This window comes from Streptomyces sp. NPDC048255, assembly GCF_040652415.1.
Taxonomy (GTDB): Bacteria; Actinomycetota; Actinomycetes; order Streptomycetales; family Streptomycetaceae; genus Streptomyces.
This window is the reverse complement of the sequence record NZ_JBEZMA010000009.1, coordinates 1-115,343: the sequence shown is the minus strand read 5'-3', so window position 1 is coordinate 115,343 and position 115,343 is coordinate 1. Positions and strand designations below refer to the sequence as shown.

At 73.7% G+C, this 115,343-nt stretch carries 94 protein-coding genes and 1 pseudogene; 41 read left to right on the top strand and 54 right to left on the bottom strand.

The genetic code is table 11. The features are described from left to right. Positions 1–186: 186 nt before the first annotated feature. Positions 187–747, top strand: a complete 561-nt coding sequence (locus tag AB0D94_RS10825; RefSeq protein WP_362049109.1) for a hypothetical protein — start codon at positions 187–189, stop codon at positions 745–747. A 33-nt stretch (positions 748–780) separates the two neighbouring features. On the opposite strand, the gene AB0D94_RS10820 is transcribed toward AB0D94_RS10825, so the two are convergent. Continuing rightward, positions 781–999: a hypothetical protein gene (locus tag AB0D94_RS10820; RefSeq protein WP_362048910.1), complete on the bottom strand. Its 219-nt coding sequence runs from the start codon at positions 997–999 to the stop codon at positions 781–783. An 89-nt stretch (positions 1,000–1,088) separates the two neighbouring features. Here AB0D94_RS10820 and AB0D94_RS10815 point away from each other — a divergent pair, with 89 nt between their 5' ends. From AB0D94_RS10815 to AB0D94_RS10805, 3 genes are all read left to right on the top strand, one after another. Beyond that, entirely contained in the window at positions 1,089–2,729 is a 1,641-nt protein-coding gene (locus AB0D94_RS10815; protein WP_362048907.1) for a LuxR C-terminal-related transcriptional regulator, read from the top strand. Between the two features lie 143 nt (positions 2,730–2,872). Continuing rightward, positions 2,873–4,081: an NAD(P)/FAD-dependent oxidoreductase gene (locus AB0D94_RS10810; protein WP_362048904.1), complete on the top strand. Its 1,209-nt coding sequence runs from the start codon at positions 2,873–2,875 to the stop codon at positions 4,079–4,081. Between the two features lie 84 nt (positions 4,082–4,165). Further along, the gene (locus AB0D94_RS10805; RefSeq protein ID WP_362048901.1) at positions 4,166–8,971 is read left to right on the top strand and encodes a hypothetical protein; all 4,806 of its coding nucleotides are present in this window, start codon (positions 4,166–4,168) and stop codon (positions 8,969–8,971) included. Positions 8,972–9,041: 70 nt separating this feature from the next. Here AB0D94_RS10805 and AB0D94_RS10800 read toward each other — a convergent pair whose 3' ends face one another. Beyond that, positions 9,042–9,494 carry a hypothetical protein gene (locus tag AB0D94_RS10800; RefSeq protein WP_362048898.1) on the bottom strand — a complete coding sequence of 151 codons (453 nt, stop codon included), beginning with the start codon at positions 9,492–9,494 and terminating at the stop codon, positions 9,042–9,044. A gap of 226 nt (positions 9,495–9,720) precedes the next feature. Here AB0D94_RS10800 and AB0D94_RS10795 point away from each other — a divergent pair, with 226 nt between their 5' ends. Then, on the top strand, positions 9,721–10,584 hold the full coding sequence (locus AB0D94_RS10795; RefSeq protein ID WP_362048895.1) for a hypothetical protein: 864 nt from the start codon (positions 9,721–9,723) through the stop codon (positions 10,582–10,584). Between the two features lie 12 nt (positions 10,585–10,596). Here the strand turns inward: AB0D94_RS10795 and AB0D94_RS10790 are convergent, their stop codons facing one another. From AB0D94_RS10790 to AB0D94_RS10780, 3 genes are all read right to left on the bottom strand, one after another. Continuing rightward, a complete protein-coding gene (locus tag AB0D94_RS10790) occupies positions 10,597–12,687 on the bottom strand; it encodes a SpoIIE family protein phosphatase (protein WP_362048892.1) in 2,091 nt (696 codons plus the stop codon). A 175-nt stretch (positions 12,688–12,862) separates the two neighbouring features. Continuing rightward, positions 12,863–13,513: a fasciclin domain-containing protein gene (locus AB0D94_RS10785; RefSeq protein WP_362048889.1), complete on the bottom strand. Its 651-nt coding sequence runs from the start codon at positions 13,511–13,513 to the stop codon at positions 12,863–12,865. 131 nt (positions 13,514–13,644) lie between these two features. Next, the gene (locus AB0D94_RS10780) at positions 13,645–15,261 is read right to left on the bottom strand and encodes a molybdopterin-dependent oxidoreductase (protein WP_362048886.1); all 1,617 of its coding nucleotides are present in this window, start codon (positions 15,259–15,261) and stop codon (positions 13,645–13,647) included. Between the two features lie 431 nt (positions 15,262–15,692). Here AB0D94_RS10780 and sigK point away from each other — a divergent pair, with 431 nt between their 5' ends. From sigK to AB0D94_RS10765, 3 genes are all read left to right on the top strand, one after another. Beyond that, entirely contained in the window at positions 15,693–16,217 is a 525-nt protein-coding gene (gene sigK, locus AB0D94_RS10775) for an ECF RNA polymerase sigma factor SigK (protein ID WP_362048883.1), read from the top strand. After that, a complete protein-coding gene (locus tag AB0D94_RS10770; protein WP_362048880.1) occupies positions 16,214–16,960 on the top strand; it encodes an anti-sigma factor in 747 nt (248 codons plus the stop codon). The genes sigK and AB0D94_RS10770 overlap by 4 nt, the downstream gene beginning before the upstream one ends. Positions 16,961–17,194: 234 nt before the next feature. Next, positions 17,195–18,133 (top strand): TAXI family TRAP transporter solute-binding subunit, encoded by a 939-nt coding sequence (locus AB0D94_RS10765; protein WP_362049106.1) that lies wholly within the window; start codon positions 17,195–17,197, stop codon positions 18,131–18,133. Between the two features lie 4 nt (positions 18,134–18,137). On the opposite strand, the gene AB0D94_RS10760 is transcribed toward AB0D94_RS10765, so the two are convergent. The 3 genes from AB0D94_RS10760 to AB0D94_RS10750 are packed head-to-tail and all read right to left on the bottom strand — an operon-like array spanning position 18,138 to position 21,738. Continuing rightward, positions 18,138–19,574: a HAMP domain-containing sensor histidine kinase gene (locus AB0D94_RS10760; protein WP_362048877.1), complete on the bottom strand. Its 1,437-nt coding sequence runs from the start codon at positions 19,572–19,574 to the stop codon at positions 18,138–18,140. Next, positions 19,571–20,302 carry a response regulator transcription factor gene (locus tag AB0D94_RS10755; protein WP_362048874.1) on the bottom strand — a complete coding sequence of 244 codons (732 nt, stop codon included), beginning with the start codon at positions 20,300–20,302 and terminating at the stop codon, positions 19,571–19,573. The genes AB0D94_RS10760 and AB0D94_RS10755 overlap by 4 nt, the downstream gene beginning before the upstream one ends. A 35-nt stretch (positions 20,303–20,337) precedes the next feature. After that, on the bottom strand, positions 20,338–21,738 hold the full coding sequence (locus AB0D94_RS10750) for an MFS transporter (protein ID WP_362048871.1): 1,401 nt from the start codon (positions 21,736–21,738) through the stop codon (positions 20,338–20,340). A 216-nt stretch (positions 21,739–21,954) separates the two neighbouring features. Here AB0D94_RS10750 and AB0D94_RS10745 point away from each other — a divergent pair, with 216 nt between their 5' ends. Continuing rightward, positions 21,955–22,923, top strand: a complete 969-nt coding sequence (locus tag AB0D94_RS10745; RefSeq protein ID WP_362048868.1) for a glycosyltransferase family A protein — start codon at positions 21,955–21,957, stop codon at positions 22,921–22,923. A 247-nt stretch (positions 22,924–23,170) separates the two neighbouring features. On the opposite strand, the gene AB0D94_RS10740 is transcribed toward AB0D94_RS10745, so the two are convergent. Beyond that, positions 23,171–24,637 (bottom strand): kelch repeat-containing protein, encoded by a 1,467-nt coding sequence (locus AB0D94_RS10740; protein WP_362048865.1) that lies wholly within the window; start codon positions 24,635–24,637, stop codon positions 23,171–23,173. Between the two features lie 259 nt (positions 24,638–24,896). Here AB0D94_RS10740 and AB0D94_RS10735 point away from each other — a divergent pair, with 259 nt between their 5' ends. The 3 genes from AB0D94_RS10735 to AB0D94_RS10725 all read left to right on the top strand — a co-directional run bounded on the left by AB0D94_RS10735 (position 24,897) and on the right by AB0D94_RS10725 (position 27,710). After that, complete coding sequence (locus tag AB0D94_RS10735; protein ID WP_362048862.1) at positions 24,897–25,451, top strand: PadR family transcriptional regulator; 555 nt, start codon at positions 24,897–24,899, stop codon at positions 25,449–25,451. 118 nt (positions 25,452–25,569) lie between these two features. Next, the gene (locus AB0D94_RS10730) at positions 25,570–27,294 is read left to right on the top strand and encodes an acyl-CoA dehydrogenase family protein (RefSeq protein ID WP_362048859.1); all 1,725 of its coding nucleotides are present in this window, start codon (positions 25,570–25,572) and stop codon (positions 27,292–27,294) included. Positions 27,295–27,359: 65 nt separating this feature from the next. Continuing rightward, positions 27,360–27,710 carry a VOC family protein gene (locus AB0D94_RS10725; RefSeq protein ID WP_362048856.1) on the top strand — a complete coding sequence of 117 codons (351 nt, stop codon included), beginning with the start codon at positions 27,360–27,362 and terminating at the stop codon, positions 27,708–27,710. A 44-nt stretch (positions 27,711–27,754) separates the two neighbouring features. Here AB0D94_RS10725 and AB0D94_RS10720 read toward each other — a convergent pair whose 3' ends face one another. Both AB0D94_RS10720 and AB0D94_RS10715 read right to left on the bottom strand, forming a co-directional pair. Next, positions 27,755–29,920, bottom strand: coding sequence for an FUSC family protein (locus AB0D94_RS10720; protein ID WP_362048853.1), 2,166 nt, complete (start codon positions 29,918–29,920; stop codon positions 27,755–27,757). 142 nt (positions 29,921–30,062) lie between these two features. Further along, positions 30,063–30,809, bottom strand: a complete 747-nt coding sequence (locus tag AB0D94_RS10715) for a hypothetical protein (protein WP_362048850.1) — start codon at positions 30,807–30,809, stop codon at positions 30,063–30,065. A gap of 131 nt (positions 30,810–30,940) precedes the next feature. Between AB0D94_RS10715 and AB0D94_RS10710 the strand changes: the two are divergent. Continuing rightward, positions 30,941–31,874 (top strand): annotated as a pseudogene (locus AB0D94_RS10710) (aminoglycoside phosphotransferase family protein). A gap of 112 nt (positions 31,875–31,986) precedes the next feature. On the opposite strand, the gene AB0D94_RS10705 reads toward AB0D94_RS10710, so the two are convergent. Next, entirely contained in the window at positions 31,987–33,873 is a 1,887-nt protein-coding gene (locus AB0D94_RS10705; RefSeq protein WP_362048847.1) for an ATP-binding cassette domain-containing protein, read from the bottom strand. A 457-nt stretch (positions 33,874–34,330) separates the two neighbouring features. On the opposite strand from AB0D94_RS10705, the gene AB0D94_RS10700 reads away from it, so the two are divergent. Together AB0D94_RS10700 and AB0D94_RS10695 are read left to right on the top strand one after the other, a co-directional pair. Beyond that, positions 34,331–34,534, top strand: a complete 204-nt coding sequence (locus AB0D94_RS10700) for a cold-shock protein (protein WP_362048844.1) — start codon at positions 34,331–34,333, stop codon at positions 34,532–34,534. Between the two features lie 215 nt (positions 34,535–34,749). After that, on the top strand, positions 34,750–36,372 hold the full coding sequence (locus AB0D94_RS10695) for a hypothetical protein (RefSeq protein ID WP_362048841.1): 1,623 nt from the start codon (positions 34,750–34,752) through the stop codon (positions 36,370–36,372). 74 nt (positions 36,373–36,446) lie between these two features. Here the strand turns inward: AB0D94_RS10695 and AB0D94_RS10690 are convergent, their stop codons facing one another. The 3 genes from AB0D94_RS10690 to AB0D94_RS10680 all read right to left on the bottom strand — a co-directional run bounded on the left by AB0D94_RS10690 (position 36,447) and on the right by AB0D94_RS10680 (position 40,159). After that, positions 36,447–37,286 carry a dienelactone hydrolase family protein gene (locus AB0D94_RS10690; protein ID WP_362048838.1) on the bottom strand — a complete coding sequence of 280 codons (840 nt, stop codon included), beginning with the start codon at positions 37,284–37,286 and terminating at the stop codon, positions 36,447–36,449. A 69-nt stretch (positions 37,287–37,355) separates the two neighbouring features. Further along, positions 37,356–37,991 (bottom strand): TetR/AcrR family transcriptional regulator, encoded by a 636-nt coding sequence (locus AB0D94_RS10685; protein WP_362048835.1) that lies wholly within the window; start codon positions 37,989–37,991, stop codon positions 37,356–37,358. A 95-nt stretch (positions 37,992–38,086) separates the two neighbouring features. After that, the gene (locus AB0D94_RS10680; protein WP_362048832.1) at positions 38,087–40,159 is read right to left on the bottom strand and encodes a discoidin domain-containing protein; all 2,073 of its coding nucleotides are present in this window, start codon (positions 40,157–40,159) and stop codon (positions 38,087–38,089) included. Between the two features lie 248 nt (positions 40,160–40,407). Between AB0D94_RS10680 and AB0D94_RS10675 the strand changes: the two genes are divergently transcribed. Further along, positions 40,408–41,142 carry a hypothetical protein gene (locus AB0D94_RS10675; RefSeq protein ID WP_362048829.1) on the top strand — a complete coding sequence of 245 codons (735 nt, stop codon included), beginning with the start codon at positions 40,408–40,410 and terminating at the stop codon, positions 41,140–41,142. Positions 41,143–41,262: 120 nt separating this feature from the next. Beyond that, positions 41,263–41,910 carry a TetR/AcrR family transcriptional regulator gene (locus AB0D94_RS10670; RefSeq protein WP_362048826.1) on the top strand — a complete coding sequence of 216 codons (648 nt, stop codon included), beginning with the start codon at positions 41,263–41,265 and terminating at the stop codon, positions 41,908–41,910. Positions 41,911–41,951: 41 nt separating this feature from the next. Here the strand turns inward: AB0D94_RS10670 and AB0D94_RS10665 are convergent, their stop codons facing one another. The 4 genes from AB0D94_RS10665 to AB0D94_RS10650 all read right to left on the bottom strand — a co-directional run bounded on the left by AB0D94_RS10665 (position 41,952) and on the right by AB0D94_RS10650 (position 45,771). Next, positions 41,952–42,656, bottom strand: coding sequence for a hypothetical protein (locus AB0D94_RS10665; RefSeq protein ID WP_362048823.1), 705 nt, complete (start codon positions 42,654–42,656; stop codon positions 41,952–41,954). 109 nt (positions 42,657–42,765) lie between these two features. Then, complete coding sequence (locus AB0D94_RS10660; RefSeq protein ID WP_362048820.1) at positions 42,766–43,110, bottom strand: VOC family protein; 345 nt, start codon at positions 43,108–43,110, stop codon at positions 42,766–42,768. Positions 43,111–43,233: 123 nt separating this feature from the next. Continuing rightward, complete coding sequence (locus tag AB0D94_RS10655) at positions 43,234–44,316, bottom strand: hypothetical protein (RefSeq protein WP_362048817.1); 1,083 nt, start codon at positions 44,314–44,316, stop codon at positions 43,234–43,236. A 114-nt stretch (positions 44,317–44,430) separates the two neighbouring features. Further along, positions 44,431–45,771 carry a S28 family serine protease gene (locus tag AB0D94_RS10650; protein WP_362048813.1) on the bottom strand — a complete coding sequence of 447 codons (1,341 nt, stop codon included), beginning with the start codon at positions 45,769–45,771 and terminating at the stop codon, positions 44,431–44,433. A gap of 331 nt (positions 45,772–46,102) precedes the next feature. Here AB0D94_RS10650 and AB0D94_RS10645 point away from each other — a divergent pair, with 331 nt between their 5' ends. Both AB0D94_RS10645 and AB0D94_RS10640 read left to right on the top strand, forming a co-directional pair. Beyond that, positions 46,103–47,044, top strand: coding sequence for an NAD-dependent epimerase/dehydratase family protein (locus tag AB0D94_RS10645; RefSeq protein WP_362048810.1), 942 nt, complete (start codon positions 46,103–46,105; stop codon positions 47,042–47,044). Between the two features lie 14 nt (positions 47,045–47,058). Then, a complete protein-coding gene (locus AB0D94_RS10640; protein ID WP_362048807.1) occupies positions 47,059–50,778 on the top strand; it encodes an aminotransferase class I/II-fold pyridoxal phosphate-dependent enzyme in 3,720 nt (1,239 codons plus the stop codon). 42 nt (positions 50,779–50,820) lie between these two features. Here AB0D94_RS10640 and AB0D94_RS10635 read toward each other — a convergent pair whose 3' ends face one another. The 5 genes from AB0D94_RS10635 to AB0D94_RS10615 form a co-directional block, all read right to left on the bottom strand. Next, positions 50,821–51,390, bottom strand: a complete 570-nt coding sequence (locus AB0D94_RS10635) for a toxin (protein WP_362048804.1) — start codon at positions 51,388–51,390, stop codon at positions 50,821–50,823. Next, positions 51,387–51,827, bottom strand: coding sequence for a helix-turn-helix domain-containing protein (locus AB0D94_RS10630; protein ID WP_362048801.1), 441 nt, complete (start codon positions 51,825–51,827; stop codon positions 51,387–51,389). The genes AB0D94_RS10635 and AB0D94_RS10630 overlap by 4 nt, the downstream gene beginning before the upstream one ends. 310 nt (positions 51,828–52,137) lie before the next feature. Further along, positions 52,138–53,295 (bottom strand): MAB_1171c family putative transporter, encoded by a 1,158-nt coding sequence (locus AB0D94_RS10625; protein WP_362048798.1) that lies wholly within the window; start codon positions 53,293–53,295, stop codon positions 52,138–52,140. 40 nt (positions 53,296–53,335) lie between these two features. Continuing rightward, the gene (locus AB0D94_RS10620; RefSeq protein WP_362048795.1) at positions 53,336–54,067 is read right to left on the bottom strand and encodes a WHG domain-containing protein; all 732 of its coding nucleotides are present in this window, start codon (positions 54,065–54,067) and stop codon (positions 53,336–53,338) included. Between the two features lie 94 nt (positions 54,068–54,161). After that, the gene (locus tag AB0D94_RS10615; protein ID WP_362048792.1) at positions 54,162–54,419 is read right to left on the bottom strand and encodes a hypothetical protein; all 258 of its coding nucleotides are present in this window, start codon (positions 54,417–54,419) and stop codon (positions 54,162–54,164) included. A 269-nt stretch (positions 54,420–54,688) separates the two neighbouring features. On the opposite strand from AB0D94_RS10615, the gene AB0D94_RS10610 reads away from it, so the two are divergent. After that, entirely contained in the window at positions 54,689–55,162 is a 474-nt protein-coding gene (locus tag AB0D94_RS10610) for an ester cyclase (protein ID WP_362048789.1), read from the top strand. After that, entirely contained in the window at positions 55,162–55,752 is a 591-nt protein-coding gene (locus AB0D94_RS10605; protein WP_362048786.1) for a dihydrofolate reductase family protein, read from the top strand. The genes AB0D94_RS10610 and AB0D94_RS10605 overlap by 1 nt, the downstream gene beginning before the upstream one ends. Positions 55,753–55,901: 149 nt before the next feature. Here AB0D94_RS10605 and AB0D94_RS10600 read toward each other — a convergent pair whose 3' ends face one another. Continuing rightward, on the bottom strand, positions 55,902–56,423 hold the full coding sequence (locus AB0D94_RS10600) for a GNAT family N-acetyltransferase (protein WP_362048784.1): 522 nt from the start codon (positions 56,421–56,423) through the stop codon (positions 55,902–55,904). Between the two features lie 100 nt (positions 56,424–56,523). On the opposite strand from AB0D94_RS10600, the gene AB0D94_RS10595 reads away from it, so the two are divergent. Continuing rightward, a complete protein-coding gene (locus tag AB0D94_RS10595; protein ID WP_362048781.1) occupies positions 56,524–57,297 on the top strand; it encodes a DUF2071 domain-containing protein in 774 nt (257 codons plus the stop codon). Between the two features lie 37 nt (positions 57,298–57,334). On the opposite strand, the gene AB0D94_RS10590 is transcribed toward AB0D94_RS10595, so the two are convergent. Continuing rightward, a complete protein-coding gene (locus AB0D94_RS10590; protein WP_362048778.1) occupies positions 57,335–58,444 on the bottom strand; it encodes an FAD-dependent monooxygenase in 1,110 nt (369 codons plus the stop codon). A gap of 188 nt (positions 58,445–58,632) precedes the next feature. Between AB0D94_RS10590 and AB0D94_RS10585 the strand changes: the two genes are divergently transcribed. The 5 genes from AB0D94_RS10585 to AB0D94_RS10565 all read left to right on the top strand — a co-directional run bounded on the left by AB0D94_RS10585 (position 58,633) and on the right by AB0D94_RS10565 (position 63,717). Continuing rightward, positions 58,633–59,607, top strand: a complete 975-nt coding sequence (locus tag AB0D94_RS10585; protein WP_362048775.1) for a GntR family transcriptional regulator — start codon at positions 58,633–58,635, stop codon at positions 59,605–59,607. A gap of 69 nt (positions 59,608–59,676) precedes the next feature. Continuing rightward, positions 59,677–60,078, top strand: a complete 402-nt coding sequence (locus AB0D94_RS10580) for a pyridoxamine 5'-phosphate oxidase family protein (protein WP_362048772.1) — start codon at positions 59,677–59,679, stop codon at positions 60,076–60,078. A 118-nt stretch (positions 60,079–60,196) separates the two neighbouring features. Then, positions 60,197–60,748, top strand: coding sequence for a hypothetical protein (locus tag AB0D94_RS10575; RefSeq protein ID WP_362048769.1), 552 nt, complete (start codon positions 60,197–60,199; stop codon positions 60,746–60,748). 219 nt (positions 60,749–60,967) lie between these two features. Further along, entirely contained in the window at positions 60,968–62,026 is a 1,059-nt protein-coding gene (locus AB0D94_RS10570) for a serine hydrolase domain-containing protein (RefSeq protein WP_362048766.1), read from the top strand. Between the two features lie 155 nt (positions 62,027–62,181). Further along, positions 62,182–63,717, top strand: a complete 1,536-nt coding sequence (locus AB0D94_RS10565; protein WP_362048763.1) for an MFS transporter — start codon at positions 62,182–62,184, stop codon at positions 63,715–63,717. A gap of 76 nt (positions 63,718–63,793) precedes the next feature. Here the strand turns inward: AB0D94_RS10565 and AB0D94_RS10560 are convergent, their stop codons facing one another. Continuing rightward, positions 63,794–64,357 carry a TetR family transcriptional regulator C-terminal domain-containing protein gene (locus tag AB0D94_RS10560; protein WP_362048760.1) on the bottom strand — a complete coding sequence of 188 codons (564 nt, stop codon included), beginning with the start codon at positions 64,355–64,357 and terminating at the stop codon, positions 63,794–63,796. Between the two features lie 96 nt (positions 64,358–64,453). Here AB0D94_RS10560 and AB0D94_RS10555 point away from each other — a divergent pair, with 96 nt between their 5' ends. Next, positions 64,454–65,614: an FAD-dependent monooxygenase gene (locus AB0D94_RS10555; protein ID WP_362048757.1), complete on the top strand. Its 1,161-nt coding sequence runs from the start codon at positions 64,454–64,456 to the stop codon at positions 65,612–65,614. Between the two features lie 33 nt (positions 65,615–65,647). On the opposite strand, the gene AB0D94_RS10550 is transcribed toward AB0D94_RS10555, so the two are convergent. The 6 genes from AB0D94_RS10550 to AB0D94_RS10525 all read right to left on the bottom strand — a co-directional run bounded on the left by AB0D94_RS10550 (position 65,648) and on the right by AB0D94_RS10525 (position 71,714). After that, positions 65,648–66,541, bottom strand: a complete 894-nt coding sequence (locus AB0D94_RS10550) for a S41 family peptidase (protein ID WP_362048754.1) — start codon at positions 66,539–66,541, stop codon at positions 65,648–65,650. Positions 66,542–66,722: 181 nt separating this feature from the next. After that, the gene (locus AB0D94_RS10545) at positions 66,723–67,157 is read right to left on the bottom strand and encodes a DUF3626 domain-containing protein (RefSeq protein WP_362049103.1); all 435 of its coding nucleotides are present in this window, start codon (positions 67,155–67,157) and stop codon (positions 66,723–66,725) included. A 73-nt stretch (positions 67,158–67,230) separates the two neighbouring features. Further along, the gene (locus AB0D94_RS10540; protein ID WP_362048751.1) at positions 67,231–67,605 is read right to left on the bottom strand and encodes a DUF4440 domain-containing protein; all 375 of its coding nucleotides are present in this window, start codon (positions 67,603–67,605) and stop codon (positions 67,231–67,233) included. Positions 67,606–67,715: 110 nt separating this feature from the next. Then, positions 67,716–70,127 carry an excinuclease ABC subunit UvrA gene (locus AB0D94_RS10535; RefSeq protein WP_362048748.1) on the bottom strand — a complete coding sequence of 804 codons (2,412 nt, stop codon included), beginning with the start codon at positions 70,125–70,127 and terminating at the stop codon, positions 67,716–67,718. Between the two features lie 156 nt (positions 70,128–70,283). After that, positions 70,284–70,694: a VOC family protein gene (locus AB0D94_RS10530; RefSeq protein ID WP_362048745.1), complete on the bottom strand. Its 411-nt coding sequence runs from the start codon at positions 70,692–70,694 to the stop codon at positions 70,284–70,286. Between the two features lie 162 nt (positions 70,695–70,856). Continuing rightward, positions 70,857–71,714: a YhjD/YihY/BrkB family envelope integrity protein gene (locus AB0D94_RS10525; RefSeq protein WP_362048742.1), complete on the bottom strand. Its 858-nt coding sequence runs from the start codon at positions 71,712–71,714 to the stop codon at positions 70,857–70,859. 184 nt (positions 71,715–71,898) lie between these two features. On the opposite strand from AB0D94_RS10525, the gene AB0D94_RS10520 reads away from it, so the two are divergent. Beyond that, the gene (locus AB0D94_RS10520; protein ID WP_362048740.1) at positions 71,899–73,179 is read left to right on the top strand and encodes a DUF2254 family protein; all 1,281 of its coding nucleotides are present in this window, start codon (positions 71,899–71,901) and stop codon (positions 73,177–73,179) included. A gap of 11 nt (positions 73,180–73,190) precedes the next feature. Here AB0D94_RS10520 and thpR read toward each other — a convergent pair whose 3' ends face one another. Then, positions 73,191–73,790 carry an RNA 2',3'-cyclic phosphodiesterase gene (gene thpR, locus AB0D94_RS10515; protein WP_362048737.1) on the bottom strand — a complete coding sequence of 200 codons (600 nt, stop codon included), beginning with the start codon at positions 73,788–73,790 and terminating at the stop codon, positions 73,191–73,193. Positions 73,791–73,846: 56 nt separating this feature from the next. Beyond that, a complete protein-coding gene (locus tag AB0D94_RS10510) occupies positions 73,847–74,800 on the bottom strand; it encodes a helix-turn-helix domain-containing protein (RefSeq protein ID WP_362048734.1) in 954 nt (317 codons plus the stop codon). 124 nt (positions 74,801–74,924) lie between these two features. On the opposite strand from AB0D94_RS10510, the gene AB0D94_RS10505 reads away from it, so the two are divergent. Continuing rightward, positions 74,925–75,956 (top strand): saccharopine dehydrogenase NADP-binding domain-containing protein, encoded by a 1,032-nt coding sequence (locus AB0D94_RS10505; protein WP_362049100.1) that lies wholly within the window; start codon positions 74,925–74,927, stop codon positions 75,954–75,956. Positions 75,957–76,028: 72 nt separating this feature from the next. Here AB0D94_RS10505 and AB0D94_RS10500 read toward each other — a convergent pair whose 3' ends face one another. Beyond that, a complete protein-coding gene (locus AB0D94_RS10500; protein WP_362048731.1) occupies positions 76,029–76,406 on the bottom strand; it encodes a DUF4440 domain-containing protein in 378 nt (125 codons plus the stop codon). A gap of 87 nt (positions 76,407–76,493) precedes the next feature. Between AB0D94_RS10500 and AB0D94_RS10495 the strand changes: the two genes are divergently transcribed. After that, on the top strand, positions 76,494–76,922 hold the full coding sequence (locus AB0D94_RS10495; protein WP_362048728.1) for a helix-turn-helix domain-containing protein: 429 nt from the start codon (positions 76,494–76,496) through the stop codon (positions 76,920–76,922). Positions 76,923–76,937: 15 nt separating this feature from the next. Here the strand turns inward: AB0D94_RS10495 and AB0D94_RS10490 are convergent, their stop codons facing one another. After that, positions 76,938–77,300 carry a hypothetical protein gene (locus tag AB0D94_RS10490; protein WP_362048725.1) on the bottom strand — a complete coding sequence of 121 codons (363 nt, stop codon included), beginning with the start codon at positions 77,298–77,300 and terminating at the stop codon, positions 76,938–76,940. A 362-nt stretch (positions 77,301–77,662) separates the two neighbouring features. Between AB0D94_RS10490 and AB0D94_RS10485 the strand changes: the two genes are divergently transcribed. The 4 genes from AB0D94_RS10485 (at position 77,663) to AB0D94_RS10470 (ending at position 82,465) form a co-directional block, all read left to right on the top strand. Further along, entirely contained in the window at positions 77,663–79,117 is a 1,455-nt protein-coding gene (locus AB0D94_RS10485; protein ID WP_362048722.1) for a serine/threonine-protein kinase, read from the top strand. Beyond that, entirely contained in the window at positions 79,110–79,664 is a 555-nt protein-coding gene (locus AB0D94_RS10480) for a hypothetical protein (protein WP_362048719.1), read from the top strand. The genes AB0D94_RS10485 and AB0D94_RS10480 overlap by 8 nt, the downstream gene beginning before the upstream one ends. 41 nt (positions 79,665–79,705) lie before the next feature. Beyond that, positions 79,706–81,679 (top strand): ThiF family adenylyltransferase, encoded by a 1,974-nt coding sequence (locus tag AB0D94_RS10475; protein ID WP_362048716.1) that lies wholly within the window; start codon positions 79,706–79,708, stop codon positions 81,677–81,679. Between the two features lie 99 nt (positions 81,680–81,778). Then, the gene (locus AB0D94_RS10470) at positions 81,779–82,465 is read left to right on the top strand and encodes a hypothetical protein (RefSeq protein ID WP_362048713.1); all 687 of its coding nucleotides are present in this window, start codon (positions 81,779–81,781) and stop codon (positions 82,463–82,465) included. Positions 82,466–82,477: 12 nt separating this feature from the next. On the opposite strand, the gene AB0D94_RS10465 is transcribed toward AB0D94_RS10470, so the two are convergent. Both AB0D94_RS10465 and AB0D94_RS10460 read right to left on the bottom strand, forming a co-directional pair. Next, the gene (locus AB0D94_RS10465) at positions 82,478–83,440 is read right to left on the bottom strand and encodes a nucleoside hydrolase (RefSeq protein WP_362048710.1); all 963 of its coding nucleotides are present in this window, start codon (positions 83,438–83,440) and stop codon (positions 82,478–82,480) included. A 91-nt stretch (positions 83,441–83,531) separates the two neighbouring features. Continuing rightward, positions 83,532–84,236 (bottom strand): TetR/AcrR family transcriptional regulator C-terminal domain-containing protein, encoded by a 705-nt coding sequence (locus AB0D94_RS10460; protein ID WP_362048707.1) that lies wholly within the window; start codon positions 84,234–84,236, stop codon positions 83,532–83,534. Between the two features lie 131 nt (positions 84,237–84,367). Between AB0D94_RS10460 and AB0D94_RS10455 the strand changes: the two genes are divergently transcribed. Beyond that, on the top strand, positions 84,368–85,582 hold the full coding sequence (locus AB0D94_RS10455) for a cytochrome P450 (RefSeq protein ID WP_362048704.1): 1,215 nt from the start codon (positions 84,368–84,370) through the stop codon (positions 85,580–85,582). Positions 85,583–85,598: 16 nt separating this feature from the next. Here the strand turns inward: AB0D94_RS10455 and AB0D94_RS10450 are convergent, their stop codons facing one another. From AB0D94_RS10450 to AB0D94_RS10395, 12 genes are all read right to left on the bottom strand, one after another. Further along, on the bottom strand, positions 85,599–86,600 hold the full coding sequence (locus AB0D94_RS10450; RefSeq protein WP_362048701.1) for a glutathione S-transferase C-terminal domain-containing protein: 1,002 nt from the start codon (positions 86,598–86,600) through the stop codon (positions 85,599–85,601). A gap of 102 nt (positions 86,601–86,702) precedes the next feature. Further along, positions 86,703–87,257 carry a YbaK/EbsC family protein gene (locus AB0D94_RS10445; RefSeq protein WP_362048699.1) on the bottom strand — a complete coding sequence of 185 codons (555 nt, stop codon included), beginning with the start codon at positions 87,255–87,257 and terminating at the stop codon, positions 86,703–86,705. Positions 87,258–87,359: 102 nt separating this feature from the next. Continuing rightward, complete coding sequence (locus tag AB0D94_RS10440) at positions 87,360–88,382, bottom strand: TolB-like translocation protein (RefSeq protein ID WP_362048696.1); 1,023 nt, start codon at positions 88,380–88,382, stop codon at positions 87,360–87,362. Then, positions 88,379–89,635, bottom strand: coding sequence for an MFS transporter (locus AB0D94_RS10435; RefSeq protein WP_362048693.1), 1,257 nt, complete (start codon positions 89,633–89,635; stop codon positions 88,379–88,381). Before AB0D94_RS10435 ends, AB0D94_RS10440 begins: the two co-directional genes overlap by 4 nt. 21 nt (positions 89,636–89,656) lie before the next feature. Continuing rightward, the gene (locus AB0D94_RS10430; RefSeq protein ID WP_362048690.1) at positions 89,657–90,877 is read right to left on the bottom strand and encodes an alkaline phosphatase family protein; all 1,221 of its coding nucleotides are present in this window, start codon (positions 90,875–90,877) and stop codon (positions 89,657–89,659) included. Between the two features lie 45 nt (positions 90,878–90,922). Further along, complete coding sequence (locus tag AB0D94_RS10425) at positions 90,923–91,837, bottom strand: galactokinase (protein ID WP_362048687.1); 915 nt, start codon at positions 91,835–91,837, stop codon at positions 90,923–90,925. Next, entirely contained in the window at positions 91,834–93,660 is a 1,827-nt protein-coding gene (locus AB0D94_RS10420) for a class I SAM-dependent methyltransferase (RefSeq protein ID WP_362048684.1), read from the bottom strand. The genes AB0D94_RS10425 and AB0D94_RS10420 overlap by 4 nt, the downstream gene beginning before the upstream one ends. Beyond that, complete coding sequence (locus AB0D94_RS10415; protein ID WP_362048681.1) at positions 93,657–94,829, bottom strand: glycosyltransferase; 1,173 nt, start codon at positions 94,827–94,829, stop codon at positions 93,657–93,659. Before AB0D94_RS10415 ends, AB0D94_RS10420 begins: the two co-directional genes overlap by 4 nt. Then, positions 94,826–95,659 (bottom strand): alpha/beta hydrolase, encoded by an 834-nt coding sequence (locus AB0D94_RS10410; RefSeq protein ID WP_362048678.1) that lies wholly within the window; start codon positions 95,657–95,659, stop codon positions 94,826–94,828. The genes AB0D94_RS10415 and AB0D94_RS10410 overlap by 4 nt, the downstream gene beginning before the upstream one ends. A 7-nt stretch (positions 95,660–95,666) precedes the next feature. Continuing rightward, on the bottom strand, positions 95,667–95,981 hold the full coding sequence (locus AB0D94_RS10405; RefSeq protein ID WP_362048675.1) for an acyl carrier protein: 315 nt from the start codon (positions 95,979–95,981) through the stop codon (positions 95,667–95,669). Further along, on the bottom strand, positions 95,971–100,710 hold the full coding sequence (locus AB0D94_RS10400; protein ID WP_362048672.1) for a beta-ketoacyl synthase N-terminal-like domain-containing protein: 4,740 nt from the start codon (positions 100,708–100,710) through the stop codon (positions 95,971–95,973). Before AB0D94_RS10400 ends, AB0D94_RS10405 begins: the two co-directional genes overlap by 11 nt. Next, positions 100,700–107,782: an SDR family NAD(P)-dependent oxidoreductase gene (locus AB0D94_RS10395; protein ID WP_362048669.1), complete on the bottom strand. Its 7,083-nt coding sequence runs from the start codon at positions 107,780–107,782 to the stop codon at positions 100,700–100,702. The genes AB0D94_RS10400 and AB0D94_RS10395 overlap by 11 nt, the downstream gene beginning before the upstream one ends. A 695-nt stretch (positions 107,783–108,477) precedes the next feature. Between AB0D94_RS10395 and AB0D94_RS10390 the strand changes: the two genes are divergently transcribed. The 3 genes from AB0D94_RS10390 (at position 108,478) to AB0D94_RS10380 (ending at position 112,077) form a co-directional block, all read left to right on the top strand. After that, the gene (locus AB0D94_RS10390) at positions 108,478–109,371 is read left to right on the top strand and encodes a LysR family transcriptional regulator (protein WP_362048666.1); all 894 of its coding nucleotides are present in this window, start codon (positions 108,478–108,480) and stop codon (positions 109,369–109,371) included. A 127-nt stretch (positions 109,372–109,498) separates the two neighbouring features. Continuing rightward, positions 109,499–110,728: a putative Ig domain-containing protein gene (locus AB0D94_RS10385; protein ID WP_362048663.1), complete on the top strand. Its 1,230-nt coding sequence runs from the start codon at positions 109,499–109,501 to the stop codon at positions 110,726–110,728. A 170-nt stretch (positions 110,729–110,898) separates the two neighbouring features. Then, entirely contained in the window at positions 110,899–112,077 is a 1,179-nt protein-coding gene (locus AB0D94_RS10380) for an aldehyde dehydrogenase family protein (protein WP_362048660.1), read from the top strand. A gap of 31 nt (positions 112,078–112,108) precedes the next feature. Here the strand turns inward: AB0D94_RS10380 and AB0D94_RS10375 are convergent, their stop codons facing one another. Both AB0D94_RS10375 and AB0D94_RS10370 read right to left on the bottom strand, forming a co-directional pair. After that, positions 112,109–112,414, bottom strand: coding sequence for a hypothetical protein (locus AB0D94_RS10375; RefSeq protein ID WP_362048657.1), 306 nt, complete (start codon positions 112,412–112,414; stop codon positions 112,109–112,111). A 245-nt stretch (positions 112,415–112,659) separates the two neighbouring features. Further along, positions 112,660–112,884, bottom strand: coding sequence for a hypothetical protein (locus AB0D94_RS10370; RefSeq protein ID WP_362048654.1), 225 nt, complete (start codon positions 112,882–112,884; stop codon positions 112,660–112,662). A gap of 197 nt (positions 112,885–113,081) precedes the next feature. Between AB0D94_RS10370 and AB0D94_RS10365 the strand changes: the two genes are divergently transcribed. Then, entirely contained in the window at positions 113,082–113,738 is a 657-nt protein-coding gene (locus AB0D94_RS10365) for a DUF4230 domain-containing protein (RefSeq protein WP_362048651.1), read from the top strand. Positions 113,739–113,957: 219 nt separating this feature from the next. On the opposite strand, the gene AB0D94_RS10360 is transcribed toward AB0D94_RS10365, so the two are convergent. Next, on the bottom strand, positions 113,958–114,470 hold the full coding sequence (locus AB0D94_RS10360; RefSeq protein WP_362048648.1) for a hypothetical protein: 513 nt from the start codon (positions 114,468–114,470) through the stop codon (positions 113,958–113,960). Positions 114,471–114,750: 280 nt separating this feature from the next. On the opposite strand from AB0D94_RS10360, the gene AB0D94_RS10355 reads away from it, so the two are divergent. Then, positions 114,751–115,251 (top strand): hypothetical protein, encoded by a 501-nt coding sequence (locus AB0D94_RS10355; protein WP_362048645.1) that lies wholly within the window; start codon positions 114,751–114,753, stop codon positions 115,249–115,251. The last annotated feature ends 92 nt before the right edge of the window (positions 115,252–115,343 follow it).

The following is a 115,343-nucleotide window of genomic DNA, read 5'->3' as shown; positions in this document are numbered from 1 at the left end:
GCAGTAGGCCGTGTTCGGTCACCGCGTGTCCGCCCCTCGGCGCGACGTTCACCTTCGAGCCCCGGCCGTCAACACGCGCCCGTGCCAGACAGACCGGGGTCGTGTGAGACCGACGGTCCCCACGCGCGAAACCGCCGAACAGTGGGCACACCACCGCAAACGTGAACGGACGGCACCCCCTTGACCATGATTCCCGGCTCCCGTGTCGCCGGACGGACCTGGACCGTCCGCCTCACCGGCTACGGAGACCACACCGTCTCCGTCACCTGCAGCACCGAGGCCTGCCGCATGCCGCCCCGCTCCAAGGACACCGCGGCCATGCGGCGGTTCGCCGCGGAGCACGCCCGGGCGCACGCCCGGCTCGCCACCGTCCGCCCCCAGGCAGACTGCGCCTGCCGGGCCGCGGAATGCGCGTACCACGAGAACAGCAGGACCGCCTGCACCGGCGCCCCGCTGCTCGTCCTCATCCACAACCCCGCCGTGGGACAGGTGTGGACCCTCGCCGAGATCTGCCAGGCCTGCGCTCCGCTGATCTCCCACACCTCCATCCTCGGCAGTGCCAGGCGTCCGGCGGGCTCCGCGGCCGCGGCCGCGCCCGTACCCGCGGCCGACCCGGCCTCGGCCGTCCCCGCCGCGACCGCCCCGGCGCGCGTGGCCGTCCCCGGAGGTTTCTCCTCGCCCGAGGCGGCACCCGAAGCGGTGGCCCGGCGCCGCCCCCACCGCGGGGGCCCTCGCCGCACCCGCTGACGCGGGCCGCGCGTGCCCCCGGGGCGCGCGGCATCAGCAGGTGTTGCCCACCGCGTCGATCTTCGAGCCGAAGCGGCTCGCGTAGTTGCCGGCGTAGTCACCGGCCCGGACCGGGCGGCATTCCGTGCCGTCGGCCCAGTCGATGAAGGCTCCGCTCCGGTTGGCCCGGAAGGAGCCGGCGTGGTCCGTGAACCTGCTCGGCAGGTCCACGTACCCGCCGCGCCGGACGTAGAGCTCCCCGGTACCCGGCACCCCCCGGCACCCGGCGTCTGGCCCCCCGTACCCGCTCCGACGTACCCGCTCCGAAGGACCGCGCGGCTCCGGGCTGCCAGACTGGGCTCATGGACCAGGTCGCGCGGCAGCGCTCGGCCCGGGAGGCCGTTGCGCGCGGAGAGTGGGTGGACGCCTACGCCCTGCTCACGGAGTCCGGTCCCGGCACCTCCCTGGAGCCGGAGGACCTGGAACGGCTGGCTCTCGCCGCGCACATGACCGGCCACGGCCAGGAGAGCGAGGACGCCTGGACCCGTGCCCACCACGCGTGGCTCAGCCGGGGCGAGGTGCCCCGGGCCGTGCGCTGCGTGTTCTGGCTCGCGATCGGACTGGTACTCGGCGGCCAGTGGGCCCGCAGCACCGGCTGGGTCGCCCGGGCCCGGCGGCTGCTGGCCGCAGAGGCACCCGGCCAGGTGGAGGAGGGCTATCTGCTCGCCGTAGAGGGCCTGCGGGCCAGCCTCGCGGACGAGGCCGAGACGGCGCGGACGACGTGCGAGCGCGTCCTGGAGTACGCCACCCGCTTCCAGGACCCCGAGCTGGCCGGCTTCGCCCTGGTCGGCGTGGGCGAGAGCCTGGTCCGGCTGGGCCGGCCCGCCGAGGGGGTCCGGCTCCTGGACGAAGCCATGGTCGCCGTCACCGCCGGTGAGGTGTCACCGGTGATCACCGGACTCGCGTACTGCGCGGTGATCTCCGCCTGCCACGAGATCTTCGACCTGCGGCGGGCACGGGAATGGACCGAGCGGCTCTCCGCCTGGTGCGCCGACCAGCAGGAGGTGGTGCCGTACCGCGGCGTGTGCATGATCCACCGGGTCGAGATACTGCGCCTGAACGGCGACTGGAACGCGGCGCTCGACGAGGCCGAACACGCGTGCCGGTGGCTGCTCGCCCAGCCCGCCCTCCAGTCTCCCGACGCCGCCTTCTACCAGATCGGCGAAGTCCACCGGCTGCGCGGCGAGTACGCCGCCGCCGAGCGCGCCTACCTCGAAGCCGGGCGGCTCGGACACCCCGCGGAGCCCGGCCTGGCGCTGCTCCTCCTGGCCACCGGGGAGACCGGCGCCGCCGAGCGGGCCGTGGGGACGGCGCTGGACGCCCTGGGCGAGGACGCCCAGAGCCGGTGCAGGCTCCTGCCCGCGTACGTGGAGATCATGCTCGCGGCAGGCCGGACCGAGCAGGCCCGGGCCGCGGCGTCCGAGCTGCGCGCGGCAGCCGGGGCCCTTCCCGGTCCGCTGCTGTCCGCCCTGGCCGGGCACGCGGAGGGCGCGGTGCTGCTGGCGCAGCGGGAGAGCGGCCGCGCCCAGGCCGTGCTCGCGCCCGCAGCGGCGGCCTTCCGGGCGCTGGGCATGCCGTACGAGGCCGCCCGGGCCCGGCTGCTGATCGGGCTGGCCTGCCGGGAGGCGGGCGACGAGGTGACCGCACGGCTGGAGTTCGGCGCGGCCACCGACGCCTTCCGGGAGCTGGGCGCCGCCCCCGACGTCCTGCGCACCGAAGGACTCGCCCGCAGGGCGGCCGGGCACACGGCCGGGCTCCTCACCGCCCGGGAGCTGGAGGTGCTGCGGCACGTGGCGGCCGGTGAGTCGAACCGGGCCGTCGCGAAGGACCTGCGCCTCAGCGAGAAGACCGTCGCCCGGCACCTGAGCAACATCTTCGGCAAGCTCGGCGTCACCTCCCGCTCGGCGGCGACGGCCTACGCGCACACCCACCGGCTGGTGTGAGCGGCTGGGCAGAATCACCCATGCGCCGAGTGTGGTGGTACGCCCGATGCGCGGGTCCCCGCCCGGCTCCTAACGTCGGTTCCGGAGACGTCCGGGAGATCCGGCACCCCGCCCGCATCCCCGGCCGCCAGGCAGGTGACGTCATGACCGGCAAGATCTACGACGCTGTGATCGTGGGCGCCCGCTGCGCCGGGGCGCCGACGGCGATGCTGCTCGCCCGCAAGGGCTACCGGGTGCTGGCCGTGGACCGGGAGTCCTTCCCGGCCGACACCCTCTCCACCCACCTCGTCCACCCGCCCGGCCTGGCCGCCCTGCGGCGGTGGGGGCTCCTGGACCAGGTCGTGGCCACCGGCTGCCCGCCGATCACCACGTACTCCTTCGACCTCGGCCCCTTCGCCATCAGCGGTTCGCCGGCCGGGGAGGGCCTTTCCGGGGCCTACGCGCCCCGCCGCACCGTCCTGGACAAGATCCTCGTCGACGCGGCCGTGCGGGCCGGCGCGGAGGTGCGCGAACGGTTCACCGTCGAGGACCTGGTCACCGACGGCGACGCGGTCACCGGTATCAGGGGCCACGGCGGCGACGGCCGCACCGTCGAGGCGTACGCCCGGGTGGTCATCGGCGCGGACGGCGCGCACTCGTCCGTGGCGAAGAGGGTCCGCCCCGCCCGGTACGCGGAGAAGCCCAAGCTCCAGTGCAGCTACTACACCTACTGGGCGGACCTCCCGATGCACGGCCGTTTCGAGGCCTACATGCGCGAGGACCGGGCTTTCGCCGCCTGGCCCACCAACGACGGCCTCACCGTGGTGATCTGCGGGCTCCCGATGCGGGACTTCGCGGCGAACCGGGCCGACATCGAGGGCGGTTACCTCGCCACGATCGCCCGCGCCCCGTCCTTCGCCGAACGGGCCGCCTCCGCCACCCGTACCGCCCGGCTCGTGGGCACCGCGGTGCCCAACTACTTCCGGGTCCCCTACGGACCCGGCTGGGCGCTCGTGGGGGACGCCGGCTACCTGAAGGACTTCATGACCGCGCAGGGCATCCAGGACGCCTTCCTGGGCGCCGAACTGTGCGTGGAGGCCCTGGACGCGACCTTCACCGGCCGGCGCACCTTCGAGGCGGCCATGCGGGACTACCAGCAGGCCAGGGACGCCCGGGTCATGCAGCTCTACGAGTTCACGACCGAACTGGCGACCCTGGACCCGCCACCGCCGCAGATGCAGCAGGTCCTCGCGCGGGTGGCGGAACACCAGGACACCATGGACGGGTTCGCCCGCGTGAACGCCGGACTGACCACGCCCGGCGCCTTCTTCTCCGACCCCCGGCTGACCGGCGTACCGGAACCCGCGCTCTAGCCCCCCGGGTCCTCCCGCCCGGGCCGGGCCCGACGACCCGCTCCCCCGGGGGCGGTGTCGGTGGGGCGTGCGACGATCCAGGACATGATCGCCTCGCTCGACGCCCTGCTGCCCACCACCGGTCCGCACACCTCGACCACCTACGCCGACTGGGTCGCCGCCCACGACCCGGACGAGGCCGGCAGCGCGCGTGCCGTGATCGAGGACATGCGCTCCGAACTGGGCCGGTCCTGGACCAAGCCCGGCCGGTTCGTCGACACGATGGCGGCGCGGGCGCGACGGCTGCCGCCGGAGCACCTGCCCTGGTTCTGGGACACCGTGGGCCACCGGCTGATCGGCTACGGGAGCCGGCCGGGCGGGCGGGCCTACGCCGCCGCGCGGGCGGCCGAGGCCCAGCACGGCCTGCCGGTGGATCCGGGCTACCGCCGGGCCAACGCGCTGCTGTTCGCCAGGGGCGGGGCCATGCCGGCCAAGGAGTTCGGGGCCCACCAGCGGTTCCTCGCCGACACGCTGGAGCCGGCCGCGGCGCACACGGCCCTTGAGGCGTTCCTGACCGCGTGGGCGGGCTCGCCCGCGGACCTGCCGGCGGACCTGGTGCGCCGGGTACGGGCCTCCGCCAAGGCGGCCGGGCACGGGGACGAGGAAGCCGCGCGGCTGGTGGGCGCGATCCTGGCGGTCACCCGGAAGAAGTCGGTGCCGGACGCGCTGCTGGCCGCCGCGGGCCCGCTCCTGACGGCCCATCCGCCGGCGGACACGGTCGCCGCCGGGCTGGTGGAGGTCTTCCCGGACGGGGTCACCGACGGCGGGGCGTGGCTGCGGATGCTGATCGGTTGCGGCGCGACGGAGGCGATGGAGGCCGGACGCGTTGTGCCGGAGGACGGACTGCACCACTGGGTCGGGAACTTCGTCCGCATGTACCAGTACGCGGCCCAGTCCGGCGGCGGTGTCGCGCGGCAGCCGCTGCCGGCGGAATTCCTCGACCTGGTGGGCCGGCTGGGGCCGCGGCTGCGGGCGGCGGGCACCCCGGTGACGGTGCACACCGCCCGGCACCACTGCACGGGCTTCGACGCGGACGTGCTGGACGCCTGCCTGGCGGCCGGGGTCGCGGTCGTCGACCCGGGCCCGGAGACCCGGATGCGCTTCTGGGGCGAGCGGTCCCGGCGGGACCTCGCCGCGCTGGCCGCCGACCCGGTGTTCGGCCCCCGGCTGGAGGGGACCGTACACGCGGACCTGGTGCCGGGCCGGCACGCGGCGCGCGGACGCCGGGCCGGGTCGGCGGTGACGCTGCTGCCGGGCAACGAGGGCATCGCCCACGAGGTGGCCGGGCGGGTCGGCAAGCTCGTCGACACGGTCGCGGGCGGCGGCATGGCGGGGGCCGAGGAGGCCGTGGCCGAGCTGGAGAGCCTGCTGGACCGGCCGACGGTGGCGGCGCTCGACGGGATCGCCGACGCCCTCGCCGGGGCGGGCGCGGCGGGCGCGCTGCGGCGCTCGCTGGCGGCCGGTGTGTCCGAGGAACTGGCCTGGCCGGCGCTGGAGTCGGTGTACGCGCAGTTCGCCGCGGACGCCGGACCGGGCGAGGCGGCGGACGGGGGCAACGGGGCGGACGGCGCCGAGGGCGCCGAGGGCGCCGACGGGGTGCTTCCGGGAGTGACGGGGGTGGCCGGGGTGACCTCCACCTGGCCGGTGCTGACGGTGTTCGGGCGCGACCGGGCGGTCGCCGTCGCCCCGGACGGGGTGCGGGGATCCTGCCGGTTCACGGTGCCGGACGAGGCGACCATGTTCGCCGTCCACCACGTCGGCGGTTCCTTCCTGGTGAGCTGGACCCTCAAGCCGAACCCCTACCACTGCGACACCGCCGTCTGGTCCGACCGCCCCGAAGCGCCGTTCACGCCGGACGAGTTGGGTGGGTTGGTGCCCTTCGGCGGCAGCCTGGACGGGGCCTACGGGTTCCAGTTCGAGACCGCCGACGGGGGCGGGCGGCACGGCGGCGGGCGGGTGCTGCGCCCGGGCGGCACGGAGGGCATCGACCGCGACGAGCTGCAGCTCGGTGACGGCTCCCGCATCTGGACGAACGCCGTGTTCGGGAGGCGGCCGTGGGAGGTGGTGGACCCGGTCACCGGGGAGCGGCGGGGCGCGACGGCGCTGCCGGACTTCCCGGGCCGCGCCGCGGGTACCGACCCGGCCGCGGAGGAGTCCGAGGCGGGCATGACCCTGGCCGCCGAGGCCCTCCAGCTGGCCCCGCTGCCCGCCGGTCTGACCGGCTCTCCGCTGGGCAGCCGGGACGGGCTGGTCGGGACCCGGGTGCTGTTCCGCACCCGGCACCGCGACCACGCGCCCGACCACTACCTGGTGGAGAGCGTGGACGGGCGCACCGCCCGGTTCGACATCGACCGGCCGGGACAGGAGCCGTGGGCGCTGTGGGCGCCGCCGGAGGGCGCGGTGGAGGACGTGGTCCTCGCCGAGGCGCAGACCCGGACGGGGGTGCGCGCCTACACCGCCGACGGCGTCCTGCTGTGGGAGCTGGACGGGCACCACTCACCCCGCCACCCGCGGGTGAGGCCGGCGCGGAGGGTCACCGTGTCGGGGGGCGTGGCCCTGCCGCCGGCCTTCTGGTACCTGCTGCGGACCCGGGACGCAGCCGGGTCACGGGCGCTGCGCATCGTGGGACGGCCGGCGGCGGACGCCTTGCTGGCGGCCGCCCTCGACGGCGCGGGGGAGCTGCGTGCGGCCGTGGCCCGCGAGTTGCCCGAGGTCACCGAACCGGTGCTGGCCGAAGCCGTCGTGGCGGTGGCCCGGCGGGCCGCCCGGGTGGAGGAGCGGCGGCGCGCCCTGCACCGGCGCGTCACGCTGCTCGCGCAGGCGCCGCCGGCCGTGCCGCGTCGGTCCGTACCGGACACCGAGCTGATGCCCGCGCTGTTCGGGCTGGTCTCCGCGGGGGACCGCGATCCGTGGCGGCGGGCCCCGGAGCTGGCCCTGCCGGCGACGCTGAGCGCGCTGGCCTCCGACGGGGCCTGCCTGGCCGGCACGATCGTGGAGGAGGTGCGCAGGCTCTCACCGCCCGCGCCGCCGCACGACTGGTCGCAACTGCTGGGCGCGATCGACGCCGTGGCATGGCGGGCGGCGGTGGCGCCGACCCCGGACCCCGAGCGGGCCGCTCTGCTGGCGCTCCTGGACGTCTGGGCGGACCAGCCGTTCGCCCGTACGGGCAGCCGGTGGTGGGTGGGCCGCGCGCCCGACTCCGCCACCCTGGACGCGCTGCGTGCGGGCGGGACCGCCGTGGCGTCCGCCGCGGTGCGGGCCGCAGGGTCCCCGTGCTGGTTCGTGGCGCCCGCCGCCGAGGACCCCGACGGCGACCCGGTGCCGGCGGCGGACGCACAGGCGCGGCTCGTCCGGGTGGAGCGGGACGACGCCGCCCGGCTGCGCGCCCTGGTGGCGGCGGTCGACGCGCACGGGCCGGTCCCCGTGCCGGAGTCGGCGGCCGCGCGCTTCGCCGAACTGACGGGCGTACGCCGGGCCGTGGCCCGGCTCGTGGTGGCCGGTCTGGTCGGCCGGTCCGACCGGGACGAGGACCGCGCCCTGGCGCGCAGGGCCCCGTACAGGGCGAGCCCGATGACGGCCGAGTCGTACGAGGGGCTGCGCGCGCGGCTCGGAGGCGCCGGGCGGCGGGCCGTGCTGGCCGCGGCCCTGCCCGAGGACCCGGTCGAGCTGTGGCGGCCGGGCGGGGTCGAGGCGGCCGCGGAGCGGATGGCTGCGGTGTGGCGGGAGAGGGTCGGGGCCCTGCCCGCCGTGCACGACGAGGCGGCCGACGCCCTGGAGGCCGACCTGGGGCTCGGCGAGGTGTGGGCCCGGCGCCTGGCGGGTGGGTACGGGGCCGCCGCCGACGCGACCGTGGAGGCGGCCGGCTGGGAGCTGGCGGCGACCCCGTACGGCCTCGGGGTGGAGGTCCGGGCCGTGCCCCCGGCCGGGCCCGAGCTGCCTCACCGCACCCCGGTGGGCCTCCCGCTCGGGGAGATCGCGAGCGCGCTGGTGTGGGCGTGGACGGACCGGCCCGCCGGCGATCCCGCGGTGGCCGGGGCGATGGCCCTGTACGAGCGGCTGCGGGCCGAACTGGAGCGTCCGGAACTGCTGCTGGCGCTGCCCGGCGGGCGGGTCCAGGACACCCCGGCGCGGATCGCCGAGCGGTTCGGGCCCGGGCGGCTGCCGGTGGAGAGGGGGCGCCGCAAGGAGGAAGGTCTGGTTCCGGTGGCCGCGTACGACACCGGACCGCTCGTCGTGTGCTCGCCCGGCGGTGCCTCCTTCCTGCGGCCCGCGGCGGTCACCGACGCCGAGGCGTGGCGGCGGGTCCGCGAGGTCACCGACCTCGCCGAGGAGCTGGACCGGGTGGCGCCGCTGCTGGCCGGCGGCGGCCTGGACCGGATGATGCGCCGGGCCCGCTCGGGGGCGCTGCCGGACGGCGCCTACGAGGCGGATCCGCGGCAGTCCTGCCCCGAGCTGGTCACGCGGGTGGCCCAGGAGCTCGGGGTGGGCGCGGACGCGGCGGCGCTGTACCTCCAGCTGGCGACGCTGGCCGCGCCCACGGACCGCGCCGTGCGGCGGTGGAACGGCTGGTCGCCCAAGCGGCACACGCAGGTCCGGGCGGAACTCCTCGCCACCGGCGCGGTGGTGGAGGCCAAACGGGCGCGGGCGGGCCGGACCGTGTTCCTGCCCGGGGAGTGGACCGAGCTCAAGGCCCCGCACCTGCCGCTGGAGACCGCGAAGCTGGCGAGCCACCTGGTGCGCCCGCTGTGGCGCAACCAGATCCACGCCCCCTTCGGCCGGGTGCTGCCGACGGCACCCTTGCACGAGATGTTCGCCGAGGCCTGGGAGCGGACGTCCGGCGGCCGCGGCTAGTGCTGTGGCCGGGCGATCGGGCGATCGGGCGGCGGGGTGGCGGGGAGGTGATGGCCGGGCGGGACCCGGGTCAGCGGCGCCACCAGAACCCGGGCACGGCAACCATAGCCACCGCCAGCAGGGCCCCGGCCGCGGCCAGGGCGGGCCCCGCCGCCGGCCTGCGGCGGGGGTCGGCCGCGGCGGCCAGCCACAGCAGCGGGATCGAGAGGAAGAAGACCCCCAGCCCGCCCAGGGACCCGATGACGGACCACGGTACGAGCACGGTCCCCACGGTTGCCGAGGCGCGGACGAAGGAGGCCGGGCGGCGGTGGAAGAACAGCGGCAGCGCGACCAGGGCTGCCGTCAGCGCGAAGGTCACGGGAAAGCCGAAGCCTTCGGTGTGGCGGCTGAAACCGAACCCGGGCGGCACGGGGGCCACCACGGCGGTCACCACGAGCGCGAGCTGCCAGGGATGGACCCGTTCCGACCTGGGGTCCACGGCGCCCTCGTGCGCACCCCTGCCGGTCCGTGCCCTGGTTTCCATGGTCGTCCCCCGTCCGCAAGTCCCGTAACACCCGTAACGCCCGCAACAAAGCAACTGAACGCGTTCAAGGTAGCGGATCGGGGGCCCTCGCGGGCAGTGCCGTACGACACGTCCGCGGGCGGGGAACCGGCCCGCGGAATCACTGCGTCACCCTCTGTGTACCAGGCAGAATCCGTACGGGTAAGCAGAGCAGCGTCCGCACGATCCTCACCCCTGGGAGCAGCCGGTGTCGTCGCAGGAGATCCCGATCACGATCAGCCCGCAGCAGGCCGCCCACGGTGTGATCCTCACCGTCCCGGTGGGCACGGGCACCGCCAGGCTCCGCATCCCCTCCTCCGTCCGCGACGGGGATCTCGTCCGGGCGCGGCTCGGCGACGACGAGGTGCTGGTGCGCGTCACGGTGGCCGGGGCCGCGGGTCCGGCGCAGCCCGCACCCGCACCCGCATCCCCGCCCAGGGCCCAAGGGTCGGCGCAGCCCGCGTCCGCGTCCGCGCCCACGGTCGGCTGGGCGGCGCAGCCCGCGCCCGCCCCCGGGGCCAGGAAGGGCGTCGGCGGGCGCCTGGCGGCGCTCGGGGTCTTAGCGGCCGTGGTCGTCGGGATCATCGCGCTGAACAGCGGGGACGACTCCGGCACCACGGCCTCCGACGTCCCGACGGCCACTCCTTCGACCACCCACGGCGGAGGCGCCGGCCCCGGCTCCTCGTCCTCCGCCCCGGCCCCGGAGCCCTCCGCGAGCCCCGAGGAGACCCCGAGCCCCGAGGACACCCCGACTCCCGAGGACACCGAGACCGAGTCCGTCGCCTCCCCTCCCGCCCCGGAACCCAGCCCCTTCGACAAGGGCACCTGCCTCAACGGGACCCTGCCGGACTCGACGACCCCGCAGAGCGTGACCGGCGTGGACGAGGTCCCCTGCTCGGCGTCCGACGCGCACTACCGGGTGATCGAGAGCTTCCCCTTCACCTCGGACCTGGACCGCTGCAACGACAACCCCAAGACCGAGTACGCCTTCTCCTACCGCTACACGCGGGGCGCCACCGTCATCAACGAGTACGTGTACTGCCTCGTCGGCATCGGCTCGTACGGGCGCTGACGGGCGGGGCCGTCAACGCCCCGCGGCCGGCGGGGTGTTCGTACCGATGCGCGCCACGAGGAGGGCGATGTCGTCGTCGGCGGACGCCGGAACCAGATGGGTGATCAGCGAGTCGCACAGATGGTCCAGCGATTGCTGCGGCTCCCCGAGCAGACCGGTCAGCTCCCGCAGCCGGTCGTCGATGTCGCTGCTGCGGGCTTCGATCAGCCCGTCCGTGTAGAGGACGAGGACACTGCCCGGGGGCACGGTGAGCTCGGTGGTGGTGAAGGTGATGCCGCCGACCCCCAGCGGGGCGCCGGGCGGGGTCGTGACCAGGCGGACGGTGCCGTCGGGTTCGGCCACGGCGGGGGGCGGATGCCCGGCGCGGGTGACGGTGCACTGCCCGGTCGAGGGGTCGCAGACCACGTACAGGAAGGTGGCGAGCATCGGCTCGGCCAGGTCGGCCAAGGTGGCTTCCAGCTGGTGCAGCAGCGCGGTCGGCGGCATGTCGAGACGCGCGAGGGCCCGGACCGTGGCGGACAGGCGCCCCATGACGGCGGCCGCGGCGATGCCGTGGCCCATGACGTCCCCGATGAGGAGGGCGGCCCTGCCCCCGGTGAGGGGCAGGACGTCGTACCAGTCGCCGCCGATCTCGTTGACGTCGCTGGCCGGCAGGTAGCGGTGGGCGATCTCGATGCCGGGCGGCGGCGTGACGTGCTGGGGCAGCATGCTGCGCTGGAGGACGACCGCGGTCTCGTGCTCGTGGTGGTAGAGGCGCGCGTTGTCGATGCTGATGGCGGCCCGGGCGGCGAGTTCGCCCGCCAGGGTGACGTCGTCGGAGCCGAAGGGGCCGGCCGGGCCGGTGCGGTAGAAGGACGCGATGCCGAGGACGATCTCCCGGGCCACGAGCGGGACCATCAGGAACGAGTGCACGCCGGTTTCGAGCAGTTGCGCGGGCTTGGGCGTGTGGCGGGCGGCGGGGGCGATGGCGGCGGCGTCGAGGCGGGCGATCAGGTAGGGCTGCCGGGCCGCGAGGGCCTGGGTGTAGGGGGCCGCCGCCGGGAAGGTGAGGGTCCGGCCCAGCGGCGCCAGGACGCGGGTGACCTCGGAGCCCGTCAGGGGCGCCTTGCCCAGCCGCCGCAGGGCGGTGCCGCCGGCCAGCCCCATGCCCGGCTCGTCGCCGCGCGCGAGGACGTCCAGGACGTCGACGGTCACGGCGTCGGCCAGCTGCGGGACGGCGAGGTCGGCCAGCTCCTGCGCCGTGCGCTCCAGGTCGAGGCTGTCGCCCATGCGGGAACTGGCTTCGCTGAGCAGGGCGAGCCTGCGCCGGCCCGCCTCGGCCTCCGTGTGGTCGCGCTGCTGCGCGGTGATGTCGAGGAGCGAGGCGATCACGCCGATCGGACGGCCGCCCGGGTCCTGTACGCGCACGTACGAGCAGGACCACACCCGGTCGTGCTCCGGGTCGGCCGGTGTCCGGCCCGTGCGGCGCCGGTCGAGGACCGGTGCACCGGTCTCCAGGACCTGGTGCATCGCCTCCTCCATCTCGACCGCGTTCACCTCGGGCAGCACCTCGGCCAGACGCCGGCCCACGTGGGCGGATTCCGCGAGGCCGTTCATCGCCTCGAGCGCAGGGTTGACCTGGAGGAACCGCAGCTGCGTGTCGAGGACGCCGATGCCGACCGGCGAGCGGGCGAACAGCCCGTCCCAGACCGCCGATGACCCCCGGATCCGGCGGGCCGCGTGCGCGTCGGCGGCGAACACCAGCACCGCCGAGGCGCCGTGGCGCCGGTCGGGGACGGGACAGGCCCAGATCTCCAGTTCCAGGGGATGCCCGTCGCGGTGCCAGGCCGTGACCGTGCCCATCACCCCGCGCCCGGTGGCCGCCGTCTCCCACAGGGACCGGCCCAGGCTACGGTCGGCCCCCGGATGGAGCAGGTCGGCGATGTGCCGCCCGAGGACCTGCGGCGGGGCGTAGCCCAGCAGTTCCTGCGCGCCGTGGTTCCAGCGGACGATCATCCCGTCGCCGCTGGTGGCCAGCAGCGCCACCCGGAGGGCGCCCAGCCACCCTCCGGCGTCCTGGGCGGCGCTGCTGACCAGATCCTCGAACGGCATCTCCTCAGGCATCCCGCACCCGCCCCTCCGGGGCCGCGGTCAGGTCCGGCGGCCGCTCACCCGCCGCGGCCGGCGGCTGCGCTTCCTCCACACCCTCATCGTCGCCCTGACGGGCCCGGACCGCACCCGCTTGCGTGGGCGGGGCGGGGCCGCGCCGTGCGCGCCGTGCCGCGTTCCGGAGCCGCCGCTACTTCGGCATCAGGACCGTGTCGACGATGTAGACGTCGGCGTTGGCCGTCTTCACGTTGCCGCAGACGACGTTCGACGAGCCGTTGACCTTGTAGGACGCACCGGAGCCCCTGGTGGTGAGCCCCGTCTTCTGCAGGGTGTCGAAGGACCCGTTCTCCAGCTGCTTCGGCGTCAGCTTCCGGCCCACCACGTGGTAGGTGAGGATCTTGGTCAGGGTGGCCTTGTCCGCGAGCACCTTGTCCAGGTCCGCCTTCGGGATCTTCGCGAAGGCCTCGTCGGTCGGTGCGAAGACCGTGATGTCCTTGGCGTTGTTGAGGGTGTCGACCAGGCCCGCCTTCTTGACCGCGGCGACCAGCGTGGTCAGGGCCGGGTTGTTGGAGGCCGCGGTGGCCACCGGGTCCTGGGCCATGCCGTCGAAGGACCCGGCGCCCTGGGCGGGAACTCCGGCGCAGGCCGGGCCGAAGGGCTCGCCCGTGGTCGCGGGGGCGATGGGCGTCGCCTCCTGCGGGGCGGCGGCTGCGCCCTGCTCCGCGGCGGAACCCGCCGCGGAGTCGCTGCCGTAGTCGGAACACGCGGCGAGGGAGAACGGCAGGACGGCAGCCGCGGTGACGGCGAGAGCGGTACGTCGGATACGAGGGGTGCGCGACATGTCGGTTCTCCTGTGGGTTCGTGAACTGGGTGAACGGTGGTGGCCGGTGGTGGCCGGCCGGGTGGTTCGGTGGTCAGGCAGGCAGGCAGGCAGGCAGGCAGGCAGTCGGTCAGGCAGGCAGTCAGGTGGCTTCAGGGCTGCTCCGCGGTGACGAAGACGCTGTGCCGGCCGCTCGCCCCGTCGGGAACGGTCCGGGCGCGTTCCTCGGTCTGCACCGCTCCGGTGCCGTCGGTGGCACGGACGGTGAGCGTGTGGCCGCCGGGGGCCGCCTCCCATGCGAAGGCCCACTGCCGCCAGGTGTCGGTGGTGGCCTGGACCGCCAGGTCCGCGTCCTGCCAGGGCCCGTCGTCGACCCGGACCTCGACGCGGGTGATCCCGCGGTGCTGGGCCCAGGCGACCCCGGCGACCGTGACCTTCCCGGCGGCGGGGCGGGCGAAGGGCTTCGGCGTGTCGATGCGGGCCTGTGTCTTGACGGGCGCCTTCCGGGCCCAGCCCCGCTTGACCCAGTACGGGTCGTACCGGTCGAAGGTGGTGAGCTCCAGGTCCTCGATCCACTTGCAGGCCGCCACGTACCCGTAGAGGCCGGGGACGAGCATCCGTACGGGGAAGCCGTGGTCGAAGGGCAGCGGCTCGCCGTTCATGCCGACCGCGAGCATCGCGTCGCGGCCGTCCATGACCTCCTCGACGGGGGAGCCGAGCGTCATGCCGTCCACCGAGCGGGCGACGAGCTGGTCCGCCCGGCCGCCCTGGGAGGGCGGCCGCACCCCGCACTCGCGCAGCAGGCCGGCCAGCGGTACGCCGAGCCAGCGGGCGTGTCCGGTGTACGGGCCGCCCACCTCGTTGGAGACGCAGGTCAGGGTGATGTCCCGCTCGATCAGCGGGCGCTCCAGCAGTTCCCCGAAGGTGTAGGTGCGCGGGCGTCCCACCCCCGTGCCCCGGATCCGCAGGCGCCAGGTCGCGGCGTCCACCGCGGGCACGACCAGTGCCGTGTCGACCCGGTAGAAGTCCCCGTTCGGTGTGGTGAAGGGGCCGATGCCCGCCACCTCCAGCTGAGCCCCCGCCGGTACGGGGGCCGCCGGGGAAGCGGCCGCGGGAAGGACGACCGCCGCGCGGGAGGCCGCGGCGCCCCGCCCGCGCCGGCCGGTCAGGGCGCGCCCGAGGGCGCCCGCCCCCGCGGCGGCCACCACGGTGACCGAGGCCGCCGCCAGGAACCCCCGCCTGGACCAGCCGCCGCCGGCCTCAGCCTCGGCCTCGGCCTCGGTCGGGACGTCGTACGGGGCCTCGCGCGGGGCGGCGGCCGGGGTGAGCTTCCCGGCCAGCACGTACAGCACGACCGCACCGGCCAGGGCTCCGGCCACCGAGGGCAGGGCGTCGGCGGCCCCCCGGGCGTCCGGCCGGCTGAGGGCGGCCGCGGCCCCGACCGCGCCGAGGAGCAGGACGGCGACGCAGCCGGCCCGCCGGTGGCGCAGCGCGAGCAGGCCCAGGGCCACGGCGAGGACGCCGAGGACGGCCAGGATGCCGAGTTGCAGGACGAGCTTGTCGTCCTCGCCGAAGGTGCGGACGGCGAAGTCCTTCACCGGAGCCGGCGTCCGGTCGATCGCCGCCCCGCCCACCACGGTCACCGGCCCGGTCCGCGGCCGCACCAGTGAGGCGACGGCTCCGGCCACCGTCAGCGCGGTGCAACCGGACAGCACACCGGAGACGGCGCCGAGGGCGCGGTGGGAGAGGGTCGTACGGAGGCTGCTCACACCCAGCCTTCGGAGTGCTCCGCCCGGCGGATTGGCCGTTCCCGAACGGCTCGCGGCGGACGGTGTGTTGACATGCGTTCGCGCGATCCGTAGAGAAGGGCAATCCGTACGGGCCGGGGCTACGAAGGGAAGCTGAGACCGCCGTACGGCGGGCCCGCGGCCGTCCCCCGTCACCCGGGGCCGGCCCCGTCCGGGAGCGAAGGGTTGTTCATGCGAGGAATGCACCAGGGCGGACGCCCCGACAGCGCACGGCGCGAAGCGGCCCAGCTGCGCGAGGAGCGGATCCGGTGAGCCGGCCCCTGCCGCTCGGCCGGCGGCGGACGGGCGCCGGCCGCGGGCCGGAAGGAACGGGTCGAGCGGACGGTGCGCAAGGCGCGCAAGGAGCGCAAGGAGCGCAGCGAGCGCGAGGGACCCAAGAGCTGGAAGACGTCATGCGGCGGGTGGCCCACGGGGACAAGGAGGCCTTCTCGACCCTCTACGACGGCGTGGTGAACACGGTGTTCGGCATCGCGCTGAAGGTCGTCCGCGACCGCGCCCAGGCGGAGGAGGTCGCCCAGGAGGTCATGATCGACCTGTGGCGCCAGGCGGCCCGCTACCGCCCCGAGGCGGGCAGCGTGAAGACCTGGGTGGCCACGCTCGCGCACCGCAGGGCGGTCGACCGCGTCCGGTCGGCCCAGGCCGCCGCCGACCGGGACCTCGACACGGCCGTACGCGAACGGCAGCGGCCCTTCGACGAGGTGGCCGAACAGGTCGAGACGCGCCTGGAGAGCGAGCAGGTGCGCCGCTGCCTGCGCACCCTGACCGACCTCCAGCACCAGGCCGTCACCATGGCCTACTACCAGGGCCTGACCTACCGCGAGGTGGCTGAGACGCTGCGGGCCCCGCTGCCCACCATCAAGACCCGTATGCGCGACGGACTGATCCGGCTGCGCGACTGCATGGGGGTGACCACATGAAGCACGACGGAGAACCGCACACCCTGGCCGCCGCGTACGCACTCGACGCACTCGGCACCGAGGAGCACGAGGCGTTCCTGGCGCACCTGGAGCGATGCGCGTCGTGCACGGCGGAGGTGAGCGGCTTCTCGGCCACGGCGGCGCGCCTCGCCGCAGCCGTCGGCGTGCCCGCGCCGGCGCACATGAAGCAGGCGGTCATGGACCGCGTGGACACGGTCCGCCAGCTTCCGCCGCAGTTCCGGTCCGCCCGGTCCGTCAGGCTCGGCACCGTGCTGATGCGCAAGGCCGGCCCGTTCGCCGTAGCGGCGAGCCTGGTCACCGCCGTGGCCTTCGGCGCGATCGCCGTCCGGCAGCACCAGCAGGCCGAACAGGCCCGTACGCAGGCCCAGCAGGCCGACCGGCAGGTGCGGGTCCTGACCGGCGTGATGACCGCGCCCGACGCCAGGACCGTCCACGGACGCACCAGCACAGGCGCCAGTACGTCCGTCGTCACCTCCGCGCGGCTGGGCCAGGCCGTCTTCCTCAGCAGCGGCCTGCCACCGGCGGCCGCAGGGCAGACCTACCAGCTGTGGTTCGACGACCGGGGCACGATGCGGCCCGCCGGACTGCTCCAGCAGGACGGAGCCCTCCTGATGCAGGGTGCCCCGGGCCGGGCCCGCGCGGTCGGGCTGACGCTGGAACCCGCGGGCGGCTCCCCCCGGCCCACCACCCGCCCCCTGATGCTCCTGAACCTGCCGACCTGACCGCGGCGCGCTCCACGGCAGCCCCGAGGCCGGGACGGAGGGGGCCCGTAGCCCTCTCGTTCCGGGCCGGGTGGTTGACGTAACGTCACCCTCGCCCCGGTCAGGCCCCCGGGTCGGAGGAGACGCGACGTGCCCGCCCCGGACAGCAGCTACGCCGACGAGACCGGGAGTCCGGCGCCATGGCCGGGGCGTGCCGGTCGGGCCCGTGGACCTCGGCCGAGCCGCCGACAGGTCCTGGGCGCCGGGTTCGGCGCGGCCGCGGCCGCCCTGTCGGCGGGGTGCTCGGGGGGCTCCGGTCCGGTGCGGCGGCTACGGCTCGCCACGGGGCCGGAGGGAGGCCCGTACAACGCCTTCGGGAAGGCCCTGGCGCAGGCCGTCGCCGCGCGGGGCCGGGGGCTGGAGATCGTTCCGGTCAGCACCGCGGCGAGCGTGGACAACCTGCGCCAGCTGGACGAGGGCTCCGTCGAGCTCGCCCTGGCCATGGCGGACGCGGCCGAGGACGCGGTGCTGGGGCGCGAGCCGTTCCGGCGCCCGGTCCCGGTGACGGCCCTGGCCCGGGTCTACGTGAACTACACGCACCTCCTCGTCCCGGCGGACGGCCCGGTGCGGTCGATGGAGGCCCTCGCCGGCCGGCCGGTCGCGGCAGGTGCGGCGGGGTCGGGGGTGCAGGTGGTGGCGGGGCGCCTGTTGCGGGCGGCCGGACTGAGCGAGGGCCCCTCGGCGGTGGGCGAGCGCCGGCTGGGCCTCGCAGCGTCCGCGAAGGCCCTGCGCGAGGGCGCGGTGGACGCCCTGTTCTGGTCCGGCGGTGTGCCCACGCCCGCACTGTCGGAGCTGGCGCGTGAACTGCCCCTGCGGTTCCTGCCGCTGGACGGCCACGTGAGCGCCCTGCGCGCACGCCACGGCCCCGTCTACACGACCGTCACGCTCCCGGCCGGGGTGTACGGGCTGACGGAGCCGGTGGGGACCGTCGGGGTCGGCAACTACCTGCTGGCCCGCGCGGACGTGGCGCGCAGCGGCGTGCGCGACCTGCTCCAGGTGGTCTTCGAGCGGTGGAGCGATCTGCTCCGGGAGGTGACGGCGGGGGCCCGGCTGGAGCCCCGGTTCGCCATCTCGACCGGTGAAGTGCCGCTCCACCCGGGGGCGGTGGCGTACTACCGGTCCGTGTACGGCTGAGGGGTCAGGGCCGGGGACACGGGAGGCGCAGCTCGACGACCAGGCCGTGCGGAGCGTTCCCGCTGACCAGGAGCAGGCCGCCGCTGACCCGGGCGATCTCGTCGGCGATGGCCAGCCCCAGTCCGCTGCCGGGAACGTTCTGATGCGCGGGGGCGCGGGCGAAACGCCTCAGCAACAGCGGGAGTTGGTCCTCCGGCACGCCCGGTCCGTCGTCGGCGACCCGTACGGTGACGGTTCCCCCGTCCGCATCCCCCGCGGCGCGGACCTCTACGCGGCCGCCGCGCGGGACGAACTTGACGGCGTTGTCGAGGAGCGCGTCCAGGACCCGGCCCACCGCGTCGGGCAGGCCGCGCGCCCGCAGCCCCTCCGGCAGAGCGGTGACCACCAGCTCCAGCCCGGCTTCGCCGTGGACCGCCGACCAGGCCCGCACCCGTTCCCGTACCGCCTGCGACACGTCCTGGTCGGCCGGCTCCGCCGTGGCGGACTCCACCCGGGCCAGCGCCAGCAGGCCGTCGAGCAGCTCCGCCAGGCGCTCCGCCTCGTCCAGGGCGCGGGAGTGCTCGGCCCGGCCGGGCCCGGGGGAGAGGTGCGGTTCGACGTTCTCCAGCTGGAGCACCAGGGTGGCCAGCGGATTGCGCAGCTGGTGGGAGGCGTCGGCGACGAAGTCGCGCTGACGGCCGATGGATTCGGCCATGGCTTCCGCCATCACGTTGAAGTGCTGGCGGAGGTTGCGCAGTTCGGGCGGTCCGGTGTCGGAGACGGCCCGCGCCTGGAGGCTGCCGGCGGTCAGCCGTTCCACCGTCCGGTCCAGATCGAGGACCGGACGCATCAGCCAGCGCGTGATGCCCGCCGCCACCAGCGCCGCCGCCGTGAAGGCGCCGACGGCCCCGGCGGCGATGAGCGACCAGCGCACGGTCACGTCCCGGCGGGCGGCCGCGGTGGGTACGGTCAGCAGCACCGCCCCGCTGACCCGCTCGTCCCGGCCCACCGGCTCGGCGATCACGGCGGTCGTCGGGCTCCAGGGGCGGACGGTGGGCAGCCGGTCCGTGGAGCGCCCGGTGAGGGCGCGGCGCCGGGCGTCCGCCACCTCGGATGAGGTATCGGAGGGGGCGCCGGGGGAGGAGCCGGAGGTGGCGTCGGCGGGGGCTTCCGCGGAGGGGTCCGCCCCGGAGTGCGCGAGGGTCGCCCCCGCGGTGTCGACCACGACCACCGAGGCCCCGTACAGCTGGGCGTACCGGCTGATCTCGGCGGACAGCTCCAGCCGGTCGGCCTCGGTGCGCATCCGGTCGGCGAGGTCGGCGAACCGCACGGCTTCCGAACGCCGTTGCAGGAGCAGGTGTTCGGTCCGGCCGCGCGCGTAGGCGTCGGCGAGGGGCAGCGAGAGCAGCAGCGCCGCGGCGCCCATGAGCACCATCAGCACCGCCAGGAGCCTGCGCCTCATGGCCGGCCGAGCTGGTAGCCGAACCCGTGCACGGTCCGCACCAGGCCCGAGCGGCCCGTCTTGGCCCGGATGCCCGCGACGTGCACGTCCAGCGAGCGGGAGGCGGCGAGGAAGGCGTCGCCCCAGATCCGGTCCATGATCTCCTCGCGGGAGCGCACGTGGTCAGGCCGGGAGGCCAGGAAGGCGAGCACGTCGAACTCGCGGCGGGTCAGGCGCACTTCGGCGCCCGCCACGGTGACCGTACGCCCCGCCAGGTCCACCTCGACGTCTCCGGCGCGAACGAGCCGGCCGCCGCCCCCGCCACCCCCGTGGGCGGTGGCGGCGGCCGGGTCCGTGGGGCCGGTGGCCGGGTCGCCGTCCGTACGGCCGGGACGCGGGCCCGTCCGCCGGCGTACGGTGTCGATACGGGCCATCAGCTCGGCCATCCGGAACGGCTTGACCACGTAGTCGTCGGCGCCCGCCCGCAACCCCTGCACGATGTCGCGCTCCTCGCAGCGCGCGGTCACCACGATCAGCGGCGCGTCGCAGACGGTACGCAGCCGCCGCAGCAGCTCCAGCCCGTCCAGGTCGGGCAGCCCCAGGTCGAGCAGGACGAAGTCGGCCTCGCGGACGTGCCGCAGGGCGTCCAGCGCGCGGCCGACCCTGCGGACCGAGTGCCCGCGCTGGGCAAGGGCGGTGCCGAGTGCCTGGGCCATGCGGTCGTCGTCCTCGACGAGAAGCGCGTGCATGGGGAGTTCCCTCGTGACCTGTGAACCGGGCCGGCTCAGCTTACGGGAGCCGTCGCCGTCCGCTCCCGGCCTGCGGCGCCGGCCTCGGTGCCCGCCCCGGCGTCGGCCTCCGCCTCCGCGCGGCTGAGCGCCGTGTTGCGGGTGTCCGGCATCAGGACGTAGGTGACGAGGGAGATCAGCGCGCACCCGGAGACGTACCAGAAGAACATCGTCTCGCGGCCGTTGCTCTTGAACCACAGGGCCACGTACTCCGCCGTACCGCCGAACAGGGCGTTGGCGACGGCGTACGGCAGCGCCACGCCCAGGGCGCGCACCCGCGTCGGGAACAGCTCGGCCTTGACCGCCGCGTTGATCGACGTGTAGCCGGTGACGATCACCAGGGCCAGCAGGGACAGCCCCAGCGCGGACCAGTACGAGGACACCGACCCGAGCGCGGTCATGATCGGGTACGTCCCGACCGTGCAGCCCACGGCGAAGGTGATCAGTAGCGGACGGCGGCCGATCCGGTCGGACAGCATCCCGGCGAAGGGCTGCAGCACGGCGAAGAGGGTCAGGGCGGTGAAGCTCACCAGGGTGGCCGTCGTCTTCGCCATCCCCGCACTGCCGACCAGGTACTTGGTGAGGTACGTCGTGTACGTGTAGTACGCGACGGTGCCGCCCAGGGTGAGCGCCATGACCAGGCCCGCCTGCCGCCGGTGCTCCCACAGGGCCTTCAGCGACCCGCGCGCGCTGTCGTCGTGGGCCTCCTCGCCCGAGGGCTCCTCCTTGAACGCGTCCGTCTCCTGGAGCCTCCTGCGCAGCCAGAAGACGACCACCGCGAACAGCGCCCCGAGGACGAACGGGATCCGCCAGCCCCAGCTCTCCAACTGGGCCGTGGTGAGCGTGTGCTGCATCGTGATCAGGATGCCGAGGCCGAGCAGCTGCCCGCAGGTCATCGACACGTACTGGAACGACGAGCCCAGCCCGCGGCGGTTGCGGGCCGACACCTCGGTGAGGTAGGTGGCGCTGGCCGCGTACTCGCCGCCGATGCTCATCCCCTGGAGCAGACGCGCCAGCAGCAGCACCAGCGCGCCGAAGTAGCCGGCCTGCTCGTAGGTCGGGGCGACGGCGATCAGCAGGGCGGCCACCGACATCATGGTGACGGTGAGCGTGAGCGCGCTCTTGCGCCCGTGCCGGTCGGCGGCGCGGCCGAGGATCCACCCGCCGACGGGGCGCATCAGGAAGCCGACCGCGAAGATCCCGGCGGTGTTCATCAGCTGGGTGGTCGGATTGTCGCCGGGGAAGAAGGAGTCGGCGAAGTAGATCGCGAAGCTGGCGTAGACGAACCAGTCGTACCACTCGACGAGGTTGCCGAGCGACCCGCCGATCAAAGCGGTACGGCGCTTCCTGCGCTCGTCTGCGGGCGGTGGCGCGGGCACGACGGCGGACGAGGACATGGCGGCTCCAGACGCAGGTCCCGGGCGGGAGAAGGAGAGGTGCCCAGAGCATGCAAGCACCGCTCCGGCCCTACAAGGACCGGCACCGAGATCTAACATTCCGCTAAGAAAGCCCGGACCACCGGCGGATGGCCGGTCATCACAGGGGGTGCGCAGTGGTGAAGGCGAAGGTGCCGCACCGAGGTGTCCCCCGCCCCTCCGGAAGGACTGCAGGCCATGCACCGCGACCGCTTCACGGCCGGGACGGCCACCTTCGTCATGCCGCACTACAGCGACGGTTCCGGGACCGGGGCCCATGACCATCTCCGCGAGGCCGTCGCGAGCCTGCGGGAGCAGACCGACCCGTCCTGGCGGCTGGTCGTGGTCGACGACGGATCCCCGCACCGCAGGGACCGTGAGCGGGTCCGGGTGCTCCAGGAGGCGGACCGCGAGCGGGTGACAGTCCTGCAGCAGGACGTCAACCGGGGGCAGGGCTTCTGCCGCAACGTGGGGGTCCGCTGGGCCGCGGCCCAGGGCGCGCCGTTCGTCCTCTTCCTCGACGCGGACGACATCGCGCACCCGCGGCGGCTCGAACGGACCCGGCAGGTCTTCGCCGAGCACCCCGAGGTGGACTTCCTCTACTCGACGTTCCGCGTCATCGACGAGAACGGACGGCCCGTCGCCCGGGAGCGGCTGACGCCCTCGGTACGGGAGGTCCTCGACTCGCACGACCGGCCGGTCGAGGGGCCGAACGCCTGGATCCGGATCGGTGCGGAGACCGGCTACACCTCACTGACCTCCACCGTCTCGGTCCGCACCGGCCTGGCGTCGGCGTACCCGTTCCCCGAAGTGCGGGCCTCGGAGGATGCGCACGCCTGGCTGCGCATGGCGGCGGGCGGCACCTCGTTCAAGTACGACCCCGAGATCCCGGCCCAGTACCGGATCCCGCAGGGGGTGGCGGGGTCCGCCGACCGGAGCCGGATCGGCCCCGACTACTACCGGCGCAAGATGGAAGTCGACACCGACGGTTTCCGGCAGGCACTCGACATCGCGCTGCGCCGCGGATCGGTCGAGCCCGGTGAGGCCCCGCAACTGCTGGAGGGGTTCCGGCGCCGCCTGGCACTCACGATGGAACGGGAAGGCCGCTCCGACCTGGCCGCGCACATCCTCACGGCTGCGCGGCGGGAGGCGGAAGGGGTCCTCTAGGCCCTGTCCGGGCGATCTTCGCGGGCCCGCGCCGCCTGGCACGGCGCCTCGCCGCGTTGTCGGACCGCGCGAGTACGGCCGAGTACGAGCTGCGATCCTCCGCCTTGCGATGCACCGCACCGGACGACGCGGGCTGATCCACGAAGATCGCCCGGACAGGACCTAGAGCACCGGGACCGGGTTTCCGCCCGGACCGCGGCGGGCCGGTGCCGTGGGGGCGCCGGCCCGGAGGGGTGTCGCGGGTGGCTCAGGGCCGGAGGCCGATCGTGGTGACCGGCGTGCTGATCGGCGTGGGCTTAAGGCTCGGCTTCGGGCTGGGCGTGGGGGCGGGGGTGGCGACCGGGGTCGGGGTCGGAGAGGGCGACGAGCCGGGCGTCACCGCGGGGGCGGGCGCCGGCACGGGTGAGGGTGCGTCGGCCGTCGTGGGGCCGGGAGCGGGAGTCGCCATCCGGTCGGGCGCGGCCTCACCGAAGGGATCGGTCGGCGCCGAGGGCCGGGCCGACGGCCGGGCCGAGGGCGCCGGCTTGGGTGCCGACGGTGTGGCTGTAGCCGTGGGCTTCGGCTCCGGCTTCGGGTGGTGCGTGGCCCGCGCGCGTTCGATCGCGAGTGCCTCCGTAGGCGCGGGGGTGCTGCCGGCGTCGCTGCGTCCGGCGATCGCGTACACGCAGTCCTGCTTCTTGTTCTTGGGACACGGTGCGTGTGCGGCGGCGAGTTCCCGGTGCGGCGTGGGCATGGAGGGCATGGTCACCCAGGTGTTGGCGACAGTGCTGTAGGCCTCGACCGTGTCCAGGGTGCCGGCGGTGCCGAGCCCGCCCAGGACGTACACGCACTGCCCCCTCAGCCCCTCGGGGCAGGGCGCCGTCGCCGCAGCGACCCAGTCGTCGCGTCCGGTGGGCATGTCGGGCAGGTGCATCCAGCCGTTCAGGACGGGGCTGTACACCTCTGCCGAGGGGAGGGCGCTGGCGGTGTCGTTGGATCCGCCCATGGCGTACACACAGGTGCCGCGCAACCCGAGAGCCCCCGGGCAGGGGGCTGCCGCACCACCGTGGGCCACGCGGGGGATCTGGAGGTCAGCCACGGTGGCCCAGGTGCCGGTGGCCGGACTGTAGGCCTCCACTGTGTTGTGTACCGGGTTGATGAGGTCGTTGCCGCCGAAGACGTACACGCACGTCCCCCTCAGCCCCAGCCCGTCGGCGCACGGTGCGGTGGCCGCCGCCGCACCGGCGCGGGCGGTCGGCATGGGGGGCAGCGTCAGCCAGGTGCCCGTCTCCGTGCTGAACGCCTCCGCGGTGGCAACGGCTGTGGTTCCGACCGTACCCCCGACGGCGTACACGCAGTCGCCCCTCACCCCGTCCGGGCAGGGGGCCGTCGATGAGGCGACGGAGACACGAGGCGTCTTCAGCGGGGGCAGTGTGGCCCACACGTTGGTGTGCGGGCTGTACGCCTCGAACCGGTCGGGGCCGAGGTCGCCGCCGACGGTGTACACACAGGTTCCGTGCAGGCCTTCGGGGCAGTGCGCCGTAGCGGCCGCCAGGGCGTTGCGAGGAGTCGGGATCGTCGGGACGGTGACCCACACGCCCTGCGCGCTGGCCGACGTGACGGCCAGGGCCAGCAGCGGGACGACGGCCAGGACGGCCAGGCGTCGCCAGCCCCGGCGCCGTGGTCGGCCCGGCGGCGGCTCCTCTGCGTGGTCACTGCGCGGCATGCGGCTCATGAGGGCCTCTCTTCTCCTGACGGTGCCTCGGCACGTACTGCCGCGGCGTAAGGGGCAGCACGGTGACGCTATATACGACAATGCGACGATTGCCTGTTATGGCGCCCGAATGCGGAGGGCGCGCCGCACTTGATCACCCGCGCAGGGGACCCGGCCGGCCGTACCGGCCTCCGTCGGGGCGGACACCTGCCGCGTGAGCCGCGTCTCACCCGCGCGGTGCCGCTTGTCTATGCAACGAGTTGCATAGAAGGATCGGGGCATGGCACTCGAGCACGCGATCCTCGTCTCCCTCCTGGAGAAGCCGGGCTCCGGCTACGAGCTGGCCCGTCGGTTCGACCGCTCCATCGGCTACTTCTGGACCGCCACCCACCAGCAGATCTACCGCGTGCTCAAGCGCATGGAGGGCGACGGCTGGATCGACGTCCTCGAAGTGGCGCAGCGGACGAGGCCGGACAAGAAGGAGTACTCGGTCGCCGCGGCGGGCCGGTCCGCCCTCTCCGCCTGGCTCCACGAGCCGATCCAGCCCGACAGCGTCCGGCACGAGCTCGCCGTGAAGATCCGCGGCGCGGCCTACGACGACCCGGCCGCGCTGATCCGCGAGGTCGAGCGGCACCACCGGGCGCACGCCGACCGGCTCACCCACTACCTCGCGGGGGAACTGCGCGACTTCACCGGCCCGGACGCCCCCGCGGTGTCCGACGCCGGGCGGGAGCTCCAGCACGTGGTCCTCCGCGGCGGCATCGCCTACGAGCGGATGCAACTCGCCTGGCTCCAGGACGTCCTGGACACGCTCCACCGGCTCGCCGAGCACTGACCCGGCCGGCCCCGGCCCGGGCTGATCCGAGCCCGGCCGGCCCGGCTCTGCTCCGCCGCGCCGGCCCCTCCCGGTCCGGCGCCCCGTCCTCCCGATCCCGACCTGAAAGGGACCCCTCATGTCCGACCCGCTGCTGTTCAACCCGCGCACCTACGACCCCGCGCACTTCGACCCCGAGACCCGCTGGCTGCTGCGCGCCACCGTCGACTGGTTCGAGGACCGCGGCAAGCGCAGGCTGATCGAGGACTACCGCTCGCGTGCCTGGCTGGCGGACTTCCTCGCGTTCTCCGCGAAGGAGGGGCTCTTCGCGACGTTCCTGACCCCGGCCCCCGCCGCCGGCGACGAGGAGCCGGACAAGCGCTGGGACACCGCGCGGATCGCGGCCCTCAACGAGATCTTCGGCTTCTACGGCCTGGACTACTGGTACGCGTGGCAGGTCACCATCCTCGGCCTCGGCCCGGTCTGGCAGAGCGACAACGCCGCCGCCCGCAGCCGAGCCGCCGAACTCCTCTCCGAGGGCGAGGTGTTCGCCTTCGGACTCTCCGAGAAGACCCACGGCGCCGACATCTACTCCACCGACATGCTGCTGGAGCCCGATGGTGACGGCGGCTTCCGCGCCACCGGCTCCAAGTACTACATCGGCAACGGCAACGCGGCCGGCCTCGTCTCCGTCTTCGGCCGCCGCACCGACGTGGAAGGCCCCGACGGCTACGTCTTCTTCGCCGCCGACAGCCGCCACCCGGCGTACCACCTCGTGAAGAACGTCGTCGACTCCTCCAAGTACGTCAGCGAGTTCCGCCTGGAGGACTACCCGGTCGGCGCCGAAGACGTCCTGCACACCGGCCGCGCCGCCTTCGACGCCGCCCTCAACACGGTCAACGTCGGCAAGTTCAACCTCTGCACCGCCTCGATCGGCATCTGCGAGCACGCGATGTACGAGGCCGTCACCCACGCGCAGAACCGCATCCTCTACGGCCGTCCCGTCACCGCCTTCCCGCACGTGCGCCGCGAACTGGCCGACGCCTACGTCCGCCTCGTCGGGATGAAGCTGTTCAGCGACCGCGCCGTCGACTACTTCCGCTCCGCCGGCCCCGACGACCGCCGCTACCTGCTGTTCAACCCGATGACCAAGATGAAGGTGACCACGGAGGGCGAGAAGGTCATCGACCTGATGTGGGACGTCATCGCGGCCAAGGGCTTCGAGAAGGACACCTACTTCGCCCAGGCGGCCGTCGAGATCCGCGGCCTGCCGAAGCTGGAGGGCACGGTCCACGTAAACCTCGCCCTGATCCTCAAGTTCATGCGCAACCACCTGCTGGCCCCGGCCGAGTACGCCCCCGTGCCGACCCGGCTCGACGCGGCCGACGACGCCTTCCTCTTCCAGCAGGGCCCGGCCCGCGGTCTGGGCTCCGTACGCTTCCACGACTGGCGCCCCGCCTACGACGCGTACGCCGCCGTCCCCAACGTCAGCCGCTTCCGCGAGCAGGCCGACGCCCTGTGCGCGTTCGTCACCACCGCCGCGCCCGACGAGGAGCAGAGCCGCGACCTCGACCTCCTCCTCTCCGTGGGCCAGCTGTTCGCCCTGGTGGTGCACGGGCAGCTGATCCTGGAGCAGGCGCGCCTGACCGGGCTCGACGAGGACGTCCTCGACGAGCTGTTCGGCGTCCTCGTACGCGACTTCTCGGCCCACGCGGTCGAGCTGTACGGCAAGGACTCCGCCACCGCGGACCAGCAGAGCTGGGCGCTCGGCGCGGTCCGCCGCCCGGTCGTCGACGCCGACCGCTCGGCCCGCGTGTGGGAGCGCGTGGAGGCGCTGGCCGGGGCGTACGAGATGGCGCCCTGAGGCCTGACCGCCGGGCACCGGCGTGGGGCGGAAGGGACGGCGGCTGCGCGGACTAGGCTCCGCGCATGGCGCTGGAATGGGAACAGACCGTCGTGGACGCCCGGGACCCGGCCGCCCTCGGCCGGTGGTGGGCACAGGCCCTGGGATGGGCCGTCGTGAACGACTCACCGGAGGAGTACGAGGTCAGGCCCGAGCCCAAGAGGCTGCCCGGCTTGGTCTTCGTCCCCGTGCCGGACGCCAGGACGGTCAAGAACCGCCTTCACCTGGACTTCCGCCCCGACGACCAGGAGGCGGAGGTCCAGCGCCTGTTGGAGCACGGTGCCCGCCGCGCCGACATCGGCCAGGGAGATGACGTGACCTGGGTCGTCCTCGCCGACCCCGAGGGCAACGAGTTCTGCGTCCTGGCCTCCCGCTGACACGGCCGGCGGCTCCCCGCACCGGCGTCGGTCCTGCCCCCCGGTCAGGCCTTGTCGGCCCGGACCGGGGGGCCGGGGGTGGCCATGCGCTCGACGTCGGTGGTGAGCGAGTCGAGCCAGGCGACGGCGGCGAAGAACCGCGGTGAGCCGAACCCCGGTACGGGGCCGGGCCGGTCGGCGGGCCCGGCCCGGTCCGCCGGTTCCCCCGCTTCGGCCGGTGCCGCCGGTTCCTCCGGTTCCGCCCGCCCCGCCGGTTCGGCCGGCGTCGCCCTCTCCGCCCGGTCCGCCGCCCCGCGCAGCCGGGTGGCCACCCCGGCCCCGTAGGCCCGTAGCCACGCCCCGTCCTCCTCGCCGGGGGCCGGACCTCCCCGGCCGAGGAGCCGCCGCGAACCCCACAGCACGTGATGGCCGGTCATCATGGCCGCCTGCCAGTCCGACGCGGCGCCGACGGGCGCCCGGGGCTCGCTCTGGAACTGCGCGAACGCGGACTCCGCCAGCGACAGCGCGTGCTGGAGCGGCCGGTCGTCGGGGGCGCTGCCCGGTCCGCCCGCCGCCACCGCGGCCGTAGTGCTCTCGACCGTGCCGGCGGCCCGCCCGAGCAGCAGTGCGACCGCCCGGTGCAGCTCCTCGTGCGCACCCCGGGGCCAGGCGAGCAGCCCGAACACGACGCCGATCAGGCTGCCGATGACCACGTCCAGGACCCGCACCTCGGCCAGCCGCCAGGTCACCGGGGCCAGCTGCGCGAAGGCGAAGGACACCACCACCGTGAACATGCCCTGCGCCCAGCCCACGCCCCGCACCGGCCCCACCCGGAACGCGACGAGCATGACGACCGGCAGCGCGACGGCGTAGACGGTGGTGTGCCCGCCGACCAGGGCGAGGGCCACGGCGGCCACCAGGGCGCCCAGCAGGGTGCCGGTGAGCGCCTGACGTACGCTCACCCGGGTCTGCGAGGCGGTGGTCCGGGTCAGGGAGAGGACGGCCAGCATGGCCCAGAAGCCGTGGGGCAGCGAGTCCACGCCCGCGACCGCACGGGCGGCCGCGAGCGCGAGGCTGATCCGGACGGCGTTCTGGAAGTGCACCGAACGCGGCCCGGCGTGTGCTGCCAGCCGGTGCCACCACAGCCGGGGCGCGCGCTGCCCGGCGTACCAGAAACGGCCGGGGTCGGTCTCGGCCGAGGCCCGTGCGGCGCGGCCCAGTACCGCGAGCCGGGCCGCCGTGGAGAAGGCCAGGGCCGCGTCCGCCACCTCCAGCAGCGCCGCCCGGCGCCGGCCCCACGCGGCGGTCGACGGATGGCTGTCCGCCGCCGCGGCCGCCTCCCGTACGCGCCGCAGGGCGCCGGCCGCGTCGCCGGCCCCGGGGCCGGCTCCGCCGAGCAGGGCAGCGGTCTCGGCGGCGGCCCCGCGCAGCTCGGGCAGCACCTCCGGCCCCTGCTCCGGTGGCGGATCGCCCGGCGGCGCGGCGGGCAGGATCACCAGCCGGGCGAGGAGCGTACGGGCGGCCAGACCCGCGTGGGCGAGCGCCCGGTCCCGCAGGCCGGGCCCGGCGGGACGTTCGGCCTCGCCGACCCGGAAGGGCCGCAGGGCCTCGCCGGCCGCCCGGGCGGCCGCGGCCGAGGCGGCGGACAGTGTGTACGGCGGCCGGCCGAGCTCGTCCGCGCAGCGGGCGGCGGTGCCGGCGGCCTCGGAGGCCAGCCGCCGGTAGGAGGGGCCGGGCCGCTCGGGCAGCAGGAACGCCTCGGCGAGGACCAGCAGCACCAGCCCGAGGGTCGCCCCCGCGAGGCGTTCGAGGAGGGTGTCGGGCGCGTAGGGCGGGAAGCACGGCAGGATGTAGAGCAGTTGCAGCCCGGGAGCCGCGCCCGCGGCCCGGGGCCCGGCGGCCGCCACGAAGGCCAGGACGAAGCCGATCACCAGCATCCCCGCCACGGCGCTCCAGGTCCGTACGGCGAGGTAGGTGCCGGCCGTCAGCAGGACCCAGACCGCTGGCGCCGTCCTGACGATGACGGCCGCCCGCTGGGGCCCGGTGCCGGGGATGTGGGAGAGGGCCGCCATCGAGACGGCCGAGAACAGGGCGTAGGTCGCCGCCACCGGCCGGTCCAGCCCGTACAGGCACACGAAGAACCCGGCACACGCGGCGAGAGTGGTGCGGAGCGCGCGCCGGGCCGCGACCGAGGGGCCGCGGCCGGCGCCGCCGTCACGTTCGGCGCCCATGTCCCCATGATCGGACCGTTCGAGGGAAGCCACCACCTACTGACCGATAACTCAGTCAGCCCGGCGGCCGGTGCGCGGCGGCCGGTGCGCGGCAGCCTGTGCGCGGCGGCCTGTCGTGCCGCGCCCCGGCGCGTCTACGGGGTCAGCTCTTGTCCCACACCACGACGTCGAAGGTGCCCTGGGTGTCGGACGCCTGCCCGGACGTCTCCTTGGCCGTCAGCCGGGCGACTCTGCCCTCGTCGGTCTTGGCGCACACGGTCATGCCCGTCTTCAGGGGCATGTCCTTGCCCGTGGCCTGGGTGTCGACCACGGCCGCGCAGTCGGCGTAGGAGGGGACCTTCTTGCTGTCCGCCCACAGCATCGCCTTCGCCCCGCGCTCGGGGCGCAGCCTGCGGTCGCCGAACTCGAAGACGCTGAAGTCGTTGTCGGCGTTGATCTCGGACCGTACCGGCGGCGTGGAGTCCAGGTCCTTGTCCTCGGTGTACGTGATGACCAGCGAACCCTCCCACCGCACCGTCCCGGCCGCCTTCGCCGCAGGGGCCGACGCGGACGGACTCGCAGCCGACGGAGTGCTCGGACCGCTCGGACTGTCCGCAGCGGCCGGAGCCGCGGCCGAGGGGGAGGACGAGGGCGAGGGCGAGGGCGAGGCCGGGGGCACCTGTGCCACCGGCGGCTTGTTGTCGGCTCCGGTCTTGCCGGGGACCAGCAAGTACGCCCCGAACACCGTGATCACCGCGGCCGCCAGGGTCGCGCCGGCCCCGATCCAGGCCCCCCGGTGGGACGAGCCACCTCCGGGGGCGGGGGCCGGGGCGGCCGCGGGCGGGCCGGCCTGCCAGCTTCCCGAAGGCGGCGCCTGCCAGCCGTACCCGGGCTCCTGCTCTCTGCTCACTGCTACTCGTCCCCCTGTGTGTGGATCTTGACCCAGGTAGGTTACTCCCGCCCGGTACCCGGGAGTTCGCAGGCCCCTACACCTAACTGCCGTGGTGGAGCCGAAGCCGACAGCCCCTCTAGGCTGCCCCGGTGATCAGGATTCCGGAGGCGTTCGCGCGGAGCACCGTCGAGCGGGAAGGAACGCCCGGTGCGGCGTGGCTCGCCGAGCTGCCCGGGATCGTGTACGAGTTGCTGGGGCGCTGGGAGTGCGTGCCGGACGGGGACGTCATGCACGGCGGCGTCGGCGTGATCGTCCCGGTACGACGGCGGGCCGAGGGCGCCGCCGTACTCAAGGTGTCCTTCCCGCACCCCGGCAACGTCCACGAGCCGGACGCGCTGGAGGCGTGGGGCGGGCGCGGAGCCGTCGGCCTGCACGAGCGGGACGACGCGCGCTTCGCGATGCTGCTGGAGCGGGTGCGGCCGTCGGCCCTCGTGGAGGTCGAGGACGGCGACGAGGTGGCGACCGTCGCCGGGCGGATCAGCCGCCGCCTGGCCGTCCCCGCGCCGCCCGGCCTGCCGCGGCTGCGTGAGCGGGCGGAGCTCTGGGAGGAGGAACTGCGCAAGGACGCCGGGCAGCTGACGCACCGGCTGCCCGCCCACGTGGTCGACGCCGCGGTGGCGACCGTACGCGAACTGGGCCGCGTACAGCCGGACACCCTCATCCACGGCGACCTGCACGCCAGGAACATCCTGCGCGCCGATCGCGAGCCCTGGCTGGCCGTCCCCCAAGGGGTACGCGGGCGACCCCGCCTACGACGGGGGCACCCTGCTCAAGTCCCGCGCGCTGGCACTCCTCGCGGCCGACGACCTGCGCAAGGCGGTCCACCGCACGCTGGACGCCTTCACCGAGGCGGCGGAACTCGATCGCGAACGCGCGCGGCGGTGGGCCCAGTTCCATGCCGTCCAGGCCGCCTTCTGGGGCCGTCGCCACGGGTTCCGGGTCGCCCGAGGCGGACCGCGCCTGGACCGGATCACCGCATTCACCGATCACCTCTCCGAGTTGCTCACCGAAGGCCTTCGCTGATGGTGGGGAGACGCGGAGACGCGGAGCACGCGCCGGCCCGGCCGTGGTGCTCCGCATCACCCCGCGCGGTCAGGAGGTCAGGAAGTCGGCCGGTCAGGGGGCCACGGGGTGGTCACCGGTCCTGCGCGAGCTCGTACAGCTCCCGGAACTGGCCGCCCGGCACGGCCACGAGCTGGTCGAAGGAACCCTGCTCCACGATCCGGCCGCCGTCGAGGACGACGATGCGGTCGGCCAGGCGGCAGTTCTCCATCCGGTGCGTGACGATCACCGTGATGCGGTCCTCCTTCATGTCCCGCAGCCCCGAGAAGACCTTGTGCTCCCCGCGCGGGTCCATCGCGCTCGTCGGCTCGTCCATGACCAGCAGGCCCGGCTTCCGGTGGAAGGCCCGTCCGCAGGCCAGACGCTGCCACTGGCCGCCGGAGGGCTCGTGGCCTCCCCAGACCGCACGGGCGAGCAGCGTGTCCAGGCCGTCCGGGAACTCCTCGACGGCCGTGCGCATGCCGACGGCGTCCAGGGCCTCCCAGACGGCCTCCTCGCCGCGCGGGCCGGGCTGGCCGAGGGTGATGTTCTCCCGCGCGGAGAACGGCCAGTAGCCGTAGCTCTGCGTCACCAGGCCGACGTGCCGCCACGCCGTGCGCTGGTCGGCGTCGGAGGTCGGGACGCCGTCCCAGGAGACGGTGCCCGCCGTCGGGGCCGTCAGCGAGGTCAGCAGCCGGATCAGGGTCGACTTCCCGGCGCCGTTCTCCCCGACGACGGCGACGACCTCGCCCCGGGACAGGGTGAGGGAGAGCGGCCCGAGCGCGGGCGTGTCCTTGCCCGGGTAGGTGTACGCGGCCTCCTCCAGCCGGATCTTCTCCGGCGCAGTGTCCATCACCTGGGGGCCGCGCGGCCCGGACTGCTCGGCGGCCTCCTTGACGAAGCCGGCGTAGTCGCCGAGGTACAGCGCGTGCTGGAACATCGCCGCCCCGTACACGACGAGCGAACTGAGGGCCGCCGTCGACGTCCGCATGGCGACGATCGCCGTGCCGGCCGCGGCCAGCGCCATGTACCCGCCGATGACCAGTCCGGCGAGCGCCCCGTAGGTGGCGACGACGAAGGCGCCCGAAGCGGTCGCGGCGATGAGGTGCACGGTCAGGTAGCGGGGCGCCGAACTGACCATCTTGGAGTCGATGCCCTCGCACACGGCCGCGTACCAGTGGTGGGCGTACGGCCGCATGCTGTTGCCGCGCAGCTCGTCCGCCAGCTTCGGCGTGGTCAGGTGCCAGCGCATCATGTGCTTGATGTTGCGGGCGGCGATCGTCTGGTTGTGCAGGGTGTAGTCGAGGCGGGCGGCGTAGACCGACCCGAGGCCCCGGGGGATCACCGACAGCAGGAGCAGCGGCAGCAGCGCCGGGTGCACGACGGTGAGCACCGACGCGACGGCGACCATGTCGATGAGGCCGCTGGTGAAGCCCAGGGCGTCCTGCAGGAGCATGGCGGAGCGGGCGGATCCGGTCTCGGCGGCCTCGGAGCGCTCGGTGAAGTCGGGGGCGTCGTAGGCGGCGAGCTCCACGTCCATGTGCGCGTCGACCATCGCGAGGTCGGCGAGGGTGGCCATCTTGGGAGTCAGGCGGCGCGCCGCGCTCCCCGAGGCGATGGAGGACAGGGCGCCGAGGGCGGTCATCGCGGCGGCGAGGAGCAACGGCCCGGAAGCGGCCGAGATGCGCTCCTCGACCCCGCCGCCGTTCAGCAGCGGGACCATCGCGCGGGCGACCGCGGCCAGCGCCGCGGCCGTACAGATCCCGCCAAGGACCTGGGCGGTGACCAGTACGGCGAACGCGTGACGGTTGACCGCGAGCGCGAGGCGGGCCGTCTGCGCGAGGGCCGAGGGGACGCGCCGGGCCATCTGCCCGAGCGACATGGACTCCATGGTCCGGTTGTGCTGGCCCCAGGTGTACGTGAACTCCGGCGGGGCGGGCGTTGCGGCGGGTTCCGCCGTGTCGTCCTGCTTCTGGGACACGCTGCTGCTCCTTCAACTGAGCTGGTACGGAGGCCAGTTCGGCCCACCCCGGGGCATGGCGGAGAAGCCCGGCTCCACGGTGTGCGGAGGGGGCGGTTCGCGGGGTGAGGGAACTGGAGGGAGTGAGTACAGCGCAGGCCGGCTACCGGAGCAGCCGGATCTGGCCGACCTTTCGGCGCCGGCGGCCGTGGCCTGTCCGCGGCTCGTGTCCGGCGGTGGCCGCAGGGACGGGCCGACGGGACGGCGAGGTTGGCTGGAACCGGCCGGTGGGGCGGCTCGGCTGCCGGAAAGGGCTTGCGGACGCCAACCACCGGTTTCCGGACGGGAGTAGGGACGAGATCCGTCCAGGGGGTGTAACGGGCCCGGAGTCCGGGGAGGAGTGGATCGGGCGCCCCTGACGGGGGTGCCGGTGCGGTCCGGATCCGGGCCGCGCACCGACTTGAGCAGAGGGACCGGTATGGCCAACGGCACCGTGAAGTGGTTCAACTCCGAGAAGGGCTTCGGCTTCATCGCCCAGGCCGGGGGCGGACCGGACGTCTTCGCCCATTACTCGAACATCTCCGGCAACGGATACCGCGAGCTGGTGGAGGGCGAGACGGTGTCGTTCGACATCACGCAGGGCCAGAAGGGCCCGCAGGCGGAGAACATCGTCCGCGGCTGACCGTACCGCCCCGCCGCGATTCCTGTCCGACGGCGCCCGCAGCTGTGCGCGGGCGCCGTCGGCATGCCCGGACCCACCGAAAGGGGGACCGGAGCCGGACGCGGGACCGGAGGCGCGGCCGAGCCCGGAGTCGGAGCCGGGGCCGGTCCGATCGCGGGTGGATCTTGTAGGGTGCGGGAGCCGGCCGGGGGAGGGGCGGCGGAACGGGGGAGACCGTGGCGTCCACACCGGAAGAGCAGCGGCCGGCGCAGCCGCAGCCGCAGCCGCAGCCGCAGCCGCAGCCGCAGCCGCAGCCGCAGCCGCAGTCGCGAGGCCGGTCGGCCGGGGAGCTGACGTCCTCCGAGCGGATGACGGTGCGCTTCCACCTCACCTGTCTGGCCACGCTGGTCCCGTACCACCAGCGCCCAGCCGCCCTGGAAGCCTGGCTCGCCCTCGATCCCGGCCTCTTCATCACGGGCCTCGGCCCGCCCACCCCCGTCTCGGACACCGTCGTGCACGTGGGCGGCATCCGGCTGCGGGCCGCGCTCGCACGCACGACCAGCGGCGGGGACATCCAGCAGGCCCTGCTCGCGCTGGACGTCCCGGAGATCGACGCGGCACTGCGGGACAACCTCCGGCTGACCTACGAGACGACGTGCCTGCTCCGGCTGCGGGACCCCGCCGCCACCGCGGCCGGCCGCGCGTACGGCGAGGACCACCACCGGCGCGCCCTGCTGTCGGCCGACCCGGAACTCGCGGCGGCGGCCCTCCTCGACCCGCGCGGGAAGATCCGGCCGACCGCACGCGCGGCCGCCTGGGCCACCGTACGCGCGGCCGGCGGAACGGCCCGGGTACGCCGACTGGCGGCAGCCCTGGCCGAGCGCGACGGGCAGGCCCACGCCGACCGAGCGTCGGGCGGCCGGGCCGCGGACGAGCCAGCCGCGGGCGACCGCCCCGGAGGCGAGCGAGCCGCCGCCGGTCGAGCCGCCGCCGGCCCAGCCGCGGCCGACAGGGCCCTCGCCGGCCGCGCCGGAGAGGACCCGGTCGGCGCCGACGTGGTCGCGGCCTGCGCCGAGGCCGATACCGAGCCGTTCCTCGACGCGGTGAGCGAACGCTGGCTCGGCACCGGCGCCCTGCTGCGCCGCCTGCGGGCCGCGCACCGCGCCGATCACCGGCCCTGGCGCGCCGGGCAGGCCATGCGGTCGATCCTCAAGGAGCCGTACCGGATCGACTGGGGTCTGATCGCCGCCGCCCGCCTCGGCTGCAGGCTGCCGCGAACGGCGGCGGAACTGCTGCGCGCGCGTCCCGACTGCCCGCCCGAGGTGGGCGCCGTCCTGCGGACCGGAAGGCCCGCCCGTCCGGGCCGTCCGCTGCCGCCGCCCGTACCCGGACCGGCGGCTCCACAGCCGTACGGGGCGACCCGTACCCGCTGGGTGCCCGAGTGGGCGCCGCCCGGCGACACCGGCCCGCTCGGGGACACCGCCGAGTCGGCGCGGCACACCCTGCGGACCCGTCCCGTCGCGTACGACGCCCGTACCGACCCGGACGCCGTGACCCTCGGCCACCTCGGCGCGGCGATCGAGCGCGGGCAGCTGTCGGCGCGCGAGGCGGTCCCGCTCGTGCGCCCGGCGAGCGTGCTGACCTCCTGGGTCGGCCAGACGTCCGGGTGGGCGGACGTCTCCCGCGCGGCCTGGAGCGGTCGCGCGGCCCTCCACGTGGAGACCGCGGCCCTGCTGGCCCGCTGGGCCTGCGGCCATGTTCCCGCTGAGCGGTGGGCCGCGCTCTACCCGCTACTGCGGCACCATCCCGGAACGCTGCCCGAACTCCTCGCCGAGGTGACGGCGGCACACCCCGGCTGACCCCCCGGCAGCCGCCGCGGCCCGTGAAGGCCCGTGAAGGCCCGTGGTACGGACGGCGGCAGCGCCGCCGCGCGTCAGGAGGCCGGGCGGGGACTGTCCGCCAGGAGCCGGGTGCGGAACAGGTCGAGCACGGCGTCCAGCGCCTGGCGTGTGGGCTGCCCGGGTTCGTCCACGAGATGTTCGGTCAGGACGGAGTGCGGGGGGAGGACGCTGTCGGGGTTCGCCGCGCTGTCGTCGAGCTCGACGGCGACGAACGCGTCGCCGAGTTCGCGCCGCAGGTACGCGAACCGGTCCCCGGGCACCAGCCGGTCACCCCTGAACCGCAGCCCCATCACCTGGAGCCCCTCGCGCTCGCAGCGCAGGCGGACGGCCGCGAGCTCCCCGGGGCTGATGTCGATCCCGCCCGCACGGCTCCGGGTGCAGGCCAGCGGCAGCGAGGGCTGGGACAGCACCGGGGCGAGGAGGCGCTCGTCCGTGGCCATCGCCAGGGCGAAGCCGCCCGTCAGGCACATGCCGACGGCGCCGACCCCGGGGCCGCCGCAGCGCTCGTGCTCGGCGGCGGCCAGGGCGCGCAGCCAGCGCACGACCCGCGAACTGCGGCCCGTGGCCAGCAGGGTGAACTCGCGGCTCACGCACACCTGCCACAGCGAGGACGCGGTGTAGCGGGCGGCACTCGGCCAGCCGCGCGCGGCGGGATCCGCGTCCCGCCCGGGGGTGCCGAAGAGCACCGGGAGCACGGCCGTGCATCCGGCGGCCGCCACGTGCCCGGCGAACTCCAGGATCTTGGGGGTGATGCCCGGGATCTCCGCCAGCACGACCACCGCGGGTCCCGTGCCCCGGCGCAGTACCCGGCGGGTCGCGCCGTCGTGGGTGAAGGTGCTCTGCGTGAAGCCGGTCAGGTCGTGGTCCGCCATGCGCCTGTTCCCCCTGTCGGGTCGACTCTCCTGGGCAACGGTAAGTTACCGGCTCGTAAGGCCGGTTGGTCAATCGCTGCCGTCCACAGCCGCCCAGGACGTCGCCGCCGGGGTCTCGCCGACGAGGCCGGCGACCTGGTCGGTGATCGCGTCGAGGAGGTCCGGCGAGGCCGCGTCCGGGCCCAGGACGAGCAGGCTCAGGGTCAGCCCGTCGGTCATGGCCGCCAGGTAGCGGGCCAGCGCGGGCACGGGTATCCGCAGTTCGAAGTCCATGCTGTGGCAGAGGTGTTCGACGAGCTCGGTGTACGTGTCGGCGTACAGCTCGTACTGCCGCCGGGCCAGGTGCTCGAAACCCGGCTGGCGCAAGGCGTACTGGGTGAGTTCGTAGGTGAGCATGTGCTCGCCCGGGTGGGCCGACACGTGGTCCCAGTACGCCTGGAAGCCCGCCCGGACGGTTTCGCGGAGGGTGGCCTTCGGCTGGATGGCCTCCTTCACCACGGCGACGTAGTGATCGGTGATCGTCGTGATGACCGACTCCAGCAGGGCCTGCTTGGAGTCGAAGCAGTAGTGGAAGACGCTCAGCGACACCCCCGCCTCGGCGGCGATCGACCGGGTGGTCGTCCGGGCGACGCCGTCGCGGGTCATCGCGCGGATCGCGGCCTCGGTCAGCTGGCGGCGCCGGTCGGCCGACGGCATCCGTGCCATGGTGGTTCCTTTCGCTTGCAGGCCGCCGGGGCCGGCCGGATCAGGAGCTGATCCGGCCGGCCCCGGCACGGCCTTGGTCGTGCACCGCGCCGCTGTCAGCTGCTGTAGACGCCGACCTCGTGGAGCGAGTAGCCCCACTGGGTCGCCCGCTGGAGCCCCTGGACGCGGACGTAGCGGGCCGACACCCCGGAGAAGCGTGCCGTGTCCAGACCGCCGTCGCCGGCGGTGGTGGACCAGACGGTCTGCCAGTTGGTGTCGTCCGTGGAGACCTCGATGCGGTACGCCTTCCCGTACGCCTGCTCCCAGTCGAGGGTGATGCGCCCGATCCGGTTCGCGGAACCGAGGTCGATGCGCAGCCACTGGTTGTCGTTCCACTCGCTGGCCCAGCGGGAGCCCGTGTCGCCGTCCACGGCGCGGCCCGGTGAGTAGTCCACGAACGGGTTCCACCACTGCGCGGTCGAAGCCGAGGCGGGGGAGCCCGACGCGAGGTTCACCCCGGACTTGTGCCGCTCGGAGTTCCCCCAGGTGGTCAGGTAGGACTCGGCGCCCTTGAACAGGTCGTCCACCACGCCCTGTCCGCCGACCAGCCGGACGTCCTCGATCCAGTCGGGGACCAGACCGTAGTGCGAGGCGCCGTCGGTGTTGAGGTCCCAGGTGCGCTGGCCGGTGGTCTGCTTGTCGATGACGGAGCCGCCGTCGGTGCTGCGGAAGGGATAGCGCACCGGGTTCGGGGTGTCCGCCCCGCGCGGCCCGGGCCAGCCGCCGACCCCGTTCATGTCGGTGCCGTAGCCGTAACCGACGTTGTATTTGTCGCGCAGCGCGTCCGTCCGCTTCGCCTCCGCGCTGAACGCCTCGGCGCCGCTCATGTACTGGGCGATGAAGCCGCCGAGCTTGTAGACCCGCTCCGTCCAGTCCAGGTCCATCCAGCTGTGCGAGGAGATCACGCCCGGGTAGGACTCGGACTCCAGGATGTCGAAGGCCCGGCCCGCGGCCTTGACGCTCATGTGGTCGATCTCCAGCATCATCTTGCGTTTCATCATGCCGCGCACCGCGTACTCACCGAGGTCCGTGAGTCCGCGCGTGTTGCACTGGGCGTCCGCGGCGTACGAGGGGACCGTGACACCCGGGGGGAGTTCCTTCTGGGCCGAGGGCGCGGCCGCCAGCCCGATGGGGTTGTCGTGCTGCGGGCCGGCGCACTTCTCCGTCTTCCAGAAGGTGCCGGTCGACAGGAACTGGCCCACGTTGATCGCCGTACCGAGGGCGCCCTGGTCGAAGCGGACCCCGCACAGGGCGTTGTCGAACTTGTGGCACAGGAACATGCTGCGCACGCCGAGGCGGTGCAGCTCGTCCAGGCCGCGGTCGATGTCCTCCTTGCTGCACTGCGCGACGTCCAGGATCTGCTTGCAGCCGAACGGCTCCGAGGTCTCGACGCCCAGGACGACGGCGAGTTTGCCCTGCTCGATGACGTCGCGGGCCTGCGCGGAGTCGGTGACGATCCGGAACCAGCCCTTGCCCGGGCCGCCGTACATCTTGTCGACGAAGGCCTGCATGTCGTAGGTCTTCTGCGCCTCCAGGCGGATGGCGGTCATCTCGTCACAGCTGCGGTCCTTGAAGAAGTAGACCGAGCAGATCACGCCGTTGGTGACGAGATCGTTGACGAGGACCCGCTGGCCGCCGCGCCAGGCCCGTTCGACCCAGGCGTAGTAGTTCTGCTGGTGGGTCAGGGAGTCGTGGGCGGGCCAGTCCTTGAAGGTCGGCCAGCCGTCGGGGTCGTGCTTGCCGTCGCCGCCCTTGGTGATGAAGTCGAAGATCGCGAGGCTGCCGTCGGGGTAGTGCTCGGGGCAGTCCTTGAGCGCGTCGGCGATGCCCTGGTCGGAGAACGGCTTGCCGCAGATCAGACGACCGCCGAAGCCCTCGTTGGACATCAGGTGGTCGTGCGCGTCGACGAAGCCGCGCACCTTGCCCTGGGCGTCGGTCCCCTTGAAGGGCTCGCCCGTGACGTTGATCTGGGAGTCGGGCGCGGGCCGTGCGACCGGGTTCCACCAGCCGGGGTCCGCCGAGGAGCTGGTCGCGGGGCCGAGTACCGAGGCCACCACGGCGAGGAGCAGCGCCAGGACCCCGAGGGGTCGGCGCCGGTTCCTTTGGTGCGGGTGTCCAGTCATGGTCATCACTCACGTCTCAGGTCGCGGGACGGCACATGGGTTGTCATGGCCCGCCCAAATGTTGGGACGAGAATCGCGATCGCGGCGCACAGAGTCAAGAGTCCGGGACGGATGACCTGATGACACGTCAGGATGCAACGATGTCCCCAACGATCCAATGGGCCGCGCCGGTTGGGTGCCTGCGGGGACGTCCGGCTGACACCATGGCGCCTGGGATCCTGAGCCACATTCCCCACCACAGGAGCGGAGCGCGCATGCACCACCGATTACGAGGGCCAGCCCTCGCCGTACTCGCCGGGGCGCTGCTCGCGACCGCGGGCTGCTCGGAAGGGTCGCCCGCCGCATCCCCGTCCGGCTCGCCCGCGCCCGCGTCGGCCACCCCCTCGCCGAGCGCGGCCACGGTGTCGGCGCCGCCCAGCACGCCTGCCACGTCCGCCCCCGCCCCCGCTCCGACCGTGGCGGCCCCGAGCTACGACTGCGTGGACACCGGAGCCATGGCGCCCGAGAAGCTGGCCGCCTACCTGGTCCGGCTGAAGAGCAGTAGCGGCTCCTACGGCAGCAAGGCCCTGAAGATCGACGGTGACGGGCTGAAATTCGAGCCCGACCCGTCGGAGCGCCCGTGCGGCGCGGTCGAGTTGACGCTCAGCCGGTACTGGGTGGACCTCACCCCCGGCGGGGTGTCCTCCGGCGTGCCCGGGTCGTCCCGGGACCAGGAGTTCCGGTACGCCCTCATGGACCGGCCCGCCCTCTCGCTCGGTCCGCAGGACGGCATCGTCGAGGGCAGCGTGCCGCCCGGCTCGCTGAGCTGCCGGGGTTCGCTGTCGGTGGTCCACGTCGGCCCGGAGATCGCAGAGGACGACCTGCCGTACGACCTGCAGATGCCGACCTCCTTCTCGGCCGCGGGCCGTGGCGCGATGGACGTGACGGTCAAGTCCGACCGCGCCCTCGCCGCGACCTTCGTCCCGCCGTCCGCCCCGCAGGGCTGCTGAGAAGAGCCGCTCTCACTTGCATACGTACATGTATGTAAGATCTGCGGGAGCCGGCCGGATCGGACTGCCCCGGCGGACCGGCGCCGGGGGCAGGACCCGACCAGCTGATCGGAGCAGGGCATGAGTGACCGGGGACCGGAGCGGATGACCCAGGCCGGCCGCCGCCTGCGTACGCGCACCGCGCTGCTCGAATCCGCCGCCCGGGGCCTGTCCCGGTACGGCTACGGCAACCTCGTGCTGGAGCAGGTGGCCAAGGACGCCGGATACACGCGCGGGGCGCTCTACCACCAGTTCAAGGACAAGCAGGACCTGACCCTGGCCGTGATGGAGTGGGTCCTGGAGACCTGGGACCAGGAGGTGGGCACGTTCGTCGCGCAGGAGGCGGATCCGGTCGCGGCGCTGCTCACCCTCGCCCGCGGTCACGCCGTCTTCTGCCGGCGCGACATCGCGCGGGTGGCGATCGCGCTGCGGCTGGAGTTCTCCGGCCAGGACCATCCGGTGGGGCGCTCGGTCGAGGAGAGCTACGAGACGCTCACCGTGCTCTGCCTGGGCCTGATCGAGGCAGGACGCGCGGAGGGGACGATTCCGTCCGGACCGCCGGCCAGGGCTCTGGCACTCGCCTTCGTGGGTGCACTCGAAGGGACCGTGATCGCGCTGGCCGGGCAGCCGGGGGACGACGAACTGCTCGCGGCGCGCGCCGTCACCGGCGTACTCGGACTCGATCCCGGCGCCGCCGCACGCGGTCTGCCGGGGAGCCCCACACCATGAAACGCGCGAACACCGCGCAGCCCGCCCGGCCCTGGCGCATCTCAGGAGATGGCGTACCACTGGCTGGCCCAGCCGGTGTTGATGGTGCTCGTGGACTGGTCCGCGAGGTTCACCGTGGCCGGGAGGGAGGTCTGCCCGGTCAGGAGGGTGCTGTAGCGGAGGTTCGGCGGCGTCAGACCGGCGTTGACCGAGATGCCCGCCCCCGTGGACTTCAGGGTGAGGGCGTTGGTGGCCCAGTTGCCGTTGAGCAGCAGGGCGATGAAGTAGGTCCCGGGGGCGGCGGTGAAGGGCTTGGCGAGGGCCAGCGGCTTGGCGATCGGGTCGATCATCAGCTGGGGCGAGATGTCCGGGGTGGAGGCGACCAGGGTGCCGTTCGCGTCGTACACGCCGAGGTAGCAGTTGGCCAGCTGGGCGTTCGGGTCGAGGCCGGCCAGGCCCAGCCAGATGTTCGACCAGGTGATCTGCTCGCGCAGGACGATCCGTACGAGGGTGACGCGCCCGCCCACCCCGGCCGCCGACTGGGCGGTGACGTGCCCGGCGTCATTGGGGTCGCCGGTCCACGCCAGCAGGTTCTGGTCCTGTGGCCGGGGTCCGTCGAAGCCGGGCGCGCCGCCCTGTACGGGGGTCGGGGCCTGGGTCACCGCCCCGCGCGGGCTGCCGCCCGGCGACGTACAGCCGGCCAGGACGAGCAGCGCGGCGAGCGCGGCAGCGAGGCCGGTCGTGACGGTGGTGGTGCGGGTGCGCATGGTCCCCCCATGAAGTGCGGATGTGCTGAGGGGACATGGTCACACGGGCTGCCGCGGGCTCGTACACCGAGCCGCGGTCGGCGCCGTCGGGCCTGCCGGAGCCCGTGGTTCAAGCGCTGACGAAGCAGAACTCGTTGCCCTCCGGGTCCCGCATGGCCTGGAAGGAACCCTGGTCGTCGGTGACCGCTGCGCCGGCCGTGGTGGCTCCCAGCTGCACGGCCACGGTCGCCGCGGCCTCGATGTCGTCGACGGTGATGTCGAGATGGAGCCGGTTCTTCACCGCCTTGTGCTCGGGCACCGGCTGGAAGGCGAGCCTTGGGAACCCGGGCGGCTCGACGTGCGACCAGTCGCGGGCGCGGTCGACCGGTTCCCCACCGAGCAGTTGAGCCCAGAACCGGACGAGGGCCTTCGGCTCATGGCAGTCCACGACGATCTGGTGCAGGTGCGTACGCATGGGCAGGAGCCTACGACGGCCACGTCCGCCCGGGGGAGTGCCTCTCAGGGCTGCCAGCGGTTTGCCTCGCCCGTCCGCGCGGAGCAGAGGGGGCCGCGGCCGGCGGGAGTGCGCTGACTCCCGCTACCGAGGCGGCCTCGGCCTCCGGCGGGCTGCGCGGCGCCGGCCTGCCAGGAGCGCCGCTGCCAGGACCGTGACGGCGGCGGCCGCGAGCGTTCCCGGCCGGGACCACAACGGCTCGCCCGGCCGAGCGGCGGGCGGCGCCGAGACGGCGCCGGTGACCTGGAGTTCGATCGGCCGCACATTGTCCGTGGGGTCCGGGTCGCCCGGCGGCACGGGCACCGAGATCGTGCCGCGCGCGCCCTCGACCCTCCGGTCGATGCGCAGCCGCAGTATGGTCCGGTCGCCGCCCGCGTGACAGGTCACCGTGCGGGCGGTGCGCTGCGTGACACCGCAGTAGGTTTCCTCCGAGGGATGCTCCCCGACTTTCCGCGGGGCGAGGGAGGTCCCCTCCGGCAGTTCGATCCGCACCGTCGAGGGCGGGAGGGGGAAGCCCTCCGTCTGGCGGCCGAACGGGATCTCCTGCTCCACGTACCCGCCCGCCTCTCCGCGCAGGACGAGGGACCGGACGGGGATGCGCCAGCCGGGGTGCACCGCCGGATCCCGTGTCTGGTACTCCATGGTTCCCACTTCGCCTCCGGTCAGGGTGGCGGCGTCCACGGGCCGCAGGCCGAGGCGCGCTCCGGTTCCCTTCGGGAAGTTCCCCAACGATGCCTCCGTCGGACGGCCGGGGCTCCCGTGCGCCCACAGCTGGTAGGTGTAGGTGCCTCTGACCCGGCAGCACTCCTCGTTGACGGCCTGGAACGGTGCGTCGGTCTCGTATCCCTGCCCCGGTACGAGAGGTCCGGGGAACCTGCAGTAGGCCTCGGTCGCGCGGGGCGCGTACGAGCAGTTGCTGAACTCCGCCGGGAGCGTCGGTGACTGGTACTCGCCCACATGGAAGTCGTCTACGGAGAGCAGGAGCCAGACATCGCCCGGGGCGGCCGGCCCGGTGTTCACGAACGCCGGGGTCACCGGGGCGGGTGCGCCTCGGCCGGAATCGGGCAGATCCATGACGTTCTCGTGCGCGCGCACCCGGAACCCCGGCGCGTCGAGGGTGTCGGCCTGCGCGGGGGTGGACAGGCCGAGCAGCACGGTCAGTGTCACCAGCGCGGAGCACAACACGGCTCCCGCTCGCCCAGCCACTCTCCTGAACAACACCGTGCTCCCTTTCCCTCCCGGCTGAGACCACGAGAGTCTGCCAGGTGGCGCGCAACCGGCCTACGGGGCCGATCCGGAGACGGTCGCCCTCGTCTGCCCGGCCCAGCGGTGCAGCGTGGCGACGGCCTCCTCGGCCTCGTCCGGGGTCAGGTTGGTGATGGATATGTGGTGGTTGGCATCCAGCACGTTGAAGAGGTAGGAGTCGCGGGTGCCCTTGCCGAGGCGGAACGGTTCCGCGACCGCCACGTCGTTCTCGCCGTTGACGAACATCAGCGAGTGGCCGTGGTGGCGCACCCAGCGGTCCACGTCCGCCATCGCGGCCGGCTGGAACCTCAAGGGGATGTCCTTCGGCACGTACGAGCGGATCTCCTGGATGCCCGGATGGCGCAGCAGGCCCTCCAGGTGCGGGGCGGTGACCTGCGCGTACCCGAGCTGGGTGCCCAGTTGGTAGAAGTAGGGGGTGAAGGCTCCGAGGGTCTGGTCGGTGTAGACGGGGAACTGCGTGACCCTGGCGATCCAGGCGTAGAGCTCGTCGTCCGTGGCTCCGGCGCCGGGAACGGACCCGCAGGCTCCCGCGGGCTGGTGCATCCAGAACATCATCGGAAGGCGCAGCACGGCGAGCTCGAATGCGCGGTCGGCGCTGCCGATGATCTGGAAGGTCCTCTTCTCACCCGCGGCCCACTGCGCGTACCGCGCTGTCAGCGCCTCGCGCCGTTTCAGCGCCTCGCGCTGGGCGGACTTGATCGCCTCGCGGCACTCGGCGGTGCCGACCTGCTCCAGGCGGGTGTCGTAGGCGGTGTCCTCCTGGTCGTCTGTGTTGTTGGGGGCCGAGTAGGCGACCGTGCCCGCGACGTCCTCCGGATAGAAACGGCGGTGGTAGACGGCCGCCATGCCGCCCTTGCTGCCTCCGGTGGAGATCCACGCGCCTCGGTACACGCTCTTCAGGGCGGTGACGAGGCGGTGGTGGTCGCTCGCCGCCTGCCAGATGGTGAGCTGGGACCAGTCCGGGTCAGCCGGCCGGGAGGTGCCGAAGAAGCGCTGCTCGGTGGTGATCTGATTGGCGTCCAGCAGCTTGGCCGGCTCGGTCAGCCGGTCCGGGGAGGTGCCGAGGTCGTAGCCGCTGGAGTAGAGCACCATGGGGCCCTGGACCGACTTGTGCACCAGCGTCAGCCGCTGCTCGAAGGAGCCCCGGCCCGGATGGCGGTGGTCATCGGGCTGGCGGTAGGCGAGGTCGAGCACGGTCTGCCCCGGCGCAGCCGGCCGTTCGCCGAGGAGGCGCATTCCGGGGACGGCGGCGATCCGGTCACGGATCTCGCCGCCCGACGGCTGGGCAGCGGCCGAAGGGGACAGGGCGGTTGCGGTCAGCACCGTCATCAGGACCAGGGTGAGAAGGCGTTTCATCGGATTCCTCATGCCTTCCAGACAACGGCAGTCGCCGAGGCGGGGGATCCCCCGCGCGGGGGTGGCGTCTCCCCCTCATGGGGGGTGGACAACAGCCGATGCCTGCCCAGTTGTCATGATCGCGCGGTCACACTCCCAGTTGTCCCCCCATTTGCTCTTCCTTCCCATTGGTTCACCATTGCGTTGCGCGGGCGCCACGCGAGCCGGCGGCGGCACGGGAGGCTGTCCGGAATATGCAGGTGTGGCTGAGAATTGACGGCCCATCGGAGGTGGGTGGTGTGAGGAGCCTGCTGCCGTGTGCAGTTTGCACAGCCTCACGTAGTGTTTGCTCGTGAGTTTCTACGTAGTGATGGGATTCGGGCCCGCCGGGGCGACCACCGCTCGACTGCTGGTCGAACAGGGGCATTCGGTACGGGTAGTGACCAAGTCGGGCCGCAGTCCGGAGCCCGGCATCGAGCACGTCGCGCTGGACGCGACGGACAGCACGCGGCTGACCGAGGCGGTGCGGGGCGCGGCCGCCGTCTTCAGCTGCGCCGCACCGCCCTACCCCCGCTGGGTGGGCGAATGGCCGCCGCTGGCCTCGTCGCTCTGCACGGCGGCCGAGGCGACCGGGGCCGTCCTGGTCATGCTGGGCAACCTCTACGGCTACGGCCCCGTGGACGGCCCCATGACCGAGGGGCTGCCGCTCGCCGCCACCTCCGTCAAGGGGCGGGTGCGCGCCGAGGTGTGGGAGCAGGCGCGGAACCTCCACGAGCAGGGGCGCATCAAGGCGGTCGAGGTACGGGCCTCGGACTTCTTCGGGCCCGGAGTGACCGACGGCGGGCACCTGGCCGGACGGGTCATGCCCCGGCTGCTGCGCGGCAAGCCGGTCTCCACCCTCGGCGACCCGGACGCCCCGCACAGCTGGAGCTACCTCCCCGACGTGGCCAGGGCCCTGATCGAGGTCGCGGGCCAGGAACGGGCCTGGGGGCGGGCCTGGCACGTCCCGACGGAGCCCGCGCTGTCCGTGCGGCAGATGGTCGACCGCCTCGCCGCCCAGGCGGGAACGGCGCCGGTCGCGGTACGCGGGCTGCCCCCGGCCGTACTCGGCGTCGCGTCGCTGGTCTCGCCGCTGCTCCGCGAACTCAAGGAGATCCGCTACCAGTTCGACCGCCCCTTCGTGGTCGACTCGAGCGCGTACGAAGCCGAGTTCGCGGTACGGGCCACCCCCGTCGACGAGCAGGTCAAGGCGACGGTGGACTGGTGGCGCGAGCGACTGACCACCAGCGGATGACACCGGTGACAACGATGGCAACGGTGACAACGGAGGGACACACAGTGGGTTCAGCGGAAGTCCGGCGCGCCGACGACGTCGCCATCGTCGGAATGGCCTGCCGGTTTCCGGGCGCGCGGAACGTCAACCAGTACTGGCGGCTCCTCACCGACCCGCGGGCGCAGTTCTCCACCGTCCCGGACTCGCGCTGGCGCGCCGCGGCCTTCCTCAGCGACGACTTCCGCGACGGCTCCTCGACCTACACGGACACCATGGCGCTGCTGCCGGAGGTGGGCCACTTCGACGCGGCCCACTACGGCATCCCGCCCCGGCGCGCCAAGTCGATGGACCCTCAGCACCGGATGCTGATCGACCTCGCCCGTGAAGCGCTCCAGGACGCCGGGTGGGAGACGGAGGGCTTCGACCGCGAGGAGACCTCGGTGATCACCTCGCTCACCGAGAGCGGCTACCGCGAACTCAGCACCATGCAGATCCGGATGCGCCAGCTGGCCGGCGGTGAGTTCGGGGCGCGGGTGAGCGACCCCCGCTGGCCGTCGGCCGTCCGCGCCGTCGACGGGCTGCACGGCACGTCCGTGGCCGGGCTCCTGCTCAACATGGGCCCCAACACCGTCAGTTCGGTCTTCGATCTGCACGGCGAGAGCTACGCGCTGGACTCCGCGTGCTCCGGCGGGCTCATGGCCGTCGCCAACGCCGTGCACGCCCTGCGCGCGGGCCGGACCCGTATCGCGCTCGCGGGCGGCGCCCAGCTGATCCTCGCCCCCGACCTGCTGGTGGGGCTGAGCCGGATCGGCGCCGTGTCGCGCAGCGGCAGATGCCTCCCCTTCGGCGCGGAGGCCGACGGCTTCGTCCTCGGAGAGGGCGGCGGAGTCCTGGTCCTGCGCCCCCTGGCCGATGCGCTGGCGGCCGGTGACCGGGTCTACGCGGTGATCCGCGGCGTGGGCACGGCCAACGACGGGACCGTGCAGGGCGGGATGAACCCCCAGGCGGCCGGGCAGCTGCGAGCGCTGCGCCGGGCCTACCGCGACGCAGTCCTGGCCCCGGACTCGGTGGGCTTCCTGGAGGCGCACGGCACCGGGACGCGCGTCGGCGATCCCGTAGAGGTCGGGGTCCTGCGCGAACTGCGCGGTGAACGGGCCGAACCCGCCTACCTCGGCGCGGTCAAGGCCGTGGTGGGGCACTCGCTCAACGCCGCGGGGATAGCCGGGCTCATCAAGGCCACCCTGGCCGTGCACCGGGGAGTGATACCGCCCCAGCCGCCCTTCGAACTGGGCGACCGTGCCGGGCTCGACGCCGCCCGCCTGACGATCCCCACGACGGCGACCCCGTGGCCGGGCTCCGCCGACTCCGGGGAACCGCGCCGGGCCGGGGTGAGCGCCTTCGGCTTCGGCGGCACCGGCGTCCACATGATCGTGGAGGAGTGCGCCACGGCACCGGCCGCGCCCCCGGCGCCGTACGGGGAACCGCACCTCCTGGTGCTCAGCGCCCGCGACCGGAGCGGCCTGGCCCGCTACGCCCGGGAACTGGCGCACACCATCGACGCCGACCGGCCGCCGCTGGCCGCGGTGGCGGACACCCTGGCCCGCCGGACCCCCTTCGCGGAGCGTTTGGCCGTGGTGGCGGGGGACGCAGCCGATGCCGTCGCCCAGCTGACGGCCGCGGCCGGGGCCGTGGCGGCGGGCCGTACCGGGGAACTCGGGCCTGGGCTGGCGGCCGGTACGGTGCCGCCGGGCGAGCTGCCGGAGGTCGCCGTTCCGGCGCCGGACTCGCTGCCGGCCGGGGCACGTACGGCCGAGTTGTCCCGGCTCGCGCTGCGCGCGGTCACCGGACCGGGGCTGCGTCCGGTGACGCGGCGGACGCCCCCGCTCACTCTGCCGCCCAGTCCGCTCGCCCCGCGCCACCACTGGGTGGTGGACGAGTCGGCCCGCGAGGTCACGGACGAGGCCGGGCCGGTGATGGACGCCCTCGAAGCGGCGCCGGAGTCGGCGCGCGACGTGGCGGCCGAGGCTGAGGCCGCTTCCGAAGCTGCGCCGGTTCCGGCAGCCGCGAACGGCGCGGTCGCTGAGGCCCGGGCAGCCGGAGCCGCGTCCGCCGAGGCCGTGGTGGCCGGAGCAGCGGTCGCCGAGACCAAGGCCACCGGAGCCGTGGTGGCTGGAGTCGCGGTCGCCGAAGCCGAGGTGGCCGGAGCCGTGGGCGCGGGAGCCGCGCTCGCCGGTGGCGCGCTCGCCGCGTCCGTGGTGTTCGAGGCCGTCTCGCGGACCGGGGTCTTCCCCCTCTCCGACCTGAGCGGGCGGCTGGCCCTGACGACCGACCTCGGCTTCGACTCCCTGATGCTCCAGGAGCTGGAGGTCGCCATAGCCAAGCGGGCGCCGGGCTTCACCACCGAAGAGATGTTCGGGCCGGGCCTCACCATCGACCGGCTGATCACGCTGGTCGGCCCGCACCTCTCCGAGCAGCCGCAGCCTGCCTCCTATGAGCCGCCGCCCCGGCAGCCGGTGGCGGACCCGGTTGCCGGGCCGCAGTGGGGCGCCGCCACCGCGAGCGTCGACGACTTCCCGGAAGTGCGCCAGTTCGAGGAGCGGCTGAGCGCGGTCGTCGGCAGCGGCGCGGACTTCCCGTACTTCCGCGTCCACCAGGGCAACATCCGCGACACGACCGTGATCGGCGACCGGGCGTACCTGTCCTTCGGCAGCTACAACTACCTGGGCCTCTCCGGCCATCCGGCGGTCAGCGAGGCCGCGCGCCAGGCGGTGGACCGGTACGGGACCTCGGTCTCCGCGAGCCGGATGCTCTCCGGCGAACGGGAACTGACGGTACGGCTGGAGCGGGCGCTCGCCGAGTTCCTCGGTGTCGGGGACTGCCTGGCCCTGGTGAGCGGCCACGCGACCAACGTCACGGCGATCGGGCACCTCGTGGGACCGGGCGACCTGGTCGTGCACGACGCCCTCGCCCACGACAGCATCCTCCAGGGCTGCGCCCTGTCCGGGGCGGCGCGGCGCCCGTTCGCCCACAACGACACGGGACAGCTGGAGCACATGCTGCGGGTCAACCGCTCCCGCTTCCGGCGGGTACTGATCGCCGTAGAGGGCGCTTACAGCATGGACGGCGACCTCGTCGACCTGCCCGCCGTGATCGAGCTGAAGAATCGTTACGGCGCCCTGCTGATGGTCGACGAGGCGCACAGCATCGGCACGGTGGGCGAACACGGCCGGGGCGTAGGGGAATTCTTCGGCGTCGACCGGTCCGGCGTGGACCTGTGGATGGGCACGCTCTCCAAGGCCTTCGCCAGCTGCGGCGGCTACCTGGGCGGCTCCGCCCGGATGGTGCGGTGGCTGCGGCACACCCTGCCCGGCTTCGTCTACAGCGTCGGCCTGACCCCGGCCAACGCGGCCGCGGCCCTGGCCGCGACCGAGCTGATCCTCGCGGAACCGCACCGGGTCCGTACGCTGCGCCGGAACGCGGAGCTCTTCCTCGAACTGGCCGCCTCGGCCGGTCTGGCGACGGGCTCCAGCGCCCACAGCCCGATCGTGCCGTGCGTCCTCGGCGACTCGGGGCGCACCCTGCGCGTCGCGGACCGGCTCTTCGACCGTGGCGTCATCGCCGACCCGATCTTCCACCCGGCCGTGGAGGAGGGGCTCGCGAGGCTGCGGTTCTTCATCACCAGCGATCACGCCGAGGACGACATCCGCCGGGCCGTGTCCATCCTTGCCGAGGAGGTGGCGGCCGCCGGGGGATGAGCACCGCAAGCCGGGACGTGCACCGCACGTGGCTGCCGCACGTCAGAACAGGGTGCGTTCGATCCGGCTGAGCATGTCCGTCTTTCCGGACGCTCCGCCTTCCGCGGCCGGGGGCGCGCCCTGCCCCTCCTCGGTCCGGGTCATCCGCTGGGAGAGCAGGTAGGCGATGACCTCCGCCTCCTGCTCCTGGACGTCGTCGTACGTCGCGCGCAGGAGCATGTCCCGTACGAGGTCCGGGTCGAGGTTGGGGAAGAGGAGGCGGGCGCTCGCCTCGTCCAGCCAGCCGGCCCCGCGATGGCAGCAGATGATGTGGCCCAGCTCATGCAAGATGATGTGCTCCTGATGCGCGCTGGTCGTGTTGGCGTCGTAGAAGATCAGGTCCTCGTCGCGTGCGGCGACCCACATGCCGCACGGCTGCGACGCCGGCATCTGCATCGAGACCAGGGTGATGGGACGCTCGCGGATCTCACCGAGGTAGCGGCAGAGCTCGGCCACATCGGCCCCCTCCGGCAGGTTGAGCTCGGCGATCCGCCGCGCGCCGTCCTTCCGGAGCCTCTTGAGCTGGGAGCGGCGGTCGTGGTCGGCCGACCGGCCCTTGCCGGGGACCCTCACTCCGGGTCCGCTGGGTCCGTGACGGGCGGAAGGCCCTGCATCTGCCGGTACTGGTCCATGATCGCCGTGATGGCCTGGAGGTTCTCCTTCTTCATCCCGGCCGCGCGCATCGCCACGGAGCGCACTCCGGCCTGCCGCAGCGCCTCGATGGCGGCGACCTGGCTGAGCACCGACTCGGCGACCTTGTCGTCGAAGAAGTAGGCGACGGACACGCCGAAGAAGCGCGCAAGGGCGGCCAGCAGGTCCGGAGAGGGGTTGGAGCGTTTACCGGTCCGCAGCTGCGACAGGTACACGCCGCCGACCTTGAGTTCGGGGTTGGCCTGCTTCAGTTCCTCCGCCACTTCGGCGTTGGTCCAGTGCTTGCCCTTGGGACGAACCGTCTTGAAGAGGTTGTCCAGACGCACTGCCAGCATGGGCCGGTCGTCTGTCTCGGACACTGCGAATCTCCTTCCGTCACCTCCTCGGCATTGCCCTCAGCTATCCAACAGTTTGGCAGATTAGCTCTCAGTTGACAATCTGAACGGAATCCGCCACCGTGGACCTCGCCGATAGCTGACAGCTAACTTTGCTTACGGGGGTAGCCGAGTTGCTCTGTCGGATACATCGGCCCTGCCGGGTCCGGCCCTCGGGGGATGGGGGCCGGCCCGGGCGGGACACACCCGCCCGGCCCGAGCAGGACACGGGGGAAGAGCAGGGGGGAAACGGGGGAAGCCCGCCCGGTCTGCCAGAAGCGGACCGGGCGGGCATTCAACCCGCTTTGCTGAGCTTGCGGTAGACGGACGCGACCTTGGTGAGCCAGGCGACCTCCGCGGTGAAGTTGTCCGTGTCGCGGTCGTCGAAGTCGCCGGCGTCCTTGTTGTGGTCGGGAATGGTGCCGGCCCGCTTGGCGTGCAAGGCCTGTCTGATCTGCGCCGCCTCGGCGAAGGCCTGCCGGTACTCCTCGCCCGCCTTGGGGTCCGCCCCTTCGGCGCCGCGGGCGGCACGGTCGATGTAGGGACGCAGATCCCGCCACCCGTCGCGTATCTCGATGACCCGCCGGTGGAGCCGGTAGTTGAGGTCGGAGACCGAAGCCGAGCCCGGGGGCTCCAGGACGATGTCCGGGGAGGACTCGTACAGGTCCCGCCAGAGCGGGTAGAGCGCCCGGTAGGCACGGTAGCTGCGGGCCCAGTCCAACAGCCTGGCGGCCGGACCCTCCCAGGAGGAAAGGGTCAGGCTGAGCGAGAGCGTGACGATGCCCAGCGCGCTGAAGACGTTGGACGCGAGCTGCCAGGCGCCGATGTCGATCCCCCACGCGCCGGTGAGGATGTTGACCGTCCTGCACAGGCAGTAGAGGAAGAGGATGACCGCGGCGACGGAGAGCATCCGCAGGGCTTGGCGCAGCGAGGCCTTCCCGGTCATCCGGGCGTACGGGCCGCACTGGCGGAAGATGGTCACGCACGGAACCGCCTGGGAGACGATGAAGACCAGGAGGTAGGTGAGGACCAGCGGCTGGCCGCTGCCGGAGTTGAAGTCCGACGCCGGCCGGGACGGACCGTCGGCGATGAAGAAGAGCGCCACCAGCAGCGCGCTGAGGGCGAACCCGGTGATCAGCCAGTAGCGGGCCTTGCGCACCGCCTCCTCGGTGGCCGTCGCCCAGCGCAGCAGGATGATCTGGGCGCTGACGCAGAAGGCGACCGCCGACACGTGCATCAGCAGGATCGCGAGGTTCCCGACTCCCAGGAAGCTGTCGCCCCCCATCGCGACCGCGCCCATCGTGAAGGTGAGGCACTGGAGCAGCAGAGTGACGACCAGGGTGCGGTAGGCGTTGTCCCGCCAGCTGCGGCGCACTTGGCTCAACCGGTAGACGAGCGCGGCGTACGACGACAGCGCCGCGATGACGAAGCAGAGGGTTCTGGTGGTGTTCACGGCCTGATTCCCCGCCGGTGCCGAGCACGCGGCAGACGGTCTAGTCGGTTTCGGTGTCCTCGCCCGAAGGGACCACGAGTCCGATGCCTTCGGCCGCCACGGCGATGGCGAAGTCGAAGTACGCGGACTCGTCCCGGACGCTGTCGTGGGTACGGCTGAAGACCTGGAACACCAGCAGCCCGATCAGGCTGCTCCACAGCACGATGCCGCGCTCGACGATGTCCGAGAACGGGGCCTCGGGCACGCCGCCGAAGAGTTCCACGGCCTCAGGCCGGAGCAGCGGCGGCCCGGGCACCACCCGGCGGGGCGGCGTGAGTTCACCGGCCTCCAGCGCGGAGCGCACGATGCCGGCCAGCACCGCGGGGGTGCGCGAGGCGGGCGGTACGGTGTCCTGCGGAGCGTGGTAGTCCGGAACGGGCGAGCCGTAGATCAGCGTGAACTCACCGGTGTTGGCGAAGGACCACGCGCGCAGTGCGCGGGTCGCGGCGAGGAGCCGCGCGCCTGCCGAAGCGCCGGCGGAGCCGGCGGCCTGATCGGCCCGCTCCATCGCGGCGGCGGAGTCGTTGTAGGCATCGATGACCAGCGCGGTCAGCAGGTCGTCCCGATGGGGGAAGACGGCCTCCACCTCGGCGACGGCCAGACCGCCGCCACTGGCCACGGCATCCAGGGACAGCCCTCCGGCGCCCAGTTTCACCAGCAGTTGGCGTGCGGTGGCCTTGATGGCCTCCCGCCTGGTGTTCTCATCGGTAGCACTTGTTCCGGAAACATCCATGGCCAAACCGTACCTGTCGGCTACCGGGCCCTCGAGTGCATTCGCCGGAGCGGCCGGGAAACCCGCTGTGATCCAGGCCATACGACGATCATTTTCAGAAACGAAGGCTCAAATCCTCCTGCGGAGGCCGCGGATGAGGCGTCCGCGGCCACCAGGCGACGATCCCGCCGCCCTTCGGCTCACGGGCCGGTCGTTCCGGGGCGCAGCGGCCGACGGTGGCGCCCAGGGCGGACGCCACCGCCCGCTGCCGTCGGACCTGATGGCTGCGCAGGGCGGCGTAGAGCGCGGCGGTGACGACGCTGGCGGCGCACCAGGCGCCGAGGATCAAGGCGATCGTGGTGAGGACGGCCATCGGGGCTCCTCGGGTGGTGTGGGCGTAGCGAGCCGGCCGGGGGTGGTGCGCACCGTGACGAACTTGTACCCCGGCACGTGCACTTCACGCTGATCGCCTCCGCCGGATCCAAGGAGGCGCAAGGCCGCACGAAAGGCGAGGACAGGGCGGGTATCTGCGGGTCTCGGGTCCTTCTTGACCTTGACGCTGCGGCAGGGATTCTACTGAGAGCCAAGCGGATCGGAGCGATCACCGATCGCCGCGGCGATCCCCCTGGAGAGGACACCAAGATGGACACCACGACGGACACCACGACTGAGAAGAACCTGACCCTGCTGCGCACGGCCTACAAGGCGCTGGAGAGCGGCGCTCTCGACGCGTGTGTCGAGATGATGACGGAGAACTTCATCGCCAACCTCCCCGGAGTACCCGACCCGCTGCACGGTCGGGAGGTCTGGCGGCTGGGGGCCCAGGCCATGCTGGACGGATTCCCGGACCTGCGGATCGATGTCGAGGACATGTTCGGCGTCGACGACAAGGTGGCGGTGCGGGTCCACTTCCGCGGAACGCACCGGGGTGCCTTCCAGGGGCTCGCGGCGACGGACCGGTCGGTCAGCTTCCGGAGCATCGAGATCTACCGCGTCGAGGGCGACAAGATCGCCGAGGAGTGGGTCGCTCCGGACATGATCAGCCTCATGCAGCAGATCTCGCCCGCGCCCGCCGGCGGTCGTACTGTCGAACCCGATACCGAGGAGGACAGCTGATGCGCAGCGTGACCTATTCGATGGGCGTCTCCCTTGACGGCTACATCGTCGGGCCGGACGGCGGCTTCGACTGGACGGCGCCGGACGAGGACGTCTTCCGTTTCTGGATCGACGAGATTCGACAGGTCGGCGTCCACCTGCTGGGACGACGGCTGTACGAGACGATGCTGTACTGGGAGACCGCCGACCAGGATCCATCGCTCGACGACTCGATGCTCGAGTGGGCCGCGCTCTGGAAGCCGCTCCCCAAGGTGGTGTTCTCCACCACCCTGTCGGAAGTGCAGGGCAATGCCCGCCTGGCCTCCGGCGGCCTGGCGGAGGAGATCGAGCGGTTGCGGGCCGAGCCGGGGGAGGGCGACATCGCGATCGGCGGCGCGACCCTCGCCGCCGAGGCGGCCGCGCTGGGTCTGATCGACGAGTACCAGGCCATGGTCTACCCGGTACTGGTGGGCGGTGGCACTCCGTTCTTTCCCCGGCGCGAGCGCCGGGTGGATCTCGAACTCGTCGAGACCCGCACCTTCAGCTCAAGAGTCGTCTACCTCCGCTACCGCGTGGCGCGCCAGGGCGAAAGGCACGCCCTAGGGCTGTGACCGGAAAGGTTCACCGGGTCGCGCCGCCCGGCACGGCACTTCGCCGCGTTGTCGGACCGTGCCGGTACGTCCAGTACGAGCCGCGGCCCTCCGCCTTGCGATGCACCGCACCGGACGACGCGACCCGGCAAACCTTTCCGGCCACAGCCCTAGGCGCGTGAGTCAGCATGCGCCGTCGTCTCGGTCCAGGCGGTCTCGAAGTACCTGACGCGTTCGTCCTGTCCGGCCGGCCGCATGCCCACTGCCGTCATGACGTGCTGCGACGCGATGTTCTCGTGGTCGGCGTCGCCCCTCACGCGGGTGACGCCGCGTGCCCGCGCGAACAGCAGCAGTTCGCGGAGGGCTTCGGAGGCGTATCCCTTGCCTCGCGCTGACGGGACGAGGCCGTAGCCGATCGTGACGCTGCCGGTCGCGTCCGCAGGTCCGTGGAAGCCCAGGCCGCCGATGGCCTGACCGTCCTCGCGGCGACGGATCTCGTAGTTGCCGAACGGCTGGGGGTCACCGGTGTCCGCGCAGGCGCCCAGGTAGCGCCTTGCGGCGGCCACGTCCCCATCGGTGGGGTATCCGGGCGCCCAGCGGGCACCGCCGCCCGAGTCGCCCGCCACCACGCGCTCAGCCTCGCTGACGGTCATCGGATGAAGTACGAGCCGCGCTGTCACAAGATCGCCCATGGCAGGAAGGAGTATCACGCGGGGCGACCGGACCGCGCGTGGATTATGGACCGTGAGGACGTACCAGGAGCGGTCCAGCGGCCTCCGGGATACTGGCGCCATGCCGAAGACGCCCCGTGCCGTGGACCCGGAACCCATAACGGCCGACCCGCCCCACGCCGCGGACCGACCCCTGCTCACCCAGTCCTGGCTCGACCTGGCCTTCCTGCACTGGCCCGCCGATCCGGCCGACGTGGCGCCGCTGCTCCCGGCCGGTACCGTGCCCGACACGCTCGACGGGGTCACGTACGTCGGCCTCGTCGCCTTCCGGATGCACCGGGTCGGATGGTTCCGCCTGCCCGGGGTCCCGTACCTCGGCAGCTTCCCGGAGACCAACGTCCGCCTCTACTCCGTGGACGCCCAGGGGCGCCGCGGCGTCGTCTTCCGCTCGCTCGACGCCTCCCGCCTGATCCCGGTGGCCGTCGCGCGGTCGGTGTTCCGCCTCCCGTACGTCTGGTCGCGGATGGCCGTACGCCACGAAGACGGCACCGTGACGTACACCAGCAGCCGGCGCTGGCCCGGCCCGCGGGGCGCGCACAGCAGGATCTCCGTGCGGGTCGGCGAGCGGATCGGGGAACCCAGTGCGCTCGAACACTTCCTCACCGCCCGCTGGGGCATGCACAACGCCTTCTTCGGGCGCCCGCTGTACCTCCCGAACACCCACCCCCGCTGGCCGCTGCACCGCGCCGAACTCCTCGACTGCGACGAGGACCTGGTCGCCGCCGCGGGCCTGCCCGCACCGGCCGGACCGCCCGTGAGCGTGCTGTACTCGCCGGGCGTCCCCGTGCGGTTCGGACGTCCGCCGCGGCGGCCCGGCGGGATCCCCACCCCCTGATCGGCCGGGGCGGGGCCACGGTGACGGCACTCCCTGGTCAGCCGTCCAGCGAGAGTGCGTTCTTGGCGTGCGCGACAGAGGCCTCGGAGGCGGGTCCGCCCGGATTCTCCGTGGCCAGGGCCTGGTTGAGGCTCACGAAAGGGCGCATCCGGCGCTCGTAGCGGGAGAACGCGGCGCCGTGGTCGCCGTGTGCCTGGGCGAGGCAGTCGGCCAGCACGTAGGCGCCCACGAGGGCGAGGCTGGTGCCCTGCCCCGAGAGGGGGGAGGGGCAGTAGCCGGCGTCGCCGAGCAGGGCCACCCTGCCCCGCGACCAGTGGTCCATCCGGATCTGGGCCATGGCATCGCAGTAGAAGTCCGGGGCGTCCCGGGCCGCCTCGGCCAGGCGAGCTCCTTCCCATCGCAGGGAGGCGAGCTTGTCCGCGACGAGGCGCCGCAGCGCGCCGTTGCCGCGGAGGTCATCGCTCAGCGGCCCGGACTCGAAGCCGAAGGCGATCCTGAGCTCGGTGTTGTCGCGTACGGGCATGATCCCGAATCCCGCGTCACCGTCGCGCAGCCACACCTGCCAGTGGTCCAGCGCGAGGAAGTTGTCCGCGCTGAACACCGAGAGGTAGCTGCCGAGGTGCTGGGCGAAACGCTCCTCGGGGCCGAAGGCCAGGCTCCGGACGGTCGAGTGGAGGCCGTCCGCCCCGATGACGAGGTCGAAGGTGCGGGACGCACCGTGGCCGAAGTCGACGTGTACGCCGGTCTCGTCCTCGTGGAGCGCGGTGACACTGTCGCCGAAGAGGTACTCGACGTCCGCGTGCGTGCGTTCGTACACGATCCGCACCAGGTCCTCGCGCAGCAGTTCGATGTCGTCGCTGTCGAGCCGGCCGCTGCTGAAGGTCGCCTCGGTGGAGCGATCGATCTCGTGGCCTTCGGGATCGAGGACCGACATGCCGCGCATCCGGGTCCGCACGCGTCGTGCCTGTTCCAGCAGGCCCATCCGCTCGACGACGTCGAGCGCGACGCCGCGGACGTCCACGGCCTGGCCGCCGGGGCGCGGACCCGGGGCGCGTTCGACGACGGTGGTCCGGAAGCCGTGACGGTGCAGCCAGTAGGCGAGCACGGGGCCGGCGATTCCGCCGCCGGAGATGAGGACGGTCTGCATGGGTGGCTCCTCCAGTACGACTTCGAGTCGCTGAGAACGCTGAGTACGCTGTACGCACCCTGAACGTACGACGTACGCGCAGCCCCTTCAAATGGGCAAATGGTCGTGCTGTACTAGGGCAGTCGGCCTCCGTTCGGTGTTCTGGCCGGTACCCTCTGCACTAGTACAGGAGAGGAAGGTGTCAGAACGTGACGAAGCCCACAGGCGCACCCGGTCAGCCGCCCTATCTGCGCATCGTCGCCGAGATCCGCCGACGCATCGCCGACGGGGAACTGGCCCCCGGGGACCGGGTTCCCTCGACCCGTCAGATCGCCGTCCAGTGGGGTGTCGCGCTCGCCACCGCCACCAAGGCCCTGACCACCCTCCGCCTCGAGGGACTCGTCGAGGCCCGCCCCCGTACCGGCACCGTCGTCGCCGGATCCGCTCCCGCCGCCCCGCCCCGCAGGCACGCGCCGCCCGCCCCGCCCTCCGAGCAGGAGCTGACCCTCGACCGGATCGTCCGTACGGCCGTCGACATCGCCGATGCGGAAGGGCTGTCAGCGCTCTCCATGCGCGGCGTCGCGGCCCGGCTCGGGGTCGCCGCCATGTCGCCCTACCGGTACGTCGGCAGCAAGGACGACCTCGTCCTGCTCATGGCCGACGCCGCCTTCGGCGACGAGACCTACCCCGCCGATGCGCCCGAAGGGTGGCGCTCGTGCATCGAGCTGGGTGCCCGGACCCTGTGGACCCTGTACCGCAGGCACCCGTGGCTGGCCCAGCTCGGTTCCCTCACCCGCCCGTTGCTCGTGCCCAAGCTGTTGGTCCACGGCGAATGGATGCTGAGCGCCCTCGACGGCCACGGCCTCGATCCCACCACCCTGTTCGACATCCACGTACTGATCTACAGCCATGTCCAGGGCCTCGCGGTGCACCTGGAATGGGAGGCGCAAGCCGAAGCCTCCACCGGCCAGTCGGAAGACCAGTGGATGGACAGCCGCACCTCCGTCCTGCGGGAACTGGTGGAATCCGGCCGCTTCCCCACCTTCGCGAAAGTGGTCGGATCCTTCCACGACGGCTACGACCTGCGTCTCGACGCCCTCTTCGAATCCGGGCTCAAGGCACTCCTGGACGGCCTGACCCCGCTCGTCGAGGGCGAGGAAACAGGCTCGCTGTCCGATGGGTGAACCACCGTCAGGCGGCGTGATCCGTCTGCCTCAGCAGTGATCGTCCGGACCGGGTACTAGGTTGGTCCGATGGACGTGAACGAGTTCTTGGCTCAGCCGCTTGTCGCGAGGGTGGCCGCGGCCGGCCCATCCGTACGGCCCGTGTGGTTCATCTGGGAGGAGGGGGCCTTCTGGTGGCTGACCGGCTCCTATTCGAAGCTGGGACGCGAACTCGACGTCGACCCCCGCCTGGCTTTGGTCGTGGACACCTGTGAACTGTCCTCGGGGAGGGTGTTGTCGGTGACCTGCCGGGGCACGGCGCGGGTCGTCCCGCTGGACCGCGAACGAGCCCTGCGAAAGCTGAGACGCTACCTCGGCCCGCAGGAGGACCAATGGCCTGCGCGCTTCATTGCTCCGCTGGACGACCCGGCGAGCGGGATGATCTGCTTCACTCCGGATCGTCCGCCCAGCCTGCGCGATCTCTCGTGGTGAGACGGACCGTCGTGCCGCCGCCGGCAGTGAGCGGAAAGTCCTTCTACCGCTGTTAGGGTGACGTGCGCCCGTCAAGGCGGGTCTCTTTTCGCATTCTGACATTCCAACGGGGTTGAACGTGAAGCTTCGCCATGTCCGCGCCATCGCCGTCTTCGGCATCGCCATCGTCGCACTCACCGGAGCCCGTGGTTCCAACGGCGGCAGCTGCGACAGCAGCAGCTCCGGTTCGGGCTCCAGCAGCTCCGGTTCGGGCTCCAGCAGCTCCAGCGGGGGTTCCACCAGTGGTGGCAGCCACGACAGCGACAGCAGCAGCTCCAGCACCAGCGGCAGTTCGAGCGGCGGCACCGTCCCCGGCGGTTCCAGCAGCAACAACAAGGCCGAGCGCGACATCAAGATCGACAGCTGCAAGCTGGACAGCTCGGGCAAGAACCTGGTCGCCCGGCTCACCGTCACCAACAGCGGCTCCCTGGACTACACCTACAACATCACCATGAAGTTCCGCGGGGACGCCACCTCGACCGCGACGACCGCCCAGGCCCGCGTGACCGCCCTGACGGTCAAGGCGGGTGCCTCCCAGCAGGCCGAGGCCACGACGACGTACACCGGGAAGGGCGACGGCAGCGAGTACAAGGAGTGCGTCGTCGCCAGCGCGACGAAGAACGTCGCCTGACGCACCGCGTCAGCCGAGTCAACTCCCCGTATTCCACGCTCCGCACAGCTCGGCCCGCGGCCCCGCCGGTGTCATACCGGCGGGGCCGCTCCGTGCGTCACGAGTTCCGCCAGGATGGTGGGCGGCGCGCCGCCGTACTGCGCAGGTCGCAGTGCCCCGGCCGGAAATCATCATGGGGGCGTACCGGTTGGCCGAGCGGCGGCCGTCATGATTTCGGTCATGGTTGAAGAAATCGGGACCCTGGCCCAGCAGACCGCCGACCGACTGGCCGAGCGCCGCGCAGGCGCGGTGGTGGCCGTTGTGGCGGGAGACTCCGTGGAGATCAGAGGCACGGGAAGCACCGGCACCGGCGCGGACCCGGGTCATGTGCCGGGCCCGGACACCCTGTTCGAGATCGGCTCGGTGACCAAGACGTTCACGGCGCTGGCCCTGGCGCGGCTGGCGGAGACCGGCCTGGTGGATCTGGACGAGCCGCTCGGCGAGCTGCTGCCCGAGGGGGTGAGCGTACCCTCGCGGGCGGACCGGCAGATCACCCTGCGGCAGCTCGCCACCCACACCTCCGGCCTGCCGAGGCTGCCCAAGGGCATGCTGCTGGGGGCGTGGCTGCACCCGTCGAAGCCGGATCCGTACGCCGGTTGCACGGCGGACGTCCTCCTGGCCGGGCTGGCCAGGACGCGTCTGGGAGCCACGCCCGGGCAGCGGTTCCGCTACTCCAACCTCGGTGCCGGCCTGCTGGGGCTGGCCCTCGCCCGCAGGGCCGGCACGGACTACGAGACGCTCATCACCCGGGAGATCTGCGCCCCGTTGGGCATGGCCGACACCGTGGTGACGGTGGACGGCGCACGCTCGGGGCGGTGCGCCCAAGGGCACGACGGCCGGGGGCGGCCCACGCCGCCGTGGAACCTGGCCGGCCTGGCCGGAGCGGGCGGTCTGCGGTCGACCGCGACCGACCTGGTGGCCTTCGTGCGCGCCCAGCTGGACGGCGGCCCCGCCGAGCTCGCCGAGGCGATCCGCATGACCCGGGCGGTCGAGCACCGCCAGAGCTCCTTCGCCTGGGTGCACCTCGGCTGGATGGCCCACCGGCTCCACGCCCGGCAGGGCGCCCACCTCCAGATCTGGCACAACGGGGGCACTGGGGGCTTCTCCTCCTTCGTGGGCTTCGACCCGGAGAAGCGGCTTGCCATCATCGCCCTCGGCAACACCCAGCGCCCCGTGGACGGCCCGGCCTTCGACCTCCTGCGCACTCTGCAGGCGGAGCACGGAACCGGGCCGGCCTGAGACGGGGACCGACCGCCCCGCCCGCCTCCGCGTGCGACGGCTTTCGGCTTGCGGCCCGCCTGCCCGGCTTCTATACCTGGACGAGCCGGCACCCTGCGGGCACAGCCTGTACCTGCGGCCCCTCCCGGGGCCCATCCGAAGCGACGAGGCATCCCGTGGCCCGAGCCGTGCACCCCACCGGCCCCGCCGCGGAAAGCCGCCCGTCGTCCGGATCCGGACGCTGGGTGATGCTCGCCGTGCTGTGCGCCAGCCTGCTCGTGGTGGCGATGGACGCCACCATCCTGAACGTCGCCCTGCCGTCGCTCATCGACGACATGCGACCCACCGCCCTGCAACAGCTGTGGATCATCGACATCTACGGTCTGGTCCTCGCCGGCCTGCTCGTGACCACCGGCGCGATCGGCGACCGGTTCGGGCGCAAGCGGCTCTTCCTGATCGGATTCGTGCTGTTCGGCGTGGCCTCCGTGGTCGCCGCGACCGCCACCAGCCCGGCCGTGCTCATCGCCGGACGCGTCCTGCTCGGCATCGGCGGCGCGATGGTGATGCCCTCCACGCTGTCGCTGATCCGGAACATCTTCACCGACCCCCACGAACGAACCCTCGCCATCGGCATCTGGGCCGCCGTCGCGGGCGCGGGCGCCGCCATCGGCCCGCTCGTCGGCGGCCTGCTCGTCGAACGCTACGGCTGGTCCGCGGCCTTCTGGGTGAACGTCCCCGTCGTGGTGGTGACCGTACTGGCCGGCATCCGGCTGCTGCCCGAGTACAAGGAGGCCGGCGCCCACGCCCTGGACTGGATCAGCGCCCTGCTGTCCGTCGCGGGCGTCGTCGCCCTCGCCTGGGGCATCAAACACGTGGCCAAGGGCAGCGCCACCGTCACCGACGTGGCCGTCCTGGTCGTCGCTCTCCTGCTCCTGGCCGTGTTCGCCCGCCGTCAGCTGAGGCTGCCGGACCCGCTGCTCGACGTACGGCTCTTCCTGAGCAGGCCCTTCACCGCGGCGGCCCTCGTCACCCTCATGGCGATGCTCGCGGCCGGCGCGGCCCTGTTCCTCGTCTCGCTGTGGTTCCAGTACGTGCACGGCTACTCGCCGTTCCAGGCGGGTCTGCGGACGCTGCCGGTGGCCGTGGCCATGCTGGTCGGCTCCCTGCTGGCCCCGCGCCTGATGCACCGCCTCGGCGTCCGCGCGGTGATGGGCATCGGCCTGCTGGGGCTGCTGGCGGGCTTCCTCCTGCTGGCCCTGGCCCCGCAACCGACCTCGTACGGCTACGTCGCCGTCTTCCTGGCCTCCCTCGGCTTCGGTGACGGGCTGGCCGTCACCTCCGCCGCGGCCGTCATGGTGTCCGCGGTTCCGGCCGCCCGGGCCGGCCAGGCCGGGGCCGTCTCGGAGACCTCCTACGAACTCGGCGTGGGCCTCGGTGTGGCACTGCTCGGCTCGATCCACGGGGCCGTCTACGCCGCCCGTATGCCGGACACCGCACCCCCGCTCGCCCACGAGTCGATCGGCGGTGCGAAGGAGGTGGCCGAGACGCTGCCGGGCTCCGCCGGCGAAGGGCTGCTCGACGCCGCCCGGTCGGCCTTCGACGGCGCGCTCACCACCACCTCGTACGTGTCCGTCGGCATCGTGGCCGTCGTGACCGTGCTCGTCCTGTGGCTGGTTCCGCGCGGATTCCGGGCCTCCGGCAGCGGTCACTGATCCTCACCTGCGGGCACCCTTCTTCGCGTCGGCTTCCAGATGGTCGAGCCGGCGGCCGGCTGTCAGCGGCCGGCTGTCAGCGCAGCGCGGCGGCCACCAGGCCGCGGATCTCGTGGGCGGGCACGCTGCCGCCGTTCACCAAACGGTCGAAGACCAGTCCGTCCACGCAGGTCAGCAGGGTGACGGTGCGTTCCTCGGCCTCCGCATCCGCGAGGCCCCGCGCGGCCAGGAAGCGGCGGACGGCTTCTCGTGCCGCGTTCTCGCGGGGCACGAGGATCTCCCGTAGCTCCGTGTGGTGGACGCTCTCGATCGCGCATGCGTAGCGTGCGAGGGAACGCTGCCGTCCGTCCCCGGTGAGCCGCCGCTCGACGAGCGCGGCGATCCCCGCCGCCAGTTCCTCCTCGTCGCGCGGGGGCGGGATGTCGTTCCCGATCGCCTGGAGCTCCGCCTGGTCGAGTGCGACCAGGCGCTGGACCAGCGCGGTGAGCAGCGCCTGACGGGTCCGGTAGTAGGCGGAGGTGGTGCCGGTCGGCAGGTTCGCCGCCCGGTCCACCGCGCGATGGGTCAGTCCCCGCATCCCGGTGTCGGCGAGTACGCCGATGGCTGCGTCGGCGAGGGCGGTGCGTCGATCGGTGGCCACCCCCCATTTCTACACCTGTAGGGGCGCGGAGTAGTCTTCGCACGCGTCTTCTACAGATGTAGAAGACGGGTGCGGGGTGGACGAGGAGGGCCAACCATGGGTGGATGTGCGGTTGTTGTCGGTGGAGGCATCGGTGGACTGGCCGCCGCGATCGGCCTCCGGCTGATCGGCTGGGAGGTGACGGTCGTCGAACGCTCCGCCGTCCTCGCTGACGCGGGCGCGGGCATCTCTCTGCACGCCAACGGCCTGCGCGCCCTCGACCTCCTCGGGGTCGGCGAAGCAGTACGCGCGGCCGGGCGGGCCCAGTACACCGGCGGCACCCGCACGCCGGACGGCGGCTGGCTGGCCCGGATGGACGGAGCCGCGCTGGAGCGCGAGCTGGGCACGCCCATCGTCGGCATTCCGCGCGCCGTACTGCACCGCCTGCTGCGCGCCGCACTGCCGCCGGAGTGCCTGGTCGCCGGAGCCGAGGCCGGATCGGTCGACCGTACGGACCCGGCCCGGGTGAGGGTCCTCGTCGAGGGCCGCGCCCCGCTGGACGCCGACCTCGTCGTGGCCGCCGACGGGGTCAACAGCCGGTTGCGCGCCGGGTTGTTCCCGAACCACCCGGGCCCCGTCTACAGCGGTTCGACCGTCCTGCGCGCCGTCACCGAGCATCCGATCGCGCTGCGCGCCGACTTCGAGCTGACCTGGGGGAGGGGCGCAGAGTTCGGCCACATCGCCTTCGCCGACGGCCGGGCCGAGTGGCACGCCGTGCTCAACTCGCCTCCCGCCGTACGCCATGCGGACACCCTCGCCGCGCTGCGCCGCCGGTTCGGCGACTGGCACGATCCGGTCCCGGCGCTGCTGGACGCGACCCGGCCCGACGCCGTCCTGCACCACGACATCCACGAACTGGTCACGCCCTTGCCCGCGTTCGCCGTGGGCCGCACCGTGCTCCTCGGCGACGCGGCCCACGCCATGACCCCGCACCTCGGCCAGGGCGCCTGCCAAGCGCTGGAGGACGCGGCCACCCTGGCTGCATCGCTCGCCGCCGAGCCCACCGTCGCATCGGCACTGGCCCGCTACGACGCCGAACGCCGTCCGCGCAGCCAGTCCGTCGCACGCGCCGCCCGGCAGGCCGGCCGGATGGGCCAGCAACTGGCCCACCCCCTGGCCGTGGCCGTGCGCAACACGGCCCTGCGGCTGGCACCGTCCGGCGCGACCATGCGGGCCGTCCTGCGGCACGCCGACTGGACGCCGCCGCGCCTGGGGTGACGGGTTCCGCGCACCCGGCGGCGTAGAGACGCCCTACGCGTCGAGCCGGGTCCGGGCAGCCTTGAGTGCCGTGTCGAGGGCCTCGTCCGCCGGGACGGGCACGTCGGGGACCACGCCGACGCCTTCCCAGTTGGTCCCGGTGACGCGGTTGACGGTCCGGGCCGTCGGCACGGTCACGAGGATGTGCTCGGCCACCGCGTGACGGGCCGTCGGGTGCGCTCCGCCACGCGTGGTCTCACCGACGACGACGGCCCGGCCGTGCGCCTGGAGGGTGTAGGCGACGTCCTCGCCGCCGGAGAAGGTGATCGGGCTGGTGAGCACGTAGACCGGGCGATCCGCGTAGCGCGGTGCGGGCAGGTGCGGCAGCGTCCAGAACTGGCGCGTGGCGCCGGTGGACCGCTCGTATATGTCGTTGAGGTGCACCTGGTCGTCGGGGAAGAAGTAGCTGCACCACATCAAGGCTCCCTCGGGCGCCCCGCCATGGCATGCGCGCAGGTCCAGGATGAGCGCGGAGCTGCCGGCGACCAGTTGCATGGCCGCGCCGATCGTGGCGGCGCCTTCGTCGGCGGAGGCGATGCGCCGGATGTCGATGAGCCCGATGTTCCCGTCCAGCTGCTCGACGCGGCGGACGCCCTGGTTCTCCGCTCTGAGGAGCGCGCGGAAAGCTGCCTGCCCCTCGTCCTCGTCCTCCGGATCCAGCGACTGCGGCTCGTCCGTCCAGAGCAGCCGCAGGTGTTTGTCCGGGCACACCTCCTGAAGGTGGGCGGTCACCGTCTCGCAGAGGGCCGGCCCGTCCAGGCCGGCGTACTCGCCTGCCGCGAGACGACGCCGGATCGCGGCACCCGTGTCCACGCCCTTCTCGGGAAAGACGTAACCCGCCTCGATCCGGTCCAGGGCCTGTTCGATGATCATTTCGTTGGTGAGCACGGCGAGATGCTACGCAGCGAAGGGCCCCGCGACCACCGCATTCTCGCGCAGGGTGCACGCGCCTCTCGTGCCCCGGTCTGGGGCCGAGTTCGAGGCCGGACCGGATCACCCACTACCGCGTGTACGAGGAAAGCCACGCCATCGGCGCCGCGTTCACGCACTGACCCCGCGCGGGGGCGAGTCAGTTCCCACGGGCGCCCCGAAGCGGGCGAGGTAGTGCCACACCCGCTTGAGAGCCTGCTCGTCGTGCCGGCCGGCACGCACGGCATCCCGGCGCACCGCCGACCGGCTTGCGGCGGAAGTTCAGGGCCCCGTACGCCGGCCGCTCACCGGCAGGTGCGTCGTCGTACGCACCACCGAAGATCCGGCTCTCCCAGCGCCACCGGTCACCGCCGGGGTGGGCGGTCAGGCCGCCGTTGCCGACACCCGTCACGAACTGCGAGACGTACACGCCGTCCTTCGCCAGGGCATCCAGGATCGGCTGCCCGCGCACCCATCGATCAGGATGGAAGTTGAGGGTCAGGCGCAGAGCGGGATCCACAGGACCGCCCGATGTCAGCTCGGTGACATGGCGTAGGGCCCGCTCCTGCGGAGTGCCGGCGGCTTCAAGGTTCATCAGCGCAGTCTTCCTCACACTGACGACCAGGCGCACGGGGAAATCCCGCCCGGCCTCCGGACCCCGCGCACGGCTACGGAACGGGCGTGGCCTGGTGGTAGTACATCCGCCAGCCGGAGGTTTCGTCCAGACGGCGCCAGATCGAACTCCGGCGCGCCCGGCGGCCGTCGATGGTGGTTTCGTAGGTGAGGTGCACCAGGCCCGGTGCCAGTGCGGTGCCCGTCATCCCCACCGGCTCGTACTGCGGGCCGGACTCCGTCCCGCCCTGCATGTCAGGCAGTGCGGCCAGCATCGCCTGCCGGTCCCAGCGGCGGCCCGAAGCACCCACCTCCACGAATTCCGGGTCGAGGAGGCGGTCGGCGAGCGACCTCGACGTCCGTACGCCGGGACTCATCAACAGCAGCTCCCGCTCGATAGCCTCGGCCACACCGTCCGTGTTCGTGCTCATGGGAGCATCCTGGCCGATGTCTCGATCACCGGCCCGCCCGGGGCGTGAGGGAGGCCTCCGGGTGGGCGGATTCCCGATCGGGTGCGGCCCCTCGTCACCGGCTGGCGCGGTCAGGCGCCGACGTAGGCCGCCAGGTGCTCGCCGGTGAGGGTGGAGCGGGCTGCGACGAGGTCGGCGGGTGTGCCCTCGAAGACGATCTGGCCGCCGTCGTGGCCGGCGCCGGGGCCGAGGTCGATGATCCAGTCCGCGTGCGCCATGACCGCCTGGTGGTGCTCGACGACGATGACCGACTTGCCCGAGTCGACGAGCCGGTCCAGCAGGCCGAGCAGTTGCTCGACGTCCGCGAGGTGGAGGCCCGCGGTCGGCTCGTCGAGGATGTAGACGCCGCCCTTCTCGGACATGTGGGTGGCCAGCTTGAGGCGCTGGCGCTCGCCGCCGGACAGGGTCGTGAGCGGCTGGCCGAGGGTGAGGTAGCCGAGGCCGACGTCGGCGAGCCGTTCGAGGATCTTGTGCGCGGCCGGTGTGCGCGCCTCGCCGGAGCCGAAGAACTCCTCGGCCTCGGTCACCGACATCGCGAGCACTTCGCTGATGTCGCGCCCGCCGAGGTGGTACTCCAGCACCGACGCGTCGAAGCGCTTCCCCTCGCACTCCTCGCAGGGGGTGGCCACGCCGGCCATCATCCCGAGGTCGGTGTAGATGACACCGGCGCCGTTGCAGTTGGGGCAGGCGCCCTCGGAGTTGGCACTGAACAGCGCCGGCTTGACGCCGTTGGCCTTCGCGAACGCCTTGCGGATCGGTTCGAGCAGTCCGGTGTACGTCGCCGGGTTGCTCCGCCGCGAACCGCGGATCGCGCCCTGGTCGATGGACACCACACCCGAGTCGCCGGCCCCCGGCTGACCCGGCAGCGACCCGTGCACGAGCGAGCTCTTGCCGGAACCGGCGACACCGGTGACGACGGCCAGCACCCCGAGCGGGATGTCCACGTCGACGTCGCGCAGGTTGTGCGTCGCAGCGCCGCGGATCTCCAGCACCCCGGTGGGCTTGCGCACCGTCTCCTTGAGGGAGGCGCGGTCGTCGAAGTGGCGGCCGGTGGTGGTGCCGCCGGTCCGCAGCTCCTCGACGGTGCCCTCGAAGCAGATGGTGCCGCCCCCCGTACCGGCGCCGGGGCCGAGGTCGACGACGTGGTCGGCGATCGTGATCGTCTCCGGCTTGTGCTCCACGACGAGCACCGTGTTGCCCTTGTCCCGCAGGCGCAGCAGCAGGCGGTTCATCCGCTGGATGTCGTGGGGGTGCAGGCCGATGGTGGGCTCGTCGAAGACGTAGGTGACGTCGGTGAGGGAGGAGCCGAGATGGCGGATCATCTTGACGCGCTGCGACTCACCGCCCGACAGCGTGCCCGACGCCCGGTCGAGGGAGAGGTAGCCCAGCCCGATCTCCACGAACGAGTCGAGGGTGTGCTGGAGCGCGGCGAGCAGCGGGGCCACCGAAGACTCCTTGAGGCCGCGGACCCATTCGGCCAGGTCGCTGATCTGCATCGCGCAGGCGTCCGCGATGCTGATCCGCTTGATCTTCGACGACCGGGCCGCCTCGCTGAGCCGGGTGCCGTCGCACTCGGGGCAGGTGGTGAAGGTGACCGCCCGCTCCACGAACGCCCGGATGTGCGGCTGCATCGCCTCCTTGTCCTTGGACAGGAACGACTTCTGGATCTTGGGGATCAGGCCCTCGTACGTGAGGTTGACACCGTTGACCTTCACCTTGGTCGGCTCACGGTAGAGGAAGTCCTGCATCTCCTTCTTGGTGAACCGGCGGATCGGCTTGTTCGGGTCGAGGAAGCCCGACTGGGCGTAGATCCCCACGGTCCACACGTTGTCCGACTTCCAGCCGGGGATGGTGAAGGCGCCCTCCGCGATCGACTTGGTGTCGTCGTAGAGCTGGGTGAGGTCGATGTCGTTGACGGTGCCCCGGCCTTCGCAGCGCACGCACATGCCGCCGGTGCGGGAGAAGGTCGCTTTCACGGTCTTCGTCTTGGCGGCGCCGCGTTCGACCGTGATCCCGCCGCTCGCCCGGACCGAGGCGACGTTGAAGGCGAAGGCGCCGGGCGAGCCGATGTGCGGCTTCCCGAGCCGGCTGAAGAGGATGCGCAGCATCGCGTTGGCATCGGTGGCGGTGCCGACGGTGGAGCGGGGGTCGGAGCCCATCCGCTGCTGGCCGACGACGATCGCGGTCGTCAGCCCGTCGAGCACGTCGACCTCGGGCCGGGCCAGCGTCGGCATGAAGCCCTGCAGGAAGGCGCTGTACGTCTCGTTGATCATCCGCTGCGACTCCGCGGCGATCGTGTCGAACACCAGCGAGCTCTTGCCCGAGCCGGACACGCCCGTGAAGACCGTCAGCCGACGCTTCGGGAGCTCGACGCTGACGTCCTTGAGGTTGTTCACGCGCGCGCCGTGCACGCGGATCAGACCGTGGCTGTCGGCAACGTGCGGCGCAGGCGACTGCGTGGCTGTGCTCTTGGCCTTGCTCATGGTGTCTCCATCTGTCGGGCGGGGCCGCATGCGCGGGCTCCGTCGGCATCGCCTGGCTCGATCTGACCAGCTTCGAGCAGTACGTCTTGTTCTTCCACCGGTTCTTCTACGTCGGTCCGTTCGCGGCGACGTGCCCCTGTCTACCGGATCGGGGGCTCAGCGGACCTCGGTGATGCGGATCAGGTTGCCCGCGGGGTCGCGGACCGCGCAGTCGCGCACCCCGTACGGCTGCTCGGCCGGCTCCTGGACGATCTCGGCGTCGGCAGCCCGAAGCCGGGCGAAGATGCCGTCGAGGTCGCCGGTGGCCAGGAGGATGCGGGCGTACGTGCCCTTGGCCATCATTTCGGCGATGGTGCGGCGCTCGTCGTCCGTGACCCCGAGATCCGGGACCGGCGGCTCCAGGACGATCGAGGTCCCGGGCTGGTCGGCGGAACCGACCGTGATCCAGCGCATCCCGTCGTAGGCGACGTCGTCGCGGACCTCGAAGCCGAGGGTGTCGCGATAGAAGACCAGCGATGCCTCCGGATCGTCGTGCGGGAGGAAGCTCGCGTGAAGGGTGAGGTCCATGGATGCCACGCTAGGCGCGGCCTGGGGCTCGGCGCTTCTCGATTCCTGATCGGTTCGACAGGGTTGCGGCACCCGCTGCGGCACCCGTTGCGGCAGCAGCCGTGCCACCTGTCCCGCCACCGGCGACGGCGTCCCCGCCGCGCCCGGCCGGCCCGGCGGCCGTCACCGCTCCGCGGTGGGAGCCGGCGTGCGCAGCAGCCGCGCGGGCCAGGGCTCGTGGGCCAGCACGTAGCCGAGGGCGATGGCGGTCGTGACGACGAGGAAGAGCGCGATCAGCCAGGAGAGCAGGACGAAGACCGAGCCGAGGGCGCCGAACTCCCGCATGCTGCGCTCCACCGCGTGCGGCATGTAGATCCTCGACGCCAGGGCCATCACCTGCACCCCGGTCCCGGCCAGCACCGCGCCGGGCAGCAGCGGCAGCCACGGAACGCGGCTCCCGAGCAGCAGGTGCTGGGTCCACCACCACAGGAGCGTGCCGGCGACCGCCGCCAGGACGAAGCCGGCGGCCCGGCTGGTGCCGAAGGCGGTCTGGAGCGGCCCCTGGAACATCAGGGCGGTCAGCCACACCCCGAGCCAGGCCAGCCAGCGCCACGCGGTGAGCCGGGCGCCGGCCTTGGGCAGGTGCCAGGAGCGCTCGCACATCGTCTGGAGCGCCCGGCTGCACGCGGTCGCGGACAACAGCGTCACCAGGATGCCCACGCCGCTGGTGCTCGCCAGGGTGGTGGGGTCGGTCCCGGCGTACACCGCCCGTACCTGGTCGAGGGCCGCGTCCTGGAGCCCGAGCGTGCTGCGGATGGAGGCGACGAGCTGGGCCTGGAGCCACTGCGGTGCGAGTGCCCCGATGACGAAGAGCGCGGGCAGGGCCCCGAGGAAGGCCTGGGCGGCGAGCCTCGTGGCACAGTCCAGGACCCTGACGGCCGCGAACTGGCCGAGGACGCGGCTCAGCAGGGGAGTGTGCCGGCGCATCCAGCCGGGTACGGCGAGTCGGCGCGGCGGCGGCCCGGCCTGCGGATCGGACACAGCGGGTTTCCTCCTGGACGGGCTGCCGGCGGCGGAGGCCACCGGCTCCCGGCGGCGGAGACCGCCCTCACCAGAACCATGACGGAAATAGCCGCCTATCCGGCATTTCGCCACTCGGGCGTGCCGCACCCGTGATTGCATCACTGCCTGGCGCCACCCCCTCTGGACCGCTCAAGGAGGCCGCATGCCCGGATCGGCTGAGGTGCCCGCGCCCGATCGGCCAGGAGGGCGGCGACCCGCGGGCACGCCGTTCCACCGCCCGACGCGCGCCATGCGCCGCGACCTGGCCCAGGCCGTCTGCGCGGTCGCCGGCCTGGTCCTGGGGCTGCTGCTCCCGCTGATCTCCGTAGGGCCGAAGATCGAGGCCGGACGGGTGGTGACGCTGATGTTCACCATCGGGTTCGGCGTCGTCAGCCTGGTCACCATCATCTACTCGATGCTCTTCCTGGTCGTGCAGTTCTCGGCGAGCACCTTCACACCACGCCTCCTGCTCTTCCGTGACGACCCGATCGTGTGGCGGACCTTCGCCTTCGTCGTCGGCGTCTTCATCTTCTCGGTGACCGCCGGACTGTCGATGGGCAAGAGGAGCGTGGTCTCCGTCGCCGTCCCCGCCGTCACCATGCTGTCCGCCCTGGTGGCGCTCGCCTTCATGCGCACCCTGCAGACCAGGGCGTTCAGCGCGATCCAGCTCGCCCCGGCGCTCGACGTGATCAGCGGCCGCGGCCACCGCCTCCTCGACGCCCTCTACCCGGGGCCCTATGCACCCGCACCGGACTCCGGCGCCCCCGTCGCCCGCCCGGCATCCGACGGGGCCGCCCCGATCGACGTCCGGTGGCCGGGCAAGGCGGCCGTGCTCCAGCAGATCGACGTACCCGGCCTGATCGCCGCCGCCGGGCGGCATGACTGCCTCGTCACCCTGGAGGCGCCCATCGGCTCCCTCCTCACCCGGGGCACCCTGCTCGCGCGGATCCACGGACAGGGCATGCGGCCGGACGACGTGTTCGGCGCCGTACGGACCGGCCTGGAGCGCACCTTCGACCAGGACCCCGGGCTGCCCCTGCGCCTCCTCACGGACATCACCCTGCGCGCCCTGTCCCCGGCGGTCAACGATCCGGCCACCGCGGTCCAGGCGCTGGACCACACCGAGGACCTGCTGACCCGCCTGGCCGGCCGCGACCTGGCGATCGGTGCGTTCGGCGACGCGGGGGGAACAGCCCGGCTGATCGTGCACGCCCCGACCTGGGAGCAGTACGTGCGCCTGGCGGTCGACGAGGTCATGGTCGCCGCCGCACGGTCCCCGATGACGCTGCTGCGGCTGCGCGCCCTGCTGACCAGGCTGCTCACGGCCTGCCCCCCGCCGCGGCGCTCCGTCGTCGGGAGCCGGCTGGAGTGGATCGAGGCCGCCGGCTCGACCGGTTTCCCACTCCACTGGTCCGGGCCGCCCGCCGAGGGGCCTCCCGTTTGACCTCCGTGCCGCTACGGGGCGGCCGTACCGCCCCCGGCGGCGAACTCCCAGGCTTCGATGTCGCGGTAGCGGATCGGTCCCGGGCCGCGGCTGAAGTTGCTGCCGACCAGGTGGAGGCGTTCGGCCTGCCACGGGCGCCCGGTGAAGGCGGCGAGTCCCGCGGCGGCCTCGACCGCGCTGGAGTGGTCGCTCCGGCGGGACCGGGCCAGCGTCAGATGGGGACGCAGCGGCCTGCCTTCGAAGGGGACACCGCACTCCTCGACCGCGGCGCGCACCTCGGTGGCGAGCAGGTGCAGCCCTTCGAGGTCCCCGTCGATTCCGCTCCACAGCACCCGCTCGTCGAAGTGGCCGCCGCCGCGCAGTGCCAGCCGTACGGGCCGGCGTCTCGCCGCGAGGGCCGCGAGCGGCGGCCGCAGCAGCGGCACGGTCGCGACCGGGAGCTCTCCGAGGAAGGCCAGGGTGATGTGCCAGTCCTGGATGCGGTTCCACCGCATGCGCGGGTACGCCTCGTAGGCGGGCGCCAGCTCCCGCGCCAGCTCCTCCTTGGCTTCGTCGGGCGGGGCGAGAGCGATGAAAACCCGAACGGACGCGGCCTGAATCTGTTCTTCCACAGGGGTCTTCGTACAGGGTTTCGGATCTTCAGTCATCTTCTGTTCGTCCCGGCTCGTCATCGGGCGCCGGGGCGAGTGCTGCGGAAGGTGCGGCGGTAGGTGTCCGGGGGCACGCCGATGGTGCGGTTGAAGTGCCGGCGCAGCGTGGTGGCGGTGCCCATGCCGGTCGCCTCCGCGATGGCGTCGACGCTGTCGCCGGTGGTCTCCAACAGCTCCTGGGCGCGCCGGATCCGCTGGGTCAGCAGCCACTGCAGCGGGGTGGTGCCGGTCGCCGACCTGAAGTGGCGGCCCAGGTGGCGCGAGCTCATGTTCGCCCGGCGGGCCAGGTCCTCCACGGTCAGCGGGTGGCCGAGCCGTTCGAGCGCCCAGGGGAACAGCTCGGCGAGGGGATGGTCTTCCTGGGCGGGTACGGGGGTGTTGACGAACTGGGCCTGGCCGCCAGCCCGGTGCGGGGGGACGACCAGCCGGCGGGCGAGCGTGTTGGCGACCGCCGAGCCGTGGTCGAGGCGGACCAGGTGCAGGCACAGGTCCATCGCGGCGGCCTTGCCGGCGGAGGTGAGCACGTTGCCGTTGTCCACGTAGAGCACGTCCGGATCGACCTCCACCCGGGGGTAGCGGGCGGCCAGGTCCGAGGTGTGCGCCCAGTGCGTGGTCGCGCGCCGGCCGTCCAGCAGGCCGGCGGCGGCCAGTACGAACGCGCCCGTGCACAGGGAGGCCACCCGCGCACCCGCCTCGTGGGCCGCGCGCACGGCGTCGACCAGCTCGGCGGGCGGCTCCTGATCGACGTCGGCCCACCCGGGGACGATCACGGTGTCGGCGTGCGGGAGCCGGTCGAGCCCGTGATCGGGCTCCAGGTGGAACCTGCCCATCCGTACGGTGCCCGGCCCGCAGACGGTGACGTCGTACCAGGGGTCGGCCACGCCGGAGAGGTCGGCGCCGAAGACCTCGTAGGCCACGGACAGTTCGAAGTGCAGCATGCCGTCGGTGACGGCCAGCGCGACAGTACCCATGTCCGAAATTGTACGCACCGTGGCGTTCCGGACACTCATGCCGGGTCAACTGCCGCTGCCAGGATGTGCAGCGTTGAACTGGTTGAGCGAGTTGAACTATTCGAGCAAGGGCGGGGGACAGCTGATGGGATCGGGTCGGACGGTGGCGGTGTACGGCGCCTACGGGCACACCGGGCGCTTCGTGGTGGCGGAGTTGTGGGACCGGGGCTTCGTCCCGGTCCTCTCCGGGCGCGACCCGGAGCAGTTGCGGGCGCTCGCGGCCTCGCGTCCGGGGCTGGAGGCCCGGCCGGCCACGGTCGACGACCCGGCCTCACTCGACCGTGCGCTGGCCGGCGCGGCCGCCGTGATCAACTGCGCCGGACCCTTCGCCGCGACCGCCGCCCCGGTGATCGAGGCGGCCCTGCGCGCCGGGATCCCGTACGTGGACGTGGCGGCCGAGATCGAGGCCAATCTCGACACGTTCACGCAGTTCGCGGATCGGGCCCGTGCCGCGGGAGCCGTGGTGATCCCGGCCATGGCCTTCTACGGCGGCCTCGGTGACCTGCTGGTCACCGCGGCGATGGGCGACTGGACGGCGGCCGACGAGGCCCACATCGCGTACGGGCTCGACCGTTGGCACCCCACGGCCGGAACCCGCGCCGCGGGCAAGGTCTCGCGGGAGCGCAGGGACGGCCGACGCGTCCGCTACACCGCCGGGCGGCTGGAGTACCGCGACGACGCCCCGCCGACCGTGAACTGGCCCTTCCCCGACCCGCTGGGGCACCGGGCCGTGATAGGGGACTTCACCATGACCGACGTCGTCACCGTACCCAGCCACCTGGCCATCCCCGAGGTGCGCACCTACATGACCGTCGAGGCGGCCCGGGACCTGGCGGCTCCGGACACCCCGACGCCGGCCGCGGTCGACGGGCTCGGGCGGTCCGCGCAGACCTTCCTCGTCGACGTCCTCGTGCGCTCCGGCGGCGAGGAACGGCGCGCCGTGGCGAGCGGCCAGGACATCTACGCGGTCAGCGCGCCGCTTGCGGTGGAAGCCGTCCACCAGGTCCTCACGGGACGGACCAGGACGGTCGGTGTCGCCTCTGCGGGCGCGGCCTTCGACGCGCCCGGCTTCCTCCGCGCCCTGTCCGCGCACATCTCGCTCGAACTGAGCCGGTAGCTCGAACCGCTGTCGGAGGAAATCACCGGTGTGACCTTCCCCGCCCCGACCCGACCCGCTGACGGCCGGGACCTACGCCGGGCCCGGGGCGGGCCGGTCCGCGGTGCCGAAGGGGTTGTCGATGACGTACCGCCACAGGCCGTCCGCGCCGCGCCGGGCGACATCGGTGGCGGTGCCCTCGATGTGGACGTGCCCACCGTCCGGCCCCTTGCCGTCGATGACCCAGTCGACGATGAGCAGGGCGATGTCCCCGGCGACGTAGGTGTGCCGGGGACGGACACTGATGGGCAGCCCCAGCGCCTGGAACCCGGCGTTCGCGGCCCGCAGCTCCGCACCGCCGACGGGCTCGCCGGCGCGGGGGACGAACACCGCGCCGTGCTCGTAGACGGCGGCGACGGCCTCCGCGCTGCCGGAGTTGAACGCGGCCTCGAAGACCGAGGGATGTTGCACCGGGTCGGATGTCAGAGCGACAGTGAAGGCATGATCGTGCGCAGGATTCGCGTTGATGTCCATGACCGCAGTCAAGACGGCGCCGACGTGCGTCACCAAACGGAAACCGACGGCCGGGACTGGGACGGCGACCTGGTGCCGTCCCCGCCGGGCCGCACCGTACGCCCGCACGCCGACTGCCCGGTGGAGATCGCCCTGGCGGCCGTGTCCGGCCGCTGGACCACGCTCGTGCTGCGCGAACTGATGCACACCGCGCACTCCTTCGGCGCGCTGCGGGAGGCGCTGCCGGAGATCAGCCCCAAGGTGCTCGCCGACCGGCTCCACACCCTCAGGGACCGCGGCCTGGTCACCCAGGAACGCCTCCCCGGCTTCCCGGTCCGGACCCGCTACGCGCTCACCGACTCCGGCCGGTCGCTGCGCCCGCTCCTCATCGAGCTGTACCGCACGGGCGAGGCACTGAGGGATGCCGGGCACGTCGCGGCGGGACCCGGTGAACCTTTCCGGCCACAGCACTAGGACCGCGCCTCTGCCTCACGGGCAGCGGCCGACCTTGATCTGGTTGGCGATCTTGTTGGCCGAGACGAAACCGCGGACGAAGGCGGGGCGGCCGGTGAACGGGTTGTACCCGGCTCCCTCGACCAGGAACCAGCGGTTCGTGCCGTTGGCCCAGGCGCCGTCCCGCCAGCACCGCATGGTCACCGGGGCCCCGCTGAAGATGCCGCCGACGAGCGCCTGGGGAGCGGCCGGGCTGCTGTAGGCGGCCGCGAGGCTGTTGGTCCGGGGCGACGCGGCCGTGGCGGAGGTGGCAGCGGCCACGGTGAGGACGGCGCTGAACGCGCCGACCACCGCCACCCGTCCCGGTCGGCCCAACTGCCGTGAACTGATGCTCGTCACGCGTGGTTCCCCCTCGCTGCGGTGCGGCGCGGGCCAGAAGGTGCCCGTGGGTGACCGATTCTGGCTGGCGTCGATCCTGGTGTCAGGGGCCGGACACCGGCGCGCGGAAGCGCGCACACGACTTCGCGCGCTGCCGAGCGCCCCCCGGCACCGAGGCCGCGGCGTTCCGCGTCCGCAAGAGCGCTGCGGGCTGACGGCCGTGGCGGCACGGCGGTACGGGAGAGAATTTCACCAATACGCTCAACTGCTGAACGGTCAAGTGCCACTCTTGAGCCATGGCCGCTATGCGGGGGGCACACCCCGCGCCCAAGGGGCGCCTTGTACTTGACCGGTACGAGTTGATCGAACACTTCCCGGGAGGCATGGCAGAAGTCTGGAAGGCCCATGACCTGCGGCTGGACCGCCAGGTCGTCGCCAAATTCCTTCAAGTACCCGGCCGCGGCAGCCATCCGGCACGCCGGTTCCTGCGCGAGGCCAAGATCCTGGCGCGTATCGACGACCCGCGCATCGTCCGGATCCACGACGTGGACGAGGCCCGGATCGACGGGTTCTGGCACCTCTACCTGATCACCCAGTTCATCGAGGGCCGCACCCTGCGCGCCGCGGTCCCCAAGGGCCAGCGGTTACCCGTGGCCCACGCCCTGCGCTGGGCCGCCGAACTGTGTGACGCGCTGGTCCCCGTACACGCCCAGCACCTCGTCCACCGGGACGTGAAACCCGGAAACGTCATGGTCAGGGGCGAAGTCGGCGACGGCCGGCTGATCCTGCTGGACTTCGGGATCGCCCGTTCCTACACCGCCGTCGGCGAGCTCGGCCACGCGGCCGGCGTGACCGGCTACGGCCAACTCCTCGGCACCCCCGAGTACATGGCGCCGGAGCGCTTCCTCCTGGAGCCCGTCACACCGGCCACCGACCTCTACTCCGTCGGCTGCGTCCTGTTCGAGATGCTCACCGGCCGGCAGCCCTACGTCCCCACCGGCGACTACGGCGACCTGGCCAGGGACCACTGCCACGCCGTGGTGCCCTCCGTCCGCGCGCTGCGCCCGGAAGTACAGCCCTCGGTGGACGTGCTGGTCACCCGGCTCCTCGCCAAGGACCCCGGCAGACGCCCGGGCGACGCCCGGGAGATGGCCGCGCTGCTCCGCGCGCTCGGCGCGGCGGCCACCCCGCCGCCCACCGTGGTCGTCCGTCCCGCCGGCCCGCCGCCGCCCGGCCCGCCGCCGGGCCCCCCACCCGACCCGGCGGCGGAGGTGGAGGCGCTGTGCAACGCGGCCCTGGAAGCCGCCGGCGACCCCGCCGAGCGGATCCGGCGGCTCGGCGAGGTGCTCGACCACGCCTCCAGGGTGCTGCCCGCCGACCACCGCGGCGGCTGGCTCGTCGTCCTGCACCTCGCCCAGGCCCTCGCCCGGGCCGACCAGCCCGCGGCGGCCGCCGGGCTGCTCGCACCGATGGCCGCACGCGCCCGCCAGGTCCTCGGCGCCGACGACGAGCTGGCCCGGCTGGCCGCCCTCAACCTGGCCCGCTACCTGGGCGAGGACGGGCACCCGGCGCTGGCGGCGCAACACCTGCTGGAACTGCGTACCGCGGTCTCCGGCGTCCTGGCCGCCACCGACCCGCGGATGTCGGAGATCCGCTACGACAGGGCCCACTGGCTGGCCGCCGCGGGGGAGGAGCAGCTCGCGGCCGCCGAGTTCGAAGCCCTGTACGCCGATCACTGGACGGCGTACGGGCCCGACCATCCGGAGACCGTCCGGCTGGGCGAACTGATCCACCAGCACCGCCACCATCCACAGGGGAGGGATGAAGACCATGGCTGACATGTACGACCTCAACGCGATCCGGGACAGCTTCTTCGCCAGCCAGTCGAAGAAGTCGGCAGGCCAGGAGGAGGTGTACGTCGACCGGGAGGGCAAAGTCCGGCTCGGCACCGGCGGGGAGGAGGACGCACCCCTGTCGCGGGTCCCGCAGAGCACCTTCGCCGCCCCGGGCACGGCGGCCCGGCTGGCCCGGGAGCGCGAGGTGGTGCGGGCGAAGCTGCCCGCGAACACGTACTACGAGGACGCGCCCGGCGCCGAGGGCTGGGTCTACGAGATCACCACCATGTTCGAGAACACCTATGTGATGTGCGCCCACTTCAACGGCACCGAGTACCAGGTGCGGCTGATCGAGCCGGAGCTGGAGTCCCTCCCCAGCCACGACGAGCACGGCGTCCACCTCTACACCAGCGGGCTCATCTGCCTGTCCGAGCGCTCCGGTTCGGGCCAGCCCACCCTCCAGGACGCGTACGCGCGCTCGGCCGCCTGGGCCCTGGGCGTGGACTTCGTCCGGATGGGCCGCCCGTTCCCGTTCAACAGCCAGCAGTAGAAACCGCGAGCCGGAAGAGCGAACCCGGAAGGGACGATGCCGTGCTGCCCGTACATGTCTTCGACTACGTGATCGAGCAGGTGGGGAAAGACATCGGGCGGACCGCACCCGAGCAGGGCGGCGCCCTGCTCGGGCTGCGCGGCCGTGACGTGGTGACCGCGTTCGTGCACGACGCCCGCGCCCGCGTCACGCGGGTGGAGTACAGCAACACGTCATGGCTGCTCGACGAGATCGGCCGGCTGGAGGCGGCCGGCTCGGTCCGCTTCAAGGGCATCGTCCACTCCCACCCGCTGGGCATGCCGCACCCTTCCCGGCAGGACCACCACGAGTACGGCCGCACCCTGGAGTCCGTACCGGACCTCGGGCGCTACATCGCCCCGATCGTCACCCACGACACCACCACGCCGCGCGAACGGCACGAGCTGTACACCGAGACCGCCCGGGTGTCGTTCTTCGGCGCCATGTGGACGGCCCGCGGGGTGCAGCTCCAGCCGATGCGCCCGGTCGTGGTCCCGCTGGCCGCGGCCGTCCGGCAGGCCGGTGTCTCCTGGTCCCACGACCAGCCGCTGACCTGTGTGGTGGCCGGGGTGGGCGGCGTACGGGTCCCCCTGCCGCGTGGCCGGTCCGGCGCGCTGCGGTACCTCTTCGCCACCCCCGACTTCCCGGTGGCGGCACCGCTGCTGCTGGAGGAGGCCGGAGCGGACGGGCCCCATCCGGAGCTGCTCATCAGGGAGTTGGCGTGGGACCACCGGGTGCCGGAGGGGGACCGGCTGCGGGAGGCGCTACGGGAGGCGCTGCGGGGGGCCGGGCCGGCCGGCCCGGGCGGGGGCATGCCAGCCCTGCCCGGCTCGCGGACGGCCCCGCCCGGCCCCGTACAGGCACCGCCCGCACCGGTGACCCCGGCGCAGACGGCCGCGTCCGACCCCGACCCCGGACCGCCGCAGGTTCCGGCGGCCGCGGCCCGCCCCGCCGACAGGCCACCGGGACGGGTCCGGCGGCTCACCCTGCGGGCCGGGATCGGCCGGACCCGGGCGGTTCGCGCCGGGCTGTTCGCCCGTACCGAGGGGCTGCTGTCACCCGCCCTCGCGGACCGCCACGTCCTGCTCGTGGGCGTCGGCTCGGTCGGCAGCTACCTCGCCGAGGTCCTGGTGCGCTCCGGCGTCGGCCGGATCACCCTGGTCGACCCCGACCGCGTGGAGCCGGCCAACCTGGGCCGCTCGATGTTCGACGCCCGGGACATCGGCCGCAACAAGGCCAAGGCCACCGCCCGGCGCCTGCGCAGGATCAACCGGCGGCTCAGGGTAGAGGTCCTCAAACTCGACGCCGGCGCACTGGACAACCACACGTGGCAGCAGCGGATCGCCGACTCGCAGCTGGTGATCGCCGCCACCGACGACAACCATGCCCAGCAGCGGTTCAACCACCTGGCGTACTTCGTCGGCCGGCCCGCCCTCTTCATCGGGCTGTACGAGGGCGCGGCGGGCGGCGAGGTGGTCTTCAGCACCCCCGGGTCCCCGTGCTGGTCGTGCGCCACCGGCGGGGTCCGCGAGTCCCTGGGCGAGCTGGGCCACCAGCCGCGCACGGACTACGGGACGGGCCGGATGTACGCCGTCCCGGGCCTGCTGACGGACATCCACCACCTGACCGCGGCCGCGGCGAAGATCGCGCTGGCCCTGCTGCACCCGACGGGCGGCCCCGACCGGATCGGCGGCTTCCTGACCACCCCGCTCCGCAAGGACCTCTCCCTGGCCCTGTTCGCCATGGAGCCCGACCACTGGTTCTTCCCCCGGATCCTGGGCGAGGTACCGGGTCAGCACGCCTTCCAGAGCATCTGGCTGCGCACGGGGTGGCGCCCCGACTGCCCGGTCTGCGGAGACCCCTCGCTGCGCAGCGATCCGCGCGAGTTCGACACCGGCGGCGGCGACGCGGAGCTCACGCAGCGGCAGAAGAAGGCGTACGCGGAACGCCAGCGGGAACGCCACGGCAGCGCGGGCGGCGGCGGCCGGCACCGCTGAACCGGGGCGGTGAGCAGGACCGGACAGGCGGGACGGGCAGGACGGGCAGGACACGCGGGGCAGCGGACAGGACAGGGAAGGGCGGGCGCGGAGGAGACCATGGCCGACGACACGACCGAGGCGATGCGCCGGGCCCGCGAGGCCCGGCTCAAGTACGGCAAGGCCACGCCCCCGCCACAGGGCGCCAAACCGGTGCCTCCCCAGGCGGCGCGACCCGCGCGACCCGCCCCCGAGCCGACCGCGCCTCCCGCCCCTTCCCGGACGCGCCCGACGCGCCCGACGCCCCCGACATCCCCGAGGCGCCCGGCGCCCCGCCCCGCCGCGCCCGTGGGGCCCCGCTCCCGGTCCGGCCTGGGCCCCTGGGAGGCGGTGGGCCAGACCGGGGCGGTCGTCCTCGTCCTGTGGCAGCTCCTCGTCCTCACCGGCTGGCAGGTGCCGTTCGAGAAGTCCGCGGAGCTCTCGGTCCACTGGCGCTACCCGGGCGAACTGGCCGTACGGCAGGCCGCCCTGGACGAATTCCACGAGGTGCGGGACTTCGTCCTGTTCCAGGGCCCGGGCCGGGACCATCCGTGGCTGTTCCCGGCATGCGCGGTCCTGCTGCTGCTCCTCGTACGGGCGGCCAGGCTGCCGGCGGGGCTCCAGGCGTTGTCGGGCGGGGCCGTCTGCGTCTACGGCCTCGCGGCGGTCTTCGCCAGCGGCCCCGTACTGCTCCGGCAGTGGCCGCTGACCGCGGTGCTGGTGCTGCTGGGCGCCGGCTTCCTGTACTGGATCCGGGTGCGCGAGTAGCGCGGTGGTCCGTCAGGAGCTTCCGCCCGCCCGGTCCGTACGGGCTCCGAGAGCCGCCACGGCGGCGACCATCCGGTCCCAGAACGGGCCGGTCTCCAGGGTCAGCGCGGCTCGGGCGTTGGCCGGGCGGTCCGCGGAGGGGTGCAGGTCCACGACGGTGGCGCCGCGCGTGTACCGGCCGTGCAACTCGACGACGACGTGCGCGTCGACGCAGCGGACGAGCTCGGGATCGATGACCCGGGCCACCGCGACGGGATCGTGCAGCGGCGGGCTGGGGAATCCCCACAGCGCGCGGTAGGTGGATCCGAAGAAGGTCAGCAACTCCGCGCACGTGCGCCCGAGGGGAGTGTCCAGCCCCTCGAAGCGGGCCACGACCTCGGGTGTCGCAAGCGCCTGGTGGGTGACGTTGAGCCCGCACATGGTGACCGGCACGCCGCAGCGGAAGACGATGTCCGCGGCCTCGGGATCCGTGAGGATGTTGAACTCGGCGGCCGGGGTCCGGTTGCCCCGCTCCGTGGAACCGCCCATCAGGACGATCTCGCGGATGCGGGAGGCGTCCTGCGGATAGCGGGTCAGCAGCAGGGCGATGTTGGTCAGCGGCGCGGTCGGGACGAGGGTGACCGGCCCGGGATGTTCGGCCAGTACCCGGTGGATGAGGTCCACCGCGTGTTCCAGGACCACGTCGACCGTGGGCTGAGGGAACATCGGCCCGTCCAGGCCGGAGGCGCCGTGCACGTCGTCGGCGACGCTGAGCGGCTGGACGAGCGGCCGGTCGCAGCCGGCTGCGACGGGCACGTCCGTGATCCCGGCGACCGTGCAGACGCGCAGTGCGTTCAAGGTGGTCTTCTCGAGCGTCTGGTTGCCCGCGACCGTGGTGACCGCCAGCAGATCGACCGCGGGGTCGCCGGCCGCCAGCATGATCGCGAGGGCGTCGTCGTGTCCGGGATCGCAGTCGATGATGATCGGGACGGGCACGTACGTCCCTCCTGGCGGTGCGGGGGCGTGGACCTTCAGTGTGCCGCCGCGCCGGTCCCGTGACCACAACGACGCCTGGGCGCGCCGCGCCCTAAGCCCGCGCCGGCGGCCGGTTTCCGTCGGCGGCCAGGCGGGCTTCGAGGCCGTCGAGGATGGCCTCGAGCCCGAAGTCGAACTTCTGCCGGATCATCTCGGCGGGGTCGGCGCCCGCCTGCTGTTCGAGGCGGGCGCGCAGCCGCGGGAACTGCGACGCGATCTCGCCCGCCCAGGTGGCGACGTCCTGGACGGGGGTGTCCGCGTCGCCCCGGCCCGGGCGGATCTTCGCGCCGTCCAGGGCCGCTCGGGTCGCGTCGACGAGCGTGGTGCCCGCGACGAAGGTGAAGACGGTGTTCACGGCCCAGTCGAGGTCCCAGCCGGCGAACCCGGCCGCCTCGAAGACGGCGTAGGAGTGGTTCTGGAAGCGGGCCATGCCCTGGCCGTAGAGGAAGTGCGTGCCGATGGCCGGGAGCAGCCACGGGTGGCGGCGCGCCATCGCGTACGTGTCGTGCGCCAGGGCCCGGGCGGCGGGCCGCCAGCCGTGTCCGGCGGGGTCCAGGAACGTGATCTCGCCCCAGGTGCGGTCGGCCGCGAGCATGACGAGGTTCTCCTTGTTGCCCACGTGCCAGTACATGGCGGTGGGCGCCGACCCCATGCGCTGGCCGAGCTTGCGCATGCTCAGCCCCTCGGTGCCCTCGGCGTCGAGCAGCTCGATCGCCGCCAGGACGATCTGGTCACGGGTCAGGGTTTCGCGCGGCATGCGCTCAGGCTAGCGGATCTCTTCAACGGTGTTCAATTGGTACTTGCACGCTGTGCAAGTCGTCTTTTACGGTGTTCGAGCAGCACTACTTCAACACCGTGAAAGTCGGATCCGATCCACCGGAGGAAGACATGCACGACGCACCGCTGACCTCGATGCCCAGCGAGCGCCCCGCCGGCTGCCCCTTCGACCCGCCCAGCGCGCTGTCCGGGCTGCGCGAACAGCGGCCGCTCAGCCGGATGACCTACCCCGACGGCCACCGCGGCTGGCTGGCCACCGGCCACACGCAGGTCCGGGCGGTGCTCGGGGACCAGCGCTTCAGCTCCCGCTACGAGCTGATGCACTACCCCTTCCCCGGCGGCCCCGACGGGGCGCTGCCGCCGGCCCCCGTAGGGGACATGACCGGGATCGACGCCCCCGAGCACACCCGCCTGCGCCGGCTGCTCGCCGGGAAGTTCACGGTCCGCCGGATGCGTCTGCTCACCGAACGCGTGGAGCAGATCACCGCCGAACACCTCGACGCGATGGAGCGGCAGGGCCCCGGAACGGACCTGGTGCGGGCGTTCGCCCAGCCCGTCCCGGCGCTCGTGATCTGCGAGCTGCTCGGAGTGCCGTACGCCGACCGCGAGACGTTCTACCGCCACACGGTGGCCCTGACGAGCCTGGACGCGACCATGGAGGACCGGATCGCGGCCATGACCGGGCTGCAGGAGTACATGCTGCACCTGGTCGAGGCCAAGCGCGCCGAGCCGACGGACGACGTGCTCAGCGAACTGACCACCAGCGAGCTCACCGACGAGGAACTCGCAGGCGTCGGCGGCTTCCTGCTCGGCGCGGGCCTCGACACCACCGCCAACATGCTCGCGCACGGCACCTTCGCGCTGCTGAGCCACCCGGAGCAGCTCGCAGCCCTGCGCGAGGACCCGGACCTCGCGGACAGCGCGGTCGAGGAACTCCTGCGCTACCTGAGCGTCGCCCACACCATGGTGCGGGTGGCCCTGGAGGACGTGGAGCTGGACGGCCACGTCATCAAGACCGGGGAGAGCGTCACCCTCTCCGTCGAGGCCGCCAACCGGGACCCCGAGCGCTTCCCCGACCCGGACACGCTCGACCTGCGCCGCAAGGCCACCGGACAGCTCGGCTTCGGCCACGGGATCCACCAGTGCCTCGGCGCCCAGCTCGCCCGCGTGGAGATGCGCGTCGCCCTGCCCGCGCTCCTCACCCGCTTCCCCACGCTCCGCCTGGCCGTCCCGCCCGCGGAGGTACCGCTGCGCACCGCCATGAACATCTACGGCGTGCACCGGCTCCCGGTCACCTGGGACGAGGGTGCGCGGGCGGCCGGCTGACCGCCCGGGGCCGCGGCTACGGCCGGTGGCCCGCCGGTACTTCCTCCCCGCGGGCCACCGGCCCGGGCGGGGTGCCGTCGCCGAACGGACGGCCGCCCAGCGCCGCGCGGCGGTGCGGCTCCAGCCAGCCGGACAGGTCCGGGCCTTCCGGCACGATCCCGGTCGGGTTGATGTCGTCGTGGACCGTGTAGTAGTGCCGCTTGATGTGATCGAAGTCGACGGTGTCGCCGAAGCCGGGCGTCTGGAAGAGGTCCCGTGCGTAGGCCCACAGGACCGGCATCTCGGTCAGCTTCCGCCGGTTGCACTTGAAGTGGCCGTGGTAGACCGCGTCGAAGCGCACGAGCGTGGTGAAGAGGCGCACGTCCGCCTCGGTGATCCTGTCACCGACGAGGTAGCGCGATGCCCGGAGCCGGTCCGACAACTGGTCGAGCCGTGCGAAGAGCCGCTCGTATGCCTCGGCGTACGACTCCTGCGAACCGGCGAAGCCGGCCCGGTACACGCCGTTGTTGACGTCCGCGTAGACCAGGTCGTTCACGGCGTCGATCTCCGGCCGCAGGGCGGGCGGGTAGAGGTCGGGGGCTCCGGTCCGGTGGAAGGGCTTCCACTCCAGCGACATGTCGATCGTGATCTGCGGGAAGTCATTGGTGACCACCTTGCCGGACGGCACGTCGACGATCGCCGGCACCGTGATGCCGCGGTCGTAGCCGGGATCGCGGGCGAGGTACGCCTCCCGCAGCCGTTCGATGCCGAGCACCGGATCGCGGCCGCCGGGGTCGAGGTCGAAGGACCAGCTCCGCTCGTCGTGCACGGGTCCGGCGACGGCCATCGGGAGCGCCGCCTCCAGCCCGAGGAGCCGCCGTACGATCACCGCCCGGCTCGCCCAGGGGCAGGCCCGGCTGACCACCAGCCGGTAACGGCCCGGCTCCACGGCGAAACCGTCGTGCCCGTCCGCCGTGACGCGCGTGGTGAGGTACCGGTCGTCACGGGAGTAGCCGCTGCCACGTTTCACATAACTCACCCTTTGGCGCTACCCAGAAAGGCGGGGCGGAAGCAGCCGACGACCCGGACGGACGCAGTGCGCGACGCGCTGTACCAGTCGGGCTGTACCAGTCGCGCTGTACTAGACGGCGAGGCCTTCGATCAGCTCCGCGGCAGGGAGCGCGGCGAACAGTTTGCCGGGGGCGATGAGCTTGCCGCGGCGCCGGCCGCTGCCGACGAGGACGTACGGCAGGTCGACGACGGCCGGGTCCACCAGCAGCGGCCAGCCGGCGGGGAGCCCGATCGGGGTGATGCCCCCGTACTCCATGCCCGTCAGCTCCACGGCGGTGTCCATCGGGGCGAAGGACACCTTGCGGGCGCCGAGCCGGCGGCGCACCGCGCCGTTGACGTCGGCGCGTGCGCCGGAGGGGACGAGGCAGGCCGCGAGCGTGGTCTCGCCACCCCGCCGGGCGGCGACGACCACACAGTTCGCCGACTGGGACAGGAGTTCTCGCCCGTAGTGCTCGACGAAAGCGGCGGTGTCGGCGATGGCCGGGTCGGTGTCGATGTAGAGGATCTCCTGGGCGGGCACGCTGCCGGCCCAGGAGCGGATTGCCTCGGCCACCGGCCGGGTCAGCTCGTCGAGACAGTCGGTCGCCGGGCGGGCCCGGTCGAAGGAGCCGATGGGAGCACGCATGCCCGTCATTCTGCACCAGCCCGTTCGGAGTACGGGGATGACCTTGCTGAAGCGGGAGCGGGCCCACCGCCCGTGCGCCGGGTCGCTCGTGGAGGCGGGCGGTCACGAGGGCAGGACCGCCGGGGAGACGGCGGACGGGACCAGCAGGCGCGGGCTTCCCGCGCCCGTCGCGGGCAGTGACCACAGGTCGCCGCCGAAGTCACCCGGAAGCGAGTAGAGCAGGGTCCCGTCGTCGTACCAGAGGGCCTGGTCGTCGACGCTCCGCTGCTCCGCCAGCCCGGTTTCGGCGCCGGTGGCCAGGTCCAGGACGTACAGGCGCCACGGGGCGTCGTCGGGCAGGCCGGTCACCCGCTTCTTGAACGCGATCCGGGCACCGTCGGGCGAGAGCGAGGGGCATTCCACGTTCTCGCGCAGCACGCGCAGTTCGCGGGCCCGCAGGTCGCCCTCGACCAGGTGGGTCCGGCCTCCGGTGGCGAGGGTCGCGTAGAAGCGGTTGTCGTCGGCGGCGAAGGTCACCCCCCAGAAGTTGTGGTCGGCCGCCTGGCGGCGCTTGCCCCCGTCGAGCACCGCGAAGTCCTCGAGGCTCGGGACGAGTACGCCCGACCGGGTGTCGTAGAGGGCGGTGCGGGTGGAGAAGCTGCCGCCCGCGTACGAGTCCCCGCTGACGAACACCGTCCAGGCGAGCAGCTTGCCGCTGGGGGAGACCCGCGCCCGGGTGGGCGTACCCGGGACCTCGAACGAACGGACCGGCCGGAGCGCGGAGTCGAGGACCAGCGCCTCGTAGCTCGGGACGACGCCGCCCGCACGGCGCAGGCAGACGCCCGTGCCCGCGGCCGCGTGGAAGCGCAGGCAGTCCTGGGGCGCGGTGGTACGGGCGTCCGCGGGCGCGGCCAGCGGCACCGAGGCGATCATGTCGCGGCCCGGTCCCCAGGCCAGATTGCGGAACAGCAGCCGGCCCGGCTGCTCCAGGCTCACCTCGCCGGACCTGGCGCGGGGCCCGCCCGGGCGGGCCTCTTCGCGATCGCCGGCCCGGTCCGCGGCCCGGACCACCGACACCACGGCCGTCGCCGCCAGCAGGGCTGAGAACAGCACCAGGAGGAGGACCTTGCGCAGGCTGTGCGTCATCGCAGAGCTCCCTTGCCGAGCACCCCGACCGCCGCCAGGGACAGGGTGAGACCGATGGCCGCGCCGGCCAGCGCGACTCCGGGGCCCGCGTACGTCCAGCCGGCGCCGAAGAGCAGCGCCCCCGCGAAGCGGGCCAGCGCCTGCGCCGTCTGGACCAGGGCCATGCCGCTCGCCCGCAGGCGGGCGGGCAGCAGCGGCCCCGCGGCCGCCATCAGGACGCCGTCGGTGGCCGCGTAGAACGCACCGAGGAGGAACAGGACGAGCACGGCCGGGGCCGCGCCGCCCAGCGGGGAGAGGAGCAGCAGGTACGCCGCCGCCAGCGCCACATGGCCCGCCAGGAAGACGGGGCCGCGCCCGGCCCGGTCCGCGAGCCTGCCCAACGGGACGGCGAGCAGCAGGAATCCGGCCGCGGTCGCCACCGGCAGCAGCGGGAAGGCGGCGGCGGGCAGGTCGAGGCGCCGTTGCAGCAGCAGGTAGACGAAGGAGTCCCCGACGGTGAACACCCCGAGCAGGGCCGCCGCCAGCGCGAGGCGCCGCACCCCGCGGTCGCGGAGCACGGTCGTCAGTCCCCGCCCCCCGGAAGGTGCGGGAGTCCGGGCCGGCCGGGTGCGGACGTCCCGCACGAACAGCGCGAGCAGCAGCACCGCGAAGGCCGCCACGCAGAAGCTCACCGTGAACACGGCCTCGTAGGCGTCGTGCGCCACCCACAGCACGCCGAAGGCGACGAGCGGGCCCAGGAGCGCGCCCGCCGTGTCCATGGCCCGGTGCACCCCGAAGGCCCGGCCCTGCCCCTCGGGCGTGGCGGACAGGGAGATGAGCGCGTCGCGCGGCGCCGTGCGCAGGCCCTTGCCGGCCCGGTCGGCGGCCAGGACCGCCCCCACCGCCCACGGAGTGGAGACCGCGAGCAGCCCCAGTTTGCAGGCGGCGGACAGGGCGTACCCCGTACCCGCCACGAACTTGTGGCGTTCCGTCCGGTCGGCGACCTGGCCGCCGGCCAGCCGCAGGAGGGCGGTCGCCCCCTGGTACAGCCCGTCGAGTGCGCCGAAGGCCAGCGGCGACATGCCGAGGCCCACGACGAGATAGAGCGGCAGGACCGCGGTGACCATCTCGGCGGAGACATCCGTGACCAGGCTGACCAGGCCGAGCACGAGCACGTTCCCCGCGACGGCCGGGCCTGCCGGGCCGATCGGCCCGGACGTCGGGCGGGGGACGCCCTTGGCGCCATCGGCGGCGCGGTTGGCCGACAGGTACACGGATGCCTCCTTCCGGTTCCGTCAGAACCAGTTGAGAGTGAGCGGGAAGGTGGTGCTCGCCGACTTGCCTGCCGTGTCGGTGACCGAGGCGGTGATCTGGAGCGTCCCGGACCCCCACGGCTTGCCGCTGATCCGGCCGGTCGACGCGTCCATGGCCAGACCCCACGGCAGCCCGGTGGCGGTCCACCGCAGCGGGGCCGTCCCGCCGGTGGCCGTCACCTGGATCGTGCAGGACTGGTTGAACTTGCAGGTCTGCGCGCCCGGGTTGACCACGGCCAGGCCGCCCGGCGGCGGCTCCTCACCGCCGGTCCCGAAGACCTCCGTGATCGGCTGGGCGCTCGCCGCGTTGCCCGCGTGGGTCGTCCCGAACAGGTCCTCGAAGGTCCGCAGCAGGTTGAAGTGGTTGTACGCGCTGCCGTACCGGCCCTGCTTGACGTGCGCGCCGGAGAAGACCGTGGCGATCTGGTTGGAACCGAGGAAGTTGTCCTCGTCCCAGGTGAGCACCAGCAGGCTGTTGTTGGCCTTCGCCCACTGCGCGTACGCGTCCAGATTGTTCTTGACCCAGGTGTCTCCCGTGCTCACCGGGCACGAGTGCATGTCGTTGCACTGGTTCGGCACGATGAACGACAGGTGCGGCAGCGCGTTGAAGTCGGTGCGCGGGAACTGTGCCCAGGTCTTGCCGGTGTTGAGCGGCACGTTCTTGAAGGCGAACCACGGATTGTGCTTCTGCGCGTACTGGCCGTTGGTGCAGGCCGTGGACCCCTCGCTCGGCAGGTCCTCGTTGTACGTGGCGAACGTCTTGCCCGCCGCGATGAGTTCCTGGCCGAGGTTCGGCGCGGTCATCGACTGCGGCGTGTAGCAGCCGTCGCCCGTGATGCCCTGGGTGCCGCCGGAGAACATGTTGAAGTAGTTGGGCTGGCTGGGGTGGGTCAGCGCCTTCATCGCCGTCAGGCTCGCGCCGGCGTTGGCCAGCTGGTTGATGTACGGGGCGTTGGCGCTGCCGATGATCTCGCCGTACTGCTTGTTCTCGAAGACGACCACCACCACGTGGTCGTAGCTCGGCAGTGCCGCGGCGGCCGACCTGGGCGCCGACGGGGTGTCGGCGGCCTCGGAGCTGCCGACGGTCATGGCGGTGACGAGGCCGAGCGCGCAGGCGATGCCGGTCGCAGTGGCCCGCCACCTCCGGCCCCGCCCGCTCGGTGGTGCGTCCGGGACGTCGGGTGCTGAATGTCTGGTTCGCATGAGCTGATGCCTCCTGTGTCCTCGCCGTGGCCGCAGCGGCCCGGCTCATTCCTCCCGCCGGGCCGCTCCGGCCACGGCGATGTTCACGAAGCGCGGCGCGGGCAGGCCCAGGCCGCGGAACTCCTCCGCGACCGCCGCACGCACCGCCGTCAGCCGGTCCCGGGGCAGCAGCACCAGCACGCTGCGGCCCGCCCGGCTGCCCGGCGGCCACGCGCTGAGCGCGCCCGCCCGCCGGGCGCACTCGACGCCCCGTGCCAGACCTGCCCGGCGCTCCTGCGCGGAGCCCCGTACGGCCATCAGCACCAGGTGCGTCCCCGAGGCGGGCGGGTCGAAGGGCACGCTCCGCGCACCCAGGCCCGACCCCACGCGCAGGGCCGTGCCGGGGCGCGCGTACAGCACGGCGGAGCGCAGGGCGTCGTCGTCCTGCGGAGCGACCTCCCGGATCAGCCCGGCGAGCAGCTCCCGCGCGGGCCGCGGCTCGCCCTCCCCGGTGTGTACGTCGGCCACGGCGAGCGCGACCGCGCAGTCGAGCGGTTCCGCGAGGCGCAGCCCCGCCGCCTCGGTGAGGGTGCTCTGGACGTGCAGGTCCGTCCCGGCGCGGCCGTACCCGGCCCGGGCGAGGGCCCGCAGCAGCGCGTACGGCCGGGCCGCCCAGGCAGGGGTGTCCGGGTACGGGCCCGTCAGCTCCAGCTCGCAGCTCTGCGCGGGGTGGCTGAGCGAGCTCAGCCTCACCGTGCCGTCCTCGCGCGGGGCCGCGGCAGCCGCGACCGGCCAGCCGGCGGCGGCCACCAGGCCCGGCGAGCCGAGGTGGAAGGCGTGCGGGGCGCTCCACACCGCGGCCGGCGGCCGCCCGTGCGCGGTCTCCAGCGCGTGGGCGACCAGACGGAACAGCGGGTCGGCGGTGGCCCGCCGGGCCAGCGGGAGCCGGACGCCGGCCCCTCCCGTCGTCCCGGCGCTCACCTCGACTCCTTGCGCGCCAGCAGCCGGTACGCGTTGCCGCCGTCCGTGCGGCGGGCCACGGCGGTGCGCACCGCGTCCAGCAGCCCGGCCGCCGCCAGGCAGGGCAGGGCGGCGGCCCGTACCGCCTGGCGGGCCGCGCGCCGGGCCGGGCGGAGCAGGGCGGGGTCGGCCCACGGACTGTGCGGGTCGGGGGCGAGCCGGTTCGCGGTGAGCGCGACGGTGCCCACGAAGTCGTTGTGCTGATGGGCGGGCCCGTGCTGCTCGGCCAGTACGGTGAAGCCGCGTTCGGCCAGCGCCACGCGGAGGTTGACCGCCGGGATCAGGTGCTGGTGCTGGGGCTGGAACCACGGCAGCCAGTGCGGGCCCATCAGCCGCGCCATCCTCGACTGCGGATCGGGCAGTTCGATCAACAGGTGCCCGCCCGGCACCAGGACCTGCGCCGCCGCGTCGAGCTCAGCGAACGGGTCGCGGGTGTGCTCCAGGTAGTGGTACATGCTGACGGCCTCGTACTGACCGGCGAGCTTGCCGGCGAGTTCGGGGAACTGGCCCTGGTAGCCCGTCGCGACCCAGCCGCGCCGCTCGGCCTCCTGGATCCCGTCGCCCATGTCGAGCCCGTCGAAGCGGGTGTCCGGCCACACCTCGCGGGCGACGTCGCAGAAGTGCCCGTGGCCGGTGCCGACATCGAGCCAGGTGGCGGGACTGGCGTACGGGGCGAGCATCGCGGCCCGCGCCCGGTAGTGGGCGCCGAGCCGGCCGAAGACCGTCCCGGCACCCTCGCCGCCCCGGCCGTCGTAGAAGTCGCGGTAGTAGAAGTCCAGCCCCTCCACCGTCAGCCGCGGATTCTGGAAGACGTGTCCGCAGGCGCCGCACTCCTCCAGCGTGAAACGGCCCGGCTTGCCCTGGAGGAGATCCGGCATGCGCACCCGAACCGACAGCCGCGCCGAGCCGCACCACGGGCAGTGGCCGAGCCGTGGTTCGAAGAACCGGTCGGTGCCGCCCGCGAGTTCGGCGGCGTACTCGGCCCTGCGGTCCGGTGCCCCGGCCTGTTCCGGCTCCGGCGCCCGGGCCTCCGCGGCCGTACGCAGCCCCGCGCCGAGCGACCGCAGCGGCCGGGCCGCACTGGCCTTGGCCAGGTCCGCGGGGCGCAGCGGGCCTCCCGCGCTCAGCACCAGGGCGGGCTGGAGCCAGTACAGCCCGGCCGCGGCGACACCCCAGCGGCCGTCCCGCAGGACTGCCGCGGCGAGCAGCGCGAGACCGGCCAGCTGGGCCGCCGAGAGCAGGTCCGGTGGCAGGCCCTGGGCGCGCAGCTCCGCGGCCCGGCCGCTGAGACCGGCGGGAACGGCGCGGGCACTGAGGCCCGGGGCGACGGCCAGATCCGTCGAGGCGGTGGCGTACTCCTTCAAACGGCGGGTGAGCGCCAGGAGTTCCACCCGGTCCCGAGAACGGTCCGGATCCACTCCCGACCGCTGCAGGACGTCCTCGCCGACGAGCACGGCGTAGCCCGCGCCGCGCCCGGCGGCCAGCCGGTCCTGCCGGTAGCCGGCCGGGTCGACCAGCCGCAGCAGCCCGAGCGCCTCCTCCGCGGGCAGGTCCGCCGGCACCAGCTCCAGCACGTCCAGGCCCTCCCGGTCGGCGTGGGCGCGGGCGGCCGCGAGGACCCCCTCGTCCGCGGCGACGCCCCGCGCGGCGAGCAGCCGCCGGCGCGGCCCCGCGGAGGGCTCCCCGGCGGGGAGCAGGACCGGCAGCGCGTGCAGGCGGCGGCGCGCCCGTACCGTCCCGGCGCCGAGTGCCGCGGCGATCGCGGCGGAAACCCATGGGCTCATGCGAGCCCCTCCAATCGGTCGGCTGCGGTGGCGGCGCCCCCCGCGGCGGCGAATGACGCCTGGATCCGCCGGGCCGCACGGCGGTGCGGCCCGAAGTCCTCCAGTACGGCGGTCAGCGCGTCGTGCAGGTCGGCCGGCCTGGCCCGGCCGAAGCGCACCCGGACCCCGGCGCCGGCGTCGGTGACCTGCTGCGCGACGATCGGCTGGTCGTCCCGGATCGGTGCCACGACCAGCGGGAGCCCGTGGGCGAGCGTCTCGCACACCGTGTTGTGGCCGCCGTGGCTCACGACCGCGTCCAGGTGGGGCAGCAGCCGCAGCTGCGGCACGGCCTCCCGGAGCAGGGCGTGCGCCGGTACCGGGCCGGTCAGGTGCCGGGGGGCGGCCACGATCAGCTGGACCCGGTCCGCGAGCTGTTCCCCGGCGGCCAGGACCGCGGCGTAGAACCGGGAGCCCGCCTCCTGGTTGAGGGTGCCGAGCGAGACCAGCACCCGGCGGCGCTCGGGGTCGAGCCGCTGCCAGGGGAAGTCCGTGCCCGGCGGGCGGGACCCGAAGGCGGGGCCCACGCAGGCGTAGTGGCCGGGGAAGGGCCCGGCGCCCCCGATGAGTTCCGGGGTGGAGAAGACCAGCACCAGCCGGTCCGAGAACCGGGGATCCCAGCCGGGCGGCGACCCGCACTCCGCGAGCAGCCCGGCCACCTGGTCCGCCACCCAGTTCCCCACCTTGGGGAAGCCGGCGAACGGCCGGGTGAACTCGGCCGAGGTGCTCGCCGAGGTGGCCCAGGGGATGCCGAGCCGGCGGGCGACCACGGCCCCGGCCAGCGCCTGCTGGTCGGCGACCACCACGTCCGGGTCGAACCCGGCGACGGCCTTCTCCACGCCCGGCACCATCGCGTGGGCCAGCGGCACCAGAGCCTGCGTCCACAGGAACCGCAGGGCGGCGACGCCCCGCAGGTCCCGCCACCGCCCGTGCAGCGCCGCGTACCCGCCGGAGTCCGGACCCGCGGCGTCTCCGGAGGGGAACAGCCGGGCGTGCGCGGGCAGCAGCCCGGACAGCACCTCGGCGGGACCCGTCCAGGCGGTCTCGTGCCCGCGGGCGGCCAGTTCGGCGGCGACGGCGACCGTCGGATTGACGTGCCCGGCGAGCGGCGGGACGACGAAGAGGAACCTCATACGATCAGCGCTCCCGTCCCGGCCCGGCTGACGGCCGCGGCGTGGGCCAGTACGGACTCGCGCAGCACTCCGCTGGCCTCCTTGAGCACGTCGTGGCCGAGCCCGGGCAGGATCCGCAGCGTGCACCACGGGGCGTGCCGGGCCAGCTCCGCGGCGCCCGGAACCAGTTCGGAGTGCTCCCCGCAGATGACGAGCACCGGGCAGCCGATCGCGGCGTAGTCGGCGGGGGTGAAGGTGCGGCCGGCCGCGATGTCGTCGATGAGGGTGGTGCGGTTCAGCAGCGCGTCGGCGATGGCCGTCAGCTTCGCCGCCTTGCGCAGCCGCAGCGAGGACAGTTCGGCGGGGACCCGGCTGTCCTCCAGGCTGAGCGCGGCAACGGACAGGGTGTCGACCATGTTCTCCACCCAGGGGCCGCTGAGCGGCGGTTCGAGCAGGGTCAGGCCCGCGACGAGGTCGGGGCGGGCGAGGGCGGCGTGCAGGGCGAGCGTGCCGCCGTAGCTGTTGCCGACCAGGTGCACCGGCCGCCCGTCGAGCCCGAGGGCGGACAGGAGGGCCACCAGGTCCCGGACGGCGCTGCGGCTGTCGTACCCGTCCGGCGGGCGCTCGCTGAGGCCGTGGCCGCGCAGGTCGTAGAGGACCACCTCGTGCCCCGCCCGCGCCAGCGGCACGCCCAGCGGGCAGTAGAAGCTGGAGAGGTTGTCGACGACGAGGCCGTGCAGGAAGACGACCGGGAGGCCGCGGCCGCCCTCCGCACCGTCGGATGCGTGGACTTCGGCCGCGGGCAGCCGCTGTACGTGGAAGCGCAGCGCGTTGGCGAGGATCTCGGCCATGACCGGCTCACGCCGCCGTGGACGGGCGGACCGGCAGGGAGGCCAGCGCGCCGTGGGCGATCCGTGCGATGTGGTCGACCAGTTCGCCGACCGACATGGCCAGGATCGCCTCCATGTCCTTCTCCGCGATGAAGCCCATGAGGTCGACCCGGGACCCGTAGCGCTCGTGCAGCAGCTCGGCGAGAGCGACGAACTCGATGCTCTCCAGTGCCAGGTCCTCGTTGAAGGTGGTCTTCATGGTGACCTCGTCGGCGAGGAGGAACTCGTCGCCGACGATCTTGACGAGCATGCCGGTGATCTCGGCGAGGATGTCAGATGCCATGGCTGTTCTCCGTCGGGGTCGGAAGGGCTGCGGGGGCGGACGTGCGGGGGAACGCGGTGGCCGGGGTCGGGGTCGGGGCGGTCCGGGTGGCAGGAGCGGCGGGGGTGTTCGCAGCGGTCGGTGCGGTCGGGACGGTCGCGGTGGTCGGTGCGTTCGCGGCGGTCGGGACGGTCCAGGCGACCTGATGGCCCTCGAACGCCGTCGTGCGGATGTGGTGCGCCCGGCCGGCGGGGGAGAGGACCCGCAGTCCGCCGGCCGGATCCTCGGTCACCTGCCAGTGCACGAGCCGCCCGCCCAGTCCCGTCCCCTCCGCCTTCGCGGCGGCCTCCTTGGCGCACCACAGGGTGGTGACGGCCGCGGCGAGGCCGGTTCCGTCCCGGGCCGCCAGCCGCTCGGCGAGGCGGTGCTCTTCCTGGGTGAGCGCGATGCGGATCAGGGCACCGGGGTCCTCGGCCACCGGCTCGACGTCGATGCCGACAGGGGCGTCGGCGTGCGCGAAGGCCACCGCGATCCGGTCCTTGTGGGCCAGGGTCAGGTGCAGGCCGGCGGCCAGGCCGCCGGGGACCGGGCGGCCCGCCTCGTCGTGCCCCACGGTGACCTCGGCCGGGAAGACCGGCCCCGCGCCCCGGTCCCACAGCAGTTGCCGCAGGGCGTCCTTGGCCGCGATCCGACCAAGCAGCCACGGCGCGCGGGCACGCGGCGCGAGCCGCTCGTACACCTCGCGCTCGGCGGCGCCGAGGTAGCGGCGCATGACCAGTTCCTGCGAGGCGGGATCGCCCCAGCGCCGCGTGGCCGCGCACCAGCCGCCGGACTGCGGTTCGCCGATCCCGGACACCTCCGGGGTGAACTTCATCGGCCACACCCGCTCGTCGGCGGCGAACCGGCGGTACGTCCAGTCCTCCAGCCGCGCCCAGACCGCGCCGTCGGGGGTACGCAGCTCCACGTCCCCGCGTACGGACGTGGGCCGCACCTCGCGGATCCGGGCCGTGGCCGCCAGCAGCGTGCCCGCCGCGGGCGGAGGGCCGTACAGGCGGATCCGTTCCAGCACGGCCGGGAACACCAGCCGGTCGGAGTCCAGGCGCAGCTGCATCCAGTGGCCGAGGAGCTGTCCGGCGGCGTCGAGCAGGGCGCCCGGGGCCGGCAGCGCCCGCAGCACGCCGCGGATTCCGTCGTCGGCGACGGCGGTGACCTCGTGGACCCCGGCGAACCGGGGGCCGTGGAACATCCAGCGGTCCCGGTAGAGCGCCTCGGCGGACACCGGCGCGGGGCCTTCGGCGGTGAGGGGCGCCGGATCGGGTGCGGGAGGAGCGCCGTGGCCGGACCCGAGGCGTACGGTGACCGACGCGCAGTCGCCCATGTCCACCCGGACGCGGCCGTCGCCCGCCGGGCGGGTGGTGAACTCGACGTCGACGGCGGGCGCGACGGGGAGCCAGCGCAGGGCGCGCATGTCGTCGAAGCCGGTGACGAGCTGCCCGGGCCGGTCGGCGAGGGCCGCCTCGGCGGCCAGCTCCAGCATGGTGGTCATCGGGACGACGGGGAAGCGGTCGGAGTCCTCCTGCCAGTCCTCGGGTTGCAGGTAGACGCAGTGGTCGCGGACCGAGGGCAGGGTGTCGAGGGAGAGCCGACGGGTGTGCGTGCGCGGCGCCTCCTCGCCGGCGCGGGCCCGGGCGGCCGGTGCGGCGACTGGTACTCCGGTGACGGCGCCGGCTGCCGGGACTCCGGTGACGGTGGCGCGGGCTGCCGGGGCGCCCGCCGGGGGTGTTCCCGACGGGGCCTGGGTGACGGCGGCCAGGGCGCCCGCCCGGGCCGCGGGGGCGGCGGCCAGGGCTTCCGTGACGGCGCGGACGGCCTCCTGCGTCTCGTCGAGGACGGCATCCAGTTCCGACAGGAGCACGGGCCGGCCGGAGACGGCCGCGGGGCCCGGAGCGGAGAGCGGACCGCGCTCCCACAAGGGCTGGACGGCGCCGTTCAGGTGCACCAGCGGGGAGCCGAGGTCGAGCCGGACCGGGTGCCCGGCGCGGTCCGGCGCGGTCCGGCCGGTGAGCCGGTCCCAGCGCGGTTGCAGTCCCTCGGTCCACAGGGCCGCCGCCAGGTGGCGCAGGGCGTCCAGGCCCGGCAGCCGCGGGGTGGAGGCGGCCGCGGCAAGGTGCCCGGTCCCGCGCAGGGTGTCCTCCACGAAGCCGGTCAGGCTGCCCGGCCCGGCCGAGACGAAGGCCCGTACGCCCGCCTCGTGCAGCCGCAGCGTCAGGGCGCGGAAGTCCACCGGCTCCAGCAGGTGCCTGACCACCAGCTCCCGGATCCCGTCCGGGTCGGACGGGTACGGGGCGGCCGTGGTGGCCGACCAGACGGGGAGCGCGGCCGCCTGGAGCGGCAACCGCTCGAAGGCGGCCCGCACCTGGCCGAGGTACGGCTCCCACATGGGCGTGTGGAAACCGGACCGGAAGGGCAGCTCTTGGCCCATCACGCCCTCGTCGGCCAGTCGGCGCAGCACCGACGCGACCTGCGGCGGCGGGCCGCAGACCACCGACTGGTGGGGGCAGTTGTCGTGGCTGACGGCTACGCCCTCCAGCCCGTGCAGGGCTGCGGCCGCCTGCGCCGCGCCGCAGCCGAGGGCCGCGTACACGAGGTCCGGCACCGCCAGGGAGCCGGGCCGCAGCGAGCCGAGGAAGGTGTCGACCGCCTCCTGGGGGTACATCCCGGCGGCGACCATGGCGGCCCACTCGCCGAGGCTGTGCCCCGCCAACAGGTCGGGCCGGATGTCCAGTTCGGCCAGGACCCGGGCGAAGAAGCGGCCGGTGGCCACGGCGTCGAGGGCGCGCTCGACGAGCTCGCCGCCGCCGGTGAGCGCGGGGGCGGCGAGGCCCAGGTGGGCGGCCACCTCGTCGAGGGCGGGTGCGAACTCCGGCTCCAGGCCCGGGAAGAGGAGGGCGAGCTTGCCGCCGGGCTCGGCGGCGTACGGGCCGAGCAGCGGCCGGGGCGTGAACCACACGCCGCCCCGGCCGCGCCAGGGCCGGCCGCGCGCCACGACCTTCGCGGCCAGTGCCCGGCGCTCCCCGGTCGGCTGGGCGATCGCCAGCCGGTACGGACCACCGTGCTCGGCGGAGGCGGAGGCGGAGGCAGAGGCAGAGGTGGACGCGGAGGCGGACGCGGACGTGGCAGCGGAGGTCGGCGCCGCCAGGAGCCGGGCCAGCTCCTCGGGGGTCCCGGCCGTGAGGAGGAGTACGGATCCGGGCCCCGCGGCTTCCCGCGGGCGGACCGTGGCGCGCGCCGGGCCCACCGGGAGGAAGCGGCGTACCGGAGGCCGCGACGCGCGGGCCCGGGGGGCCTCCTCCAGGATCGCGTGGGCGTTGATGCCCCCGAACCCGAAGGCGTTCACCCCGGCCCGGCGGGGCTCCGGGCCCGGCTCCCAGGGCTCGGCCGTGCGCACCGGCCGCATCCGCGTCCGGGCCAGGCCCTCGTGCGGATCATCGAGGTGGAGGGTCGGCGGCAGCACCCCCTCGTGGACGGCGAGCGCCGCCTTGATCAGCCCGGCCATGCCGGAGGCCTGCATGGTGTGTCCGAGCATGGACTTGACCGAGCCCAGCGCGATCGGCCCGGCCGTGTCCCGTCGCCCGAACACGCGGGCCAGGGTGGAGAGTTCGGCCTCGTCGCCGACCGGGGTACCCGTTCCGTGGGCCTCCAGGAGGCCGATCTGCCCGGCGGCTGCCGGATCGAGACCCGCCATCGCCCAGGCCCGCTCCAAGGCCTGGACCTGGCCGTCCACCAGCGGACTCATCAGGCTCGCCGCCCGGCCGTCGCCCGCGACGCCGATCCCGCGGATCACCGCGTACACCCGGTCGCCGTCCCGCTGGGCGTCCGCGAGCCGCTTGAGCAGCACCACGCCCGTCCCCTCGGACAGGAGCGTGCCGTCGGCCCGCCGGTCGAAGGGGCGGATGTGCTCGCTGGGGCTGAGGGCGCCCAGCTGGGTGAACACGCTCCAGAGCGTGGCGATGTGGCAGTGGTGGACGGCGCCCGCGACGACGAGGTCGCAGCGGTCGGCGGCCAGCAGCGCGACCGCCTGGTCCACGGCCAGCAGCGAGGAGGCGCAGGCCGCGTCCAGGGTGTACGCCGGGCCGCGGAAGTCGAGCCGGTTGGCGGTACGGGCGGCGGTGAAGCTCGGAACCAGTCCGATGGACGCCTCCGGCTGCTCCGGGCCCAGGGCCTCCTGGAAGGCCCGCCTGATCGCGGCGATCCGGCCGGCGCTCAGCTCCGGTGCCAGCTCGTGCAGAGTGGTGCTCAACTGGTGTGCGGTACGCACCCGTTGGTCCAGGCGGGCGGTGGCCACGCCCATGAACCCGCCCCGGCCCAGCACCACGCCGATCCGCGCCCGGTCGGCGGGCAACCGGTCCTCGCCGCCTGCATCCGCGATGGCCTCCGCAGTTGCGTGCAGGGCCAGCAGTTGGTCGGGCTCGGCCCCGGCGACGGCGGCGGGCATGATGCCGAAGCGCGTGGGGTCGAAGGCGGCGAGGTCGTCGACGAACCCGCCGCGCCGGCAGTAGAAGCGGTCGCTGCCGGACGGGCCGTCGGGGGCGTAGTACACCTGCGGATCCCAACGCCCGGGCGGGACGTCGGTGATGGCGTCGACGCCGGCGAACAGGTTGTGCCGGTAGGCGGCGAGGTCCCCGGCACCCGGGAACACGGCGCCCATGCCGACGATCGCGGCATCGGTCGGACGGGGGTCAGCGGCCATGGTGGGCCTCCGGGTCCGTCGCGTCCGCCCGCGCCCGCTCGGGGCCGGCCGGCGGGCCCGCTCCGTCAGTTCCGCCCGCTCCGTCAGTCCTGTCAGTGCCGTCCGCTCCCTCCGCTCCCTCCGCTCCGTCCGCCATGAGGACGACCTGTGGATCCGTGCCGTGGGCCAGTTCCGCCAGGAAGGCCTCCGCACCCGCGTCGGGTTCGATGAGCGCGATGCCCCGTTGGGCGTACGCGCGCTCCAGTTCAGGGGTGACCATGCCGCCCGCTTCCGCGGCCCAAGGACCCCAGTCGACGGACAGGACGCGGCCGGGGGAGGCCGCGGACCAGGCGTGGGCCAGGGTGTCCAGGGCGTCGTTGGCGGCCGCGTAGTCGCTCTGGCCGCGGTTGCCGTACACGCCCGCGACGCTGCCGAAGAGGACCAGGAAGGCCGGGGCGGGCGGCGCCGCCGATCCGTCGTCGGTGCCGGCGACCGCGGCGGCGAGGTGGCGGGCGCCGTCCACCTTGGTGGCGAAGACGTCCGCGAAGGCCTGCGGGTCCTTGTCGCGCAGGAGGGAGTCCCGGAGCAGACCCGCACCGTGCACGATGCCGTCGAGCCGGCCGTGGCGGGCCCGGATGCCGGCCACGACCGCGCGTACGGCGGCCTCGTCGGTGACGTCGGCACAGTGGTAGCGGACCGACGCCGCCGTGCCGGCGAGGGCGAGCAGGGTGGCCCGCACCTCCCGGGCGGCCAGGATCCGGGACGCGGCCGCCTCGATCTCCACCGGGGTGCGCAGCCCTCCGGCGATCAGCGCGGCGCGCAGCGCCACCCGGTCGTGTGCCGAGGCGAGCGCGGGATCCTCGGCGGCCTCGGGCGGGGGAGTGCGGCCGATCAGCTCGATGTGGCAGCCCGAGGCCCGGGCCAGCGCGAGTGCGGTGCGGGCGGTGATCCCGCGGGCTCCGCCGGTGAGCAGGACCACGCAGTCGCCGTCCAGCCGTACCCGCGGGGGCGAGGTGTCCGCGAGCGGCGCGGGCATGGTGCGCAGGCCCATGCGGGTGCCGTCGGTGTAGCCGACGGCCACCGGCCCGTCCGGAGCGCACAGTTCGGCGAGCAGGTGGGCGGCGATGCGTTCCGGGCGGTCCTTGGGGTCGAAGTCCACGGCCCGTACGAGGACTCCCGGGCATTCGAGCGCGGCGCTGCGGGCGAACCCGCGCAGCCCCAGCCCCGGAAGCGGATCGGGCGCGGCCGGGCCGTGTCCGAACGCCCCGCCCGCCGCGGTGGCGACGAGCAGCCACCGCACCCCGGCGACCAGCGCCCCGCGCAGCCTGGGGAACGCCTCGGGCAGGACGGGATCCTGGCCGGGGCGCAGGGCACTCAGATCCACGAGGCCGTCCACCCCTTCGGCGCCCGCCGGCTGATCGGCGGGTACGGTGCGCACCCGTGCCCCGTGGGACTCCAGCAGTGCGGTGAGCGCGGGCCCCACCCCGAGCTCGTCCTCGACCACGGCGAACGTCCGCCCGGCCAGTACCTCCGCGGGGTCGCCCGTGGCGGGCGGCCCGGTGGGGGAAGCCTCGACGCGGTGCCGCACCGGGGGCCGTACGAGGGCCCGGTCGCGCTCGGCCGGGGCCTGCGCGGGGGCCGAGGCCGAGGCATGGACCGGAGCCGGAGCCGGAGCCGGAGCCGTAGCCGGAGCCGGAGCCGGAGCCGTAGCCGGGGCGACGGGCCGGGCCGGGGCCGGCGCCACGGCCCGGTCCCCGGACGGGGGAGCGTCCGGCGCCGGCTCCCGGGAGGTGATCCAGTCCACGATCCCGCGGAGCGTCTTGATCCGGGACAGCTCCTCCACGGCCGACTCCCCGGCGCCGTCGAGCTGTCGGGGCAGGCCGATGCGCTCGGCCAGGGCGCCGACGATCTCCACGCGCTTGATGGAGTCGACCGAGAGGTCCGCCTCCAGGTCGAGGTCGGGGCCCAGCATGTCCCGCGGGTAGCCGGTGCGGGTGTGGACGATCTCCAGGACCGAGTCCATCACCCCGTCCGCGGTGAGCGGCCCCCGAGCGGCCGGGACCGCTGCCGGCTCCTCCGCATCGGCGGGGGCTCCCACCCCTCCCGCCGCTGCTACCGCGTCCGTCGCTCCCGCCACCGGCGGCCGCGCAGCCGGGCTCGCCGCCGGGGCCCCCTCGGCGCCCAGATAGCCCAGCAGGACCTCGCGTTGGGCCGCCACCAGCTCCCGCGCGCCGCGCAGGTACTCCAGTACCGCCTCCTCCCGCCGGTCCGCGGCAGCCGCGGGCTGCGGCAGGGCGACGCGCCGGGCCGGGCGCAGGCCGCCCGCCACGGGCGAGCCGTCCGCCGTGCGCACCAGATGGCCGTCGACCAGCCAGCCGGGACGGCGGGGCGCCCGCTCGGGCAGCAGGGCGGTCCGCCCCTTGAACAGCGCCTCGGGATCCACCGGCACTCCGGCCGCCGCCAGCTCCGCGAGCGCGGCGAGCAGCCGGGGCAGGCCCGGCTCCCCGGGGACGTCGCAGGCCACGGCCGTGTGCGGCCGGTCTCCCAGGATCCTGCCGACCAGGCCCGTCAGCACCCGGCCGGGCCCCGCCTCGACGAACGTCCGTACCCCGGAGGCGTACATGGCCTCGATCTGGTCCACGAAGCGCACCGGTTCGGCCACCTGCCGGGCGAGCACCTCGCGCACCTCCGCCGGATCGGCGGGGTACGGCAGGGCCGTGGCCGTGGACCAGACCGGGACAGCGGGTTCCGCCAGCGGCGTCCCGGCCAGCTCGGCGGCGAGGCCGGTCACGGCCCCGGCCACGACCTCGCTGTGGAAGGCGCAGGCCACCGGGATGCGTTCGGCGCGCAGCCCGGCGGCGTGCAGCGCGGCCAGGGCCGCCTCGACGGCCGGCGTCGGACCGGAGACCACGCACTGGGCCGGCGCGTTGTGGTTGGCGATCACGCACCCGGCCCGCTCCGCGATCTCCCGGACCTGCTCGGGGGCGGCCGCCACCGCGGCCATCGTCCCGGGGTCCTGCCCGGCGGCCTCCAGGATGGCCGCCGCCCGGCGGCCGCTCAGCCGCAGCAGAGCAGCGGTGTCGAAGGACCCGGCGGCATACAGCGCGGTCAGCTCCCCGTACGAGTGTCCGGCGGTGCAGTCCGGCCGGACGCCGAGCGAGCCGAGGAGGAGGTGCGAGGCCGCGCCGGCCAGGCCCAGCGCGGGCTGTGCCACCCGGGTGTCGGTGACGGCGGACCGCTGCCGCGACCGCTCCTGCGGAGTGAAGGCGGCCGGCGGGAACATCGCCGCCACCACCTGCCGCGGAGCCTCGTCCAGCAGTCCCCGCAGCCGCGGGAAGGCGACGTAGAGGTCCCCGAGCATTCCGGGGCGCTGGCTGCCCTGTCCGGGAAAGAGGAACGCCACCTTCCCGGGATCCGCCCCCGGTGCCCGTACGTGTACCCCGTCGCCCGCGGTGAAGCCGCGGGCCCGTACCAGCTTGGCGGCGAGGTCCTCCAGGCTCTCCGCGATCACCGAGACCTGTACGGGGCCGGATGCCGACGCCGCGGTCTCGGCGGCCAGGTCGCGCAGCGGCCAGGGCCGTCCCGCGCCGTCGTTCTCCTCCAGCCGGGCCGCCAGCCGGTCCATCGCCCGCGCCGCCGCGGCGTGGTCGGCGCCCCGGAAGCAGAACAGCTCCGCGGGCCAGGCGTCGAGTCCGTGCGCGGGCTCCTCCTCGTGACCCGCCAGTACGGCGTGGTAGTTCGTACCGCCGAAGCCGAAGGCGCTCACACCGGCGATCCGCCGGCCCACGGGCGCCGCCCACGGCCGGGCCTCGGTGTCGAAGAAGAACGGGCCCGTCCCCGCCCGCCAGTCCGGATGCGGGTGGTCGAGGTGCAGCGTCGGCGGCCGCACCCCGGCGTGCACCGCGCGTGCCGCCTTGATCAGTCCCGCCAGTCCGGCGGCGCACTTGGTGTGGCCGATCTGGGACTTGACCGAGCCGAGCGCGCACCCGGCGGCGCCGTCGCTCGCGGAGCCGCCGGAGCTCGCGAGGTTCCCGGAGTTCCCGGAGTTCGCGAGGTTCCCGGAGTTCGGGGAGTCCGCGGAGGCCCCGAACAGGGCGGTCAGCACCGCCAGTTCGGTGCCGTCGCCGACCACCGTCCCGGTACCGTGCGCCTCGACCAGCCCCACGTCGGCCGGCGCGATGCCCGCCCGCTCGTACGCCCGCTCCAGGGCGCGCCGCTGGCCGTCGGGCCGGGGCGCGGTCAGCCCGAGGGAGCGCCCGTCGCTGGAGGCGCCGACGGCCTTGACGACCGCGTACACCCGGTCGCCGTCCCGCTGCGCGTCCTCCAGCCGTTTGAGCACCACCGCGGCGACCCCCTCGCCCAGGGCGATCCCGTCGGCGGCCGCGTCGAAGGGGCGGCACCGGCCGGTGGGGGACAGGGCGCGCACGGAGGCGAACATCAGGTAGTCGTTGATGCCGTTGTGCACGTCGGCCCCGCCGCACAGCACCATGTCGCTGTCCCCGGAGCGCAGTTGGCGGCAGGCCAGGTCCAGCGCCGCCAGCGACGAGGCGCAGGCCGCGTCGACCGTGCAGTTCGCGCCGCCGAGGTCGAGCCGGTTGGCGATCCGGCCCGCGATGACGTTGGCCAGTACGCCGGGGAAGGAGTCCTCGGTGAGCTTGGGCAGCTGGGCGTCCAGTTCCGCGGGAACCTCCCCGAGATAGCCGGGATAGAGGGCCCGGAAACCGTAGGCGCCCGCCAGATCCGTGCCCGCCTCCGCGCCGAAGACCACCGAGGTGCGGGAGCGGTCGAAGGCGCGTCCGCTGCCGTAGCCGGCGTCCGCGAGGGCCCGGCCGGCGATCTCCAGGGCGAGGAGCTGCACCGGTTCGATCCCGGCCAGCGAGGCCGGCGGGATGCCGTGCGCGAGCGCGTCGAAGGGCACCGGGGGCAGGAAGCCGCCCCACCGTGACGGCGTACGCTCCCCGGCCCGCGCAGGGTCGGGGTCGAAGTAGAGCGCCGGATCCCACCGGTCGGCCGGCACCTCGGTGACGGCGTCCCGGCCCGCGACGACGTTCGCCCAGAAGGCGGCCAGGTCCCCCGCACCCGGATACGCGCAGGCCATGCCGACGATCGCGATGTCCAGCGGCTCGGCGGGCTCCGCCACGGGCGGCCCGGCCGGGGCGAGTTCCCGGGTCCGCCGCTCCAGGAAGGCGCTGGCCCCCTCCGTCACCTGCGCGTGCAGGGCGGCGACCGTGGTCGTGGCCGAGCGGGCGGTGGCGGCCTGGCCGAGCATGAAGAGCCCCTCGCGCCGCTGCTCCTCCTCGGTCGCCGGCACCGGGCCGGCGCTCCCGTGCCGCAGCCCCTTGCTGGCCAGGCGCAGCCGCCCGAGGTTGAGCCGCTCCAGCTCCTCCCACACCTCGCGCGGGCTCACGCCGTCCGCCGTCATCCGCAGCCGCGTCGCTTCGAAGGCGTCGGCGTACTCGGTCTCCGCGCACCGCGTGGCGTGTCCCGGCGCGGTCCGCAGCAGGACGGTCGCCTCGCAGTCGAGGGCGGCGGCCTGGAAGCCGGGCAGTACGGCCCCGGCGGTGACCGCCTCCGCGGTGAAGAGGTAGGCGGTGCCCATCAGGACGCCGATCCGGGCACCCCGCCCCACCAGCGGCGCGGCGGCGACCGCGACCATGGCGGCCGACCGCTCGTCGTGGATGCCGCCGGCGAAGAGCAGGTCCAGTGCCGGGGCGTCCTCGCAGGCCAGCAGCCGGTCGATCTGCTCCTCCCACAGGGTGAAGGAGGACCGGGGGCCGATGTGACCGCCGCACTCCAGCCCCTCGAAGACGAACCGCCGGGCGCCCTGTGCGAGGTACTGCTCCAGCAGGCCGGGGGAGGGGACGTGCAGGTACGTCCGCGTGCCCCCGGCCTCCAGCGGCGCCGCCTGGGCCGGCTGACCGCCCGCGATGACGGCGTACGGGGGGCGGACCTCCGCGACCGCGGCCAGCTGCTCGGCGCGCAGTTCGGGCGGCGCGAAGCCGAGCAGGCCCACGCCCCAGGGCCGGGCGCCCAGGCGGCGTGCGGTCTCGGCGAGCAGGGTGCGGACCTCGTCGCCCGGCATGACGGCGAGCGCCAGGTACGGGACCCCGCCCGCGTCCGCGACGGCCGCGGCGAACGCGGCCTGGTCGCTGACCCGGGTCATCGGGCCCTGGGCCACGGGGAGATGGGGGGCCGCGGGGTGCGGCCGGAGCGGGGCGCTCTCCACGGCCGCGTCGAGATGGGTGGCGACCGCCTCGCGTACGGCCTGCACCACGCCGCCCGTGGTGCGGTGGCGGGCCGCGAAGCGGGCGGCGAAGGCACCGTCCTGGCCGAGGGGCAGGGAGTGGGTGTGCAGCCCGCGGGCGCCGAGCCGGTGGGGGAGCTCCCCGGGATCGGGCGGCGCGAGGTCGGGGCGGGTGTAGATCCGGTGGCCCGCGACGACCAGGGTCTCGCTGCCGTCCATCGCGCGGAGGGCGGCGGTGATCTCCCCGGGGAGGGCGGCCTCGCCCTCGGTGGTGAGGGCGAGTTGGGCGTCGAGCACCACCCCGGCGGCGCCGCCCGCGACGGCGGCGGCCGCGGTGTGCGGGCCGATGCCGCCCTGGGCGAGGACCGGGACCGTCACGTCCGGGTCGGCCAGCAGTCGCTGGAGCAGGACGAACGTCGTCAGTTCACCGACCCGGCCGCCTGCCTCGTGCCCCTTCGCGACGACGGCGTCCGCCCCGGCGGCCACGGCGTCCGCCGCCTCCTGAGGGCTGGTCACCTCGGCCCATACCCTGCGGGCGCCGCCGGCCGCCCAGGCTGCCGGACGCGGCTGCTGGGCGGGATCGGCCAGGAGTACGGTGTCCACCTCGGCCGGCAGCTCGTCCGGCCAGACCGGGCAGCCGACCGGCACCCGTACGCCGTACGGCTGTCGCAGGGTCCGCGTCGCCTGGGCCAGGGCACGGCGGGCGGGGCCGGCGTCTCTGCCGAGATCGAGCAGGCCGAGCGCGCCGGCGCGCTCGGCGGCCACGACGATCCTGGGGTTGGGCTCCTCGAAGGGGCTGACCGCGACGACGAGGTCGCGGACGGCGGAACGGACCGGCTGGGGGGTCACAGGCGCTCCTGACAGGCCGAACGGGCAGGGGGAACGGTGCGGTGCTGTACGGTGCGGGCCAACGGGCTGGGGAACGGGCAGCGCGGGCGGACGGGACGGACCGGGCGCAGAGCGGTGGCGCCGAGCGGTGGCGCCGAGCGGTGGCGCCGGGCGTGGTGCGGAGCGGTGGCGCGGGGGGTGGCGCGAAGCTGTGGTGCGGAACGATGGCGCGGGGAATGGCGCGAAGCGGTGGCGCGAAGCGGTGGTGCGGAGCGATTGGCGCGGGGGACGGCGCAGAGCGGTGGCGGGGTCGTGCGGCGAGGGCCCGGGCAGGTCAGGGGGGTGGCGAGGGTCCGCTCAGGCCGCTCCGGGCGGGCACCCACCATGGGTGACCGCCGGTAACGCCGTCATGCCGCGTTGCATCGTGCGGTGGCCGCCTGTGAGTGTCAACGGCCGCATTGGTAGGGTCCATTCGCTTTCGGCCGCCCGGCGGCCGCTGCGAAATCCGTAGCCTGGAACCGCTCCCACCGCCTGGGCCTGCGATGTTCCACACACCGGAAGCATTCCTTCCGCGTGGCGGCGGAGCCGGGCCCCCCGGTCGGGCATGCCGGGTCGGTATGGCTCGCAGTGAACCCGGTATGAGGGCTTCCGTAATCGGCCGTTTGTTCACTCGGCCGCCCCTTACACCTGAACGGTCCTGGAGTTACCGTCCGGTCATGACCCCCACACTCGCGCAGCTTCGGTACCTCGTCGCCGTCGCGGACTGCCGCTCCATCACCGGCGCGGCGGCGTCGGTGTTCGTCGCGCAGTCCGCCCTCTCCCGGGCAGTTCAGGCCATGGAGCGGGACCTCGGAGTGGAACTGCTCGCCCGGCGCGGGCGCGGCGTGGACCTCACGCCCGCGGGCACCCGCGTGGTCCGGCTCGCCCGTACGGTGCTCGACGCGGTGGAGGCGATCGAGGACGTCGGCGCCCCGCACGGGCAGAAGACCCGGGCCACCCTGCACGTCGTGGCCACCCCGACCCTGGCGCTCGACCTGGCCGTCGATCTCGTACCCGCCTTCACCGAGCGCAGCCCGGGTATCGACGTACGCCTGCACCAGCACGACAGCCGGGAGGTTCTCGTGCAGGAACTCATCGACGGAACAGCCGAGTTGGGGCTGGTCGACCTGCCGGTGGACAGCGAGCTGTCGGCGCACCACATCCAGGAGCGGGAGGTCGTCCTGATTTCGCCGCTCGGTTCCCGGCTGCCCGACCCGCTGCCCTTCCGGATGCTCGACGGCCTGGACATGGTGCTGCCGGCGCCGGGCACGGGCCGCCGTACGGAGCTGGAGGCGATGTTCAGCTGCCTGGGAGTACGGCCCGTACCCACGCTGGAAGTCAACGAACGGCTGGCCTGGGTGACCGGCGTGATCGACGGCCGGGGCTCGCTCATCTGGTACCGGGACGTCGTCTTACGGGCCTTCGGACGCCGCGCCGAGGTGCGCTCCTTCACCCCGCCGCTGCTGCGGCCCGTAGGCCTCGTGCACGCCAGACGCCCCCTGAGCCGCGCCGCTCGGGCCTTCCTCGCCCACGCCCGGCACAACTCGCCCGTACGCGAGCCCAGTCGTTGACCGCCGGCTTCCCCGGCCGGCGAGGGGAGGCGCTCCGGGCACGCCATGCCCGCCCGGCATCGGTCCATGCCCAACGCGGAGGTGCCCGCCGCTTGGGAACTGCGGCTGTCACCCCCACATTGTGCGCATGTCCCGACTCCTCGTGTCCCCCCGCGCCGCGGCGACCGCCGCCGCGAGCCTCGTCCTGCTGTGGCCGCTGCCGCAAGCCGCAGCCGCAGCCGTGCCCCTACCCGCGTCCACCTCTGGGAAGGCCGCGCAGCCGCAGCCCGCGGTGCCCTCGGCGGCAGCCGCCCCGGAGCGCAAGTGCACCCTGCCCGCGGGCCTGGCGGAGATCAGCGGGCTCGCCATGAGCACGCGCCACCCCGGCGTCTTCTACGCCGTCAACGACAGCGGCAACAGCAACCAGGTCTTCGCGATCGACTGCAACGGGCCCACCGGCCAGCTCAAGGCCACCCTCACCGTCGCGGGCACCTCCAACACGGACTGGGAGGCGCTGGCCCTCGGCAAGGACCCGGCCGGCCGCCCGGTGATCCTCGTCGGTGACATCGGCGACAACTTCAGCGGCCGCGCCGAGCTCTCCGTCCACAGCTTCCCCGAACCCGAGACCCTCGCGGGAGCCGCCACCGTCACCCCCGTCACCTACCGCTTCGCCTACTCCGACGGCCGCCACGACGCCGAATCGCTCCTCGCCGACCCCGTGACCGGGCAGTTGTACGTCGCCAGCAAGCTCATCGGCGGCGCCGGCCAGCTCTACAAGGCCCCGCTGCCGCCCCAGCCCGGACAGCTCAACACCCTCACCCCGGTCCGCCCCGGTCCCGTCTTCGCCACGGACGGCGCCTTCTCGCCCACCGGAAAGTCCTACACCCTGCGCAGCGGCGGACCCCTCGGGGCCAACACCGCCTCGGTGTACGACGCGGCGACCGGAGCCAGACTCGCCGATGTGGCACTGCCCGCCCAGCCCCAGGGCGAGATCGTGACGTACGCCGACTGCGCCACGCTCCTGGTGGGTTCCGAGAACGACAACCAGATCTGGCGTGTGCCGCTGCCCGCGGAGGCCGCTCCCGGCTGTGACGGCACCACCCCGCCGCCCACTGGGGACCTCAAGCTCGCCAACCCCGGCCCGCAGACGTGCAAGTTCAACCAGAACTGCACGATCCAGCTCACCGCGACCGGAGGCAAGCCGCCGCTGCGCTACGCCGCGAGCGGGCTGCCCTGGGGGCTGACCCTGGACGCCGCGACGGGCCGGATCAGCGGCAAGCCGTGGGGATCGGGCACCGTCCAGATCACCGCCACCGCCACCGATGCGACCGGAGCCTCCACCAGCACCACCTTCCCCCTCACCCTCAACTGGTTCTAGCGCCACCCGGCTGGGGCTGAACGTCACCCGGCCACACCCCTGCGGTGTGGCCGGTCCCCCCGGGAAATACGGGAACCATCCGAGGGCTCCGGCTGTTGGTGAAGGAGACGGCTGAGGGTTCTTGGGGAGAACGCGGGGGAGTCGTGCTCGGTCACACCATGCTGAAGGTCTTGTCCCGTCCCATGTACAGCCGGTTCGACGATCGGGAGGGCCTGGATCTCGCGGCCGTGGAGCTCGCGTTCCACCGTCTGTCCGCGCGGGCGCCCCAGGACCGTCGTGGGGCCCTGGAGGCCCTGTCCGGCGAGGACCGCGAGGATCTGATCATCGGCGCGTTCGCCTATGGCGCGACGCGCGAGGACCCGTGGAACACCCGGTCCGACGCGAACCTCCTGGCCACCGCGCTGGAGGCCTTCACGTCCGGCATCGTCGTGAGCGGCAGGGTGGAGGAGGACCCGGCCCTGCGGCTGACCCCCTCCTCGTCCGTTCTGCTGGCCCGGATCGCCGCGCGGCACCTGCCGCCGGGCGTGCTCAACGTCGTCTGCGGCGACCGCGACACCGGCCGGGCGCGCACCGCGCACCGCGACGTCGCCCTGATCGCGGTCACCGGCAGCGTGCGGGCGGGCCAGGAGATCGCGGCCGCGGCGGCGGCCGGCCTCAAACGGGTCCACCTGGAACTCGGGGGCAACGCCCCGGTCATCGTCCACGACGACGTGGACGTCGAAGCCACCGCCGCGTCCCTCGCCGCCGTCGCCTACTACAACGCGGGCCAGGACTGCACCGCGCCCACCCGGCTCCTGGTGCACCACCGGATCCACGACGCGTTCCTCGTGGCCTTCGCCGCCGCCACGCGGAAGCTGCGCACCGGAGCCCCGGACGACCCGGACGCCGACTTCGGCCCCCGCAACAACGCGGACCAGCTCGCCCGGGTCCAGGCCCTGCTGGACCGCGTTCCCGCCCACGCGGAGATCGTCACCGGCGGCGCGCGCCTCCCGCACCCGGGCTTCTTCCACGAGCCCACCGTGGTCGCCGGCGTCCACCAGGAGGACGAGATGGTGCAGGAGGAGATCTTCGGCCCCGTCGTGACCGTGCAGTCCTTCACCGACGAGGCCGACGCCCTGCGCCTGGCCGACGGCGTGCGCTTCGGGCTGGCCGCGAGCGTATGGACCACCGATCACGACCGTGCGATGCGGGCGACGCGGGCCCTCCACACCGGGATCGTCTGGGTGAACACCCACGGCACGACCGTTTCCGAGATGCCCCACGGCGGAGTCAAACACTCCGGCTACGGCAGCGACCTCTCGCTGTCCGGCCTCCTGGACTACACCCAGGTCAAGCACGTCATGCTGTGAGCGGAAGGAGCAGGCGACCCGCCTGCGTGCCTCAGGAGCTGCCGCCGCTGATGCCCGGGGCGACGAAACGCCGGTGCAGGGGGAAGAACTGCGGCTCGGGGTCGCTCTGCACGCCGAGTTCGCCCTTGAGCACGGGGGCGATCCGCGCGGCGATGAAGCGGTTGAAGTGATCCTCCGACTCCCAGATGTCGAGGACGTTGAGGCCGCCGGAGACGAACCACGCGGCATGCAGGACGCACCCGTCCGGCGCGTCCTGCTCCCATCCCACCTTCTGACGTACCGCGTCATAGATGTCGGGCGTGATCTCGGGCCAGGAAAAGGTCATCACGACTGCCATGGAGCTTCCTCTCGATCGCCTGGACGCGCAGTGGCCTGCTGGCCCGCGCCATCGCACTGCGACGCTAAGCCGCAGCTCCCGCCTCTGCACCGCGGGGCGTCCATTCGTGCTGCCCGTTGCCCGGCGCGGGCGTACACGCCTGCGCAGGTCCGGACCCGGCACGGGCTCCCGGACGCTGCCGCAGGCAGGTCAGGGCCCGGCCGGGGTGGCTACCCGTCCGGCCGGGCCCTGGCTGTGTGGACCTGCTACAGGTCGTCGTGCAGGTCTTCCTCGCGGAGCAGGTCGTCGTCACGGCGACGCGTGGATTCGTCGGCCTCGTGACCCTTGCCGCGGGAGGGCTTCGCGGGTTGGCCCGGCTGCTGGTGGTGCGTCGGGTTCTGGCCGGCGGGGCGCTTGGGCTGCGCACCCATCTCGTCGGGGCCCTTGCCCGACTGGCCCGGCTGCTGCCGCTTGTCCTGCTTACCGCCCATCACGGTGCTCCTCGCACTCGAGAATGCTTGCCTTCCCACACTCACACGAATGGTGACGATCTGCATCATTTGGCTACGCACAGTGCTCCCCGCGCGCAGGCCCGCCCGGCGGTCGATGCCCGGTCCGATGGGCTCGACGGCATGGCCGCCTGCCCACGGGGCATCGGAACGGTATGGAGACTTCCGCTCAACCACCTGTGCGTAGCAAGGAGTCGGGGGGATCCGGCTCGCGGCGGACGGTGACGGTGGCCGCGATCCTCGTGGCAGTCGCCGCGATCCTCGTCATCGCCGGGCGGTTCAGCCTGCTGCCAGGCTTCGGAGGGCTCTTCGGCGACGAGAGCCGTGACCGGTCGGGTCCGGCCGTCCTCAAGTCGATCCAGAACATGAGCCGTTACGAGGGCGCCGCGGGGAACTTCCAGGTCGTCGTCGACCTGGAGAAGGACGCCAAGCTGCTGCCCGACGCCATCCGGGGCACCCGCATCCTCTACGTCGGGGCGGGCACGGTCAGCGCCTACGTCGACTTCGGCCGACTCGGGGAGCAGAGCGTCACCGTGAACGAGGACCGCACCGAGGCCGCCCTGCGACTGCCGCACGCCACCCTCGGCGACCCCGCCCTGGACCCGGCCCGTTCCTACGCCGTGTCCAAGGAGCGGGGCCTGCTGGACCGGCTGGGCGACCTCTTCTCCGACAACCCGGCGAGCGAACAGGCCGTCCAGCAGCTCGCGGTCCGGCACATCGCGGACGCGGCCCGCGACAGCGGCCTCACCCAGCGCGCGCAGGAGAACACCACCGCGATGCTCGTGGGCCTGCTCCGCTCCCTCGGCTTCCAGCAGGTCACGGTCACCTACAACTGAGCCGCGGACCGGTGCGCGTGCGTGCCCGGCCTGATCGGCGAGGCCCTAGGGAGTGTCGTCGAAGTGCCGTCTGGCTGGTGGGGTCCGGCACGCACGCTCGCCGCGTTGTCGTCGGTCGCCGATGCTCCGCATCGACTCCCTCCTCCGCCTTGCGATCGCACGCACCAGGCCCCACCAGCACCGCCCTGCGGGCCGCCGACGCCACTTTGACGACACTCCCTAGTAGCGCAGGGCCGTACCGGTCTCCGCCGACACCGTGCCGGACAGCTTGTGCGTACTGCGGGCCGTGCCCTGGCCCGTGCCCTTGCCGGCCACGTCCGAGACCGTCACCACGACGGTGTCGAGCAGCTTGCCGCCCTCGTCCTTGAACTCGACCTGCACCGCGAAGGACTTCGCCGCGTCGTCGGTGTTCCGCACGGTCACGGGAACGGTCGTGTACCCGTCCGCGTCGGTCGTCGGCGTCCCCAAGGACACCTGGTCCCTGGCATCGACCCCATCCTTGATCTCCGCGAGCTTGTCCTTCGCGACGGCCGCGGCGGACTCGGCGGCCTTCTTGGCCTCGGCAGCGGCCGACGAGACCGCCTCCCCGGCCGACTCGACGGCCGCCGCGGCGCTCGACACCGCGCCGGACGGGTCGCCGGCGCCGTTCGAACAGCCCACGGCACCGAGCGCCACCGCTGACAGCGCCACCGCACCTGCCACACCACGCATCCACGCGACCGCGGTCACCATGCCTCCAAGATTCTTCCGGGCTCCCCAGTCAAAGGCCCCGCGGGCTCCGACGCCCACCGCACAGGGCATACGGGTCAAGGCGCGCGCGGTGGTGCCGTCGCGTGCCGCCGCGCAGTCACGCCCCGCGCCGCGTCCGTGATCGATCGTCGGTGCGTTCGATCGTCGGCGATCGAATCTTCGGCCCATCGGACGCGGACCGGAGGCCGGGTTTCGCCACTGGCCTCCGAGGGGCACTGCCAGGATGGGCAGAGCTGCCCGATTCCGCTTCCGGGAGGACGAGTTGACCGCTCCAGAGGGCGAGGGGCCCCAGGCCCCGCCGAGGCCGTCGTACCCGCTGAGGACCTCTCCGCGAGCCCACCGGCCGCAGGCGGCGGCGGAGCCGACGGCCCAGCTGAGCCTGCCCCGGCCGCGCATGCGGATCAGGAACCGGCAGACGGCGGCCCTGACCTTCCGGGCGGACGAGTGGGCCGCGCCGAAGGCTGCCGGCCAAGCCCTGGAAACGGTTCGGGGCTGGGGCTACCCGGGGCTGGACGAGCAGGATCTCGCGGCGGCCGTACGGGTGCTGGTCGACGCGGCCGTGCGGGACGGCGGGCGCCGCGTCAGCGTGCACCTCGGTGACCAGGCGGACAAGATCCTCGTCATCGCCCTGAGCCACCGGCCCGGGAGTGCGCCCGAGGGCGACGCCTTCGCCGAACTCCGGACGCTGGCGACGGTGGACAGCTGCGGCGACGACCTGGCCGAGGACGGCCGTCGCGTCTGGGCCGTCCTCGACACCGCTTAGGTCCTGTCCGGGCGATCTTCGTGGATCAGCCCGCGTCGTCTGGTGCGGTGCATCGCAAGGCGGAGGATCGCAGCTCGTACTTGGCCGTACTC

Coding starts and splice junctions, on each gene's coding strand:
- AB0D94_RS10760 (WP_362048877.1), bottom strand. CDS start 19,574: ATGAGGCGCAGGCTCCTGGCGGTGCTGATGGTGCTCATGGGCGCCGCG.
- AB0D94_RS10755 (WP_362048874.1), bottom strand. CDS start 20,302: ATGCACGCGCTTCTCGTCGAGGACGACGACCGCATGGCCCAGGCACTC.
- AB0D94_RS10725 (WP_362048856.1), top strand. CDS start 27,360: ATGGCGCTGGAATGGGAACAGACCGTCGTGGACGCCCGGGACCCGGCC.
- AB0D94_RS10640 (WP_362048807.1), top strand. CDS start 47,059: ATGGCAACGGTGACAACGGAGGGACACACAGTGGGTTCAGCGGAAGTC.
- AB0D94_RS10400 (WP_362048672.1), bottom strand. CDS start 100,710: ATGGCCGCTGACCCCCGTCCGACCGATGCCGCGATCGTCGGCATGGGC.
- AB0D94_RS10825 (WP_362049109.1), top strand. CDS start 187: ATGATTCCCGGCTCCCGTGTCGCCGGACGGACCTGGACCGTCCGCCTC.
- AB0D94_RS10520 (WP_362048740.1), top strand. CDS start 71,899: ATGCCCGGATCGGCTGAGGTGCCCGCGCCCGATCGGCCAGGAGGGCGG.
- AB0D94_RS10480 (WP_362048719.1), top strand. CDS start 79,110: ATGGCTGACATGTACGACCTCAACGCGATCCGGGACAGCTTCTTCGCC.
- AB0D94_RS10680 (WP_362048832.1), bottom strand. CDS start 40,159: ATGACCATGACTGGACACCCGCACCAAAGGAACCGGCGCCGACCCCTC.
- AB0D94_RS10535 (WP_362048748.1), bottom strand. CDS start 70,127: ATGAGCAAGGCCAAGAGCACAGCCACGCAGTCGCCTGCGCCGCACGTT.
- AB0D94_RS10505 (WP_362049100.1), top strand. CDS start 74,925: ATGGGATCGGGTCGGACGGTGGCGGTGTACGGCGCCTACGGGCACACC.
- AB0D94_RS10410 (WP_362048678.1), bottom strand. CDS start 95,659: ATGGCCGAGATCCTCGCCAACGCGCTGCGCTTCCACGTACAGCGGCTG.
- AB0D94_RS10600 (WP_362048784.1), bottom strand. CDS start 56,423: ATGGGCGATCTTGTGACAGCGCGGCTCGTACTTCATCCGATGACCGTC.
- AB0D94_RS10590 (WP_362048778.1), bottom strand. CDS start 58,444: ATGCAGACCGTCCTCATCTCCGGCGGCGGAATCGCCGGCCCCGTGCTC.
- AB0D94_RS10745 (WP_362048868.1), top strand. CDS start 21,955: ATGCACCGCGACCGCTTCACGGCCGGGACGGCCACCTTCGTCATGCCG.
- AB0D94_RS10720 (WP_362048853.1), bottom strand. CDS start 29,920: ATGGGCGCCGAACGTGACGGCGGCGCCGGCCGCGGCCCCTCGGTCGCG.
- AB0D94_RS10735 (WP_362048862.1), top strand. CDS start 24,897: ATGGCACTCGAGCACGCGATCCTCGTCTCCCTCCTGGAGAAGCCGGGC.
- AB0D94_RS10790 (WP_362048892.1), bottom strand. CDS start 12,687: ATGCCTGAGGAGATGCCGTTCGAGGATCTGGTCAGCAGCGCCGCCCAG.
- AB0D94_RS10570 (WP_362048766.1), top strand. CDS start 60,968: ATGGTTGAAGAAATCGGGACCCTGGCCCAGCAGACCGCCGACCGACTG.
- AB0D94_RS10555 (WP_362048757.1), top strand. CDS start 64,454: ATGGGTGGATGTGCGGTTGTTGTCGGTGGAGGCATCGGTGGACTGGCC.
- AB0D94_RS10445 (WP_362048699.1), bottom strand. CDS start 87,257: ATGCGTGCTCCCATCGGCTCCTTCGACCGGGCCCGCCCGGCGACCGAC.
- AB0D94_RS10405 (WP_362048675.1), bottom strand. CDS start 95,981: ATGGCATCTGACATCCTCGCCGAGATCACCGGCATGCTCGTCAAGATC.
- AB0D94_RS10785 (WP_362048889.1), bottom strand. CDS start 13,513: ATGTCGCGCACCCCTCGTATCCGACGTACCGCTCTCGCCGTCACCGCG.
- AB0D94_RS10385 (WP_362048663.1), top strand. CDS start 109,499: ATGTCCCGACTCCTCGTGTCCCCCCGCGCCGCGGCGACCGCCGCCGCG.
- AB0D94_RS10530 (WP_362048745.1), bottom strand. CDS start 70,694: ATGGACCTCACCCTTCACGCGAGCTTCCTCCCGCACGACGATCCGGAG.
- AB0D94_RS10580 (WP_362048772.1), top strand. CDS start 59,677: ATGGACGTGAACGAGTTCTTGGCTCAGCCGCTTGTCGCGAGGGTGGCC.
- AB0D94_RS10750 (WP_362048871.1), bottom strand. CDS start 21,738: ATGTCCTCGTCCGCCGTCGTGCCCGCGCCACCGCCCGCAGACGAGCGC.
- AB0D94_RS10485 (WP_362048722.1), top strand. CDS start 77,663: ATGGCAGAAGTCTGGAAGGCCCATGACCTGCGGCTGGACCGCCAGGTC.
- AB0D94_RS10470 (WP_362048713.1), top strand. CDS start 81,779: ATGGCCGACGACACGACCGAGGCGATGCGCCGGGCCCGCGAGGCCCGG.
- AB0D94_RS10650 (WP_362048813.1), bottom strand. CDS start 45,771: ATGAAACGCCTTCTCACCCTGGTCCTGATGACGGTGCTGACCGCAACC.
- AB0D94_RS10415 (WP_362048681.1), bottom strand. CDS start 94,829: ATGAGGTTCCTCTTCGTCGTCCCGCCGCTCGCCGGGCACGTCAATCCG.
- AB0D94_RS10375 (WP_362048657.1), bottom strand. CDS start 112,414: ATGGCAGTCGTGATGACCTTTTCCTGGCCCGAGATCACGCCCGACATC.
- AB0D94_RS10675 (WP_362048829.1), top strand. CDS start 40,408: ATGCACCACCGATTACGAGGGCCAGCCCTCGCCGTACTCGCCGGGGCG.
- AB0D94_RS10730 (WP_362048859.1), top strand. CDS start 25,570: ATGTCCGACCCGCTGCTGTTCAACCCGCGCACCTACGACCCCGCGCAC.
- AB0D94_RS10815 (WP_362048907.1), top strand. CDS start 1,089: ATGGACCAGGTCGCGCGGCAGCGCTCGGCCCGGGAGGCCGTTGCGCGC.
- AB0D94_RS10700 (WP_362048844.1), top strand. CDS start 34,331: ATGGCCAACGGCACCGTGAAGTGGTTCAACTCCGAGAAGGGCTTCGGC.
- AB0D94_RS10370 (WP_362048654.1), bottom strand. CDS start 112,884: ATGGGCGGTAAGCAGGACAAGCGGCAGCAGCCGGGCCAGTCGGGCAAG.
- AB0D94_RS10605 (WP_362048786.1), top strand. CDS start 55,162: ATGCGCAGCGTGACCTATTCGATGGGCGTCTCCCTTGACGGCTACATC.
- AB0D94_RS10510 (WP_362048734.1), bottom strand. CDS start 74,800: ATGGGTACTGTCGCGCTGGCCGTCACCGACGGCATGCTGCACTTCGAA.
- AB0D94_RS10685 (WP_362048835.1), bottom strand. CDS start 37,991: ATGGCACGGATGCCGTCGGCCGACCGGCGCCGCCAGCTGACCGAGGCC.
- AB0D94_RS10770 (WP_362048880.1), top strand. CDS start 16,214: ATGAAGCACGACGGAGAACCGCACACCCTGGCCGCCGCGTACGCACTC.
- AB0D94_RS10430 (WP_362048690.1), bottom strand. CDS start 90,877: ATGCGAACCAGACATTCAGCACCCGACGTCCCGGACGCACCACCGAGC.
- AB0D94_RS10805 (WP_362048901.1), top strand. CDS start 4,166: ATGATCGCCTCGCTCGACGCCCTGCTGCCCACCACCGGTCCGCACACC.
- AB0D94_RS10360 (WP_362048648.1), bottom strand. CDS start 114,470: ATGGTGACCGCGGTCGCGTGGATGCGTGGTGTGGCAGGTGCGGTGGCG.
- AB0D94_RS10670 (WP_362048826.1), top strand. CDS start 41,263: ATGAGTGACCGGGGACCGGAGCGGATGACCCAGGCCGGCCGCCGCCTG.
- AB0D94_RS10690 (WP_362048838.1), bottom strand. CDS start 37,286: ATGGCGGACCACGACCTGACCGGCTTCACGCAGAGCACCTTCACCCAC.
- AB0D94_RS10740 (WP_362048865.1), bottom strand. CDS start 24,637: ATGAGCCGCATGCCGCGCAGTGACCACGCAGAGGAGCCGCCGCCGGGC.
- AB0D94_RS10615 (WP_362048792.1), bottom strand. CDS start 54,419: ATGGCCGTCCTCACCACGATCGCCTTGATCCTCGGCGCCTGGTGCGCC.
- AB0D94_RS10595 (WP_362048781.1), top strand. CDS start 56,524: ATGCCGAAGACGCCCCGTGCCGTGGACCCGGAACCCATAACGGCCGAC.
- AB0D94_RS10620 (WP_362048795.1), bottom strand. CDS start 54,067: ATGGATGTTTCCGGAACAAGTGCTACCGATGAGAACACCAGGCGGGAG.
- sigK (WP_362048883.1), top strand. CDS start 15,693: ATGCGGCGGGTGGCCCACGGGGACAAGGAGGCCTTCTCGACCCTCTAC.
- AB0D94_RS10660 (WP_362048820.1), bottom strand. CDS start 43,110: ATGCGTACGCACCTGCACCAGATCGTCGTGGACTGCCATGAGCCGAAG.
- AB0D94_RS10390 (WP_362048666.1), top strand. CDS start 108,478: ATGACCCCCACACTCGCGCAGCTTCGGTACCTCGTCGCCGTCGCGGAC.
- AB0D94_RS10455 (WP_362048704.1), top strand. CDS start 84,368: ATGCACGACGCACCGCTGACCTCGATGCCCAGCGAGCGCCCCGCCGGC.
- AB0D94_RS10810 (WP_362048904.1), top strand. CDS start 2,873: ATGACCGGCAAGATCTACGACGCTGTGATCGTGGGCGCCCGCTGCGCC.
- AB0D94_RS10420 (WP_362048684.1), bottom strand. CDS start 93,660: ATGAGCCCATGGGTTTCCGCCGCGATCGCCGCGGCACTCGGCGCCGGG.
- AB0D94_RS10800 (WP_362048898.1), bottom strand. CDS start 9,494: ATGGAAACCAGGGCACGGACCGGCAGGGGTGCGCACGAGGGCGCCGTG.
- AB0D94_RS10460 (WP_362048707.1), bottom strand. CDS start 84,236: ATGCCGCGCGAAACCCTGACCCGTGACCAGATCGTCCTGGCGGCGATC.
- AB0D94_RS10440 (WP_362048696.1), bottom strand. CDS start 88,382: ATGACGCACAGCCTGCGCAAGGTCCTCCTCCTGGTGCTGTTCTCAGCC.
- AB0D94_RS10665 (WP_362048823.1), bottom strand. CDS start 42,656: ATGCGCACCCGCACCACCACCGTCACGACCGGCCTCGCTGCCGCGCTC.
- AB0D94_RS10610 (WP_362048789.1), top strand. CDS start 54,689: ATGGACACCACGACGGACACCACGACTGAGAAGAACCTGACCCTGCTG.
- AB0D94_RS10545 (WP_362049103.1), bottom strand. CDS start 67,157: ATGAACCTTGAAGCCGCCGGCACTCCGCAGGAGCGGGCCCTACGCCAT.
- AB0D94_RS10540 (WP_362048751.1), bottom strand. CDS start 67,605: ATGAGCACGAACACGGACGGTGTGGCCGAGGCTATCGAGCGGGAGCTG.